Origin of the sequence: Amycolatopsis sp. NPDC001319 (genome assembly GCF_042896185.1) — a bacterium.
Taxonomy (GTDB): domain Bacteria; phylum Actinomycetota; class Actinomycetes; order Mycobacteriales; family Pseudonocardiaceae; genus Amycolatopsis.
Genome location: NZ_JBIAWY010000002.1, coordinates 446,995 through 558,842 on the forward strand (window position 1 = coordinate 446,995; position 111,848 = coordinate 558,842).

Below are 111,848 nucleotides of genomic sequence, written 5' to 3' on the forward strand. Positions count from 1 at the left end.
CCAGCGCCCACATCACCGCCAGGTGCTCGACGACCACCACGTGCTGCAGCCCGATCGCCAGCGGCGACCCGGCGAACAGCACCGCGGCGAGCAGGCCCGCCCAGCGCGGCAGGCCGAGCCGGCGGGCGAGCAGCCACAGCAGCACCGTCGTCACCACCGCGGCGACGACCATCGCCTCGCGCACCGCGGCGGCCGGGGTCGCCGCGCGGTCGAAGGCGTGGGAAAGCATCGTGTACCCGGCGAGCTGGAGCTGTCCGAACGGGCTCACGCCGGCCGTGGTCGAACCACCGAACGCCGTGAGGTGGCCGAGGGCGTAGGCCCGGGCGACAGTCGTGGCTTCCCCGGGCAGCGCCGGCGTGGTCGCGGCGAGGTACACCACGCGCAGACCGCCCGCGAGGGCGAGCAGGCCCAGGAGGAGATCGAGCGACAGCAGGCGGGTTCCGGCCGCCGCGGCGGGATCGTCGCGGCCTCGGGAAATCGGCGCGGGGGACCGGCCCGGGAACGTGATCCCCCAGCTCTGCTGGGCCATCCGGACGATCGTAGTTACGGAGAATCACGAGACCAGACCTGTGCGCCGGAGGTCATCCGAACGGCCTAACCCCGGCGTAACTCGTTGTGCAGCACGAATTTTTCCGACTGCTCGGGCCATTCAGGTCTGGACAAACGACCGCGACAACGCGAGCGCGACCGTGCGCACCGCCGGGGCGACACGCTCCGTGCGCATCCTCGTCGCCCAGCCGGTGATGGAGATCGCCGCGACCGCCGTGCCCGCGGCGTCGAGCAGCGGACTCGCGGCACAGACCACTCCGACGCCGGACTCCTCGCGTTCGAACGCGACGCCCTCGGCGCGGACGCGCGCGAGCTGGCGGCGCAGCAACCCCGGTGCGGTGATGGTGCGCCGGCTGATGCGGGGGAGACCGGCGTCGATCACCTGTGCCACCGACGGTTCCGGCGAGAACGCGAGGATGGCCTTGCCGACGCCGGTGGCGTGGGCCGGGAAGCGGCCGCCGATGCGGGACGGCACATCGGGGGCGTCGGGACCACGCAGCACGTCGAGGCAGACCACCTCGGTGCCCTCCAGCACGGCGAGGTGCACGGTGTTGCGCGTGGCCTCGCGCAGGTCGGCCAGCGAGGGCCGGGCGGCCTCGACCAGACCGCGGCGGCGGATCGCGAGCTGGCCGATCTCGAACAGCCGCAGCCCGAGCCGCAGCGCGCTGCCGTCGGGTTCGAGCAGGCCGGTGTCGCAGAGGTGGCGGGTCAGGCGGTACACGGTCGTCTTCGCGAGCCCCGTCCGCCGCGCCAGCTCCGACACGCCGACGGTGTCGTCGCCCGGGCGGAAGGCACCCAGGATCGCCGCGACGCGCGAGGCGACGAGGCCTTCGCCGCCGTTCCGTCCAGTGGTACGCACGGGTTGAGTGTGCACCGCCGCGGCGAGGACCGTCGGAAAACATGGCGGAACGCAAGGTGACGGCCGCGATCGTCGGCCCCGGCAACATCGGCACGGACCTGCTCGCGAAGCTGCGGCGCAGCGAGAAGATCGACGTGCGGTACATGGTCGGCGTCGACCCGGCGTCCGACGGGCTCGCCCGCGCGGCGAAGCTCGGCCTGGAGACGTCGGCGGACGGGGTCGACTGGCTCCTGCGCCAAGCCGAACTGCCGCAGCTCGTTTTCGAGGCGACGTCGGCGAAAGCGCACCTCGCGCACGCGCCGCGCTACGCCGAGGCGGGCATCCGCTCGATCGACCTGACGCCCGCTGCCGTCGGCCCGTTCACCTGCCCCGCCGTGACTCCGCCGGAGCGACTCGACGTGCCCGACCTCAACCTCATCACCTGCGGCGGCCAGGCGACGATCCCGATCGTGCACGCCGTCGCCCGCGTGACGCCGGTGCCGTACGCGGAGATCGTCGCGTCCGTGTCCTCGCGCTCGGCCGGACCGGGCACGCGCGCGAACATCGACGAGTTCACCGAAACCACCGCGCGCGGGCTCGAACAGGTCGGCGGCGCCGTCAAGGGCAAGGCAATCATCGTCATCAACCCGATGGACCCGCCCATGATCATGCGCGACACCGTGTTCTGCGCGGTCGGCCCCGACGCGGACTTCGCGGCGATCACGGACTCGATCCACCGGATGGTCAACGAGGTCCGCCGGTACGTGCCCGGCTACACGCTCAAAGCCGATCCGCAGTTCGATCCGCCGCGTCCCGAGTGGAACGGCGTCGCGCGCGTCGGCGTATTCCTCGAAGTCGCGGGCAACGGCGACTACCTGCAGACCTACGCCGGCAACCTCGACATCATGACGGCCGCCGCGGCCCGCGTCGGCGACCTGGTGGCCGCGGAACTGGTGACGGCATGAGCGCGCCCCTCGGGAACCAGCCCGCCGGGAACCCGCCGGTGCGACTGGTCGACACCACCTTGCGCGACGGCAGCCACGCCATGGCCCACCGCTTCACCGAACGCCAGGTGCGCGACACCGTCCGCGCGCTCGACGACGCCGGGATCCCGCTCATCGAGGTGACCCACGGCGACGGCCTCGGTGGTTCGACCTTCACCTACGGCTTCTCCGGCACCGACGAACGCGAGCTGATCGCCGCGGCCGTCGACGAGGCGAAGCACGCGAAGATCGCCGTGCTCCTGTTGCCCGGCCTCGGCACCGTCACCGACCTGCGTGCCGCGGCGGACCTCGGCGCCGGCGCCGCCCGCATCGCGACCCACTGCACGGAAGCCGACGTGTCCGTGCAGCACTTCGGTGCAGCCCGTGACCTCGGCCTGGAAACCGTGGGATTCCTGATGCTGGCGCACCGGTCGGCCCCGGACGACCTCGCGAAGCAGGCCCGGATCATGGCCGACGCCGGCTGCCAGTGCGTGTACGTGGTCGACTCCGCGGGCGCGCTCATCCTCGAAGAAGCGGCCGACCGCGTCGCCGCCCTCGTCGCGGAGCTGGGCGACGACGCGCAGGTCGGCTACCACGGGCACCAGAACCTCAGCTTCGGCGTCGCCAACTCCGTGCTCGCCCACCGGGCCGGCGCGCGGCAGATCGACGGCTCGCTCGCCGCCCTCGGCGCGGGCGCGGGGAACTCGCCGACGGAGGTGCTCGCGGCGACGTTCGAGCGGCTCGGGATTCCGACCGGCGTCGACAAGGACGTGCTGATGGCCGCGGCCGAGAACGTCGTGAAGAAGTACCTGACCCGGCTGCCGGTGATGGACCGCTCGTCGATCGTGCAGGGCTTCGCCGGTGTGTACTCGAGTTTCCTGCTCCACGCCGAACGCGCGGCGGAGCGCTACGGCGTGCCGGCGCACGAGATCCTCTACCGCGTGGGCGCGGAGCGGTACGTCGGCGGCCAGGAGGACCTGATCATCGACATCGCGTTGCGGCTGCGGGCGGAACGAGCCGCATGAGCTCAGTGGCCGAACTCGTCCGCCCCGAGTACCAGCCGGACGCAGTGGGCCACGAGCCGGTCCCGGCTCACCCGCAGCGTGCCGTCGAGGTAGGCGATGAACACGTTGCTCAGTGCGCCGACCAGCCCGATCGAGACGAGCTGCCGGTCGGTCTCGTCGCCGTGCGAGAGCTGTTCGCCGACGAGCGCCGCGAAGGCCGGCAGCAGGTGCAGGCCGCGGCTGGTCAGCGCGGGATCGGTCAGGGGCGCGAGCAGCAGCACTCGGCCCTGGCGCGGGTCGTCGACCATGAGGGCCACGAACGCCCGCACCGCGCGTTCCGCCCGCTGCCGCGGATCGGGTGCGTCGCGGATCGCGTCGACCAAAGCTTCCCGCGCCCGCTCGCCGACGTGCTCGTACACGGCCGCGACGAGCTCCTCGCGGTCGGTGAAGCTCTCGTAGAAGTAGCGCTCGGTCAGGTGGGCCTGGCGGCAGACCGCGCGCACGCTGACCGCGGCGGAGCCCTCGGTGCCGAGCAGGTCGAGGCCCGCGGCGACCAGCTGGTCCCGCCGCGCCGCCTTCCGATCGTCCAGCGTCGTGCCCGCCCACGTGCGGCCCGGCATACCCACTCCCGTAGTTGACCACGCCTGTTGTCACATCCTAACCTGACAACAGGCGTAGTCAGTTCATCGGCACGATCGCAGGGAGCCGCCATGCCGGGGGAGGAACCCGAACCGCTGGGGCCGGACTCGCTCACGTGGCGCTACTTCGGCGACTGGCGCGGGCTGCTGATCGCCCTGTGGGCCGGCTCGATGCAGAACATGCACCCGGGTCTCGGCGCCGGCGTCGAGCAGCACTCGCGGTTCTTCGAGGAACGCTGGCAGCGGCTGTTCCGCTCGCTCTACCCGATCGGCGGCGTGGTCTACGACGGCCCGCGCGCCCACCGGACGGCGCTCGAAGTGCGCGGCTACCACAACCGGATCAAAGGCGTCGACGCGCAAGGCCGCCGCTACCACGCGCTCGACCCGGACACCTTCTACTGGGCCCACGCCACGTTCTTCGTCAGCACGATCCTCATCGCCGAGAACTTCATGGGTGGCATCGGCGAGGAGGACAAGCGCAGGCTGTTCGACGAACACGTGCGCTGGTGGCGCATGTACGACCTGACGATGCGGCCGGTCCCCGAGTCCTGGGAGGACTTCCGGCGGTACTGGAAGCGCATGTGCGCCGAGGTGCTGGAGGACAACAAGGCCACCCGCGACGTCCTGGATCTGCGCGGCATCGCGAAGCCGCCGTTCCTGCCGTGGCTGCCCGGCGTGCTGTGGCGGCCGGTCTCGGCGGTGATCGCGAAGCAGTTCGTGTGGCTCACGGTCGGGCTCTACGACCCGGAGATCCGCGACCTGCTCGGCTTCACCTGGACCGCTCGCGACGAACGCCGGCACCGCTTCGCCGGGCGCGCGATCAACGCGGTGTTCTCCCTCGTGCCGCACGACCGCCGCTACCACCCGCGGGCGCGCGCCGGCTGGCGGCGGGCGAGGGGTGCGGTGGCCGCGGACGCGCGCGTGGTCGACACTCCACGGAGGAACCTGCCGCCCGTCGGGGAGCGCGGGAATCCCGAGCACTACTCGCCGAACATCTGAAGCACGGAGGGCTGCATGAAGCTGGGTTATCACCTCGGGTACTGGGGGAGTGGCCCGACGCCGGGCGCGCTGGAGGCCGTGCTCGAGGCCGAGCGCCTCGGGTTCGACTCGGTGTGGTCGGCGGAGGCCTACGGCTCCGACGCGTTCACCCCGCTCGCCTGGGCCGGCGCGTCGACCAGCCGCGTGAAGCTCGGCACCAACATCGTGCAGATGTCCGCGCGCACGCCCACCGCCACCGCGATGACGGCGCTGACGCTCGACCACCTCTCCGGCGGCCGGTTCGTGCTCGGGCTCGGCGCGTCGGGCCCGCAGGTGGTGGAGGGCTGGTACGGCCAGCCGTACCCCAAGCCGCTCGCCCGCACGCGCGAGTACGTGGAGATCATCCGGCAGGTGCTGGCGCGCGAGGCGCCCGTGACGCTGGACGGGCAGTTCTACCAGCTGCCGCTGCAGGGCGGTGCCGGGCTGGGCAAGGCGCTCAAGCCGACCGTGCACCCGCTGCGCGCCGACCTCCCGATCTACCTCGCGGCCGAGGGACCCAAGAACGTCGCGCTGTCGGCCGAGATCTGCGACGGCTGGCTGCCGTTGTTCTTCTCGCCCAAGGCCGACGCGTTCTACCGCAAGGCTCTCGCCGAGGGGTTCGCCCGGCCGGGTGCCCGGCGCAAACCCGAGGACTTCGAGGTGCCCGCGTCGGTGCCGGTGATCGTCCACGACGACGTGGAGGAAGCGGCGAGCTGGATCAAGCCGGCGCTCGCGTTGTACATCGGCGGCATGGGCGCCAAGGCCGTGAACTTCCACCACGACGTGTTCGCACGCCTGGGTTACGAGGAGGTGGCCGACAAGGTGCAGGAGCTCTACCTCGCGGGGCGCAAGGACGAGGCCGTCGCCGCGATCCCGACGTCGCTCGTCGAGGACACCTCGCTCGTCGGCCCGGCCGCGAAGATCCGCGAGGAGCTCGCTGCCTGGGAGGACACAGTGGTCACGACGCTGCTGCTGCGCGGCGACGCGGGATCGCTGACGAAGGTGGCCGAAGCCCTGTCGTGAGCAGGGCACGGGGCGAGGTCGGCCCGGTACTCGCGGTGCATTACGACGGTGGCACGATTCCCCCCGACCACTACCGGGGAACGGCGAAGATCCACTAGGCATTGCGTTCGTCGGACCGCCCTCGAGGAGGACCCTTGGCGCCGCTGCCCCGCCGGACGCGTTTCCGCTACTCGCTCGGCTCGTTCGTCACCGGATCTTTCGGCACCGTGCCGGGTCTGCTGCTCCTGCCCTACCTCACGGACACGATGGCGGTGCCCGCCGCGGCGGCCGGCGTGATCGTGTTCGTGCCGAAAGCCTGGGACGTGATCTTCAACCCGATCGCGGGCCGCATGTCCGACGCGGACCTCGTGCGCACCGGCAGCCGGCGGCGGTTCCTGCTGGGCGGGGGCGTCGGGGTCGCGGTGCTGTTCTTCGCGCTGTTCGCGCACCCCGGGTTCGGCAAGCCCGCGATCGACGCGACCTACGTGGTGATCGTGTTCTTCTTGTGTGCCACCGCGTACGCGTTCTTCCAGGTGCCGTTCAACGCGCTGCCGGCGGAGCTCACGGACTCGGCCGAGGAACGCACGAAGCTCACCAGCGTGCGCATCGGCGTGCTGGCCGTGGCGATCCTCGTGTCCGGCGGCGCGGCCCCGGCGATCACCGACATCCTCGAAGGTGTGGCCGGTTACCGGGTGATGGGCCTGGTGATGGCCGTGATCATCCTGCTCGCCACCCTGGGTGTCTACTTCGGTCTGCGCGGCGCGCCCGTCGGCTCGCTGCGGCCGAACGCCGTGAGCTTCAAGCAGCTGATCCGCACGATCGCGCAGTGGCGCCCGTTCTGCTGGCTGATGGGCTCGTACTTCATCCAGGCGCTGGGCATCGGCACCGTGCTCGCCGCGATCCCGTACTTCGCCGAGCACGTGCTGGGCGACCCCAGCTATCGCACGGTGCTGTTCGTGGGCTTCGTCGGCCCGGCGTTGATCACGATGCCGCTGTGGCCGCGGCTGGGCAAGCGCTGGGGCAAGCTCGTGGGCTTCCGCATCGCGACGGTCTCCTTCACCGTCGGTCTCCTCGGGATCCTCTTCGCCAAGGACATCCCGTTCGCGGTGACGATGGTGTTCGTGGCGCTGGCGGGCATCGGGTACGCCGGGATCTCCGTGTTCCCGCTGGCGATCCTGCCCGACCTCATCAGCGCCGAAGAGGAACGCACCGGAGAGACCCGCGCGGGCATCACGGCCGGCGTGTGGACGGCCTCGGAGACGTTGGGGCTGGCGCTCGGCCCGGGCCTGTTCGGATTGGTGCTGCAGGCCGGTGGCTACGTGTCGAGCACCGACGCGACGACCGCGCAGCCGTCGTCGGCGATCACGGCCATCACCGTGGGCTCCTCGGTGCTGCCCGCCGTGCTCATCGCGCTGGCGATCCCGCTGCTGCGCCGCAAGGTGCTCGAGCCGCGGCCGGTGGAGCCGCAGCGGTGACCGACGTCCTGGCCGAGCTGCGGGAGCTGCGCGCGGGCGACCTGCCGACGCACGGCGGGCACACGCTCGCCTACGTCTACGACAGCGGTCTGTCCGAAGTGGACGAGATCGCGGCGGCCGCGCACGCGCTCGCGTCGTCGGCCAACGGGCTGGACCCCACGGCGTTCCCGAGCCTGCTGCGCCTGGAGAACGACCTCGTCGGACGCGCGGCCGGGCTCCTGGACGGCACGGCGGAAACCGTCGGCACGGTGACGTCCGGCGGGACGGAGTCGTGCCTGCTCGCGGTGCTGGCCGCGCGCGACGCCCGGCCGGAGATCACCGCGCCGAGCATCGTGCTGCCCGACACCGCGCACGCCGCGTTCCACAAGGCGGCGCACCTGTTCGGGCTGCGCAAGATCGTGGTGCCGGTGGACTCGGAGACCTTCCGCGCGGTGCCTTCCGCGATGGCGGCGGCGATCGACGAGTCGACCGTGCTCGTCGTGGCGAGCGCGCCGTCCTACGCCCACGGTGTGGTCGACCCGATCCCGGAGATCGCGGCCGCCGCGGCTTCGCGCGGGGTGCGCATGCACGTGGACGCGTGCATCGGCGGCTGGGTGCTGCCGTACTTCGCTCGCCTGGGTGCCGACGTGCCGCCGTTCGACTTCCGCGTGCCGGGGGTCACGAGCATCTCCGTGGACCTGCACAAGTACGCCTACTGCGCCAAGGGCGTCTCCGTGCTGCTGCACGCCAACGCCGAGCTGCGCCGAACGCACTACTTCGCCAGCGCGGCCTGGCCGGGCTACACGATGCTCAACCCGACGTTGCAGAGCACGCGCTCGGGCGGCCCGCTCGCGGCCGCGTGGGCCGTGGTGAACCACCTGGGCGAAGACGGCTACCTGCGTCTCGCGGAGGTGACGCGCTCGGCGGTCGCGCGCATCCGCGCCGGCGTCTCGGCCGTCGCGGGCCTGCGCATCCTGGGCGACCCGGACTCGACGCTGATCGCCTTCACGGCCGCGGACGACGGCTTCGACCTGTTCACCGTCGCGGACGAGATGAAGGTGCGCGGCTGGTACGTGCAGCCGCAGTTCGCCCACGGCCACTCGCCGCTGAACCTGCACCTCACGATCACGGCCGCGAACCACGGCAGCGAGGCCGCGTTCCTCGCCGACCTGACCACCTCGGTCGCCGCGGCCCGCGAAACCGGCCCGACCCCGGTGGACCCGGTCGTGGCCGCCTTCGTGGCGGCCCTCGACCCGCAAACCCTGACGGCCGACCAGTTCGCGGGCCTGCTCACCGCCGCCGGCCTCGTCGGCGACGCCGGCCTGCCCGAGCGGATGGCCCCGATCAACGCGCTCCTGGCCACCGCGGCGGAACCCCTGCGGGAGCGCCTGCTGCTGGAATTCCTGGGCGCGCTGTACACACCCTGACCGGCTGCCCCGGGCATCGACCCGGGACAGCCGGTGCGGCCTACTGGTTGCGGGAAGCCAAGCCGGCCGGCGCCGAGGCCAGGGCGGTGTGGATCGCGTCGGCGAGGGCGAGGGCGTCCTCTTCGGTCAGCTCCAGCGCGACGCGTGCGGCCGGGCCCATCGCCGGGTTGCGGAAGTCGATGTTCACGGTGTGGGCGAAGCGGGCGTGCGTCGGGTGGTCGACGTAGACGGTGGCTTCGTTGACGCTGTGCCAGCCGGTCGCGCTCTTGCCGCTGCCCTCCACGGCGAACTTCTCGGTGAGGTAGGTGCACATGGGAAACGTCCTTCCTGAAGGGCGGGGTCAGGCCGCGAGGTGCCGGCCGTAGAAGTCGAGGATCTTGGCCCAGCCGTCCACGGCGGCCTCCGGCCGGTAGCTCGGGCGGTCGACGGCGAAGAACGCGTGGCCGGCGCCGTCGTAGGTGTGGAACTCGTGTTCCTTGCCGAGGCGGTCGAGCTCGGCGGCGAGCTTCGCGGTCTCCTCGGGACCGGGGTACTGGTCGTCGGCGCCGAAGAGGCCGAGCAGCGGGGCCGACAGCTGCGGCGCGAGGCCCAGCAGCGGCTTCATCGACGCGGGCATGCCGGCCGGCGGCTCGTTGACCACGAAGGCGCCGTAGCAGTCCACGGCCGCGTCGACCTGGGTCGAGCACGCGACGAGGAACGTCTGGCGGCCGCCGGAGCAGTGGCCGATCACGCCGATCTTGCCGTTGGCGTTGTCCAGGTTCTTGAGGTACGCGGCCGCGCCCTCGACGTCGCCGACCAGGCGCTCGTCGGGCACGCCGCCGTTGGCGCGGACGGTCGCGGCCGCGTCGTCCGGGCTCGCGCCCGGCGCCTCGCGCGAGTACAGGTTTGGGCACAGCGCCGAGAACCCCTCGGCGGCGAAGCGGCGCACGATCTCCTTGGTGGCCGGGTCGTAGCCGGGCATGTGGTGGATCACCACGACGCCGCCGCGCGGAGCGGGGTCGAGCGGGCGCGCCAGGTACGCCTCGATCTCGTCACCGCCGTGGCCGGTGATCGTGACGGTGCCGGCGGTGAGCGTGTCGTTCATCCGTTCTCCTTGTCCGGGGTGCTGCGTTGCTCGCCCGCGCGCGGGGCGAGGTCGGGGTGGAAGTAGCGCTTGCCGCGCGACACCGAGGCGAGGGCCGCGACGAGCGCCATTACGGCGGCCGCCGTGAAGACGGTGACCAGTCCGTTGTGGAACGGGCCGGAGATCAGCTGCGGGAAGAACTCCTTGCCGGTCAGCGCCGCCGAGTCGCTCGGCGACAGTCCGGAAAGGACACCCGGGCCGAGCAGGTGCGCCACCGGGTTGCTGCCGAGGAACGCCGCGAACAGCGTGCTCACGGGCGGCAGCTGGGCGACGGTCGCCGCGACGTCGGCGGGTACGCCGTGGGCCTGCAGCCCGCCGGTGAGCGTGGCCGGCAGCGAACCGGCCAGCCCCGCGATCATCAGTGAGAAGAACACGCCGATCGACAGCGCCGTGCCGGAGTTCTGGAACGTCGAGCGCATGCCGGAGGCGACCCCGCGCTGGTGGTCGGGGACGCTGCTCATGATCGCCGAGGTGTTGGGCGCCGAGAACATGCCCTGCCCGATCCCGCTGAGCACCAGCAGCGCCGCGAACACGGGGTAGGAGAAGTCCACGGGCAGCGCCAGCAGACCGAGGAACGCCGCCGCGACGAGCACGAGCCCGCCGGTCGAGAACAGCCGCGCGCCGAACCGGTCGGACAGGTAGCCCGATACCGGGCCCGCGATGAGGAACCCGACGGTGAGCGGCAGCAGGTAGATCCCCGCCCACAGCGGCGTCTTCTCGTACTCGTAGCCGTGCAGGGGCAGCCAGATGCCCTGCAGCCAGATGATGAGCATGAACTGCATGCCGCCGCGCGCGATCGCCGTGAGCAGCGCCGCGAGGTTGCCCGCGCTGAATGCCCGGATCCGGAACAGCGAGAGCTTGAACATCGGGTCCTTCACCCGCGACTCGATCACGCCGAACATCACGAGCAGCAGCACGCCGGCGCCGATCCCGCCGAGCACCCACGGGTTGCCCCAGCCGGTGGCCGCGTTTCCGTAGGGCTGGATGCCGTAGGTGATCGCCGCGAGCAGCACGCCGGTGCCGAGCGCGAAGGTGATGTTGCCGCCCCAGTCGACGCGCGCCCGCCGCGGCTTGCCGATCTCGCGCAGGCTGCGGATCGACCACACGGTGCCGAGGATGCCGAACGGCACGCTCACCCAGAACACCGCGCGCCAGTCGATCTCGGCGAGCAGACCACCCACGACGAGGCCGAGGAACTGCCCGGCCAGCGCGGTGATCTGGTTGATGCCCAGTGCCATGCCGCGCTGTTCGCGCGGGAACGCGTCGGTGAGGATCGCGGCCGAGTTGGCCGTGAGCATCGACCCGCCGACGGCTTGGACGATGCGCCAGCCGATCAGCCACAGCGCGCCCTGGCCGCCGTGGAACGGGTCGAACGACAGCGCCACCGAGGCGACGCTGAAGATCACGAACCCGACGTTGTACATCTTCACGCGGCCGAACATGTCGCCGAGGCGCCCGAGGGTGACCACGAGGACCGCGGACACCAGCAGGTAGCCCAGGATCATCCAGAGCAGGTAGCCGATGTTGGCCGGCGCGAGCGGGTCGAGCCCGATGCCGCGGAAGATGGCGGGCAGCGAGATGATCACGATCGACCCGTCGAGGGTCGACATGAGCACGCCGAGAGTGGTGTTGGAGAGGGCGACCCACTTGTACCGGTCGCCGCGGCTGGTGGCCGTGGTCGTCACAGTTCGTCCGCCAGGCGTTCGAGCAACGGGATCACCTCGAGCAGTCGGTGGCGTTCCTCGGCGCTGAAGCCGCCGGCCAGGGCCTGGGCGACGCGCTGGGTGCTGAGGGAACGCCGGTCGGTCAGGAGTTTTCGGCCGGTCGCCGTCACGGACATCAGGACGCGGCGGCCGTCGGCGGCGTCGGGGCTGCGGCTCACGAGCCCGCGTTCGACGAGCCCGGCCAGGGTGACGCCCATGGCCTGCGGCTTCACCCGCTCCTGCTCGGCCAGGTAGCCGGGCGTCGAGGGCCCGTCGCGGTCGAGCCGCGAGAGCACGGAGCTCTCCGAAAGCGTGGCCTCGCCGGCCACGTAGCCCTGCCGCATCCGCCGCACGAGCCGCCCGAGCGCGACCCTCAGGTCGGCGGCGGCCTCCACGAGATCCTTGCTGATCCGATCCGGCACATTAATCAACCTAGACTGATAAACCTGGGTTGATCAACCTTCGCGAAACACCCCTAACCGCACCGAATCGCCCAGTTCAGACGGGGGTGTGTCCGGCGTGGACCCGGCCCGAACAGCATGATCACGCCGGGTGGTGAACGATCAAGGAACTCCCGGGAACACGAAGGCCGCGCGACCTGTGACGCGGGTCGCGCGGCCTTCGAAACCGTCTGTCCTCAGTGGACGTGCACGGGCTCCCACTCGGGGAAGGGGTCCGCTGCCACCGGTTCGTCGGTGAGGCAGGCCTCGAGCGCGGCCAGCAGCGGGTCGCCGGCGAGCCCGACGCCGATGAAGACCAGCTCCTGCTGCGGCGCTTCGGCCACGCCCTGTGGTTCGAACCGCGCCACCGCGCCCGCCTGCGACCACAGGCCGAGCACGCCCGGTCGCGACGCGAGCGTGAAGAACCCCTTGGAGCGCAGCACGGTGCCGAACTCGCCCGAGTCGAGGCGGGTCGTGACGAAGTCCCACAGCGCCACCGGGTCGAACGCCCGCCCGGCGCGGAACACGACGCTGGAGATCCCGTACTCCTCGGTCTCCGGCACGTGGTCGCCGTTGAGCTCCGCGACCCAGCCCGGAGCCTGCTGCGCGCGCAGCGGGTCGTGGCGGCCGGTGCCGAACACGCGCCCGAGCGGCACCCGCCCGAACTCCGCGGTCACGACGTCGGCGCCCGGGTTGAGCCGGCGCAGCGCCGCCGCGAGCCGGCCGGCCTCGGCGGGGGAGACGAGGTCGGTCTTGTTGAGCAGCAGCACATCCGCGAACTCGACCTGGTCCACGAGCAGGTCGCTGACCGTGCGCTCGTCGCCCTCGTACTGGTCCAGGCGGCGTTCGGCCAGCGAGTCGCCGCCGGTCAGTTCGCGGCCGAAGTTCACGGCGTCGACGACGGTCACCATCGTGTCCAGTCGCGCGCCGGACAGTGCCGGCGTGCCGTCGTCGCCGGGGAAGGAGAACGTGGCGGCGACCGGCATCGGCTCGGAGATGCCGCTCGACTCGATGAGCACGTGGTCGAACCGTCCGTCGGCGGTCAAGCGCGCGACCTCGTCGAGCAGGTCCTCGCGCAGGGTGCAGCAGATGCAGCCGTTGGTCAGCTCGACCAGGCGCTCCTCGGTGCGGGAGACGCTGTCGCGCACGAGCGCGGCGTCGATGTTGACCTCGCTCATGTCGTTCACGATCACCGCCACCCGCAGGCCTTCGCGGTTGGCGAGGATGTGGTTGAGCAGCGTGGTCTTGCCCGCGCCGAGGAAGCCCGACAGGACGGTGACGGGCACGCTCACCGGTCGAGCCGCTGGAAGTGCTTGATCAGGCGGCGCGGCACGAGCTTGCGCTCGCCGTCCACCGTGATCGGCACCAGGTCGGGCACCGCCGCCTTCCACTGCGCCCGGCGCGCGCGGGTGTTGCTGCGGGACTTCTTCCGCTTCGGCACGGCCATCAGCGCGCACCGCCCTTCTCGCGACGGCCGTAGCGGCGGTGGAACTTCTCGACCTGGCCCGCGGAGTCGACGATCCGCTGGTTGCCCGTCCAGAACGGGTGCGACCACGAGCTGATGTCCACGACCACGAGCGGGTAGGTGTTGCCGTCGCTCCACTCGATCGTCCGGTCGGACGTGACGGTGGAGCGGGTGAGGAACGCGTCGCCCGTGGCCGAGTCGCGGAACACCACGGGGTGGTAGTCGGGGTGGATGCCGGGTTTCACTGCGGGTCTTCCTTCCGGTTCGCGGCGTTGACGTGCCGCTCTTCGTCTTCTTCGTCGGTTTCGGTCGCCTCGCACGGGTCCTCGTGCCACTCGCCGAACGGGTCGGGGTAGCTGCGCCAGGCAGCTTCTCCCTCCGCCAGCTCGGCGTCGGTGAGCAGCGCGGCGTGCAGTGCCTCCTCGATTTCCCGGGGTGGCACCAGGTCCGTGACCACCACGAGCTCCTGCGCGCGGTCGCCGTGCACCGGGTGCCAGCGCAGCGACGCGAGCGTGCGGCGTTCCGCGGAGACGTCGGCCCAGTCGGGGCCGTCGGGCGAGGCGAGCCACGGGCCGGCGTGCCCGATCGCGAGGCCGCCGCCGGCCGACTCGAGCCAGAACGCGATGTCGGGCTGGCTCGCGACCCACGCGCGGCCGCGGGTGCGGATCACGCCGCCCAGCAGCGTGTCGATCGCCTCGTGGAGGCGCTCGGGGTGGAACGGCCGCTGCGAGGTGAACGTGAGGACCTCGATCCCGCAGTCGGCGTGCAGCGGCGGCTGGCCCCGCAGGAGCGCGCCGTGCAGGTCGACCACCTCGCCGCGCCGCGAGTCCGCGGGCACGGCGGCGAACAGCAGCCCGGCGTTCGCGCCCTTCAGGACGACGCGGGGGACCGAGGGTGCGACGCGGTCGAGCACGGCGGCGGTCTTCGCGGCGCACCACGCGTCGGGCACCTCGCCCGCCAGCACCAGCACGTCGGCGAACTCCACCTGCGCGAGCGCGACCTGCGCGACGCTCCGCTCGTCCTCGGGGGAGCCGAGCAGGCCGCGTTCCAGGAGCAGCTCGTCGCCGGACGCGTCGGCGAGCCAGGTGGCGCGGTCGACGGTGGTGAACACGGCCTCGATCTCGACGTCGTCGCTCACGGGCCGGTCGCCGACCAGCACGTTGGCGATCGCCCAGCTCACCGGCTCCGGCTCCATCGCCTCGTCGAGGCGCAGCACGATCCGGTCCACCTCCGGCCGCCGGGCGAGGCTGCGAAGCAGTGGCAGGAGGTCTTCGCGCAGCGTGCAGTTCACGCAGCCGTGGGCGAGCTCCAGCGCGGTGAGCTGGTCTCGGGGGCCGAGGCGGATCCGCCTGCGGACGATGCCGCTGCCGATCTGCCGCAGGTCGTGGTGGACCACGGCGACGCCGGGGCCGGCGCGGCGCAGCAGTTCGGCGAGCTCGTCGTTGCCTTCGGCGGCGAGCCCGCTGACGAGCACGAGCGGGACACGCGGGTGTGGGGTCACTGAAGCTCCAGTCGACGGGACGGGGTACGGTGGCCAGCGTAATTGAAAACGAATATCACTATCAACTCGGGAGGGTCCGTGTCAGCCGTGTGCCAGGTCACCGGCCGCAAGCCGGGCTACGGCAAGCAGGTCTCGCACTCGCACCGCCGCACCTCACGGCGCTGGGAGCCGAACCTGCAGACCCGCCGTTACTTCGTGCCGAGCCTCGGCCGGACGGTGCGGCTCAAGGTGTCGGCGAAGGGCATGAAGACGATCGACAAGCGCGGGATCGACGCGGTTGTCGCGGAGCTGGCCGCGAAGGGGGTGAAGCTCTAGATGGCGAAGAGCACCGACGTCCGGCCGATCATCAAGCTGCGGTCCACCGCGGGCACCGGCTACACGTACGTGACGAAGAAGAACCGGCGCAACGACCCCGACCGGATGGTCCTGCGCAAGTACGACCCCGTGGCGCGCAAGCACGTCGAGTTCAAGGAAGAGCGCTGATGGCGAAGAAGTCGAAGATCGCGAAGAACGAGCAGCGGAAGGTGATCGCCGCCCGCTACGTCGAGAAGCGGCGGGCGCTCAAGGCCGTGATCGCCTCGCCGCACTCGTCGGCGCGGGACAAGGCCGACGCCGTGGTGGCGCTGCAGCGGATGCCGCGCGACGCGAGCGCCACGCGCATCCGCAACCGCGACACCGCCGACGGCCGCCCGCGCGGCTACCTGCGCAAGTTCGGCCTCTCGCGCGTGCGCATGCGGCAGATGGCGCACAACGGCGAGCTGCCCGGCGTCTCGAAGTCGAGCTGGTGAGCCGGATGCCGAAGCACGAACGCGCGCCCCGCAAGCGGGCGAACCCGTTGCACACCCGGGGGATCACCGAAGTCGACTGGAAGGACGTCGACCTGCTGCGGATCTTCATCTCCGACCGCGGCAAGATCCGCGCCCGCCGCGTGACGGGGCTGACGCCGAAGCAGCAGAAGCAGGTGGCCTCGGCCATCAAGAACGCGCGGGAGATGGCGCTGCTGCCGTACCCCAACTCGGCGCGCGGCTGACGAACCGGCGTCCCGGGAGCCGGCGTGCCAGACTCGGCGCATGGCTTCCGGGACGCCGTCGGACGAGGAGCTCGACCTGTGGGCCCGCGTGTTCACCATGGCGCGCGAGGGCGACACGGAACGCCTCGTCGCGTACGTCGACGCCGGCATCCCCGCGAACCTCGCCAACGACCGCGGCGACACCCTGGTGATGCTCGCCTCGTACCACGGGCACGTCGACACGGTGGCCGCGCTGCTGGCGCGCGGCGCGGATCCGAACCGGGTCAACGACCGGGGCCAGAGCCCGCTCGCCGGCGCCGTGTTCAAGGACGAGCCCGACGTCGTGAAGGCGCTGGTGGCGGGTGGTGCCGATCCGCACGCGGGCACGCCGTCGGCGGTCGAGGCGGCGACGATGTTCGGCAACACCGGGCTGCTGGCCCTGCTGCAGCGCTGAGCGAGCGCGGCAGGCAGACTTTCCGGCTATGGACGACCCGCACTACCTCTCCGGACTCCAGCTCGCCGGCCGCCGCGTCGTGATGGTCGGGGGCGGCTCGGTCGCCCAGCGCCGCCTCCCGAGGCTCATCCGCGCGGGCGCGCGGGTGGAGCTGGTCTCGCCGCACACCACGCCGTCGGTGAGCGCCATGGCCGACGCGGGCGAGCTGGTCTGGCACGAGCGCCGCTACGCCGAGGGCGACCTCGCCGACGCCTGGTACGCGCTCGCCTGCACCGACGACCCCGAGGTCAACGCCGCCGTGTGCGCCGAGGCCGAACGCGAGCGCGTGTTCTGCGTGCGCGCCGACGAGGGGGAGTCCGGCAGCGCCGTGACCCCGGCTTCCGGCCGCCACGGCGGGCTGCTGGTCGGTGTCCTGTCCGGCGGTGAGCCGCTGCGTTCGGCCGCCGTGCGCGACAGCATCCTCGACGCCCTGCATGCCGGCACCGTCATCGACGGCCGCGCGCCACGGGACACCGACACCGAGCTGCCGGGCGTCGCCCTGGTCGGGGGCGGCCCGGGTGACCCGGACCTGATCACCGTCCGCGGGCGCCGGCTGCTCTCGCGCGCCGACGTGGTGGTCGTCGACCGCCTCGCCCCGCGTGAGCTGCTCGACGAGCTCGCGCCGGAGGTCGAGGTCGTCGACGCCGCGAAGATCCCGTACGGCCGCGCCGCGAGCCAAGACGTGATCAACAGCACGCTGATCGAGAAGGCCAAGGAGGGCAAGTTCGTCGTCCGGCTCAAGGGCGGCGACCCCTACCTGTTCGGCCGTGGGTTCGAGGAGGTCCTGGCCTGCGCCGAGGCGGGCGTGCCGGTCACCATGGTCCCGGGCATCACGAGCGCGTTCGCGGTCCCCGCCGTCGCCGACGTGCCGGTGACCCACCGCGGGGTCGCCCACGAGGTCGTGGTCGTCTCGGGTCACGTCGCCCCCGGCGACCCGCGCTCGCTGGTCGACTGGTCGCTGCTGGCCGGCCTGCGCGGCACGATCGTGCTGATGATGGGCGTCGAACGCCTGCCCCAGTTCGCCTCGGCGCTGCTCGACGGCGGCCGTCCCGCCGACACGCCGGTCGCCATCGTCGAGGACGGCACCATGCGGACGCAGCGCACGCTGCGCTCCACGCTGGGGCAGGTGGCCGGAGAAGCGGCCGCCGCGGGCGTGCGGCCGCCGGCGGTGATCGTCTTCGGCCCGGTGGCCGGACTGGCGAAGTGACGGGTCAGCTTTCGTAGCAGCGCTCGGCGAAGTCGGTGATCGCCGAGGTGAGGCGCTTCGGGTCGGAGCGCAGCTCGACCGGGCTGCGTGCCTGCACGAACTCGGCGCGCGGCATGTCCGCGGCCAGGGTGTCGGCGTCGCCGAAGGGGTGGATCGGGTCGCCTTCGTGGCCGATCACCAGCGCGGGCGTGGTGATGGCCCGGCGAACCGACTTCGGCGGCGCGATCCGGCCGAACAGCACGCCGTGCAGGAGCGCGGCCATCGGCGCGGGCTGCTGGGTCAGGGTGTCGGTGACGACGTCGACCCACTGGCTGCCGTGGGGCACGAGGTTGGCCGCCAGGGCGACGCCGCGCACGGTCACGGGCAGGAAGCGCGCGGCGAACAGCAGCGGGGCGAACGTGAGCAGCCCGGCGACGATCGCGTTGTCCAGCACCGGCATTTCCACGACCAGCCCGCGGGCGCGGGCCGGCTGTGCCACCGCCACCTCGAGCGCGACGTTCGCGCCGAGCGACGTCCCGCCCAGCACGGCGTCGTCCAGGCCGAGGTGGTCGAGCAGCGCCACGGCCTGCTCGCCGAACGCCGGCATCGAGTAGCGCCACGACTCGGTCGGCCGGTCGGATTCGCCGTGGCCCAGCAGGTCGAGGGTGATCACGCGGAAGCCCGAGCGCGCGAGCCGGCGGGCCAGGGGCGCGTGCATGCGGCGGGTGAACATGATGCCGTGCATCAGCACCACGACGCGCTCGCCCGAGCCGTACTCGGTGTAGGCGAGGCGCTGGCCGTCGCAGGTGAACGAGCCGGACAGCTCGATCGGGCGCGAGCGGCGCGCCGGCGGGGGATCCGCCGGCAGGTCGTCGACGGCAAGAACGGGGGCCGGGCTCATGCGCCACCTTCCTCTCGTGGTCGAGGGCCGCTTCGATCTCTCGTGTCCATCCCAGGAAAGCATCCCGCGACCGAATTGGCACAGCGTCAACCGGATGGTTCAAGATGACAGGCATGACCGCACCTGCCGACTCCCTGCCCGATCTCGTCTCGCTGAAGGTCGACCTCGACGGCCCCGTCGCCGAAGTCACCCTGCTCGGCCCGGCGAAGGGCAACGCCATGGGCCCCGACTTCTGGCGTGAGCTGCCGCTGGTCTTCGCCGCCCTCGACGCCGACCCGCGCGTGCGCGCGATCGTGCTCACCGGCAGCGGCGCGCACTTCTCCTACGGCCTCGACCTGCCCGCGATGATGGGCGGCTGGGCCCCGATGCTCGCCGGCGACGCGCTGGCCGGCCCGCGCACCGACTTCCACCGCGAAGTCCGCCGCCTGCAGGAGTCCGTGAGCTCGATCGCCGAGTGCCGCAAGCCCGTGATCGCCGCCGTGTCCGGCTGGTGCATCGGCGGCGGCGTGGACGTGATCAGCGCGGCCGACGTGCGCCTCGCCAGCGCCGACGCGAAATTCAGCGTGCGCGAGGTGAAGGTCGCGATCGTCGCCGACCTCGGCAGCCTGCAGCGGCTCGCCACGATCGTCGGCGAGGGCCACGTGCGGGAGCTCGCCCTGACCGGCAGGGACGTCGACGCCGCCCGCGCCGAGAAGATCGGCCTGGTCAACGACGTCTACCCCGACCAGGAGACCCTGCTGGCCGAAGCGCGCAAGCTCGCCGCCGACATCGCCGCGAACCCGCCGCTGGTCGTGCAGGGGACCAAGCAGGTGCTCGCCGCCAACACCGAGCGCCAGGTCGCCGAGGGCCTGCGCTACGTCGCGGCCTGGAACTCCGCGTTCCTCCCGAGCAAGGACCTCGCCGAGGCCGTGCAGGCGTTCATGGAGCGCCGCGCGCCCGAGTTCAAGGGCGAGTAGAACAGGCACGTACGCGAGCACGAGGGAGCACGACGTGAGCAATGGCGCTTCGGGGAACCAGCGGGCCGGCGAGGCCCACCAGGTCTTTCGGGAGGCGCGGGACTACCTCCAGTCCCACCGCGAGGACTACGACACCGCCGTCCGGGAGTTCGCGTGGCCGCGGCCCGCGGAGTTCAACTGGGCGCTCGACTGGTTCGACGTGGTGGCCCGCGACCCCGCGAACGCGCAGCGGTACGCGCTGTGGATCGTCGAGGAGGACGGCACCGAGAACCGCTGGACCTACCCGGAGATGTCCGCCCGCTCCGACCAGGTCGCCACGTGGCTGCGCCGCCTCGGAGTCTCGCGCGGCGACCGGCTGATCCTCATGCTGGGCAACCAGGGCGAGCTGTGGGAGACGATCCTCGCCGCGATCAAGCTCGGCGCCGTGCTCATCCCGGCCTCGACGCTGCTCGGGCCGGCCGACCTCGCCGACCGCGTCGAGCGCGGCAAGGCCAAGCACGTGGTCGTGCGTTCGGCCGACGCCCCGAAGTTCGCCGACGTGGCGGGCGGCTACACGCGCATCGCCGTCGGCGAGCCGGTGGAAGGCTGGCACGCCTACGCCACCGCATACGCCGAGCCGGCCGGTTTCACCCCGGACGGCGTGACGGCCGCGGCCGACCCGCTGCTGCTGTACTTCACCTCGGGCACCACGGCGAAGCCGAAGCTCGTGCAGCACACGCACGTGTCCTACCCGGTCGGGCATCTGTCCACAATGTACTGGATCGGCCTCGAGCCGGGCGACGTGCACCTGAACATCTCCTCGCCCGGCTGGGCGAAACACGCGTGGAGCAACGTGTTCGCGCCGTGGAACGCCGAGGCGACGGTGTTCCTGTACAACTACTCGCGTTTCGACGCCACGGCGCTCATGGCGCAGATGGACCGCTGCGGGGTCACGAGCTTCTGCGCGCCGCCCACCGTGTGGCGCATGCTCATCCAGGCCGACCTGACAGCGTTGAAAACCCCGCCGCAGAAGGTGGTCGGCGCGGGCGAGCCGCTCAACCCCGAGGTGATCGAACAGGTCGAGAAGGCCTGGGGCGTCACCATCCGCGACGGGTTCGGCCAGACCGAGAGCAGCGTGCAGATCGCCAACACCCCCGGCCAGGCCGTGGTTCCCGGCTCGATGGGCCGGCCGCTGCCGGGCTTCGTGGTGGCGCTGGTCGACCCGGTCACGGGCGAGCGCGCCGGTGAGGGCGAGATCTGCCTCGACCTCGCGCACCGGTCCGTCGGCCTGATGGTCGGCTACGCGGACGACGACGAGCGCACGTCGGAAGCGTTCCGCGACGGCTACTACCACACGGGTGACGTCGGTTCGATCGACGAACGCGGCTACATCACCTACGTCGGGCGCACCGACGACGTGTTCAAGGCGTCGGACTACCGGATCTCACCGTTCGAGCTGGAGAGCGTGCTGCTGGAGCACGAAGCGGTGGCGGAGGCCGCCGTGGTGCCCGCCCCGGATCCGATCCGGCTCGCGGTGCCCAAGGCCTACGTCGTGCTGGCCGCGGGCCACGAGCCCACCGCGGACACCGCCCGCGCGATCCTGGCGTACGCGCGGGAGCACCTCGCGCCGTACAAGCGGATCCGGCGCCTGGAGTTCGCCGAGCTGCCGAAGACGATCTCCGGCAAGATCCGCCGCGTCGAGCTGCGCGGGCGCGAGCACGAGAACACCCGGCCCGAGGGCGAGTACCGCGAGGACGACTTCCCGGACCTCAAGGCCTGAGGTCGCGCGGCCGTCGTCCCGTCCGCCTCACTCCGACGGGACGACGGCCGCGAACACCGTCTGCTCGCCTTTGCTGCACGTGGTGCCGCCCTGCGCCGCCGGCGGGCCGGAGGTGCACAGCCAGCCGGACACGGTGTCGTTCACGGCGTCGTTGGACCCGGTGCCCTGCCGGCCGGCGATCTTCGCGTGGAAGTCGCGCACGAGCGCCATGGCCTCGGCGCACGGCACCCCGCCGGCCCGGCTGTCGAACACGTACAAGGTCAGCCCGCTCGCGGCCGTGACGGTGCCGCAGGACCCCGGAACGGCGGGCGTGCTGCTCGGGGCCTTCGCACGCGTGCTCGACGGCGCCTGCGTCGTTTCAGGCGGCGGGGGAGGGACCGAGTGCGCCGACGAGGTCGTCGGCGGCGCCGTGGTCGCGGACGGTGGTGGCGGTACCGCCGCCCGGGGCTCGGGTTCGCCCGAACAGGCGGCGAGCGCCGGCAGCACGAGCCAGGCCGCGAGCAGCGGCCGCCACGCGGGCTTCGACGGGGGCACCGGGGTCCTTTCGCCAGGGGTCCTTCCGGGCATTCTGGCCCGCCTCCGGCGCCGTGACCCGCACCGACACCCGGCGCGGCGGGCGGAGGTTACCGGAACCGGGGCTTCCGCCTCGGCGGGCTCCCCCGGCGGGGAGTCTATTGTGGACGGTTAAGCTGGTGTTAACGCACTGATACAGCGCGAATTCCTTCCTCACCGATCGGACGAATCTTCGCGGCGGTCGTTAACGTCCGCCGCCTTCGGACCGAAATACGTGAGGAGCGCCCAGGGCGTTCCCGTCCCCGATCACCCGCCGACCCCGAGAGACAAGAGCACCGCACAGCATGACCACCGAAACGGCCACCGAGCCCGGCACCCCGTCCGCGTCCGACCTCACCGACCCGACCGCGCGGCCCGCCACGCCGCCCACGGCGCCCTGCAGCGTCGTGTGGTGCTGCGGCCGCCCGTACGTCCTCGAAGGCCGAGCCGGCCGCGCCCGCTGGGTCGGCAACGACGACCGCGGCCGCCCCGAGCGCCTCAGCAACGCCGAGCTGCAGCGCCGCGGCTGGAGCCACCGCCGCGCCGGCTGAGCGCCGCCGCTTTTCCCCTCACAGCCCCGCGGTCGGGTCGCGCGCCACGAACCCGCGACCCGACCGCGTGACCACCGGCGTCGGTGCCGGTCCGCACCTCTAGGCTGAGCCGGTGACCACGGTCCCCGAGCCCAAGACGGAGCCTTCCCTGCTGCGGCAGGCGTTCAACGTCCCCAATCTCCTGTCGCTGCTGCGGCTCGCGGGCGTGCCCGTGTTCCTCTGGCTGCTGCTCGGCCCGAAGGAGGACGGCTGGGCGCTCGCGCTGCTCGTCTTCTCGGCGCTGACCGACTGGCTCGACGGCAAGCTCGCCCGCTGGCTCGACCAGATGTCGCGGCTGGGCCAGCTGCTCGACCCCGCGGCCGACCGGCTCTACATCCTCGCGACGCTGGTCGCGTTCCTCATCCGCGACATCATCCCGTGGTGGGTCGTCGTGCCGCTCGTGCTGCGCGAGGCCGTGCTGGCGATCTGCGTGCTCGTGTTGCGCCGCGGCGGGTTCGCGCCGCCCGAGGTGACCTACATCGGCAAGGGCGCGACGTTCGTGCTCATGTACGCCTTCCCGTTCCTGCTGCTCACGCAGGGCGGCTCGACCGTTGCCGTGGTGGCCCGGCCGATCGCCTACGCCTTCATGGTCTGGGGCGGGGTGCTCTACGTCTGGTCCGGCGCGCTCTACGTCGTGCAGGCGGTGCGCGCGCTTCGCAGCCGGTGATGGAAGACTGCCCGCGACGAAGTCGGTTCGAGGAAGGGGAGGGGCGTTGACCACTCCAGAAGAGCTGCGTTACACCGAGGAACACGAGTGGGTGGCCACGCGTGAGGGTGCGCTGGTCCGCGTGGGCATCACGGAGTACGCCCAGGACCAGCTCGGCGACGTGGTGTTCGTCGACCTGCCCGAGGTCGGCAAGCACGTCGACGCGGGCGACGTCTTCGGCGAAGTGGAGTCCACCAAGAGCGTCTCGGAGCTGTTCGCACCGGTCGACGGCGAGATCGTCTCGGTGAACGCCGCGGTCTCCGATTCGCCCGAGTTGATCAACTCCGACCCGTACGGCGAGGGCTGGCTCGTGGAGATCCGCCTCGACGACCCCGCGGGGCTCGACGCCCTGCTCGAAGCCGAGGCGTACCAGGCGCTCATCACCGGCTGAGGCGGGTTCGGCCTGGCCCGGGGGTTCCGCCCGCCGAAGGGGGAGCCCCGGGGTCCCGAACCGATCAGGCACGGTACGTTGGCAGCTACACGTTCTTGGTCATAGGCAACATTGTGTGTAGAGGAGAGCTCAGGTGAGCACGAACGACGGGCCCGGCGTTCCCCCGGAGCAGTCTCCGGAGCGGACCTCTGTCTTCCGGGCCGACTTCCTGGCCGATGTCGAAGGCCAGGAGTCCGCACCGGCTGCCGAGGCACCGGTCCAGGGCGTCGACGCCCTGCCCCCGGGTTCCGCCCTCCTGGTCGTGAAGCGGGGCCCCAACGCGGGCTCGCGCTTCCTGCTGGACCGCGACACCACGAGCGCGGGCCGGCACCCCGACAGCGACATCTTCCTCGACGACGTCACCGTTTCCCGCCGGCACGCCGAGTTCCGGCGTGAGGGCGGGGAGTTCGTGGTGATCGACGTCGGCAGCCTGAACGGCACCTACGTCAACCGCGAGCCGGTCGACCAGGCCGTGCTGGCCGGCGGCGACGAGGTGCAGATCGGGAAGTTCCGCCTGGTCTTCCTGACGGGCCCGGGGCACGGGGGCCAGGGGGCACAGTGACGGCGGCCGGGCAGCCCGGTCGTTCGGAGGCCCGGCGCGACGGGTTGAGCATCGGGGCGGTCCTGGCGCAGCTGCGCGGCGACTTCCCCGATGTCACCATCTCCAAGATCCGGTTCCTCGAGGCGGAAGGCCTGGTCCGGCCGGGCCGCACGCCCTCGGGGTACCGGCAGTTCGCCCCGGCGGACGTGGAGCGGCTTCGCTTCGTGCTGTCCGCGCAGCGGGACCACTACCTCCCGCTCAAGGTCATCAAGGAACAGCTGGACGCGGCGGACTCCGGAGCGGAGCCCGCCGCGCCCGCGCCGCGGCTGCCGCGGAAGCTGGTGTCGCTCGACCCGGCCGACACCGGCGGGCTGCCCGACGCCGACGACTTCGAGACCGGTCCCGAGATCCGGCTGACGCAGGAGGAGCTGCTGGCGCGAGCCGGCATCACCGCCGCGACGCTCACCGAGCTGCAGCAGTACGGGCTCGTGCGGCCGGGTGCGGCGGGGTTCTTCGGTCCCGACGCGGTGCTGATCGCGCGCACGGTGAAGGCGATGACCGAATTCGGTATCGAGCCGAGACATCTGCGTGCCTTCCGCGCAGCGGCCGACCGCGAAGTCGGCCTGCTGGAGCAGATCGTGACCCCCGTGTATCGCCACCGTGACGCGGATGCGAAAGCGAGGGCCGACGAGGTGGTCCGGGAGCTGGCCGCGCTGTCCGTCACGCTCCACACGCTCCTCGTGAAAGCGGGGATCCGGGGAGTCACCGGTGGTTGAACCGGACGTAACGGGCCGAACACCGGTGTGCGTCACATGTCAATGACTGAATGTTCGGCACCGTATGCCGTACCGTGAGAGTCGGTTTGCGGTGCAGCGAACCGAGAATGTCCGCCACTAGCGAGCACAGCGCCCGGATGACGGGTAGCGTCGAACCCAACGGCGCGAGTACGTCGCAAGCGCTGCAGCCCGTGTGCACGAGAGGGAGGCGAAACCCGATGAGCGAGATGCGCGTCGTCGGTGTGCGGGTGGAGCTGCCCGCCAATCAGCCGATCTTGTTGCTGCGGGAAACCGAGGGCGAGCGCTACCTGCCGATCTGGATCGGCTCGGTCGAGGCCACCGCCATCGCCTTGGAGCAGCAGGGAGTACGACCCGCCCGGCCCCTGACCCACGACCTCCTCAAAGAGGTCATCGGGGCGCTCGGCCGCGAGCTGGAGCAGGTCGTGATCACGGACCTGAAGGAAGGCACCTTCTTCGCCGAGCTCGTCTTCGACGGCGACATCCGGGTGTCCGCGCGTCCCAGCGACTCGGTCGCCCTGGCGCTGCGGATCGGGGTCCCCATCCACGCCGTGGACGCGGTGCTGGAGGAGGCGGGCCTGATCATCCCGGACGAGCAGGAGGACGAGGTCGAGAAGTTCCGCGAGTTCCTCGACTCCGTGTCCCCCGAAGACTTCCGCGGCGCCGACACCTGAGCCGCCGGCGGCGGGAACGCGGCCGCACACCACGTTCCCGCCTTGTTTCCGGATTTCACTGCTTCGCAGCGGTCGCCCTCTCGAAGAGGTCGGCGATTTCCCGCCCGTAGCGGTCGAGGTCGGTCGACGGGTCGGCGGCGTAGGCCGCTGCCACCCCGTCGATGGCCTGCGCGATCGACATCGCCATCACCTCCGGCGCGAACGCGCCGAACACCCCCTCGTCCTGACCCTGCTTGAGCTGGCGCTGCACACCGCCCACCCGCATCTGGTCCACGAGCACCGAGGTCATCGACCAGCCGTCCGCGTCGTCTGCGTTGGCCGAGAGCTCCGCGAGCACCCGGACGCACTCCGGGTAGTCGCGCAGGAACGCCACCGACGTCTCGATGTGGGCCCGCAGGTTGCCCGGCCGGTCGCCGGGGTCGAGGGCCTTGCTGCGGTCCTGCAGGAACATCGCCTTCGTCTCCGACACCGTGCTCAGCACGGCCTGCATGAGCCCGGCCTTGTTCGCGAAGTGGTAGGAGATCATGCGGGTGCTGCTCAGCCCCGCGCGTTCCTTGATCTTGGCGAACGTGGTGCGCGCGTACCCGTGCTCGGCGATCGTCGCGATGGTCGCCGCGATGATCTGCGCCCGGGTCGTCGCCTCCGTGACGCTCAGCCCGAGCTCTGCTTGCGTGTCGAAGTTTACTCGCATGAGTAATAAGTTACTCGGCTGAGTAAAACGTGTCAAACCCGTACGGCGAACGGACCAAAGGCTCAAGACGAGCTTGAGGTGCGCCGCGCGTCGCGTTGACCGGCCCGCGGCGCGGCCTTACCGTCGAAGGCGGTAAATCGCCACGATGTGATTCTCCGACCGGAGCACGATCGTGGCGGTTCTCCCCGGCCGGTCCCGCTCCTGGGCTCGACCGGTGTCGTTCGCCGGCCGCCAGGTCGGGCGAAGGGAGGCTTGCGTGGTCGAGGCTGGTAGTCCGGAGAGGCCGCCCGTTCGTGCCGCCGATGGCGAGCAGGGTGAGCTGTTCCCCGACGCCTCCCTTCCGGACGAGCTCGTCGGCTACCGCGGCCCCGCCGCGTGCCAGATCGCGGGGATCACGTACCGCCAGCTCGACTACTGGGCCCGGACGAAGCTGGTCGCGCCGAGCATTCGCACCGCGCACGGTTCGGGCTCGCAGCGGCTGTACTCGTTCAAGGACATCCTCGTCCTGAAGGTCGTGAAGCGGCTGCTGGACACCGGGGTCTCGCTGCAGAACATCCGGGTCGCGGTGGAGCACCTGCGCGTGCGCGGCGTGCGCGACCTCGCGAAGGTCACCCTGTTCTCCGACGGCACCACGGTGTACGAGTGCACCTCGCCGGAGGAGATCGTGGATCTGCTCCAGGGCGGACAGGGTGTGTTCGGCATCGCCGTCAGCGGCGCGATGCAGGAGATCAGCGGCACGATCCACGAGTTCCCCGCCGAACGTGCCGACGGCGGCGTGATCGAATCGGTCGTCCCGGACGAACTCACCCAGCGCCGCAACTCCCGCCGCACCGGGTGATCACCGCCCGCGAGGGCGAGGTATCCTGACTGCGCGGTCGACGAACCCGCGCGGGAGAGACCGAGCCGGCATCCACGAGCTCGGCGCCGAAGGAGCAAGTCCTCCCCGGAACCTCTCAGGCACCCTGGACCGCGCGGACGAGACGCCTCTGGAAAGTGGGCCCGCTGGACACCACCAGCCGGTTCCGCCGACGGTGCAAACCCGCGTATCCACGCGGGTGAAACTCTCAGGCGCCCCACGGGGTACGGACAGAGTGGGGAGGACCTCGGACCCGGTGCTCACCGGGCCGGGGCCGGGTGGTTCAGACCTCCGGATCACGATCTTTTCCGGCGGGCCGCGCAGCGGTCCCGGTCTCGTGCGGCCGCCGGTTTTCCCGCCGTGGATGCGCCTTTCCGGTGATCCGCGCCGACTCGGCCGTCCACTGTGGAGCCACGGCGGACCCGTCCGCTCACGGGTCCGCCGTGGCTCCGGCCCCACGACCTCAGCCCGGGATCTTGTCCAGGAACCCGTGCACCTTGGCGATCCGGCCGTCGGCCAGCTCGACGACGTCGAACCCGATGGCGAGCGGCTCGTCGGCGCCCGGCGCGGTGAGGTACCACTGGAACCGCGCCAGGTCGTGGTGGGCGTCGGGCGCCTTGGGCAGGCTGAACGTCAGCCCGGCGAACTGCGCCTGTGCGCCGCCGATGAACCCGTCGATGCCGTCGTGGCCGGTCACCGAGCCCAGGGGATCGGTCATGGACGCGTCGGGGGTGAAAACCTCGGCGACGAGGGCGCGGCGGCGCTCGGCGTCGGTCTCGTTCCAGATCGCGATGTACTGCTCGACAGTGCTCGTCACGTCGGACACGGGAAAGCTCCCTTTGCTTGGCGGACAACGGGTTCGCCGTCCTGGTGCCGCCAAGACTGCTGCGCCGGGCGCGGTTCGTCGATTACGCCGGAGGTAATCACCGCACCCGACGCATGCCGCCTCCGGCGATTACCCGCGAGGTAATGGCCTGAGCGCGAGCGGACCCGTAGCGTCGGGGGCGTGACGACTTCGGTGAAGGCCCCCGCACGGCGCGCGGTCGGCGAACTCCTGCGGGAGTGGCGCGACCGGCGCCGCATCAGCCAGCTCGACCTGGCGATCGCCGCGGACATCTCCACGCGGCACCTGAGCTTCGTCGAGACCGGCCGCTCCAAGCCGAGCCGCGAGATGGTGCTGCGCCTCGGTGAGCACCTCGAAGTGCCGCTGCGCGAACGCAACCGGCTGCTGCTGGCCGCCGGCTACGCCCCCGCGTACGGCGAGACCGAGCTGGGGGCGCCGGAGCTGACGGCCGTGCGCGACGCCGTCCGCCAGCTGCTGACCGGCCACGAGCCGTACCCCGCGGCCGTCGTCGATCGCGGCTGGAACCTCGTCGACGCCAACACGAGCCTCGGTGTGCTCGTCGAGGGTGTGGCACCGGAGCTGCTGACACCGCCCGTGAACGTCCTGCGCGCGACCCTGCACCCCGACGGCATGGCTCCGAACGTGCTGAACCTGGGGGAGTGGCGGGCCCACCTGCTGGGCCGCCTGCGCCGCCAGGTCGAGCAGACGGCCGACGCCGGGCTCGCCGAGCTGCTGGCCGAGCTGCGGGAGTACCCGTGCGACCAGCTGGTGCCCGAGGTCGAGGTGCCCGGACCGGGCGACATCTTCGTCCCGCTGCGCTACCTCCACCGGGGCACGGAGCTCACGTTCTTCAGCACGGTCGCGACGTTCGGCACGCCGCTCGACGTCACGCTCGCCGAGCTGGTCATCGAGTCCTTCTACCCGGCGAACCCGGAGACGGCCGCGTACCTGCGGGCCCGGGCGAGCACCTGAGCAGGACCGCTGGATCGTGCGGCGGGGTGCCGAGCCCCCGGGCCGGGGGAGTGGAAGGATCGGAGCGGTCACCCCAGGACACCGCAGTGAGGATCCGCCTTCATGGCCAACCCGCCCCTGCTCACCCTGAACAACTCCGTCACCATCCCGCAGCTCGGCTTCGGCGTGTACCAGGTCCGCGCCGCGCAGGCCGGGAAGGTGATCGGCGCCGCGATCGAAGCCGGCTACCGCAGCATCGACACCGCCGCGATGTACGGCAACGAGGCCGAGGTCGGTGAAGCCATCCGCGCTTCGGGCGTGCCGCGGGACGAGTTCTTCGTGACCACGAAGCTGTGGAACGACCAGCACGGGTACGACAACGCGTTGCGCGCCTTCGACCACAGCGCCGCCGCTCTCGGCCTGGAGCGGATCGACCTGTTCCTCATCCACTGGCCGCAGCCGCGCCGCGACCGGTACGTGGAGACCTGGCGGGCGCTGGAGCAGCTCTACCGCGACGGGCGGGTGCGCGCGATCGGCGTGTCGAACTTCGGCATCACCCACCTGAGCCGGCTGCTCGACGAGACCGACGTGGTCCCGGCCGTGAACCAGGTCGAGCTGCACCCCTGGCTGCAGCAGCTGCCGCTGCGTACGTTCCACGCCGAGCACGGCATCGCCACGGAGGCCTGGAGCCCGCTCGCGCGCGGCCGGCTGCTGGGCGAGCGCGTGATCACGGCGCTCGCGGCCAAGTACGGCAAGACGCCCGCCCAGCTCGTGCTGCGCTGGCACCTGCAGATGGGCACGATCGCCATCCCGAAGTCGGCGACGCCGGCGCGGATCCGGGAGAACTTCGCCGTGTTCGACTTCGAGCTCGCCGACGACGACCTCGCCGCGCTGGCGGAGCTCGACAACGGCACCCGCACGGGCGCCGACCCCGACACCTTCGGCTGAGCCGCGCCGCCCGGCGCACGAAAACGGCCGGCCCCGGAAGTTCCCGGGACCGGCCGTTCCGGCGTTACGCCAAGCCGCGGGTCAGGACGCCCGGATGCCGGCGGCCGCGAAGTCGGCCAGCTGGGCGGGCTCCTTGAGGAACGCGCGGAAGCTCTGCGTGGCGCGCTGCTGGTTCTCGTCGGTGGCCGTGCCGCCGACGGACGCCGCCGCGAGGCCCACGAACGGGTAGTCGGCGGGCGGGCCCGAGCCGATCGGCATTGCCGGCGAGCCGATGAGCTCGGGCTTGGCGTTCGTCAGCTGCGTGACCCAGTACGACGACTCGGGGATCCAGCCGTCGGGCAGGCCGCCGATGGTCGAGAGGTCGGTCTTGCCGGTCAGCGCGTCGAGCACCACCGAGGACGGCTTGGTCGTGACGTTGACCTGGAAGCAGGCGCCGTGCACCGGGGTCAGATCGGCGTCCCAGCGGCTCGCGGCGGCCTCGACCGGCTTCGCGACCTGCGGGGTCACGACGAGCCTGACGGTGGTCCGGTTCCCGCCGCAGCTGGCAGCCTGGGCTTCGGCGCGGTTGTTGAGCACGCTGTCGGCCCAGTTCCAGCCGAAGACGCCGAGCGCGACCAGGACGACGAGCCCGGCACAGGCGATGGGCCACTTGGCGATCCGGCGGCGCGGCGCCTTCGCGGCGACGATGCGGTGTGAGCCCGTCGTCTCGCTGCGGCCCTGCTGGCGCTTCGGCGGATCGAGAGGGTGCGGCACCGGCTCTTCGGCCAGTGTGTGTCGCCCCATCGTTGTCCTTTCGAGATGTGCGCACACGCGCTGCTATGCAATCAAACCGTTATCACTCTAACAGGTTAGCGACCCTGGGTGAATATTATGACTCAGAGTTGCACGGTCTGTACACAATTCACCGGATGCCGCCGAGCAGGTGACGGCAGCGCGCGAATCGGCAGAGCGCGAGCCGGCCGAGCCCGTGGCGGGAACGGGTCCGGCCCGCGACGAGGTGTAGAAAATACCCCGCCGCGGGCCGGACTTGATCAGCGGCTCACCGAACGCGCCTCACAGGAGGCACAACAGGGAACACGCCTTGGCCGAAGACCACGCCGAGTGCGACGGCGGGGTCCCGGCCGGGGCGTTGGCCGGGGTGTAGCTCACCTTGGCCTGGTTGGTGATCGGGAACAGGTTGAGCAGGGCGTGGGTGGCGCAGTACACCTGCTTCGACTGGCCGGGTTCCAGCGAGAACGCGTCCGCCGCCTGGCACGACGGCTCGACGCTGTCCACCACGTGCGTGCCGCTGATCCCCACCGGGCCGTGGTCGGTCACCGTGATCCGCCAGTACGCCGTGGCGTCGAGCAGGCCGAGGACGCCGACCGGCGCCTGTTTCGCCCAGGGTCCCGAGCCGCCCGGCCCGCACTTCGCCGCGCTCGCCGAGGTGCAGATCTCCTTCTCGACGCTCACCACGGGGGTGCAGGCCGCACCCGGTGCGACCGGGAGCGCCACCGTGTTGGAGGTGAACGTCCCGGCCGGGTCGGTGCCGGTCGCGGTGTCGGACACGCCGCTCACGCTGCAGTCGGTCGAGATCGCCGCGCGGAAGCACACCTGTGGCGCGTCACCGGTGAAGTCGACGACGAGCTGCGGCTGGTTGCCGCCGGTGAAGTCGGCGGAGCTCTTCAGCACGAGCGTGGTGGTCACCGTGAGCGAGGTGTGGGCGGTGGCCGACACCCCGCTCAGGTCGACCGAGCCGTCGGGGGCGAAGCCCGGGTTGGCCACGACCGCGCCGTCCTGGTCCAGGACGGTGACCCGCGAGGCGGTGAGGTCGACGTTCGCCGGCGTGATGCCGGTCAGCCGCGCCACGCCGTAGCCCTGCACGTGGCCGCTGCCGCCGTCGCAGTAGAACTCGCCCGGCTCGAGCGTCACCTGGGCACCGGAGCGCAGGCACGGAGACGCGCCGGTGGCCGGGTCCATCGAGAACAGCACGCCGGCGTCGCCGAGGCCGATCAGGCAGCCGGTGGGGGCGTCGAAGCTGTAGCCGTAGTCCCGGGTCGCGCCCACCGTCGGGTGCGTGACGGGTACGGGCAGCCCGGCACACGCCGTCGCGGTGGTCCAGTCGTGGCAGAACGTCGCGCCCGCGTACGGGCCGCCCCACACCGGGAGGTAGCTGCGCTGGTGACCGGCGGGGTCGATGACCACCTCGGGGTTGAACGCCAGCACGTTGGCCGGCAGGTTCGCCATCGTGGCCGGGGTGGCCAGTGGTGCGCCGGCGACGGTGAAGCACGTGGTGACGTCGGTGGTCCCGTTCGTCGTCGAGCAGACACCGGCCGTGGTGCCGTCGGTGCCGAACGCGGTGTAGGCGTTGTAGGTGTAGTTGCCGGCGGGTCCGGTCGGGCGGGGGCTCGCCCAGCCCGCGCACGCCGCGTTGGTGGCCGGGTCGAAGCAGCCCAGTTCCGGCTGCCCGAGGCCCGGGTAGGACGAGGACGCGAAGACCTTGCCGGCCACGACGTCCAAGGCTCCGTACATGAGATCCCCGGAACCGGGGCGGTCACCGCTCGGGCGCACGATCGGCGCGTACGGCTGGCCGGCGCACGCGGCGTGCGTGGAGAGCGACCAGCAGACGACGGCGCCGGTGGTGGCCACGCCGTAGAGGTTGCCGCCGGTTTCGACCAGCCCGGCGAGGCTGTTCACGGCCGACGGCGCCCCGCCGGTGGCCAGGAGCGGCCAGTACCCGCAGTTCGCCGCCGCGGCCAGGTCGAGGCAGCCCACGCCGATCGACGCGGCGGTCACGGCGGGGTAGTAGACCGTGGAGCTCTTGGCGGGGTCGCGCACGTACTGCGGGGTGAGCGTGGAGGCGATGTCCCCGGTGGCGCCGGTGCCGAGCGGTCCCGGTGTGGTGTTCAGCGGCTTGGGCCAGGTCCCGCCCGGGCAGCGCCCGCCGGTGCCGAGGTCGCTGCACACCAGCTTCGGCACGGTCGCGCCGAGGTGGTGGAAGACGTTCCAGGCCTGCAGGGCGCCGCTCGGGGTGCGCTGCAGGATCGGGGTGAACCCGTCGCCTCCGGTCGCGGTGGCGACCGCCTGCACGGGTGGGGTGAGCACCCCGGACATCGAGGTGGCGTCGGGGCCCGAGCGCGGGTCGACCGCCCGCACCGCGACGGTGCCCGAGGCGGGTTCGGTGGTGGTGAAGGTGCTGCCGTCGGTCGACCACGACGGGGTCCAGCCGGGTGGCACGTGCAGCGATCCGGCTTGGTAAGTCTGTCCGGCGCCGACGGGGTCGGTGATGGTGGCGGGCCCGGCGGTGGTGGCGCGGTCGTCGTAGGCGACGACCCAGGTCGGGGTGTCGCCGTGGCCGGCCGGGGACGACACTCCGTGGACGGATTTCGTCAAGGTCGACCCGGTGGTCGCCGGCGCCGGATCGGCCGACGCCGAGGAGGGGAACGCGGCGGCCACCAGGAACAGCGGCAGCACGGACAGCCCGAGGCGGCGCACCTGCGCGCGTCTTCGCATGAATGGTCCTCGATCCGTTCGGGAAGGATTTCCAGGAAAGGTTTTCCTGGCCGAAGGAAAATCGTAGATCGTCGGGGTGTGCCGATGAACCGGCCTCACTCGTGCGCCCGGAAAAGCGACGCGAACAGCTCAGCCGGCGCCGGAAGTTCTTCTCTGGTCAGCATTTCCGGGTGTCCGGTTCACCTGAACGTGGGGCCGACGCCGCCTTTCGGTGCCGTGGCGGCGTATTTATCCGATGGCCAAAAAGGCGATTGCTCCACGCCGGACCAAGCCTTTCCGCCGAATGCGAAAGCGGGGTGCGCGGGCTTCGAATTCGGCGGATCGGCGATTCGGGGTGTTCCGCTTCCGCGGTACGGCATTTCTGCCGTTCGCCCACCGGCGGCTCCGCCGAATGCCCGCCGTATCCTGACCGGGTGCCGCCCGCTCAATCGCCGACCGGCCTCGTCGCGCTCGACGAGGCGGTGTGGCGTGCCCGGGCCGCGGCGCACGAGGCGCGCGTCGACGAGCTCGTGGGCGAGCACCTGGCCCGCCGCCGAGACGGCGTGAAGCACCCGGTGCACGACTTCCTGTTCACGTACTACTCGTTCCGCCCGACCCAGCTGCGCCGGTGGTCGCCGGGCTACGGCGTCGCACTGGCCGGCGGGCCGGAGCCCGTCGCGGCCGCGGACGTGGTGGCCCGCCGCGAGCGCATCGACGGCATCCACGCGCTGCTGGCGGCCACCGCGGCCCGGCCGGCGAACTTCGGCTGCTTCGGCCTGCACGAGTGGGCGATGGTCTACGGGCTCACCGAGGACCGGGTCCGGCACGCGACGTACCCGCTGCGCCTCGGGGCCACCGGGACCGACCGGGTGGTGCGGGCGCACCGGATCGCGTGCTCGCACTTCGACGCGTTCCGCTTCTTCACCGCCGCGGCCCGCCCGCTCAACACGCTGAGCCCGGCCGCGCACGACCGGCCCGCCTTCGAACAGGCGGCGTGCCTGCACGCCGGCATGGACCTCTACAAGCACGCGTTCCGGCTCGCGCCGCTCATCCCGTCCGAGCTGGTGGCCGACTGCTTCGAGCTGGCTCGCGACATCCGGGTGCTCGACATGCGGGCCTCGCCCTACGACCTCGCCGACCTGGGCTACGAGCCCGTGCGGATCGAGACGGCCGAGGGCAAGCAGGAGTACGCCGCCGCCCAGCGCGCGTTCGCCGAGCGTGGCGCCCCGCTGCGGCGCCGGTTGATCGAGCAGTGCGAGCGGCTGCTCGCCGTCACGGCCTGACCCGGCCCCGCGGCCCGGTCAGGCCGTCACGTGCGTGCCGTCGCGCACGGTGCCCACGTACTCCTCGACGAGGTCCTCCAGCGCCACGACGCCCACCGCCTTGCCCGCGGCGTCGAGCGCCCGTGCGAGGTGGCTGCCTTCCTTGCGCATGGCCGAGAGCGCCACGTCGAGCCGCGCGTCGGCGCGCAGCTCGGTGAGCGGCCGGGTCTTCGAGTCCGGCACGCTCGTGTCGGCGCTCTGGCCGACGAGGTCGAGCACGTCCTTCACGTGGATGTAGCCGGTGAGCATGCCGTCGTCGGTGCAGACCGGGAACCGCGAGAACCCGGTCGAGGACACCGCGCGCTCCACGTCGCCGAGCGTCGGTCCACAAGGGAGGGTGGTCAGCTGCTCCGTGGGCACGAGCACGTCGGACACCGTCTTCGCGACCGACGACAACGTCTGCGAAAGCCGTTGGTGCTCCGACTGTTCGAGCAGTCCCTCGCGCCGCGACTCGCTGAGCAGCTCGGCCAGCTCGTCGGAGGTGTAGGCCGTCTCGAGCTCGTCCTTCGGCTCCACCTTCACCAGGCGCAGGAACGAGTTCGCGACCAGGTTGAGGAACCAGATCACGGGGCTCGCGAGCTTCACCCACGCCACGTGGGCGGGCACCAGCCACAGCGCGAGCCGTTCGGGCTCGGCGATGGCGAGGTTCTTCGGCACCATCTCGCCGATCAGCACGTGCAGCATCGTGATGAACGCCAGCGCGATCGCGAACGAGATCGGGTGCAGCAGCTGCTGGGGCAGGCCGAACAGGTCGAAGAACCCGGACAGCCGGTGTGCCACGGCGGGTTCGCCCAGCCGGCCGAGCAGCAGCGAGCAGATGGTGATGCCCAGCTGCGCGCCCGCGAGCATCCGCGAGACGTGCCGGCTGGCGTTGATCACGATCTTCGCGCGGGTCTTTCCCTGGTCCAGCAACGCTTCCAGGCGGTCGCGACGCGAGGAGATCAGGGTGAACTCGGCGCCGACGAAAAACGCGTTGGCGAGCAGCAGCACCACGACCAGCGCGATGTTCAGCCAGTCGTTCACGCGACCACCTCGCGTTCGGTGACCGGCCGCGGCGTGGCGTTCTTCTTCCGCGCGGCGGCCGGGTCCTGGTCGGTGTTCGGGGCCGGGCCGGGTTCCACGGGCCGCACCTCGACCTCGGCGATGCGGTGGCGGTCCATGCTCGTGACGGTGAGCCGCCAGCCGTCGACGACGGCGGCGTCACCCTCGGCGGGGATGCGGCCGAGGCGTTCGAGGATCAGGCCGGCGATCGTCTCGTAGTCGCCGTCGGGCATGCGGAAGCCGGTGACCTCGCTGACCTCGTCGGAGCGGAGCTGGCCCGACACGAGCCAGCTGTCGGAGCCGACCTGCTGCGACGCCGGGGCTTCGCGGTGGTCGTGCTCGTCGCGGACGTCGCCGATGATCTCCTCGACCACGTCCTCCAGCGTCACCAGCCCCGCCGTGCCGCCGTACTCGTCGACGACGATGGCGAGCTGGTAGCGGGAGTCGCGCAGGCGGTTGAGCAGGTCGTCGCCCGAGAGCGACTCGGGCACGGTCGGCACGGGACGCATGACCGAGCCGATGCGGACGGTCGCGCGCTCCTCGCCGGGCACGGCGAAGGCCTGCTTCACGTGCACCGCGCCCTGCACGTCGTCCAGGTCCTCGCGGTAGACGGGAAATCGCGAGAAGCCGGTGCGACGCGAGATGTCGATGAGGTCGTTGATCGTGTCGTCCACGGTCAGGGACTCGACCTGCACGCGCGGGGTCATGAGCTCGTCGGCGGTGCGCTCGCCGAAGCGCAGCGAGCGGTCCAGCAGCTCCGCCGTGGACGTGTCGAGCTTCCCGCTCTCGGCGCTGGAACGCACGATCGAGCCGAGCTCCTGCGGCGAGCGCGCGGACCGGAGCTCTTCCTGCGGCTCGACGCCGAACTTGCGCACCACGAAGTTGGCGCTGTTGTTCATGAGCGTGATGAGCCAGCGGAACAGCGCGGAGAACCGCGAGTGGTAGCCGGTCACCGCGCGGGCCGTGCGCAGCGGGCGCGCGATCGCGATGTTCTTCGGCACCATCTCGCCGAGGATCATCGACAGGAAGGTGGCCAGCACCAGTGCGACGGCGATCGACGCGCCGGCCGCGACGGCCTCGGACAGGCCGACCGCGTCGAAGACCGGCCGCACGAGCTCGCCGATCAGCGGCTCGGCGAGGTAACCGGTGATCAGCGTGGTGAGGGTGATTGCGACCTGCGCACCCGAGAGCTGGAAGCTCAGCGTGCGGTGCGCCTTCTGCACCGACAGCGAGCGGCGGTCGCCCACCTGGCGCACGTCGGCGTCGACGGTGCTGCGCTCGAGGGCGGTCAGCGAGAACTCGGCGGCGACGGCGAGGCCGGTGCCGATCGTGAGGAGGATGAAGACCAGCACACCGGCCACGGAGAGCAGGACGTGGGTCATGCCGCACCGTCCGGGACGGGGGAGGGGCCACGGGAGGGGGCGGTGGCGGTGGACGCTAGCGGGCAGCCGGGTTTTCGACCCGGCCCGGTACTGTCACCGGGCGATTGCGCGGCGCGCACGTGTGGAGTCACTCCTAGTAAGGGAATCGGCTTGTACTGCGACGATGCCGACAATCTTAACGTGTTCCGGACGCCGGACGGGTGACAGCCGGGTGAAGCGGCGCGGCTCAGCGCGGCTGCCGGCCCAGGAGCGCGACGAGCCGCGTCGCGTCGTTCGCGGAGCGCCCGACCGCGACCGGCGGTTCGAACAGCCCGATGCCCTGCCAGTCGTCGACCCACGGGCGCACGACCTCCAGCAGGCGGGCCGCCAGGTCCGACGGGATCGGGTTCGGCTTGCCGAGCGCCACCGCGAGGTCCCACGCGTGCACCGCGAAGTCGATGGACATCTGCCAGCCGTACTCCTCGGCCGGGATCAGTCCGAAGGAGACGTGGACGGCGCGCTGCGGCACGCCGGGCACCAGCCACGCTTCGCGCGCCGTGGCGGCCGACGTCTCCCAGGCGGCGACGGGGTCGTCGCCGAGCCGGTCGCCGTCGAAGCGGTCGCCGACGTCGTCGAGGGTGGCCCCGTCGAGCAGCGGCGGGACCCACAGCTGCTCGACGACGAGGTGGTTCACGAGGTCGCGCACGGACCAGTCGGCGCAGGGCGTGTCGCGAGCCCAGTCACCGGGTCCGATGTCGTGCACGGCCCGGTCGAAGAGGGCGAGGGACCGTCCGTGTGCGTCGAGGATCTCCACGGCCACATTCAACACGAAAGTGCCGGCCGCGCAGTGTGAGCGACTAGCGGGTGGTCCCGGGCCGGTGCCGCCGGACGGTCTCCTCGACCAGGTCGAGCACGGGACCGAGGTCGTCGCCGGGCAGGCCCATGGCGAGGTGGGAGACCAGGCCTTCGAGCACCAGCTCGAGAAACGCCGTGAGCACGTCCACGTCCACGTCGTCGCGCAGGTTGCCGGCCTCGCGCTGGCGCATGAGCCGTTCGCGCGTGGCGGTGGTCAGCTGTTCGGAGCGCTCGGCCCAGCGGCCGCGGAACTCCGGGTCGGTGCGCAGCCGCCGCGACACCTCGAGCCGCGTGCCGAGCCAGTCGGCGGGGTGCTCGCTGTCGCCGGAGAGCAGCTCGCGCATGACCTGCACCAGGCCCTGTTCGGCCACGACGTCGGCCATCCGCACTGCGTCGTCCTCGGCGAGTGCGAGGAACAGCGACTCCTTGTCGCGGAAGTGGTGGAAGATGGCTCCGCGGGACAGGCCCGTCGCCTCCTCGAGGCGGCGGACTGTGGCACCCTCGTAGCCGTAGCGGGCGAAGCACACGCGAGAACCGTCGAGGATCTGGCGCCGGCGTGCGTCGAGGTGATCCTGGCTGACCCGTGGCATCCTGGAATCCTGACATCTGGGACGGGGTTCTCGCAATCCGTACGTACGTACTGTGACGTGGAGTCGCCGGAACCGGCCCGCTTCTTTCTTCGTCTCACCTCGGCCACGTTCTGCTGACACGGACGTGGCCGGTGGCTACGCTGTGCGCCATCACGGTGAGTGAGACTGGGGAGAGGAACGGGCCTTGATCATCGGCGAAGCGGGCCGTGCGGCCCAAACCGTCTTCGGCGACGTCTCGAGCCGCGGTCCGGTCTACGGCGGCGGGGGCGGTGGCGGTTCCTTCGAGATGGAGCCCGCCGAGCTGGACACCGTGATCGGGCTGTGGGAAGACCAGCTCACGAAGATCACGGCCGACGGCCGCAAGATCACGGAAATCGTCACGGCGCTGAAAGCTCCCGGCAAGGACCCCGCCAGCAGTGGTTACGCCACCACCGGTGGCGACTCGTTGCGCGCGCTGCAGGAGCAGAACGATTCGATGCGCCAGTACGTGCAGGGCTACCTTGAGAAGCTGAAAGCGGCGAAGGACAAGACCGTGGCGACCGACCGGGCGAACGCCGAGCTCGGCCAGGCACGATGAGGGCAACCGGCACGAGGGCGGCGTGCGCCGCGCTCGTGGTCGCCGCGGTGGCGGCCGGGTGTTCGGCACCCACCGCGGGTACGGCGGAGCCGGCCCCGGGCAGCGCCTCGGGTACTGCCCCCGACGCCCGTGCACCGAAGGTGGCGGATCCGCTCGATCCGGCCGCGTACCTGGCCAAACCGTGCGCGCTCGTGCCGGAGAGCGTGCTGGCCGGGCTGCGTTATCCGGCGCCGGGCGAAGCGACCGTGACCGGGCCGTTCGCCGAGGCGGGGCCCGGTTGTGGCTGGCAGATCGGTGCGGAAGGGCTCAGCGTCCAGATCATCATCGGCACGGGGAACCGTGACCAGGGGATGGGCGGCCTCGCCGGCGTCTACCGCGCCAAGGACGCGGGGCAACTCGGCTTCGTGGACCCCGCTCCCTCGGTGGCCGGTCACCCCGCGGTGTTCAGCGATCTCAGCGACCGCAGGGCGCGCGGCAACTGCACCCTGTGGGTGGGCCTCGCGGACGACCTCGCGTTCGCCACCGCGGCCCAGGGTTATCAGGGCGAGCAGGATTCGTGCCAGGTCGCGGAAACCGTGGCGGGCGCCGTCGTCGGCACACTCAAGGGGGCTTAGGTGGACGGCAAGCAGATCTACGAGAACTTCAGAACCGGCAACACCTCGGGGCTGCGGACCGCGGCCACGCAGGTGCAGGAGCTGTCGTCGGCGTACCTGGAGCGGGCGCAGAGCATCAAGGACCTCCAGGACCGCATGGCGAAGTCCTGGACGGGCAACGGCGCCGACGCCGCCAACGCGGGCGCGGGTCCGTTGGAGAAGGCGTTCGCGGACACCGCCGACCCGCTCGACATGACCAACGCGTCGGTGGAGATGCAGGCGAGCAGCTTCGAGGACTCGAGCCACGCCGTGGTCGAGGTGCCGCCGAAGCCGGACAAGCCGAGTCCGTGGACGACGGGGCTGAAGGCGGCGATCCCGATCGCGGGGCCGTTCATGGCGGCCCACGACCAGAACTCGTACCAGGACAAGCTGAACAAGTACAACGCCGCCAACGACACCAACGTGCGCGTGATGGACCAGTACAACGGCGTCACCACGAGCACGAAGTCGGTGCTGCCGACGCAGTACGGCACGCTGCAGTCCGACGGCGCGGCGATCCGGCTGTCCACCCCGCCGCCGCCGGGGCGCGTGAGCATCCCGGGGTCGCTCGGCAGCACGACGCCCGGCGGGACGACGGGCACCGGGACGGGCGGGCGCACCTCGGCCACCGGGTTCCACGGCACCGGCGATCAGGTGATCACGGGCGGCCACACCGGCACCGGTCACACCGGCGGCCCGGGTGGCACCGGGGGAACCGGCGATCCGGGCGGTACCGGTGGTACACACCACCCGACGGACACGACCACGACGCAGAGCAGTACCGGCGGCACGAACACGGTGGTCCCGCCGGGCACCTCGACTCTGCCGGACCCGACCGCCACCCGGGGCGGCACGGCGTTCCTGCCGAACGATCCCGGCCAGAGCCCGACGTCCGGCCCGACCGGCTTCATCGGCGGCGATTCCGGCGGCACCCCGGGCCGGGGTGCGTCCGGCGGCCGGTTCGGCGGCGGGACCGGCAGCGAAGGCGGTGCGGCGGAAGGCCGGGCACTGCGGGGCGGTGCCGGCACGCGGTCGGGCGTCGGTGGCCTGAACGCCGTCGCGGCCGAAGAAGCGGCCGCCGCTCGTGGTGCTTCGGCGAGCCGCGGAACGGCGATGGGACCCGCGGGTGCCGCCGGCCGCCGCGGGGAAGAGGAGGAGGACGCCGAGCACCGCCGGCCCGACTTCCTCGTCGAGCCCGATCCCGACGCCCTCTTCGGCACCGACCAGCGGACGATCCCGCCGGTCATCGGCGAGTGACGGCCGTGGCCGGACGGGTCGACGTGCCGCTGGAGGCACTCGCGGCGCTCGCCGAACGCGAGCAGGTCGGCTCGTTGCACGTGACGCTGCGCCCCGAACCGGTGTGGCTGTCGGACCTCGAACGCGAGGAGGCCGCCAAACGGGTCGACGACGCGCTCGCCGTGGCGGGCCTCGTCGACCGGCGCGGGCGCGCCACCGTCGACTTCCTCGACTGGCTGCCGCTGCTGTCGCGGCCGGCGGAGGAGTACTACGGCTGGGTCGCCACGGGCGGGCGCACCTACGGTGTGCTCGTCGCCGCGAGCGGGCTGCAGGCAGTGCTCGCCGTGTCCGACGGCGAGCACGTGGGCGTGCAGGAGATCGACCGGCAGCGGCTGGTCGAGACCCTTGTCGAGCAGCTGCCGGCCGTCGGTGCCGGTGGCGGCGTCCCTCGGTCGGTCCGCGTCTCCGACCTCGCCGACGCCGCGCGCCGCGGCGAGGACGCCTACCCGCTGGAGCCCGAGCTGGCCGACGTCGTCGGCCTCGTGCAGCGCCCGGTCCACGGCAGCGGCGAGCTTTACGCGGCCCGCCGCGACGAGGTCGGCCGCCGCCTGTGCGTGGCGGAACCCCTGCACTACGCCGACACCGACTGGGGCCGCTACCTCAGCCACACCGCCGGCACCGGCGCGGACGCCGTGATCCGCCTCGGCCCCGCCACTCCCGCGGAGTTGTGTAGCGCGCTGCGGGAGCTGGCCGCGGATCTGCTCTGACTCGCCGGAACGCTTCGTCGAGGAAAGGAGGTGCCGTGCCTGGACTGCACCCCGAGATCAGCCCGTACCGCACCGGCATGCTGGACGTCGGTGTGATCCGCCTCGGCCCCGCCACCCCCGCTCAGCTGTGTCGCGCGCTGCGGGAGCCGGCCGCGAATCTGCTCTGACTCGCCGGAACGCTTCGTCGAGGAAAGGAGGTGCCGTGCCTGGACTGCACCCCGAGATCAGCCCGTACCGCACCGGCATGCTGGACGTCGGCGACGGCCATTCCGTGTACTGGGAGGAGTGCGGCAACCCCGCCGGGAAGCCCGCCCTCGTCGTGCACGGCGGTCCCGGCAGTGGCTGCCTGCCGGCGCACCGGCGGTACTTCGACCCGGCTCGCTACCGCGTGGTGCTGTTCGACCAGCGCGGCTGCGGGCGCAGCACGCCGCACGCGGGCGAGCCCGTCGCCGACCTGTCGGCCAACACCACCCCGCACCTGCTCGCGGACATGGAACTGCTGCGGACCACGCTCGGCATCGACGCCTGGCTGCTGTTCGGCGGGTCCTGGGGTTCGGCGCTCTCGCTGCTCTACGCCGAGCGGCACCCGGAGCGCGTCAGCGAGCTCGTGCTCCTCGGCCTGGCCACCGACCGGCAGGCCGAGCTGGACCTGCTCACGCGCGGGCTCGGCGCGGTGTTCCCGGCGGCGTACGCGAAGTTCCGCGACGGCGTGCCGGCGGCCGAGCGCGACGGTGACCTCGCCCGGGCCTACCACCGGTTGCTGATGGATCCCGACCCCGCCGTCCACGAAGCCGCCGCCCGCCGCTGGTGTGAGTGGGAGGACGCGATGCTCTCGATCGAACCGGCGGCGTCGCGGTTCACCGATCCCGCGTACCGGCTGGCGTTCGCGCGGCTCGTCACGCACTACTTCGCCAACGGCTGCTTCAGCGAGGACGGCGCGATCCTGCGCGACGCCCACCGGCTCGCCGGGATCCCGGCGACACTGGTCCAGGGCGCGCTCGACCTCGGCAACCTGGTCGGCACGCCGTGGCTGCTGGAACGGGCGCTGCCGGGTGCGCAGCTGCTGCTCGTCGGCGACTCCGGGCACACGACGGCCACCGGCTCGATCGGCGAGGTCCTCGTCGGCGTGCTCGACCGGGCCTGAGCCTCCGGAAACCGTGTGACACGGCGAAGTCCCGCGCGGTGCCCCGCCCCGTCTCGGGACACCGCGCGACCCCCGGCCCTGCGGGCTTCCGGCCGGTTACGGGATGAGCAGGGCAGGCGCACCCTCGTTCGCCTGCGCCTCCGCCGCCCGGGCGGCGCGAGTGGTCTCGGCCAGCTGCAGGCCGGTCACCCGCGGCGGCACGCGGTCGAGGTTCCACTCCGCGAGCAGCAGCGCCACCTTCGCCTGCATTTCCGTGCGCAGCCGCAGGAACGAGTCCGCCGGGTCGGCGCCCACCTCGCCGAGCAGCAGCCACCACGCCCACGCGGCGGCACCCGCGTTCGCGACGAAGTCCGGGATCACCGCGACCCCCCGAGCGGACAGCGACGCCTCGGCCTCGGGTGTCGTCGCCGCGTTCGCGGCCTCTACCACGACCTTGGCCTTCACGAGGTTCTCGTTGTCCACGCGCAGCGCGTAGGAGATCGCGGCCGGCACGAGGATGTCGGCGTCGGTCGCCACGACCGCCTCGCGCGGCAGCGTGCGGACGCCCTCGGGCAGCCGGGAGCGGTCCACCTCGCCGAAGCGGTCGCGCAGGTCGAGCAGCGCCGGCACGTCGAGGCCCTCGGGGTCGTAGAGCGTGCCCGCCGCGTCGGCCACGGCGACGACCTTCACGCCGGCTTCGTGCAGGTACCACGCGGCGCCGCCGCCCATGGTGCCGATGCCCTGGATCGCGACGGTCGTCTCCGCCGCGTCCCAACCCCACGCCGAGGCGGCGCCCAGGCAGGCCTGCGCCACGCCGTAGCCGCCGATCACGTCGCCCAGCAGCAGCCCGCCGGGCACCGGCGCGTTGAGCCCGGCCTGCACCCGCCGCAGCGTGCGCTCGGGATCGGCCGAACGGTGGATCGCGGCGTGGTACGACTGCTCCAGCCCGAGCTTCTCGAAGACGGAGTCGATGAGGTGCTGCGGCACGCCCAGGTCCTCGGCGGTCACCCAGCTGGCGTCGAGCCACGGCCGCAGGAACTCGCAGAACCGCGTGAGCACGCCGAAGGCCTGGGGGTCCTTGGGGTCGAAGTCGATGCCGCCCTTGGCACCGCCGACGGGGAGGTTGAACGTGGCCGTCTTGTTCGCCATCCCGCGGGCGAGGTCCTCGACCTCGCCCATGGTGCAGCCCGCCCGCATCCGCGTGCCGCCCGTGGCGACGCCGGACACCAGGCTGTGCACGACCAGGTAACCGTGCGCGCCGGTGACGGGGTCGGTCCACGTCAGCCTCATCAACGGTTCGGCGTTCTGCGGAAGCATCGGGCCACTCACCTCCAAGAGTCAGGAGCGGCCCTCGTCGGCCGCCGCTTTCGAGGGTGCGGTCGAGACCGCCTTCGCGTCCAGTTAACGAAGCTGCACGAAGTTGTTTAGGGTTCCTGTATGGAGCTTTCGTTGCACCGCCTGCGGATGCTCCGGGAGCTGCGGCGCCGGGGGACGGTGACAGCTGCCGCGGTGTCGCTGCACTACACGGCTTCGGCCGTGTCGCAGCAGCTGGCGCAGCTCGAACGGGACGTGGGCGCGAAGTTGTTCGAACGGCTCGGCCGGCGCGTGCAGCTGACCGAGCTCGGCGTGCTGCTGACCGAGCACGCCGAGGAGATCCTGGGCTCGGTCGAGCGAGCCACGCTCGCCCTCGAGGAGGCGCAGGGCTCGATGTCCGCGCGCCTGACCGCGGGGGTGTGGGCGTCGGTGGCCTCCGGGCTGCTGCCTTCGGCGCTGACCGCGCTGGCCGCCGAGTACCCGGGGATCCAGCTGAAGACGCGTGAGCTGGCCCCCGAGGACACCGCGGAGGCGGTGCGCGACGGCACGCTCGACCTGTCGTTCGTCATCGACTACTCCGACGCGCCGACGCGGTGGGACAACGGGCTGGAGCGCGCGGTGGTGGCCATCGAACGGCTGCACGCGGCCGTGCCCGCCGGTGCGTTCCCCGCCGGTTCGGTGTCGCTCGACGAGCTGGCCGAGCACCCGTGGATCCTCGCGAGCCCGAAGTCGCACTTCGGCCGGGCGATGCGGATGGCGTGCCACCGCCACGGGTTCTCGCCGAAGATCAACCACGAGGTCGAAGAGCAGTCCACGGCCATGGCCATGGTGGGCGCCGGCCTCGGGGTCACGCTCGTGTCGGACCTCGGGCTGCGGCTGTTGCGGCCGCCCGGCATCGACGTGGTCACGTTGACGACGCCGCTGCTGCGCACGGTGTCGATCGCCTACCGGCGCACGGAGATCCGGCGCCCGGCTTTGCACCTCGTGATCGGAGCCGTGCAGTCCGCCGCCGCGGAGCTCGGTTTGGGCACCGAACCTGCCCTGCCGTGATCATCCGGACGGAGCAACGTGCGGGAACTTCAGGACAAACACCCAGGTCAGGAGACCTTACGAGAGTGTTGTGAATCTCGCGCGCGCTCGCGTGCACCTGATTTTGTCAGACCCTCCGTGTAGCGTCCGAAGACGAGAGGTCCCACCCCGCGGACCTCCTTGACTCGGACGGCGAACGATGACTGCGGTGCACGATTTTCCGGAGAAGTCCGGAAGTGCGTCGAACCTCACCGCGCGGGTGCTTTCGGACCGCGCGGCCGGGGAGGCGTACGTCGCCTCGGTGTGTTTCAAGCACGGCCCACCGAGACTGCTGGGCGTGGAACTCGAGTTCACGGTGCACCACGCCGAGGACCCGGCCCGCCCCCTCGACCCCGATGTCCTGGCCACGGCGCTCGGCCCGCACACCCCGCGGACACTGCGCCCCGACAGTCCGGCCACCCCGCTTCCGGCAGGCTCTCCCGTGAGCCTCGAGCCCGGGTGCCAGGTGGAGATCTCCGCTCTTCCTCAGGCCTCGCTGCCCGATCTGCACGCAGCCGTCTCGGCCGACCTCTCCCACCTCGTCAGCCTGCTGGCCCGGCACGGACTCGTGCTCGGCGAGTCGGGCATCGACGCCCACCGCCCGCCCCGGCGCGCCCTGCGCACTCCTCGCTACGCCGCGATGGAGCGCCGGTTCGAGCCGATCGGTGAAGGCGGGATCACCATGATGTGCAGCACCGCCGGGCTGCAGATCTGCGTGGACACAGGAGAAGCCGACCAGGTCGCCGCGCGCTGGGAGGCGGCCCACGTGATGGGGCCGCCGCTGCTCGCCGCGTTCGCCAACTCCCGGGTGCACGCCGGCCGCGACACCGGCCTCGAGTCCGCGCGCTGGCTCGCGGTGCTCGAGACCGAACCGGTCCGGACCCGTTCGGCCGAGCCCGGTCCAGACCCTGCCGCCGACTGGGGGCGGCGGATGATGGACACGCCGTTGATGGTGCTGCCCCGCGGCGAGCGGCCGTGGGACGCGCCGGACGGGCTCACGTTCGCCGACTGGATCGACGGCCGCGGTGCGGCCGGGGTGCTGCGCCGTCCGACGGCGGAGGACCTCGACTACCACCTCACCACGATGTTCACCCCGGTGCGGCCCCACGGGTACCTGGAGATCCGGTACCTCGACGCCCAGCCACCCGGCGAGTGGCTGGCGCCGGTCGCCGTCGTCTCGGCCCTGCTCGCCCGTCCGTCCACAGTGGACGAGGTGCGCCGCTTGTGCGCGCCCGTGGCGGGCCGCTGGGTCGAGGCCGCGACGCGGGGCCTGGGCGACGAGGCCATCGCCGCCGTCGCGCGCAAGCTCGTGGAGCTCGGCATCGCCGAGCTGCCGACCACGGGCCTGCCGGCCGGAACCATCACTGAGATCACCGAGAGCGTGCGCACACGCGTGAACGGATCGAGGAGTCAGGAGCGATGAGCGTTACCCCGGAGCACAACCCGCTGCTGGAGCTGAGCCCGCAGAACCTGCGGGCCCACGCGGCCGAGGCCCTCACCCGGGCGCGGGCGCGCAGCGTCGTCCTCACCGACGCCGTCGACGACGAGGATCTGGTCCGCCAGCACTCGAAGCTGATGTCGCCGCTGGTCTGGGACCTCGCGCACATCGGCAGCCAGGAAGAGCTGTGGCTGGTCCGCGACGTGGGCGGGCGCGAGCCGCTGCGCCCGGACATCGACGACCTCTACGACGCGTTCCAGCACGCGCGCGCCGACCGGCCGGCCCTGCCGCTGCTCGGCCCGGCCGAGGCCCGCGCGTACGTGCGCGAGGTCCGAGAGAAGGCGTTCGACGTGCTGGAGACCGCGCCGCTGGAGGGCAGCCGGCTCACCGAGAGCGCGTTCGCGTTCGGCATGATCACCCAGCACGAGCAGCAGCACGACGAGACGATGCTGGCCACCCACCAGCTGCGCAAGGGCGAGCCGGTGCTGCACGCGCCGGAGCCGCCGGCCGCGCGGGCGGGCCGGCTGCCCGCCGAGGTCTTCGTGCCGGCCGGCCGCTTCACCATGGGGACCACGGCCGAGCCGTGGGCGCTGGACAACGAGCGCCCGGCGCACGAGATCGACGTGCCGGCGTACTTCCTCGACACCGGCGCGGTCACGTGTGGGGCCTACGTCGAGTTCCTCGAGTCCGGGGGCTACGACGAGCGGCGGTTCTGGAGCGAGCCCGGCTGGGCCTACCGGCAGGACCACGACATCACGGCGCCGCGGTTCTGGCACCGCGAGCCGGGTGGCTGGTGGCGCACGCGGTTCAGCGTCCACGAGCCGGTGCCGGTGAACGAGCCCGTGGTGCACGTGTCGTACTACGAGGCCGAGGCGTACGCCGCGTGGGCGGGCAAGCGGCTGCCCACCGAGGCGGAGTGGGAGAAGGCCGCGCGCCACGACCCGGAGACGGGCCGGTCGCGGCGTTTTCCCTGGGGCGACGAGGAACCGACGGCCGAGCACGCCAACCTCGGCCAGCGCCACCTGCGCGCGGCCGAGGCCGGCGCGTATCCGGCCGGGGCGTCGCCGCTCGGTGTGCACCAGCTGATCGGTGACGTGTGGGAGTGGACCAGCACCGACTTCCACGGCTACCCGGGCTTCGCGTCCTTCCCGTACCGCGAGTACTCCGAGGTGTTCTTCGGCCCGGAGTACAAGGTGCTGCGCGGGGGTTCGTTCGGCACCGACTCGGCGGCGATCCGCGGCACGTTCCGCAACTGGGACTACCCGATCCGGCGGCAGATCTTCTCCGGCTTCCGCTGCGCCCGTGACCCCCGGCCCGGCGAGGTGAGCTGAGCGGCATGTGCCGGCACCTCGCGTACCTCGGCGCGCCCGTCTCGCCCGTCGAGCTCGTGTTCGCGGCGCCCCACGCGCTGCTCGTGCAGTCCTACGCGCCGCAGGACATGCGCGGCGGCGGCTCGGTCAACGCCGACGGCTTCGGCCTCGGCTGGTACCCCGAGCCCGGTGGTGCGCCGCAGCGCTACCGGCGTGCGTCTCCACTGTGGACGGACCAGACGCTGCCCGCGCTGGCCGCCGCGGTCTCGACCACGGCGTTCGTCGCCGCGGTCCGCAACGGCACCACCGGGATGCCGGTGACCGAGGCGGCTGCGGCGCCGTTCACCGACGGGCGGTGGCTGTTCAGCCACAACGGCGTGGTCCGCGGCTGGCCTGGTTCGATGGCCGGGCTGGCGAAGTCGCTCGACGTGACCGAACTGCTCACGCTCGAGGCGCCCACCGACGCGGCGCTGCTGTGGGCGCTGCTGCGCGCCCGGCTCCGCGACGGAGCCGACCCGCTGGCCGCGGTCACCGACCTGATCGCCGAGGTCGAGGCCGCGGCTCCGGGTTCGCGGCTGAACTTCCTGCTGACCGACGGCACCACGCTGATCGGCACCACGTGGACGCATGCGCTGTCGGTGCGGTCCGTGGCCGGCGGTGTGGTGCTGGCGTCGGAGCCGTGTGACCCGGACCCGGCCTGGACCCCCGTTCCCGACCACCACGCCGTGCGCGTCACCGAGGCCGGCGTCGAACTGCTTCCCCTGACCCTGGATCGGAGCACCACCTCATGACGGATGTGGATCTCGAAAGCCATCGCCGCGACGTCGCGGGCGAGCTTCGCGCGGACGTGCGAGCGGGCCTGACGGCGGAGCAGAAGTGGTTGCCGCCCAAATGGTTCTACGACGCCGAGGGCAGCGAGCTGTTCGAGAAGATCACCGAGCTGCCCGAGTATTACCCGACCCGCAGCGAGCGTGAGGTGCTCGCCGCGCGGGCTGGTGACGTTGCGCGGCTCACCGACGCGCACACGCTCGTCGAGCTCGGGTCCGGGTCGAGCGAGAAGACGCGGCTGCTGCTCGACGCGCTGACCGAGCACGGCACGCTCGAGTCGTTCGTGCCCCTCGACGTGTCGGAGTCGGCGCTGGCCGAGGCCGCCGAGGCGATCGCGGCGGACTACCCGAAGCTGGAGGTGCGCGGTGTCGTCGGCGACTTCACCCAGCACCTGAACCTGCTGCCGGGCACCTCGCCGCGCGTGGTGGCGTTCCTCGGCGGGACGATCGGCAACTTCCTGCCCGCCGAACGCGCCACGTTCCTGCGGTCGGTGCGCGACGTGCTCGACGAGGGCGAGTGGTTGCTGCTGGGCACGGACCTGGTGAAGGACCGCGAGACGCTGGAGCGCGCCTACGACGACGCGGCCGGGGTCACCGCCGCCTTCAACAGCAACGTGCTGCGGGTGATCAATTCTCAGCTGGGGGCGAACTTCGACCTCGACACCTTCGAGCACGTCTCGTACTGGAACGCCGAGGACGAGTGGATCGAGATGTGGCTGCGGGCCCGGCGCGAGGTCACCGTCGACATCCCGGGCGCCGACCTGCAGGTGCGCTTCGCGGCGGGCGAGCACATCCGCACGGAGATCTCCGCGAAGTTCCGCCGTACCGGCGTCGAGGCGGAGCTGGCCGCCGCCGGGTTCGCCGTCGAGCGCTGGTGGACGGACTCCCAGGAGCGGTTCGGGGTGAGTTTGGCAAGATCTGTGCGTGCGTAACCCCCTCGAGCCCTTCGCTCGCAAGCTCGGTACCCGGCCCTTCGTGATGACGCTCTCGCGCGGCATCATCTGGACCGACCAGAAGCTGCACCGCTTCTTCGGCGGGCGGGTGAGCCTCGTCGGCATCGCGGGCCTGCCGTCCCTGCGGCTGACCACGACCGGGCGCAAGAGCGGGCTGCCCCGCAGCACGAACCTGCTGTACTTCCCGCACGGCGACGACTTCGTGCTCACCGGGTCGAACTGGGGCCGGCCGAACAACCCGGCCTGGACCTACAACCTGCGCGCGGATCCCAAAGCGACAGTCGGGATCCGCGCGCGGGTCGTGGAAGTCAAGGCCCGCGAGCTCGAAGGCGCCGAGTACGACCGGATGTGGTCCGAGCTGCTCGCGTTCTGGCCGGGCTACGAGATGGAACGCGTCGCGGCCGGGCGGCCGCTGCCGGTGTTCGTGCTGTCGCGGCGCTAGCGAAGGCGGTGCTCACCAAGACGGAGTAGGTGGTGTCGCGCCCTGCCGACGGAATCGTCGGTGACGAGGGCGTGCTGGGAAGCCGCGCAGGTTTGACGCACGAACGGCGAAGGCCGCCCCGGGGGAGTCCCGGAGCGGCCTTCGCGTGTGTTCCGACCAGACTGGTCAGGCAGTGCTAGATCAGGCGTTGGTCATCTTGCGCAGCACGTACTGCAGGATGCCGCCGTTGCGGTAGTAGTCGGCCTCGCCCGGGGTGTCGATGCGGACGTCGGCTTCGAACTCCACCTTGGTGCCGTCTTCCTTGGTGGCGGTGACGTGCACCGTGCGCGGGGTCTCCCCGTCGTTCAGCTTGGTGATGCCGGAGATGTCGAAGGTCTCCGTGCCGTCCAGCTTCAGCGACGCGGCCGACTCGCCGGCCGGGAACTGCAGCGGGATGACGCCCATGCCGATGAGGTTCGAGCGGTGGATGCGCTCGAACGACTCCGTGATCACCGCGCGCACGCCCAGCAGCGAGGTGCCCTTGGCCGCCCAGTCACGCGACGAGCCCGAGCCGTACTCCTTGCCGCCCAGCACGACCAGCGGGGTGCCCTGCGCCGCGTAGTTCTGCGCAGCGTCGTAGATGAACGCCTGCGGGGCGCCGTCCTGGGTGAAGTCACGGGTGTAGCCGCCCTGCACGTCGTCCAGCAGCTGGTTGCGCAGCCGGATGTTCGCGAAGGTGCCGCGGATCATGACCTCGTGGTTGCCGCGGCGCGAGCCGTAGGAGTTGAAGTCCTTGCGATCGATGCCGTGCTCGGTGAGGTACTTGCCGGCCGGGGTGTCGGCCTTGATCGCACCGGCGGGGGAGATGTGGTCGGTCGTGACCGAGTCGCCCAGCTTCGCCAGCACGCGCGCGCCGGAGATGTCGGTGACCGGCGCCGGCTCGGCCTGCATGCCCTCGAAGTACGGGGGCTTGCGGACGTAGGTGGACTCGGAGTCCCACTCGAAGGTCTTGCCCTCGGGCGTGGGCAGCGCCTTCCAGCGCTCGCCACCGTCGAAGACGTCGGCGTAGTCCTTGGTGAACATCTCCTGGGTGATCGAGGAGTCGATGGTCTCCTGGATCTCCTGCGGCGTCGGCCAGATGTCCTTCAGGAAGACGTCGTTGCCGTCGGTGTCCTGGCCCAGCGGCTGGCGCTCGAAGTCGAAGTCCATCGTGCCGGCGAGCGCGTAGGCGATGACCAGCGGCGGCGACGCGAGGTAGTTCATCTTCACGTCGGGGTTGATGCGGCCTTCGAAGTTCCGGTTGCCCGAGAGCACCGAGACGGCGGTGAGGTCGTTCTCCTGGATCGCGGCCGAGATCTCGTCCGACAGCGGGCCGGAGTTGCCGATGCAGGTGGTGCAGCCGTAGCCGACCAGGTGGTAGCCCAGCTTCTCCAGGTACGGCCACAGGCCGGCCTTGTTGTAGTAGTCGGTCACGACCTGCGAGCCCGGCGCCATCGACGTCTTGACCCACGGCTTGACCGTGAGGCCCTTGTCCACCGCGTTGCGGGCGAGCAGTGCCGCGCCCAGCATCACGGACGGGTTCGAGGTGTTGGTGCACGAGGTGATCGAGGCGATCACCACGGCGCCGTGGTCGAGCACGAACTCGCCGCGCTCGTCCGACTTCACCGTGACCGGCTTGGACGGGCGGCCCGACGCGCCGTTGGCGGCCGAGGCCACCGGCACGGCGTCCTCGTCGGCGAACGACAGCGAAGCCGGGTCGCTCGCGGGGAAGGTCTCCTCGATGGTCTCGTCGACCTTGGTGTGCGGCGCCGGGTGCTGCTCCTCCACGTAGTCGTGCACCGACTTGCGGAACGACTCCTTGGCGTCGGACAGCTCGATGCGGTCCTGCGGGCGCTTCGGGCCGGCGATCGACGGGACGACCGTGGAGAGGTCCAGCTCGATGTACTCGGAGTAGACCGGCTCGTGGGATGCGTCGTGCCAGAGGCCCTGCTCCTTGGCGTAGGCCTCGACGAGCGCGACCTGCTCGGCCGAGCGGCCGGTGAGCTTGAGGTAGCGCATGGTCTCGTCGTCGATCGGGAAGATCGCCGCGGTGGAGCCGAACTCGGGGCTCATGTTGCCGATGGTGGCGCGGTTGGCCAGCGGCACCGAGGCGACGCCGTCGCCGTAGAACTCGACGAACTTGCTGACCACACCGTGCTTGCGCAGCATCTCGGTGATGGTGAGCACCACGTCGGTGGCGGTCACGCCGGTCGGGATCTCGCCGGTCAGCTTGAAGCCGACCACGCGCGGGATGAGCATCGACACCGGCTGGCCCAGCATGGCGGCCTCGGCCTCGATGCCGCCGACGCCCCAGCCCAGCACGCCCAGGCCGTTGACCATCGTGGTGTGCGAGTCGGTGCCGACGCAGGAGTCGGGGTAGGCCTGGCCGTTGCGGGCCATGACCGTGCGCGCGAGGTGCTCGATGTTGACCTGGTGCACGATGCCGGTGCCCGGCGGGACGACCTTGAACTCGTCGAAGGCGCCCTGGCCCCAGCGCAGGAACTGGTAGCGCTCGCGGTTGCGCTCGTACTCGATCTCGACGTTGCGCTCGAACGCGTCGGCGCGGCCGAACACGTCGATGATCACGGAGTGGTCGATGACCAGCTCGGCCGGCGCCAGCGGGTTCACCTTGTCGGGGTCGCCGCCGAGGTCGGTGACGGCCTCGCGCATGGTGGCGAGGTCCACGACGCAAGGAACGCCGGTGAAGTCCTGCATGATCACGCGCGCGGGCGTGAACTGGATCTCGATGGACGGGTCGGCGCTGGGGTCCCAGCTGCCGAGCGCGCGGATGTGGTCGGCGGTGATGTTCGCGCCGTCCTCGGTGCGCAGCAGGTTCTCGAGCAGGATCTTCAGGCTGTACGGCAGGCGCTCGGCGCCCTCGACCTTGTTCAGGCGGAAGACCTCGTACGAGTTGTCTCCGACCTTCAGCGTGTCTTTGGCGCCGAAGCTGTCCTTGCTGGCAGGTGCAGTCACGTCTAACTCCAGTGGCGGGGACCCGCGCCGTCGCGGGTGCGGGCCCCGGGTCAGTTCGGTGTGTGTTTCGCGGTCCTCGGGAAGACCGCGACCGAGTCTTGCGCACCCCCACCGTAGGACCGGAATCGGGATGGCACACCTCGTCCGTCGCCCCAAACAGTACGCGTGTCCTGTATTCACTTCAAGACGACACGCGGAGTGAGCTGGGCCATTCGGACACGCCGAACATCGGGGGTCCCCCGATGAGGGGAATTGGTGTCTACGGTGTGTGAGTTCCGCCTGAGGCTTGTGATAGTGGTGTGACTGCAGTGGCACGCGGTGTGATCACTGCTGGCAGGCGCTGGTGAGCGGGAGGTGGCGGGTCGTGGTGGTCCGGCGTGGACGGGTCTTGCGGCGTGGTCTCACTGTCGGCTCCTTCGCTCTCGTGGTCCTCTTCGGAGCAACGGGCACGGGCCTGGCGGTGCCGCCGCCCCCGCCCAACCCGAGCGACTCCGAGCTGAACTCGTCGAAGGCCGCGGCCAACGAGAAGGCCGGCGAGGTCGGCAAGCTCACCAACCAGCTCGCGCAGGCCGAGCAGAAGCTCAGCTCGCTGCAGGACGACGTGGAGCTGAAGCAGGAACAGGCCATGAAGGCCCTGGTCGACCTGCAGTCGGCGCAGGACGCCGCGAGCCAGGCCGAGGACGCCGCGAAGTCCGCGCGCACGCAGGCCGACGCCGCGGCCGGCGCCATCGAGAAGGCGCGCCAGGACCTCAAGGAGTTCGCGGCGGCCAGCTTCGAGCAGGGCAGCACGGTCGGCTCCATCTCGGCGTACCTGACCTCCGACAGCCCCAAGGACCTGCTGGCCCGGGCCCAGATCCTCGACTCCATCGGCGGCTCGCGCCTCAACGCGCTCGACCGCCTCCAGCAGGCGCAGACGGACAAGTCCAACAAGGACGCCGCCGCCCGCAAGGCCCTCGACGTCGCGCAGCAGAAGCAGGAAGCCGCGCGCCAGGCGAAGAGCGGCGCCGACGCCGCCCAGGCCGACGCCGTGCAGGCGCAGCAGACCCAGGCGTCGCAGAACCAGCAGCTGCAGGCGAGCAAGAGCTCGGTCGAGCAGCAGCTCTACGCGGCGCAGTCGAAGGTCAACGGCCTGCAGGGCCAGCGCCAGCGCTACCAGGACTGGCTCGCGCAGAAGCAGCGCGAGGACGAGGAACGCGCCCGCCAGGCGGCGTTGAATTCTTCGGGCGGCGGCGGCCGTCCCTCCTCCGGCGGCGGTGGCCGGCCTTCGCCCGCGGCGGGCTCGTCGATCGAGTCCGTGATCGCCCGCGCGCTCTCGCAGCTGGGCCGCCCGTACGCCTGGGGCGGCGGCAACGGCAGCGGCCCCACCCGCGGCATCCACGACGGCGGCGTCGCCGACATGTACGGCGACTACCGCAAGATCGGCTTCGACTGCTCCGGCCTGATGATCTACGCCTTCGCCGGTGTGCGGTCGTTGCCGCACTACAGCGGCTACCAGTACACCTCCGGCCGCCGCGTCCCCCTCTCCCAGATGCGCCGCGGCGACATGCTCTTCTGGGGCGGCTCGGGCGGCATCCACCACGTCGCCCTGTACCTCGGCGGCGGGCAGATGGTGGAGGCTCCGCAGTCCGGCTCGTACGTACGGGTGACGGCGGTGCGGTACGGCGGGATCATGCCGTATGCGACCCGGTTGATCGGCTGAGGTTCTACGCTCGTCCCTCGTGACGTGGGACGGAGTCCGCGACCGGCTGGCGCGGCTGGCGAAGCGGCGGGACGCGAGCTCGGTGTTCGGCGCGAGCGCCCACGGATTCCGGCTGGCTCCGCCGCTGAGTGAACGCGACGTCGAGGCTGTCGAGGGGCAGTTCGGCGCGCCGTTGCCCGAGCCGTACCGGAGCTTCCTCGTCGAGGTCGGCGCCGGTGGGGCCGGCCCGGGCTACGGGCTGCTGGGTTTCGGCCGGGCCGGTCGGCGCTGGGAGTTCGCCGCCGGCGACCGACGTGGCGGCGACCGCGTGGACCTGCGGACGGAGTTCCCGCACCGCGAGCTCTTCCACCACGCCGAATGGCCGGACGTCACGAAGATCCCGCAGGAGCGCTGGCCGGAGCTGACCCGCTCGCTCGATGCTCGCGACGAGGCCGACACCCGCGGCACCCTTCCGCTCTGCCACAGCGGCTGCGGCCACTACGACCTCCTCGTGGTGACCGGCCCCGATCGTGGCGCGCTGTGGTTCGACGGCGAGGCCTCCGACGGTGGCATCGGGCCGCAGGCCGACGGCCAGGGCCGGATGACGTTCGACCGCTGGTACCTCGGCTGGCTCGCGGAGGTCGAGGCCGAGGTGGGCCGGCCTAGGCCGGGGTCCAGACGTAGGGCGTGGTCGTGGTCACGGCGGTGAAGCCGAGGCGCTGGAGGATCGGGCGGCTCGGCGGGAGGGCGTCGACCTGGAGGTAGCGCGCGCCGCGGGTGCGGGCGGTGGCGGCGCGGTGGGCGACGAGCGCGCGGTAGAGGCCGCGGCCCCGGAAGGACGGCAGGGTGGCGCCGCCCCAGAGGCCGGCGAAGGTGGTGCCGCCGACGAGTTCCAGGCGGGCGGCGGAGACGAAGTGCCCGGCGGACTCGGCGACGACGTGGACCGTCGTGCCGTGGTCGGCGCGGGCGCGCGCGAGGAGGTCGCGGACGGTGGCGGCCTCGTCACTGCCGAAGACGGTGGCGCTGAGGTGGGCGATGCGGCGCAGATCGGCCTCGCCGGAGGCTTCGCGGATGGTGACGTCGGGCGGGGGCGGAGCCGAGGGGGAAATCGCGTCGAGGGGCGCGATGAGGACAGTTTCCGTTTCCTCCGGTGCGAATCCGGCGGCGAGCAAGCGGTCGGGCAGATCGGCGGGACGGTCGTGGGCGCGGGTTTTCCATTCGAAAGCTTCACCGCGTGCGGCGAAGAAGCGGACCTGGCGGGCGATGAGGGCGTCCAGCGAAGCGCCGGCCACGCCGAGGTCCGGCGGCCCCGCCACGAAACCGCGCCGGGCGCCGAGGATGCGGGTGACGGGAGCGTCGCGGTCCAGGGTCGTGCCCGGTTCCGGTGTGGTCAGCTCGGCGGTGCGCACTTCGGCGTCGTAGGCGGCCAGCAGGGGGTCGGTCATGAGAGAACGCTAGCGTGGGCGGGGGAGTACGCGGGGGATCGCGTTCGCCGGCGGGCCGTCCATTGACTGTCCGGTGTGGACAAGCCGGAGCTGACGTGCAGGGGAAGCCGTGGTGGAGTCCACTGTGGACCAACTGCCCGCGCCCGCGCCGCGGCAGGGGAGGGTCGCGGCTGCATCGAACCGCAGGTCGAACCGGTCAAAACCGACGATCACGACACGCCGCGCGACCTGCGCCGGCGTCGCTGACACGGTCTTCACAGCTGTCACACCGCTGATGCGCTTGGCTACCGTGACGGCCAGCGTGCCGCGCGGACTTCGACCACCGGGAAGCAGTACGGTCGCGGGCGAGCCCGGAGGAAGCAGAACCACAGGAGGCAGAGTGACCGAGCCCGGCTACGCCGAGGGCGGGAACGGGCAGCAGCCCGGCACGCCGGCGCGGGACGCCCAGTTGCTGGAACGCACCGTGTTCGAGGTCAAGCGCATCATCGTCGGCCAGGACCGGCTGGTGGAGCGCATGCTCGTCGGGTTGCTGGCGAAGGGGCACCTGCTGCTGGAAGGCGTGCCCGGTGTCGCGAAGACGCTGGCCGTGGAGACCTTCGCGCGGGTGGTCGGCGGGTCGTTCTCCCGGGTGCAGTTCACGCCCGACCTCGTGCCGGCCGACATCCTCGGCACGCGCATCTACCGCCAGGGCGCCGAGCGCTTCGACGTGGAGCTGGGCCCGGTCGTGGCCAACTTCGTGCTCGCCGACGAGATCAACCGCGCGCCCGCGAAGGTGCAGTCGGCGATGCTGGAGGTGATGGCCGAGCGGCACGTGTCGATCGGCGGCCAGACCTTCCCGATGCCCGACCCGTTCCTCGTGCTCGCCACGCAGAACCCGATCGAGAACGAGGGCGTGTACCCGCTGCCCGAGGCGCAGCGCGACCGCTTCCTGTTCAAGATCGTGGTCGAGTACCCCACGGCCGAGGAAGAGCGCGAGATCATCTACCGGATGGGCGTCACGCCGCCGGTGCCCCACGAGGTGCTCAGCCCCAGCGAGCTCGTGCGCCTGCAGGGCGTCGCGTCGCAGGTGTTCGTGCACCACGCGCTGGTCGACTACGTGGTCCGCCTCGTGCTCACCACCCGCACGCCCAACGACCACGGCCTGGCCGACGTCGCGGGCTGGGTGTCCTACGGCGCGTCGCCGCGCGCGAGCCTCGGCATCATCGCCGCCGCCCGCGCGCTCGCGCTGGTGCGCGGCCGTGACTACGTGCTGCCGCAGGACGTCGTCGACGTGGTGCCCGACGTGCTGCGCCACCGCCTCGTCCTGTCCTACGACGCGCTGGCCGACGGCGTGCCCGTGGACCACATCATCACCCGCGTGCTGCAGACGGTGCCCCTGCCGCAGGTCTCGGCCCGGCCGCAGGGCGGGACCGGGCCGGTGCCGGCGGGCGCGCCCGTCAGGTAGTCGGCGTGGCAGGGAAGGCGCAGAAAGACGAGCGTCCCGGGTGGGCGCCCCCGGTGCTGCGCGGCGACCGCCTGGAGGCGGGGCTGCGCACGCTGGAGCTCGACGTCCGCCGCCGGCTCGACGGCCTGCTGCAGGGCAATCACCTCGGCCTCGTGCCGGGTCCCGGCTCCGAGCCGGGCGAGGCGCGGCCGTACCAGCCGGGCGACGACGTGCGGCGGATGGACTGGGCCGTCACGGCCCGCACGACCACCCCGCACATCCGCGAGACGGTGGCCGACCGCGAGCTGGAGACGTGGGTGGTCGCGGACATGTCCGCGAGCCTCGACTTCGGCACCGCGCTGTGCGAGAAACGCGACCTGGTGGTGTGCGCGACGGCCGCCGTCGCCCACCTCACCGGCGGGGGCGGCAACCGCATCGGCGCGCTCGTGTCCAACGGCCAGGGTGTGAACCGCATCCCCGCGCGCGGCGGGCTCGCCCACGCGCGCGGCCTGATCCGGCGGCTGGCCGAGACCCCGCGGGCGCCCGAAGGCGTCCGGGGAGATCTCGCCGACGCGCTGGAGCAGCTTCGCCGTCCGCCGCGGCGGCGGGGCCTGGGCGTGGTGATCTCGGACTTCCTGGGACCCACCGACTGGCAGCGGCCGTTGCGCGCGCTCGGCGGGCACCACGAGCTCATCGCCATCGAAGTCCTCGACCCGCGCGACGTGGACCTGCCCGACGTGGGCACCGTCGTCCTGGCCGACCCGGAGACAGGGAAACAGCGCGAAGTGCACGCTTCCGCCTTGCTGCGCAAGGAGTTCGGCGCCGCGGCGCACGCCCACCGGCAGGACGTCGCGGCCGGGCTGCGCCGCGCGGGTGCGGCGCACCTGGTGCTGCGCACCGACTCCGACTGGATCGCCGACATGGTGCGGTTCGTGGTCGCCCGCAAGCGCCGCTGGTCGGGAGGTGTCGCATGAGCTTGGCCGGGTTCACGTCGCCGTGGTGGTTCCTGCTGCTGATCCTGGTGGCGGCCGTCGCCGTCGCCTACGTGCTCGCCCAGCGCGCGCGGCGCAAGCGCGTGATGCGGTTCGCGAACCTGGAGCTGCTCGACAAGGTCGCGCCGAAGACGCAGGGCTGGATCCGGCACCTGCCGGCGGTGCTGATCGTGCTGTCGCTGCTGGTGCTGACGGTGGCCCTGGCCGGGCCGACGGCCGAGCAGAAGGTGCCGCGCAACCGCGCCACGGTCGTGCTGGTGATCGACGTGTCGCTGTCGATGGAGGCCACCGACGTCACGCCGAACCGCCTGAAGGCGGCACAGGACGCGGCCAAGCAGTTCGCGGAGAACATGACCCCGGGCGTGAACCTCGGGCTGATCTCCTTCGCGGGCACCGCGACCGTCCTGGTCAACCCGACCACCGACCGCGCCGGCGTGGTGAAGGCGATCGACAACCTGAAGCTCGCGCAGTCCACCGCGACCGGTGAAGGCATCTTCGCGGCCATGCAGTCGATCGAGAGCTTCTCGGCCGTGGTCGGCGGCGCCGACGGTCCGCCGCCCGCGCGCATCGTGCTGATGAGCGACGGCAAGCAGACCGTGCCGGAGGATCTCTACGCCCCGCGCGGCGCGTACACCGCGGCGCAGGCGGCGAAGCAGGCGCAGATGCCGATCTCGTCGATCTCGTTCGGCACCACCCACGGTTCGGTCGACATCGAGGGCAAACCGCAGGACGTGCGGGTCGACGACGACTCCCTGAAGGAGATCGCGCGGCTGTCCGGCGGCGACTTCTACAAGGCCGCCAGCGCCGACGAGCTGAAGAAGGTCTACGCCGACCTCGGCGAGCAGATCGGCTACGAGCTCAAGAACGCCGACGCGAGCAAGCCCTGGGTCGTGATCGGCACCCTGGTGCTGATGATCGGGGCGGCGGCCGCGTTGCTGATCGGGCAGAGACTCCCGTAGCGGGGCGTCAGCCTGGCGGCAGGCCGAACCCGTTCTGCCGCCAGGCTTCGTAGATCGTGATGGCCGCGGTGTTGGCCAGGTTGAGCGAGCGGCTCGTGGGCAGCATCGGCAGCCGCACCCGGTCGGTGATCTCGGCTGAGTGCTGCACGGCGTCGGGCAGGCCGGCGGACTCCGGGCCGAACAGCAGCACGTCGCCGGGTTCGTAGGCCACGTCGGTGTAGAGGCGCGCGGCCTTGGCGCTGAACGCGTAGACCTTGGCCGGCAACAGCGCGTGCCACGCGGCGGCGAGGTCCGCGTGCACGTGGACGCGGGCGAGGTCGTGGTAGTCGAGCCCGGCGCGGCGCAGCTGCTTGTCCTCGAGCGTGAACCCCAGCGGCTCCACCAGGTGCAGCTCGCAGCCGGTGTTGGCGGCCAGCCGGATGGCGTTGCCGGTGTTCGGCGGGATCTCGGGGTGGTAGAAGAGCACGCGGAACATGGCCGGACCTCGAACGTCAGGAAGCGGTGGGTGCGGGCAGGTGGGCCGCGTAGACGTCGCGCACGGCGGCGGGCGGCTCGGTCTTGCGCAGGGTCACGGGGTCGATGAACACGTAGCGGATCTTCGCCTCGGTGGTGAGCTTGCCGCCGCGGCGGATCTCCGACTCGTAGACCATCGACGTGGTCCCGAGATGGGTGAGGAACACCGACACCACGAGGTCGTCGTCGTAGCGGCACGGCGCGCGGTAGCGCAGGTTCGACTCCGCGACCACCACGTCGATCCCCGTGGCCAGGAACGCCTCGTGCGAGCCGAACAGCGCCTTCTCGACCTCGAAGGAGGCCATGTCGACGTAGGCCAGGTAGTGCGCGTTGAAGACGATCCCCTGGCCGTCGCACTCGTGGTAGCGCACGCGCAAGGGCATCTCGACCAGCGGTCGGCGCGGTGGGGTCACGCGACCAATCTAGCGAGCGCGGATCAGCCGTGGAGCGCCCGGTACGTGTCGGCGGCCCCGGGGTGCAGCGGCACGGGCTGGGTGCCGATGAGCGTGCGCACGTCGAGGAACTGCGTCCCGACGGCTTGTGCCGGGACCAGATCGGCCGCGCGCCCGGCGAGCACCCGCACCACCGCCGCGGCGACGTCCGAAGGCAGCCGCGGGGCGCAGACGAGCAGGTTCGCCACGCCGATCGTCGCCGGCGCCCCGACACCCGCGTACGCGCCGGCGGGGACCTGGACCTGTTCGTAGACCGGCCCGTGCTTCGCGCGCAGCGCGGGGATCACCGATGCGAGCGGCAGCAGGGCGAGCGGCGTCGTGCGGTTGAGCTCGGCGAGCGCCGGGGTGGGGAGACCGCCGGACCACAGGAGCGCGTCGATGCGCTGGCTCTGCAGCGCGGCGATGGCGTCCGCCAGCGGCAAGTGCTGCGCCACCACCGACACGCCCGCCGCCGCGAACACGCGCTCGCCCAGCTGCGCGGCGCCCGATCCGCCCGCGCCGACGGACACCGGCCGTCCGGCCAGGTCCCGCAGCTGCGCGAGGTGATCGTCCGCGCGCACCACGAGCTGCAGGTAGTTCTCGTAGACCCGGCCCAGCGCCTGCACCGGCACCGGCGCGGGGAAGGGCGCCCGGCCCGCGAGCGCCGACTGCGCGACGTCCGCGAGCACCAGTCCCAGGTCGGCCTTTCCGTCTCGGACGCGCTCGACGTTCACGACACTCGCCTCGGTCGGCACGGCCGTGCAGTGCAAGCGCGGCTCCGCCCGGCTCACCTCGCCCGCGAGCACCTCCGCGAACGCCAGGTAGAACCCGCCCTCCTCCCCGGCGGCGATCGTGACGGACCGCTCGGGGCCGCGATACGCGGGCGCGCACCCGGCCAGCGCGAGGCCGAGTCCGCCGAGCAACGCGGTGCGGCGCGTGATCGTCACGGTGTCACCGCCGGCAGGGTCACGCGAACCTGCAACCCGTGCGGGGCGTTGGCGCGCAGTTCGAGGCTGCCCCCGCGGGCCCGGGTCTGTTCGCGCGCGATGGCGAGGCCGAGGCCTGTGCCGCGGGGCGCGCCGTCGCCGCCGGCGCGCCAGAAGCGGTCCGTCGCGCGGGCCAGGTCGGCGGCGGGCAGACCGGGGCCGTCGTCGGTGACGACGAGGGTGGCGGCGCCCGGCGAGGTCTCCCACGCGGCGGAGATGGTGGCGCCGCGGCCGGCGTGGTGGACCGCGTTGTCGAGGAGCACGTCGAGGATCTGCGCGAGCTCGCCCTCGGGAGTGTGGACGAGGACCGGTTCGTCGTGGCCAGAGCAGGGGAGCAGGGTGGCCCCGACGTCGTCGGCGGCGGGGCGCCAGGCGTCGACGCGTTCGGCGAGCACGGCGGCGAGGTCGGCCGGTTCGTCCGCCGCGCCGGCGGCGATGCGGGTGGCGGTGGACTCCGCGGTGGCGAGGGCCAGGAGCCCGTCGAGGATGCGTTCGAGTCGCTCGACCTCCGCGACGATCGCGCGGTACGCGGGCTGGTCGGCCTCGGCCGAGGCGAGGGAGTCGACGCGCAGCCGCAGCGCGGCCATCGGGTTGCGCAGCTGGTGGGAGGTGTCCGCGACGAGCCGGTGCTGCTGGTCGGCGGCCTCGGCCACGGCATCGGACATGCGGTTCACCGAAGCCGCCAGCGACCGCAGCTCGCGCGGCCCGGAGCTTTCCGGTACCTGTGCGCGGTGGCCGCCCGCGACGGCCAGCACACCCGTCTCGAGCTCCACCAGCGGCCGCACCATCCACCGGGTCAGCAGCACCGCCAGCAGGACGAACACGGTGGCCACGAGCAGCGCCCCGGCCGCGATCGCGCTCCAGCGGGCGGCGACGTCGGCGGCCGCCGCGGCCACGGAAGCGCGCAGCACCACCACGCCGGCCACCCGCGTGCCCGAACCCACCGGCCGCGCGAACAGCACCGGCCCGGCCGACCACGGGCTCAGCCGTTCGACGCGCGGCGCCGGCTCGTTGCGCATGGTCGCCTCCACGAGCGCACGCACCTCCGGCGCTGCGGCCGTGAGCCCACCCGTCTGCACCAGCGGCGCGCGCTGCGCGTCGACGACCACCACGGCCTCGCCGTAGAGCGCCGAGTACCGCTCGGCCTCGGCGTCGAGGGCCGCCGGGTCGTGGGCGTCGACCGCCTGCTGTGCCAGCACGCCGAACCGGTCGACGTCGCTGCTGCGGGAGATCACCAGCTGCTGCGTGCGCTGCTCCGCGGTGCTCGCCAGCAGCGGCACGGCGAACGCGGCCACCACGAGCAGCGCGAGCGCGACCAGCACGACGAGCAGGCGGGTGCGCACCGCTCAGCCCCGGCCCAGCCGGTAGCCGAAGCCGCGGATCGTGGTGAGCAGGCCCGGGCGGTCCAGCTTGGCGCGCAGCTGTGTCATGTGGACGTCCAGCGACCGCGAGATGGCGAGGTACGCGTCGCCCCACACCTCGTCCATCAGCTGCTGGCGGCTCACGGCGGTGCCGGGCCGCGCGGCGAGCACGGCCAGCACCGCGAACTCCTTCGTCGTCAGCCCGATGTCCCGGCCCGCCACGAGGACGCGGCGCCCGCCTAGGTCGATCTCGACGTCTTCGAGCCGCACCACGGCGTCGTCGGCCGGGAGGTCGCGCCCGCCCGCCCGGCGCACGACGGCGTCCATCCGCGCGAGCAGTTCGGCCAGCCGCACGGGTTTCGTGAGGTAGTCGTCGGCACCCAGGCGCAGCCCGCGGACGACGGAGCGCTCGTCGCCGCGCGCGGTCAGCACGATCACGGGCACGCCCGAGACCTGGCGGATCTTGCGCAGCACGTCGAGCCCGTCGAGGTCCGGCAGGCCGAGGTCGAGCAGCAGCAGGTCGGCCTCGCGGTGCCGGTGCAGCGCGTCGGCACCACGGCCGACGCTGGTCACGGTGTGGCCGCGCGCGTGCAGCGTCTCGGCGAGCGCACCGGCGACCCCGGTGTCGTCCTCCACGAGCAGCACGCGCACGGCCGTCCTCCCGGTCAGTCTTCGTCCCGCTCCAGCGCGGACGAACGCGACGTTTCGCGCATTGTCCCGTACACGACGAGCGAGACGAGGATGCAGCCCGCGACGTACCAGAAGAACAGGGATTCGTGCCCCGCCTTCTTCAGCGCCTGCGCGATGAGCTCGGCCGTGCCACCGAAGATCGCCACCGTCAGCGCGTACGGCAGGCCGACGCCGAGCGCGCGGATCCGCGTGGGGAACAGCTCGGCCTTCACGATCGCGTTGATGGACGTGTAGCCCGTGACGATCACGAGCGCGCCGAGCAGCAGCAGGAAGGCGAGCACCGGCTGTTTGGTGCGTGCCATCGTCGTCATGATCGGGACGGTGAGAACGGTGCCCGCGATGCCGAAGAACATCAGCAGCTTCCGCCGGCCGATCCGGTCCGACAGCCGCCCGGCCACCGGCTGCAGGAGCGCGAACACGAGCAACGCGACGAACAGGATCCACGTCACCGTGCGGCGCGGGATGCCGGCGGTGTTCTCGAGGAACTTCTGCGTGTAGGTCGCGTAGGTGTAGAAGGCGACCGTGCCGCCGAGCGTGAGGCCGACGACGAGCGCGATCTCCTTGGGGTACTTCACGAGCGTGCGCAGCGTGCCGCGTTCGCCGGCCTGCCTGCCGGACCCTGATCCCGACTCCGCGGCCACGCGCTCGTAGCTGGCCGACTCGTCCATGCTGCGCCGCAGCGCCATCACCACCACGGCCGCGACGGCGCCGACGACGAACGCGATGCGCCAGCCCCAGTCGCCCATCTGCGCCTCGGTGAGCACGCTCTGCAGGATCAGCTGCAGCCCGAGCGCGAGCAGCTGCCCGCCGACGAGCGTCACGTACTGGAAGCTGGAGTAGAACCCGCGTTTGCCGGGAGTGGCCACTTCGGACAGATACGTTGCCGACGTCGAGTACTCACCACCCACGGAGAGGCCCTGCAGCAGCCGCGCGAGCACGAGCAGGATCGGCGCCGCGACGCCGATGGCCGCGTAACCCGGCGTCGCCGCGATGAGCAGCGAGCCGAACGCCATCATCGAAACCGAGAGCACGAGCGCGCTGCGGCGCCCGAACCGGTCGGCGAAGCGGCCGAGCAGCCAGCCGCCCAGCGGGCGCATCAGGAACCCGACGGCGAACACGGCCGCGGTGTTGAGGAACTGGGCCGTCGCGTCGCCGCCGGGGAAGAACGCTTTGGCGAAGTAGATCGTGAACGCCGAGTAGGCGTACCAGTCGTACCACTCGACGAGGTTGCCGATGGAGCCGCGCAGCACGTTGCCGACGACTCGCCGCTCGCCCTCGCGGGTCGCCGGGGTGGGGATCCGGGTAGTCATCCTTGACCTCCTGTGTCGCGACACACGGTGACCACCGGAGCACGCGCGCGGCAAGGTCGCGGCGCTGTTCCTTACCTGTCCTTAGGCGAGTTCCGAGCGTCTCGGAGAGCCCGGGGACCGGCGATCCTGATCACGTTTTGTGCGGATCGCACGCCCGGCCTTCCCCCGGTTTGTAGGAACCCTCTGGTCTGCGCAAACGGACCGGCGCGCCGCGCCCTAACCTCCGCTCTGGACTTCCGCGCCCGGCCCGGACGCGGAGGTGGCGCCGGGTGCGGCGACGCCGCGCGCGGCCGATAGCCTCGTCCCCACGCGTTCGCGACAGGGACACCGAGCAGAGGGAGACGTGCAGTGGGACGGTCGGTCTTGGTCACCGGCGGCAACCGGGGTATCGGTCTGGCGATCGCCCGGGACCTCGCCGAGCAGGGCCACCAGGTGGCGGTCACCCACCGCGGCTCCGGCGCGCCGGAAGGGCTCTTCGGGGTCGAAGCGGACGTCACGGACGCCGAGCAGATCGACGCCGCGTTCAAGCTGGTCGAGGAGCACCAGGGCCCCGTCGAGGTGCTGGTGTCCAACGCCGGGCTCACCGACGACACGCTGCTGATGCGCATGAGCGAGGAGCAGTTCGAGCGCGTGGTGAACGCGAACCTCACCGGCGCGTTCCGGGTCGCCAAGCGCGCGTCGCGCGGCATGCTGCGCGCCCGCTGGGGCCGGTTCATCTTCATCTCGTCGGTCGTCGGGCTCTCCGGCTCGGCGGGCCAGGCGAACTACGCCGCGTCGAAGGCCGGCCTCGTCGGGTTCTCGCGCTCGCTCGCGCGGGAGCTCGGCTCGCGCAACATCACGTCCAACGTGATCGCGCCCGGCTTCGTGCGCACCGACATGACCGACGCGCTCGGCGAGGACCGCAAGAAGGAGATCCTCGCCAACGTGCCCACCGGCCGCTACGCCGAGCCGGCCGAGATCGCCGCGGCCGTGCGCTACCTCGCCTCGGACGACGCCGCCTACGTCAACGGCGCGGTGCTGCCGGTCGACGGCGGCCTCGGCCTCGGCCACTGACCTGCCGACTTTTCGCGACCACCCCTAGCGACATCACCCGAGACCTGGAGGAACCCGTTGCCCGGACTGCTCGAAGGCAAGCGGCTGCTGATCACCGGTGTCATCACCGACGCCTCGCTCGCGTTCCACGCGGCCAAGATCGCGCAGCAGGAGGGCGCTGAGGTCGTGCTCACCGGCTTCGGCCGCCTCTCGCTGGTGAAGACGATCGCCAAGCGCCTCCCGAAGCCGGCGCCGGTGCTCGAGCTCGACGTGACCAACTCCGAGCACCTGGACTCGCTGGCCGACCGCGTGCGCGAGCACGTCGACGGCCTCGACGGCGTGCTGCACTCCATCGGCTTCGCCCCGCAGACCTGCCTGGGCGCGCCGTTCCTGGACGCGCCGAGCGACGACGTGAAGATCGCCGTGGACGTGTCGGCGTTCTCGTTCAAGTCGCTGGCCGTGGCGACATTGCCGCTGCTCTCGCGCGGCTCGTCGATCGTCGGCATGGACTTCGACGCGCGCGTGGCGTGGCCGGCCTACAACTGGATGGGCGTCGCGAAGGCGGCCCTGGAGTCGGTGAACCGCTACCTCGCGCGCGACCTCGGCCCGCGCGGCATCCGCGTGAACCTGGTCAGCGCCGGCCCGATGAAGACCATGGCCGCGAAGTCGATCCCGGGCTTCAACGAGCTCGAAGACGGCTGGAACGACCGCGCCCCGCTCGGCTGGGACAGCTCCGACCCGGACCCGACGGCCAAGACCGTCTGCGTCGCGCTGTCGGACTGGCTGCCCGCCACCACCGGCTCGATGATCATGGTCGACGGCGGCGTGCACGCGCTCGGCATCTGAGTTTCTTCCCTTACGGTGAACGGCTCCCGCGATGTGTTCGCGGGAGCCGTTCACCGTTTCACTGCGCGGCGGGTTGGGCCACCGGCTCGTCGGGGGAGAGCGCCGGACGGCGTGGCGTGAGGGCGTCGTCCGAACGCTGCAGGCGCAGCGCGAACGTGAGGGCGGCCAGCGCCAGCCCGCCGAGGCCCACGCTCACCCAGGCGACGCTGGGGAAGCCGAGGCCCGCGTTGATCGCGACCCCGCCGACCCACGGGCCCGCGGTGTTGCCGACGTTGAAGCCGGACGTGGTGCTGGCGCCGACCAAAGTGGACGATCCGCCCGCGACCGAGTAGGCGCGGACGTTGAGGGCCGGATTGGCCGCGAACGCCGCGGCGCCGAGCACGAGGACCGCGGTCACGGCCACCGCCACGTCCGAGGTGACCGCCAGCGCGACGAGCGCGACGACGGCCAGCGCCAGGCTGCCGTAGAGCGTCGCGAACGGGTGGGCGTCGGCGAGCTTGCCGCCCGCGAGGATGCCGATCAGCGCGCCGGCGCCGAAGAGCACCAGCACGAGCGGGACCCACGAAGACGGCAGGCCGTCGGTCGTCGTGAGCAACGGCGCGAGGTAGCTGAACGTCGCGAAGACCATGGCCTGCGTCAGCGCGATCACGCCCAGTGCCAGCCACACGCGTCCGTTCCGGAAGACCCGCAGCTCGGTCCGCACCCGCAGCGCCGAGGAGTCCGAGACCGTGCGCGGCACGAACGCGAGCACGCCGACGACGGCCAGCACGGTCAGCGCCGCCACGGCCCAGAACGCGGTGCGCCAGCCGGCGTGCTGGCCGAGGAGGGTGCCGGCGGGGACGCCGGCGATGTTCGCCAGCGTCAGGCCGCCGACCAGCACCGCGAGCGCACGGCCGCGGCGCGCGGCGGGGACGAGCGAGACCGTGGTCGCCGCGGCGACGGCCCAGAACCCGGCGCAGGCCAGCGCGCTCACGATGCGGGTCGCGAAGAGCAGCCCGTAGCCCGGGGCGAGCGCACCGACGACGTGCGAGCCGGCGAACACCACGAGCAGCGCGAGCAGGGTCGTGCGGCGGGGCAGCTTGAGCGTGCCGACGGCCAGCAGCGGCGCGCCGACCACCATGCCGACGGCGAACGCCGAGATGAGCAGGCCGGCGTCGGGGATGCTGACGCCGAGGTCGGCCGCCATCCCGGGCAGCAGGCCGGTGATCATGAACTCCGAGGTGCCGAGGGCGAAGATGCTGAGCCCGAGCACGAAGACGGCCAAAGGCACGGTTCGTCTCTCCTTGAGGATCGTTTGGTATTGGATCGTCTGGTACAAAACTGGCCCGTGACGCATCGGCGCTGATGCCGGGGTGAAAAAGGGCGAGAGGGTGGCGCGGTCGGGGGTGGGGTCAGCGGCGGGCGAGCGCGGCGACGGCGATGTCGGCCACCACCGTCATGGCCGGACGTTGCGCGCCGCGGCGCGACATCAGCCGCAGCCCGCTCACGGTGCTGTGCACGAACTCCGCGATGTCGCGCGGATCCCGGTCGCGGGTGATGCTGCCGTCGGCCTGGCCGACGCGGGCGCATTCGGCGAGTGAGGCCAGGTGTGCGGCGGTGTCGGCCTCGACGCGCGCCGTGATCTCGGGGTCCGCGGTGCCGAACTCGGCCACGGTGTTCACCACCAGGCAGCCGCGGCGGCCGTGGGTGAGCTCGTCGTCGATCACCGACGCCAGGAGCCGCCGGATCGCGTCGAGCCCGTCGTCGGCTTCTTCCAGTACGGCGGCCCGGCTGCGGACACCGAGCTCGATGTAGTGCTCGAGCGCGCGCCGGAACAGGATTTCCTTGCTGGTGAAGGTGTTGTACACGCTGCTGCGCCCGAGCCCGGTCGCGGCGCAGAGGTCCTGCGTCGAGGTCGCCTCGTAACCGTGGGCCCAGAAGGCGTTCATGGCGCCTTCGAGGGCTTCGGTCTCGTCGAACTCGCGTGGCCTGGGCATGAGCACACCGTACCAGGTTTTGGATAGCTCGGTACACAATGAGCCCGCTCCGTCGTGGGCGCCGCCACAGGGGCAAGATGGACACCGTGGGTTACGACGCGTTGTTATGGCTTTCGTTCGGCGGTCCGGAGGGGCCCGACGAGGTGATGCCGTTCCTCGAGAACGTCACCCGGGGCCGCGGGGTGCCGCGCGAGCGGCTGCTGGAGGTCGCCGAGCACTACCAGCACTTCGGCGGGGTGTCGCCGATCAACCGGCTCAACCGCGCGGCCATCGCGGCCGTCGAGAAGCAGCTGGCGGCCGAGGGACTCGACCTGCCGGTGTACTTCGGCAACCGCAACTGGCAGCCCATGGTGGAGGACACCGTGGCGCGGATGAAGGCCGACGGCGTGCGGCGCGTGCTCGCGTTCCCCACCAGTGCCTACGGCGGTTACTCCGCGTGCCGTCAGTACGACGAGGACATCGTGCGCGCCCGCGAAGCCGTGGGTCCGGATGCCCCGGAGATCGTGAAGCTGCGCCAGTTCTTCGATCACCCGCTGTTCGTCTCCGCCGTCGCCGACGCGGTGCGCGCCGCCCACGGGAGCCTCGGCGACCGGCCCGGCACGCGCACGGTCTTCACCGCGCACTCCGTGCCCGTGAGCGCCGACGTCGCGTCCGGCCCGCCCGCGGAAGGGGGACGGCGCTACTCCCGCCAGATCGCCGAGGCGGCGCGGCTCGTGGCCGCCGAGGCGGGCATCGCGGAGTACGACGTGGTCTGGCAGTCGCGCTCGGGGCCGCCGCAGGTGCCGTGGCTGGAGCCGGACATCGTCGACCACCTCGACGCGCTGCACGCCGACGGTGTGAAGTCCGTGGTCGTCAGCCCGATCGGCTTCGTCTCGGACCACCTCGAGGTGATCTGGGACCTCGACAACGAAGCCGCCGAGCGCGCCGCCGAACACGGCATGGCCTTCGCCCGTGCCGCGACGCCCGACCTGGACCCGCGCTTCGCCGAGCTGGTCGTGGAACTGGTGCGCGAGCACGTTTCCGGCGCCCCGGCCCGCAAGCTCTCGCCCTTCCCGGCCGGCGGCTGCTCGGTCAACGGCGCGCCCTGTTCGATCGGGTGCTGCGAGCCCGCGAAGCGTCCCGCCCGCTGAGCTGAAAGCCCGCGTTGCCCGGGAAAACCGGGCAACGCGGGCAAAACCTCGCTGTTCGCTCTCGGCTGAGCCGAGGTTCCTGGCGATCGACTCACCGCCGGGAACCTCACGGCTGCCGGTCGGCCTGCTCCGCGAACACCTGCACCGCTTCGTTGACCGACGCCGTCCGAGCCGTGCGCACGGCGTCGGACAGCGGCCGCAGCGCTTCGGCCCGGCGGCTGGCGGCCGAAGCGGACAGCGCGCCACCAGGGTCGTCGGTGCGTGCGATGGCCAGGATCGCCGAGATCTCCTCCGCGCGCTGCAACACTCGCAGCGCCCGCGCGGGCGTGCCGGCCGGCCACTCGACCTGCGGCCGCGACCGCAGGTGCGCCGACAGCTCGGCGCGCACGCCGGGGCGGTCGCTGGCCACGTCGAGGGCCTGCAAGGCACCCGCGCTGGCGCGGATCGCGTCCGTGAGCCCGTGTTCGGCGTCGGGCAGCGACTGGTACTCCAGCGGAACCGGGGTGGGCACCGAGTAGACCGTCCAGCGCATGAGCCCCTCGGCGATCGGCTCGGGCACGAGGCCGAAGCCGAGCTCGGTCAGCACCACCGCGTCACCGCAGCGCAGCGCCGCGTCGGCGAACGGGCCGCCGCCGCCGAGCCCGCGGACGTCGCCGGGCACGGGGAGCACGAGCTGGGCCATCTTCACGCCCTGCGCGCGCAGCGCCATGAGGAGCTGGACCGGGGTGGCGGCGCGGTGGAACGCCAGCGGGAGCTCGAAAGCTTCGGCGGCGGGGGCGTCGGCCGCGACGACGTCGTGCGCTTCGCCCCAGGCAGCGAGGGCGTCGAGCACATCATCGGAAGCCGCGGCTCCGTTGAGCCACGCGGAGGACCAGACGGCGAGGGTCGCACTGGGACGGCACACGACGCCCTATTTTACCGGTAGCCCACACTTCGTGGACGATCGCCCACGCTGGAGTCGCTCCACGTCGACGTACGCCGAAACGGTAAGTAGCGTCGATGCCGTGACCGTTGTCCCAGACTCACTTCCCCGTACCGCAGGCGAGCTCCGCGCCGCCGGGTACACCCCGCGCCCCATCGCGCAGGAGATCCACGACAACCTGCTGACCGCCCTTCGTGAAGGCCGCGACGCGTGGCCCGGCATCGTCGGCTTCTCCCGCACCGTCCTGCCGCAGCTCGAGCGCGCGCTGCTCGCCGGCCACGACGTCGTCCTGCTCGGCGAACGAGGCCAGGGCAAGACCCGCCTGCTGCGCACCCTCGCCGGCCTGCTCGACGAGTGGACCCCCGTCATCGAGGGCTCCGAGCTCGGCGAGCACCCCCTCGACCCCATCACCCCCGCCTCGATCCGCCGCGCGGCGGAGTTGGGCGACGACCTGCCCGTGGCGTGGCGCCACCGCAGCGAGCGCTACACCGAGAAGCTCGCGACGCCGGACACGTCCGTCGGTGACCTCATCGGCGACGTCGACCCGGTGAAGGTGGCCGAGGGCCGCAGCCTGGGCGACCCGGAGACGATCCACTTCGGGCTCGTCCCGCGTGCCCACCGCGGCATCGTGGCGATCAACGAACTGCCCGACCTCGCCGAGCGCATCCAGGTCGCGCTGCTCAACGTGATGGAGGAGCGCGACATCCAGGTCCGCGGCTACACGCTGCGGCTGCCGCTGGACGTGCTGCTGGTCGCCACCGCGAACCCCGAGGACTACACCAACCGCGGCCGCATCATCACGCCGCTGAAGGACCGCTTCGGCGCGGAGATCCGCACGCACTACCCGCTCGACGTCGACGCCGAAGTGGCCGTGGTGAAGCAGGAGGCGCACCTGGTCGCCGAGGTCGGCGAGCCGCTGCTGGAGGTGCTGGCCCGGTTCGTGCGCAACCTGCGCGAATCGCCGGTGATCGACCAGCGCTCCGGTGTGTCGGCGCGCTTCGCCGTGGCCGCCGCCGAAACCGTCGCCGCCGCGGCGCTGCGCCGCGCCGCGCTCACGGGGGAGGCCCCGGCCGTCGCGCGGCCGGTCGACCTCGAAGCGGTGCCCGCCGTGCTGCGCGGGAAGATCGAGTTCGAGCCGGGCGAAGAGGGCCGCGAGGTCGAGCACCTCGTGCACCTGATGCGCCGGGCCGTCGCCGAGACCGCGCGCGAGCGCTTCGCCGGACTGGACCTGCGTCCGCTGTCCGACGCCGTCGCCGACGGCCACCTGGTGGCCACCGGCGAGCGCGTGCCGGCCCGAGACGTGCTCGCGGCCCTGCCGGAACTGCCGGTGCTGCACGAGGTCGCCCAGCGTGCCGGGGTGTCCTCCGACGAGCCGGCCGGTCGCATCGCGGCCGCGGTGGAGCTGGCCCTGGAGTCGCTGTTCCTCGCCCGTCGGCTGGCGAAGGACTCCGACGAGAACACCACGGTGTACGGCCAGTAATGCCGCTCATTCCCGAGGGGTACTCCTACGGCCCGTGGCACGACGGGCCGGATCCGCTGGCGCCGCCGGCGGACCTGCGCGACGCGCTCGACGAGATCGGCCGCGAGGTGATGGCCGGCGCGTCGCCGCGCTCGGCACTGGAGGAGCTGCTGCGCCGCGGCACCGAGCGCACGTCGGGGCTCGACGAGCTCACGCGGCGGTTGTGGCAGCGGCGTTCGGAGATCCAGCGCCGCCACCGGCTCGACGGCACGCTGCAGGAGGTGCAGCAGCTGCTGAGCGAGGCGCTGACCGCCGAGCGCCGTGAGCTGTTCCCGGACCCGGACGACGAGGCGCGCTTCCGCGAGGCGCAGCTCGACGCCCTCCCGCCGGGCACCGCCGCGGCCGTGCGCGAACTGAGCGAGTACGACTGGCGCTCGTCGGAGGGCCGGCAGAAGTACGAGCAGATCCGCGACCTGCTCGGCCGCGAGGCGCTCGACGCGCGGTTCCAGGGCATGAAGCAGGCGCTGCAGAACGCCGGGCCCGAGGACGTCGAGCAGGTCAACCAGATGCTGTCCGACCTCAACGCGCTGCTGCAGGCCCACGTGCAGGGTGCCGACGACATCGACGAGCGGTTCGCGGAGTTCATGAACCGCCACGGCGAGTTCTTCCCGGAGAACCCGCGCAACGTCGAGGAGCTGATCGACGCGCTGGCCGCCCGGTCGGCCGCCGCGCAGCGCATGATGAACTCGATGTCGGCCGAGCAGCGTGCCGAGCTGATGGAGCTGTCCCAGCAGGCGTTCGGCGACCCGCGCATCGCCCAGCAGCTGTCCGCGCTCGACGCGGCGCTGCAGGCGCTGCGGCCGGGGGAGGACTGGCAGGGCTCGGAGCGCTTCCGCGGCCAGGACCCGCTGGGGATGGGCGAGGGCGCGCAGGCGATGCAGGACCTCGCGGAGCTCGACGGGCTGGCCGAGCAGCTGGGCCAGGCCTACCCGGGCGCCCGGCTCGAGGACATCGACATGGACGCGCTGCAGCGCCAGCTGGGTCCCGACGCCGGTGTCGACGCGCAGCGACTGTCCGAACTGGAGCGTGAGCTGCGCCGGCAGGGCCTGTTCGAACGCGCGGCCGACGGCACGCTCCGCCTGTCACCCAAGGCGTTGCGGCGCCTGGGCGAGACGGCACTGTCCGATGTGGTCAACTCGCTGCGCGGCAAGACCGGTGAGCGGGAGACCGAGTCCGCCGGAGCCGCGGGGGAGCCCACGGGCGCGAGCCGGCCGTGGCGGTTCGGGGACATGCAGCCGTGGGACGTGCCGCGCACGGTCCGCAACGCGGTGCTGCGCTCGACGTCGCTCGGCTCGCGCGCGGTGACGCTCGACGTCGAGGACGTGGAGGTCGTCGAGACCGAGCACCGCTCGCGCGCGGCCGTGGCGCTGCTGGTGGACACGTCGTGGTCGATGGTGCAGGAGGACCGCTGGCTGCCGATGAAGCGCACCGCGCTCGCACTGCACCAGCTGATCAGCACCCGCTTCCGCAACGACGCGCTGCAGCTGATCACCTTCGGCCGCTACGCGATGAAGGTGGACCTGCCGGAGCTGGTGGGCCTGGAGGGCACGTGGGAGCAGGGCACCAACGCCCACCATGCGCTCCTGCTGGCCGGCCAGCACCTGCGCCGCCACCCCGACGCGCAGCCCGTGGTGCTGATGGTCACCGACGGCGAGCCGACCGCCCACCTCGAACCCGACGGTGAAGCGGTGTTCGACTACCCGCCGGACCCGCGCACGATCTACAAGACACTGTCCGAAGTGGACCGGATCGCCAAGATGGGCGCCTCGGTCACGGTCTTCCGCCTCGGCGAGGACCCGCGGCTGGAAGCGTTCGTCGACACCATCGCCCGCCGCTCCGGCGGCCGCGTGGTGGCCCCCGACCTCGACGGCCTGGGCGCCGCCGTCGTCGGCGACTACCTCCGCAACCGAAGGGATTGACCCGGCTCCGGCTCCGCCGGCAGCGACCACCACCCGAGATCGCGCCGACGGAGCCGGGCCAAGGTCACAACGTTCGATTTCTCACCGGGTGGGAAAGGGGACGGCCGTCCCGTTTACAGTCGAGTCATGCAGACTTGGACCTCCGTCGACGTGCCCCGGTTGCCGGGCACGCCCCGCCCGCTTCGGCTCCACGACACGTCGACCGGGCAGATCCGCCCGACGGCTCCGGGTCCCACCGCCCGGATGTACGTCTGCGGCATCACGCCCTACGACGCCACGCACCTCGGCCACGCGGCGACCTACCTGGCGTTCGACCTGGTCAACCGCATCTGGCGGGACAACGGGCACGAGGTCCACTACGTGCAGAACGTGACCGACATCGACGACCCGCTGCTGGAGCGCGCCGAGCGTGACTCCGACGACTGGGTGGTGCTCGCGATGCGCGAGACGGCGCTGTTCCGCGAGGACATGGAGGCGCTACGCGTGCTGCCGCCGCGGCAGTTCGTGAGCGTGGTGGAGGCGATCCCGGAGATCGTGGAGGTCGTGGCGAAGCTGGTGGCCAACGGCAGCGCCTACCGGGTGGACGACCCGGAGTATCCGGACGTGTACTTCGACCACGCGGCGAGCGGCCGGTTCGGCTACGAGTCGCGCTACGACGAAGAGACGATGGCGAAGTTCTTCGCCGAGCGCGGCGGTGACCCCGACCGTGTGGGCAAGCGGCACCCGCTCGACGCGCTGCTGTGGCGGGTCGCGCGGGAGGGCGAGCCGTCGTGGGAGTCGGAGCTGGGCGCCGGGCGGCCGGGCTGGCACATCGAGTGCAGCGCGATCTCGGTGAACCGGCTCGGATTCGGGTTCGACCTGCAGGGCGGTGGTTCGGACCTGCGGTTCCCGCACCACGAGTACAGCGCCGCGCACGCCGAGGCCGTGGCGGGGGAGCACCCGTTCGCGCGCCACTACGTGCACGCCGGGATGATCGGCCTCGACGGCGAGAAGATGTCCAAGTCGCGCGGCAACCTGGTGTTCGTCTCCCGGCTGCGCGCCGACGGCGTGGACCCCTCGGCCATCCGGCTCGCTCTGTTCGCCGGCCACTACTGCGACGACCGGCCCTGGACCGACGCGCTGCTGACCGAGGCGCAGGAACGCCTGGCCCGCTGGCGCGAAGCCGTGGCGCTCCCCGCGGGCCCCGACGCGACGGAAACCCTCGCCCGCCTGCGCGACCACCTCTCCGACGACCTCGACACCCCTCAGGCCCTCACGGCCATCGACGCCTGGGCCACCGAAGCCCTTCGCCGAGACGGCAAGGACACCGCGGCTCCCGGATTGATCAAGCTCGCCGTCGATGCCTTGCTGGGCATCTCCCTCTGACGGTCAACCGCTGAGCAACGCTGCCGGCCCGGGACCTTCCCGGGCCGGCAGCATCTGTATAACGACCTATACGGCGACGGTTTCGACGGCCATCAGCTCCAGGTGGTCACCGTGCCAGTGACGGCGCAGCCATCGATCATGAGAAGCGACGACGACGGCGCCCGGGGCGTCGTCGAGGGCGGCGAAGAGCTCCTCGGCGAGGGTGAGCGAGATGTGGTTGGTCGGCTCGTCGAGCAGGAGCACGTCCGGCGGGTCCGCGAGCAGCACGGCCAGCGCGAGGCGCCGCCGCTGGCCCACGGACAGCTCGCCGACGGGCCGGCCGAGGTCGCGCGAGGACAGCAGGCCCGAGCGGGACAACGGTGGCGCGTCGTCCCCTAGTGCGGCGCGATAGACCTCGTGGGCGACGCGCTGCGGATCGGGGAACACCACGTCCTGCTCCAGGAGCCCCACCCGCAGCCCGGGTCCGAAGTGGACGGACCCGCCGGTGGGGGTGAGGCGGCCGGCCAGCACCGACAGGAGCGTGGACTTGCCCGCGCCGTTGCCGCCGGTCACGAGCAGCCGCGCCGTGCCGCTCACGTCCAGCCGGTCGAGGGCCAGCCGGCCCGGCACGTCCAGGTCCCGCACCGAGATCGCCGGTCCTTCGCCTGACGCGGCGGCCGTGAGGCGTGCGCGGAACCGCAGTGGCGCGGGGGGTTTGCGCACCTGGTCCTGTTCGAGCTCGTCGAGCCGCAACTGGGCGTTGCGGACGCGGCGGGACACCTGATTCTGCACCCGCCCTCCCTTGAAGTTGTAGAGGTTCTTGTCGCCGTCGGACTGCGCGCGGTTGTGCGCGACCCGCCGCGCCGTGACCGCGACCGACTCCCGCAGCTCCTTCAGCTCGTCCTGCTCTTCGGCGAAGCGCTGTTCCCACCGCGCGCGTTCGGCCCGCTTCTGGTCGAGGTAGTCGCTGTAGGTGCCGCCGTAGCGCGTCGCCCCGCCCACGAGCCGGTCGGCCGGCGCCGGGTCGAGGTCGACGATGTCGGTGCACACCGCGTCGAGGAACACGCGGTCGTGCGACGACAGCACGACGATGCCGGACAGCTCCGCGAGGTGGTGCTCCAGGAACTCCATCGCGGTGTCGTCGAGGTGGTTGGTCGGCTCGTCGAGCAGCAGCGTGGCGGGGCGGCGGATGAGCAGCGCCGCCAGCCCGAGCCGCGACCGCTGCCCGCCCGACATCTCGCCGAGACGCCGGTCGCGCCCGAGCGCGCCGAGACCCAGCCCGTCGCACACCAGCTCGGCGCGGCGGTCGGCGTCCCAGAGGTCGTGGACCTGCGCCCACTCCAGGAGCTTCCCGTACTCGTCGAGCACGCCCGCGTCGTCGGGCCGGTCGGTCATCGCCGCGGTGAGCGCGTCGAGCCGCGCGGCGGCCGCGCGGATGTCGGCCAGTGCGTGGTCGAGGACATCGGCGAAGGTCGCCGACGCCGGGAACGGCAGCTCCTGCAGCAGGAAGCCGACGTCGTCGCCGCGCACGATCTCGCCCGAGCGCGGCTGTTCGAAGCCCGCGAGCAGGCGCAGCAGCGTGGACTTGCCGGTGCCGTTCTCGCCGACGAGCCCGAGGCGGCGCCCGGCCGACGCGGTGAGGGAGACGCCGTCGAGGACGGTCCTGGCGCCGTAGCCGAACACGACGTCGGTGGCTTTGAGGGACAAAGACATGAGGGATCACCGGCCCTGGTGGGTGAAGCAGGTTCCCCGACGGGACTCGTGGCTCGCGGGAGCGGGGCTCGACCGGGAGCGGCCTCGGTGCGAGAAAGGGCTGGGCTCAGTTGTCCATGATGGGAGCAGGTTAACGCAACACCAGTAGGGTTAGTCAACCCCGAATTTCGCGGGGTGGCCGCGCGGCCTCCTCGACCTGCTGTGTGGCCAGGTCGGCGGCGGTCTCGCCGTCGGTCAGGAACGACACCAGGGCGGTGAGCTGACGGCGGTCGAACCCGGCCAGGCGCTCGCCGAACCGCTGGGCGAGCGGGGCGTAGAGCTCGGTCAGCTCCGCCATGCGGTCGGGCAGTGCCCGCACGCGCAGCCGCCGGCGGTCGGCCGGGTCGGGTGCGCGCTCCACGAGCCGGGCGCGCTCCATCCGGTCGAGCATCCGCGTGAACGCGCCGGTGGTCATCCCGAGCAGCCGCGCCAGCTCCGTGGGGGAGTCGGTGGCGCCGCTGTGCACGAGCTGCAGGCAGTGCAGCTCGGCCGGGGTCACGCCGAGCCGGTCGGCGACCGCGGTGTGGAAGCGGACCGTGGCGCTCACGAACCGGGGGAGGGCCAGCGCGGCGGCGGTGGCGAGTTCTCGCTGGTGGGGCAACGGACCGTCCTCGGCGCGGGAGTGGCTGGCGGAGACAACGACTGCACAAAGCAGTAACTGTCCGTGATGGTAGCGAAGCCCGTTGACAGCAGGTCAGGCGGCTGCAACTCTGAAAGGGGAGTTTCGAAAGAAGCCTTTCAGATAATCGGAGGACCGATGGCCGAGCCGCCGCCGCGCAAACGCGTCGACGACGCCGAGCTGCTGCGCGCGCTGGCGCACCCGCTGCGTTCGGCGCTGCTGCACCACCTGATGGCCGTCGGGCCCCGCACGGCGAGCGAATGCGCCGAAGCCGTCGGCTCCACCGCGTCCAACTGCAGCTGGCACCTGCGCCGGCTCGCGCAGCACGGCCTCGTGGAACGCGCCGACGCCACCGACGGACGCGAGCGGCCCTGGCGCGCCCTCCAGGTCGGCCTCGACTTCGGCGACCTGGGGGACGACCCGGCGCTCAACCGGGCGCAGCTCGCCGTCGTGGGCACCCAGCTCGCGGAGGAACAGGACCTCACCCGGCGCTACCTGGACTCCCTCGAAACGCTCGACCCGGCCTGGCGCGCGGTGGGTGGGTTCAGCTCGTACACGCTGCAGGTCACGCCGGCGGAGCTCGACCGGCTGCTGCAGGCGGTCGACGCGCTGGTCCGCCCGTACGTCGGCGCCATCCGCGAAGACGCGCCGGACGGGGCGCTGCCGGTACACGTCGGCCTGCGCTCGTTCCTGCGGCTCGGGCCGGACGGGGAGCCGGTGTCGTGAGACAGCTGCTGGGCGTGCCCGCGTTCGTGCGGCTGTGGCTGGCCGCGTTCTTCGGCGAGTCCGCCGAGTGGATGCTGCAGGTCGCGCTGCCGGTGTTCCTCTTCGCGACCACCGGCTCGGCCGCGACGACGGCGCTCAGCGTGGTGCTCGGCCTGCTGCCGGCGGTGCTGCTGAGCCCGGTCGCCGGGGTCGTCGCGGACCGGTGGGACCGCCGGGTCGTGCTCGCCGCCGTGTGCGTCGGCCAGGCGGTGGTCGCGCTGCCGCTGCTCGCGGGCGACGGCATCCCCGTCGCACTCGTGTATCTGGTGATGGCCGCGCAGGCGGGGCTGGCGTCGGTGTTCGAACCGGCGCGCAACGCGCTGGTGCCGGAGCTGGTCGGGGTCGCCGAGGTGACCGGCGCCAACGGCCTGATGAGCGTCAACGGCAGCGTCGCCCGGCTCGCGGGCGGCTGGGCCGGCGGCGTGCTGCTCGGCTGGGGTGGGCTGGACCGCGTGGTGCTCGGGTACCTCGGCGCGCTGGCCGTCGCGGCGGTGCTGCTCGCGCGCCCGTTCCCGGGTCCGGCGGCGCCGCGGGCCCGGAAGCCGCGCCGGGAGCCGGTCGTCGCCGCGTGGCTGGCCGGGCTGCGGGAGCTCACGCGGGACCCGCGGCTGCGGGCCACCGGGATCGCGACCGTGCTCGTGTCCGTGGCCCAGGGGATGTTCCTCGTGCTGTTCGTCGTCTTCGTGCTGGACGTGCTCGGTGGCAGCGAGGCCGACGCGGGGCTGCTGCGCGGCGTGCAGGCGATCGGGGGGCTGGCGGCGGGCTTCGCCGTGGCGACGCTCGCCCGGCGCGTGGCGGGCGCGACGCTGCTCGCGTGGGGCTCGCTCGCGACCGGACTGGTGTCGGCGCTGATCTGGAACGCCGCGGCCCTCACGACCGCGCTCGGGCTCTACGTGGGCCTGTTCGCGGCGGCCGGCGGGCCCGCCGTGGTCACCGGCGCCGGGCTGCTGGCGCACGTCCAGAGCGTGGCGGCGCCCGACCGCGCGGGCCGGGTGCTGAGCACGGTGTTCGCCGTGGTCGCGGCGGCCCAGGCCGCCGGGGCGCTGCTCGCTGGGGCGCTGGTGGCCGTGTCCGGTCCGGCGGTGCTGCTCGACGTGCAGGCCGGCATCTACGTCGTGGCCGGGCTGGTGCTGCTGGGGTGGCGTAAGGGGGGCGGTTCTGGCGATCTGCCGGTCGGGAAATGGCTACGGTGGAGGAGTGCCGTCTCTCTTCGCCACCAGCGACCTCCACGTGACCCACGAGGGCAACGGGCCGATCCTCGACCGCGTCGTGCCGGATTCGCCGGAAGACTGGCTGCTCGTGGTCGGTGACGTCGCCGAACGCTCGTCCGTCATCCGCGACACGCTCGCCACGCTGCGCGAGCGGTTCGCCAAGGTCGTGTGGGTGCCGGGCAACCACGAGCTGTGGACGACGCCGAAGGACGAGTCCCAGCTGCGCGGCCAGGCCCGCTACGAGTTCCTCGTGGAGCAGTGCCGGGAGATCGACGTGCTGACCCCCGAGGACGAGTTCCCCGTGTGGGACCACGCCGCCAAGCCGCTGACGATCGCGCCGCTGTTCGTGCTCTACGACTACAGCTGGCGCACCCCGGCCGCCGAGGGCAAGACGATCGAGGAGGCGCTCGCGATCTCCCGCGAGAACGGCGTGGTGTGCACGGACGAGTACTTCCTGCACCCCGACCCGTTCCCCAGCCGCCAGGCCTGGTGCGCCGACCGCCTCAAGGTCAGCACCGACCGCCTCGACGCCATCCCGGCCGGGCACGGCACGATCCTCGTGTCGCACTGGCCGCTGCACCGCCACCCGACCGCGCCGCTGCACTACCCGGACTTCGCGCTGTGGTGCGGCACGACGGAGACCGAGGACTGGCACCTGCGCTACCGTGCCGAGCTCGCCGTGTACGGCCACCTGCACATCCCGCGCACGACGTCGGCCGACGGCGTGCGGTTCGAGGAGGTGTCGCTCGGCTACCCGCGCGAGTGGAGCCGCCGCGCCCGCGGGGCCGTGCCGCTGCGGAAGCTGCTGACGGCGTGACCGGGGAACCGCGGGTCCGCACCGTCCTCGGTGACATCACGCCCTCGTCGCTCGAGGTGTGCGACGCGCACGACCACCTGTTCTTCGCCTCCCGGCAGCTCGCCGGGCAGGAGCTCGACGACGCGGCGGCCGCCAACGCCGAGCTGCGCGCCTTCGCGGCCGCGGGCGGGCGCGCGGTGGTCCAGTGGACACCGTTCGGCCTCAACCGTCGCGCGGCCGACCTGGCCGCGCTTTCGGAGGCGACCGGCGTGCACGTCGTCGCCGCGACGGGCTTCCACCGCGCCGAGCACTACCCGGCCGAAGTCCTCGACCGCGTCTCCGACCGTTTGGCCGAGATCTTCGTGGCCGACCTGCTCGAAGGCATCCCGGCCGGTGACGACCCGGACGCCGGGCGGACCGGACCCCGCGCCGGCCTGATCAAGGTGGCGGGCGCGTTCCACGTCGTCGACCGGCACGCCCGCTGGACGATGGTCGCGGCCGCGCAGGCCCACCAGGAGACGGGCGCGCCGATCGCCGTGCACCTGGAGCTGGGCACCGCGGCCCGGGAGGTCGCCGACCTGCTGTGCGGCGAGCTGGCCGTGCCGCCGTCGCGCGTGATCCTGGGCCACCTCAACCGCAACCCCGACCTGCGGGTGCTGCGCGAGGTCGCCGACACCGGCGTCTTCCTGGGCTTCGACGGCCCGTCGCGCGCCAACCACGCCACCGACTGGCGCCTCACCGACCTGCTGTACGAGCTCGCGACCTCCGGTCACACCGGCCAGCTGCTCCTCGGCGGCGACACGACCACCGCCGCGGCGAGGCTGTCCTCCGGCGGCGGCCCCGGCATCCCGTACCTGCTCACGACGCTGCGACCCCGGCTCGTCCGAGCTCTCGGCGAAGACGTGGTGCAGGCGATGCTGGTCTCGAACCCGGCCCGCGCGTTCGCGGCCCGCTGGCGTCGCTGAACCGGGCCTCGAGACGGGAAAGGCCCCGACCGCGAGTGCGGCAGGGGCCTCCTCCGGCCGGATGGCGGCTCAGCGGAGGCCGAAGCCCCCGCCCTCCTGGCCCGGACGCCGCCGGCGCAGGTACCGCTCGAATTCGGCCGCGATCTTGTCGCCGGAGACCTCCTCCATGGTGAAGTCGGTTTCGGCGTCGCCGCGCTCTTCGAGGCTGCGGACGTACTCGCTGATCTCCTCGTCCTCGTCGGCCATCTCGCTGACGGTCCGCTGCCACTCCTCGGCCTGCTCGGGCAGCGCGCCCAGCGGGATCTCGACGTCGAGGACGTCTTCGAGCTTGTGCAGCAGCGCCAGCGTCGCCTTGGGGGACGGCGGGTGCGACACGTAGTGCGGCACGGCCGCCCAGATCGACACGGCGGGGATGCCGGCCTGCACGCAGTAGTCCTGCAGCACGCCCACGATCCCGGTCGGCCCCTGGTAGTTGTTCAGCTCGAGGCGGAACCGGCTCGCGGTGTCCTTGTCGTAGGCGGTCCCGGTGACCGGGACGGGCCGCGTGTGCGCGGTGTCGGCCAGCAGCGCGCCGAGCGCGACGACCGTGTCCACGTCGAGCTGCATGATGTGCTCCAGCAGCTCCGCGCAGAACGCGCGCCAGCGCATGTTCGGCTCGGGGCCCTGGACCAGCACCACGTCGCGGTCGAGGCCCTCGGGCCGGCAGATGGACAGGCGCGTGGTCGGCCACTCCACCTGCCGCGTCACGCCGTCGACCATGCTGATGGTCGGCCTGCTGACCTGGAAGTCGTAGTAGTCGTCCGGCTCCAGCTCCGCCAGCGGGGTGGCGTCCCAGTTGAGCTGCAGATGCTCGATCGCGCGGCTGGCCGCGTCACCAGCGTCGTTCCAGCCTTCGAAGGCCACCACCATCAGGGGGCGCTTCGATTCCGGGCGGGCGCGATCCGGGTCTCCGGGTCGCTGGGTCTCCTCGACTGGCTCACTCACCTTCCCAGCCTACGACCCTTCGCCCGTAACCTGTGCAGCATGTCCGACCGCGCGCCGTCACCATCGCCGCCCGCGCGCGGCGGCCGGGTCCCGGTGTGCGGGACGCGCCGGAGAGTCGCAGCTCACAGCCCTGCGGGTGGGGCGCGGCGCCCGCGCCCGGCGGTGCGATGCGAATGGGATACTGGAGACGATCCGGCCCGTCGTCGTGCCCGGTCCCCCCGGTGGACGGTCCGGGGCCGTCGCCGGCGCGACGCAAGCCCACACTTTCGGGGCGGATTCGTGCCCGGTGCTCCGCGGCCGTCCGTCCGGCCACCCGCCGAAGCACCGACAAGGAGAAAACCGTGACTGCACCGTCCTCTTCGGACGGACTGGGCGCCGTCCTGTGGGACATGGACGGCACGCTCGTCGACTCCGAGAAGCTCTGGGACGTCGCGCTGTACGAGTGCGCGGAAGCGCTCGGCGGCACGCTGTCGGAGGAGCAGCGGATGACGCTCGTGGGGTCCAACATGGACGCCACGGCCACCTACCTGCTGGAGGTCACCGCACGGGAGGTCACGCCGGAGTCGGTGGCCGAGACCGGCGCGTGGATCCGTCGGCGCACGGCGGGCCTGTTCGACGACGCGCTGCCGTGGCGCCCTGGTGCGCGCGAAGCGCTGGCCGCGGTGAAGGCCGCCGGCATCCCGTCGGCGCTGGTCACCTCGACCGAGCGCGCGCTGACCGAGCTGGCGCTGCAGACGATCGGCCGCGAGTTCTTCGACGTCACGGTGTGCGGTGACGAGGTCGACGGGCTGAACAAGCCGCACCCGAGGCCCTACCTCAAGGCCGCCGAGCTGCTCGGCGTGCCGCCGGAGCGGTGCGTCGCGGTGGAGGACTCGCCGCCGGGCGCGCAGTCGGCCGAGAGCGCCGGCTGCGCGGTGCTCGTGATCCCGAACGACGTGGCGGTCCCGGCCGGGACGCGGCGGGTGTTCCGCGAGTCGCTCGCCGGCGTCGACGTGGCCGCGCTGGCCGCGTTGCTGCCGGGAGTGTGACCCCTGCGGCATCGGGGTCACCCGGGGCAGCGCCCGCCCGTGCGGGATGGAAGGATCTGCAGACCGTGAAGACCTTCGATGAGCTGTTCGCGGAGCTTGCCGAGCGCGCCCGCACCCGTCCCGACGGGTCCGGCACCGTCGTCGCCCTCGACGACGGGGTGCACGCCCAGGGCAAGAAGGTGCTCGAGGAAGCCGGCGAGGTGTGGATCGCCGCCGAGCACGAGTCCGACGACCGCCTCGCGGAGGAGATCTCGCAACTGCTGTACCGGGTCCAGGTGCTCATGCTCGGCCGGGGGATCTCGACCGAGGACGTGTACCGCTACCTGTGACGCGTTCGCGCACCGGAGATCGAGGAGAGAGCGAAATGCTGCGTGTTGCCGTGCCTAACAAGGGAGCCCTCGCCGCGGCGGCGGCGGAGATGCTTTCCGAGGCGGGCTACCGCAAGCGACATGACTCGAAGGACCTGACCGTGCTCGACCCGGTCAACGAGGTCGAGTTCTTCTTCCTGCGTCCCAAGGACATCGCGATCTACGTCGGCTCCGGCGAGCTCGACCTCGGCATCACCGGCCGCGACCTCGCGCTCGACTCGGGCGCGCCGGTCGACGAGATGCTCGCGCTGGGCTTCGGCGGGTCCACGTTCCGCTACGCCGCCCCGGCCGGCCAGGACTGGAAGCCGGCCGACCTGCAGGGCAAGCGCCTGGCGACCTCGTACCCGCGGCTCGTGCGCGAGGACCTGGCCCGCCACGGCGTCGAGGCCGAGGTGATCCGCCTCGACGGCGCCGTCGAGATCTCGATCCAGCTCGGCGTCGCCGACGCGATCGCCGACGTGGTCGAGTCCGGCCGCTCGCTGCGCCAGCACAACCTGGTGGCCTTCGGCGACCCGATCTGCGTGTCGGAAGCCGTGCTGCTGCAGCGCGCGGGCAGCGACTCGGCGAAGGCGAAGAGCCAGCTGGCCGCCCGGCTGCGGGGGGTGGTGTTCGCGCAGCAGTACATGATGCTCGACTACGACTGCCCGCGCACCCTGCTGGAGCAGGCCATCGCCATCACCCCGGGCCTGGAGTCGCCGACGGTCGCCCCGCTGGCCGACGAGGACTGGGTCGCCGTGCGCGCGATGGTGCCGCGCAAGAAGGTCAACCAGATCATGGACGAACTGGCCGAGGTCGGTGCCAAGGCGATCCTCGCCTCCGACATCCGCTCCTGCCGCTTGTAACCGAACGACGGACGAGGGCGCTTCCCGTTGCGGGAGGCGCCCTCTTGTCTGTCTACACTGGATGCTGCGGCTCACCGCGGCCTGTTTGGACGCTTCGGCATCAGGTCATACAGTTTTTTGCGGGCGCCGTTGTCGTTGGCGTTGCGGGTCATCGCGACTTCGGAGATGAAGTCCTCGAAGACGAACTCGTCGTCGGCCGGGACCTCGGTGGGGCCGAGGTTCTGGGCGAGGTAGCCGTCGAGGGTTCCGGCGATTTCGCGGAACGACAGGGCCTGCAGGGTTTCCGGCGCGTAGGTGGTGACGGGTACGCCGTTGGCCGCGGCCTCGTTCATCACGACGCCGAGGGGCACGTGCGAGAGCATCGGCACGCCGAAGTTGTACATCTCCTGCAGAGCCGCGGCCGCGTAGTGGGAGATCGGGCGGCGGTAGAGCCCCGGCACGATCCCGTACCACGCGATGGGCGTGCGGCCGGTGGTCTGTTCCACGTAGCGCACCTGGTCGGCGAGCAGCCGCAGCGCGCGGATGCTCGTTTTGTCCGGCTGCACCGGCACCAGGATCCCGTGGGACGCCGCGAGTGCGTTGTTGGTCAGCACGTCGAGCGCGGGCGGGCAGTCGATGACGACGTGGTCGTAGTTCGCGAACTGGATCACGCGCGCGAGCTGCCAGCCGGGCACCCGGAACGAGTCCAGCCGGCGGATCAGGTCGAACATGCCCGGCGACGTCGGGATCACGTCGAACGCGCCGCCGCGGCCGAGGTTGCTGCGCGGGTGCGGCACCGCGAGCTCTTCGATCGGGCCCTTCCAGAGCTTCGTGAGCGCCTTCGCGAGCGTGGGTGCGTCACCGGACGCCTCGGCCAGGCCGAGCATCTCGGTGGTGGCGTGCCCCTGCGGGTCGAGGTCGATCAGCAGCACGCGCCGGCCGCGTTCGGCCAACGCCGCGGCCGTGCCCACGCTGAGTGAGGTCTTGCCGACCCCGCCTTTCTGGTTGACCACCGAGGTGATCTGCATGCCGGAGCGCTCCCTTGTCGGTCGTTCCGCGAAGGTTATTGGATCCGGGGCGTGGGCGCGCGGTTATCCGCCCCCGGCCTGTCGTGGCCGGACGAGCAGAGCCTGCGCGCCGGTGCCGACCGGACCGGAGCCGTCGTGCAGGGTACTCGTGGCGGTGCCGACGCCGTGCGGCCCGACCAGGGTCACGGCGTCGAGTCCGATCCACTCGCCCTCCGGCGCCCGGCGCAGGTGGACGGTGAGCTCCGAGTTGATGAACCACCAGCCGTCGGTGGGCAGGAAGTGGGACACGCCGTTGGCCGAGTCCGCGACCGCGAACAGCCGCTGCAGCCCGGTGGGCTCCTCGCCGTCGACGAGCGGGACCCGCTGCCGGCCCCACACCGCGGCCGGGCCCGGCGCCGAGATGCTGCCGCGCACGGCCCGCCACTCGACGGCGTTGAGGTAACCGCCGCGCCAGTCGGCGGGGAACGTCGTCTCCGTGCCCGCATCCGCCGGGGGCAGCAGGGGACCGGCGTCGGTCGCGACGGTCGTGGTGTCGGTGGTCGCGATGCGCCACGCGCTGGCCCGCGCGATCAGCCTGCCGTCCGCGGACAGCTCCGACTGCAGCAGCTCGACCGACCGGCCCGGCCGCTCGATCCACGACCGCTGGTCCAGCTCCGCGACCGGCGCCGGCCCGAGGATCTCGATGGTGACACGCGCGATCAGCGCCGGGTGTGGCGCTTCGAGCCGCTCCAGTCCGCGCGCGAGCAGCGCCGACGGCGGGCCGAAGTGCTGCGCGCCGGGCGCCCAGGGGCCGCTGGTGTGCTCGGTCGCGGCGTACCGCTCGTCGCCGAGCGGGACGTAGAACGCGTCGGCCATCAGTCCGCCCGGTCCAGCGCGGTCTCTTCACCCGCGTCGGGTTCCGGCCAGCCGGGGTACTCCGGCGGCGTGCCGCCGAACTCCGGGCAGTGGGCCTGGTGGTCGCACCACGAGCACAGCTTGCCGGGATTGGGCCGGAAGTCGCCGGTCTTGCCCGCCTTGAGGATCGCCTGCCAGATGGCTTCCAGCGTGCGCTCGAACCGCACCAGTTCCGCTTCGTCGGGCGTGTAGGCGAGCGACTGGCCGTCGGTGAGGTACATCAACTTCAGCTGGCGCGGCACGATGCCGCGCAGCCGCCACAGCACCACGGCGTAGAACTTCATCTGGAACATCGCCTTGGCCTCGCCGATCTCACGCGGCGCGGCCCCGGTCTTGTAGTCCACCACGCGGATCTCGCCCGTCGGCGCCACGTCCACGCGGTCGATGTACCCGCGCAGCAGCACCCCCGAGCCCAGCTCGATCTCCACGTGCAGCTCACACGCCTCCGGCTCCAGCCGGCGCGGGTCCTCCAGCTCGAAGTACGCGTCGAGCAGCTTCTCCGCGGACGCCAGCCATTTGTCGGTTTCGCCCTCCTCGGCGTCCGTGAACAGCTCGGTCCACTCCGGACTCGCGGCCGACAGCTCCGCCCACGTGGGCGCCAGCAGATCCTTCGCCCGCGGCGCCACGCGCTCACCCGCGGGCAGACCGAACAGCCGTTCCAGCACGGCGTGCACGAGCGTTCCGCGCACCTGGGCCTTCGTAGGCACCTCGGGCAGCCGGTCGACGGCCCGGAATCGGTAGAGGAGCGGACACTGTTTGAAATCGCTGGCACGTGACGGCGACAGCGCCGGCCGCCTGCGGACGGGCGCGTCACCGTTTCCCGGTGGGGTGGTGACCGTAGCGGTGTCGGGCATGGCCAGAGCGTAACGCCGGGCACCGACAGGATTTGATTGCCTCGGCTCCGCCGGGGCGGCGAAACACCGGCGCGATCTCGCGGCCGGGTCCCCGCTGCCGGGGTGACCGTGGGTGGGGAGGGTGCGGTCGCGAGGTGGTCGCCGCGGAGGAGGTGGGTTGACGTGATCAGGTTGGCTCCGCGGGGGCGCCACGGCTAGTTCCGAGCGCAAGGCGTGTTTCGCCTTCCCCGGCGACGAAGCCCCGCGCGCCGCCCCACGACTAGACCCGCCGCGCCGGATCCTCCGACCGAGCCCGCCATGCCCGAACCCACGACCGAGCCGACGCCGGACCTCCTGATCAGGGCCGACTCGCCCGGTCCCTTGACCAAGCCCGCCATACGCGGCCTCGCGACGAAGCCCGACACGCCCGAGCCTTCACATCAATCCCGACACGCCCGGCCCCGTGACGAGATCCGACTCGCGGGCCGAGCGCCAATTCCGGCACGCCGGCCCGAGGACCAATTGCGACACGCCCAGCCCACGACCGAGCCGACCACGCCCGGCCTCGCGACGAGGTCCGACTCGGTTGACCCCACGAGCAAGTCCGACATCCGGGCATCGCGACCAAGCCCGCCATGCCGGGCCCCCTGACCAAGTCCGACACGGCGGCCCGGCGCCGAAGCCCCACCTGCACGGCCTCGGGACGAAGCCCGACACGCCCGGCCCTCCCCATCAATCCCGACACACCCGGGTCTCACGACGACCCTCGCGACGAGTGGGCCTTGCGCCGAAACCCGACCCACGCGGTCGCGCGAACAGGCCCGACCCGTCCGGGTCTCGAAACCAATTCCGGCGCGGCCGCCCCGGTGACGGAGCCCGGCGGGTCTCGCGACAAAGTCCGGCACGGCGGGTTTCGCGACGGAGCTCACATGCCTCGATCTCGTGGCGCCGTCCGGCGCGCATGGCTTTGTGACGAAGTCCCGCACGGCTGGCCCCTGCCATGAAGCCCGCCATGCTCGGGACTCACGGCGCCGTCCGATATGCGTGGCCTTGCGACGAAGTCCGGCACGGTAGGCCTGCCACGAAGCCTGCCTGGGTCTCGCGGCGCCATCCGGCGCGTGTGGCCTCGCGACGAAATTCGACATGTCCGGCCCGGCCACGAAGCCCGCCGTGCCTGGGTCTCGCGGCGCCATCCGGCGTGTGTGGCCTCGCGGCGCAGTGCGACATGGCCGGCCCGCGGCCAAGCCCGACATGCCTGGGGCTCGCGGCGCAGTGCGACATGCGTGGCGTTGCGGCGATGTCCGACACCCCCGGCCCGCGACCAAACCTCACCTGCCTGGGGCTCGAGACGAGGCCGACACGCCCGGGCCTCGCAACCAAGACCGACTCACCCGATCTCGCGACCAGGCCCGCCCCCCTTGCCTCACCACAGCCCCGCCGCACCCGGTGCCGCCGAGCCCGACGCACCGGACGCGCCCGGTGTCACCACCGATCCCGACACTCCCGGCCCCCGACCAAGCGCACGTTCCCACCCAGCTCACCACGCCCAGTCGACCCACCAGCGAGATCGCGCCGGCTTCCCGATTGTGCGGTGCGATCGGCCCCCCGGCCGATCCGACCGCACAATCGGGAAGCCGGCTTCCAGGCGATCTCGCACGCCCCGGCGGAGCCGGGGCAAACAACACAGATCACCCGCTTCCCACACCCTGCCCTTTACTCTTGCCCGCATGGCCGCGACCCGACAGCACGGTGCCGGGCCGTCCCGGCGCGTCACGCCCGGCGACGGCGGGCTGTTGCTGTTCCGGGTGGCCGGGGTGCCGGTGTTGCTGGCGCCGTCGTGGTGGATCGGGTCGTTGATCATCGTGGTGCTGTACGCGCCGCTGGTGGGGCGGTTGCTGCCGGAGGCGTCGACGCCCACGTCGTGGTTGCTGGCGGCCGCGTTCGCGGTGCTGCTGGGGTTGTCGGTGCTCGCGCACGAGCTGGGGCACTGCCTGGTGGCGCTGCGGTTGGGGATTCCCGTGCGGCGGTTGCGGCTGTTCCTGCTCGGTGGGCTGTCCGAGGTCGCGCGGACGCCGCGCCGGCCCGGGCAGGAGGGGCTGGTGGCCGCCGCGGGGCCGGCCGTGTCGCTGGTGCTGGGTGGGTTCTGCGCCCTGCTGATGCTGGCCGTGCCGCCGGACGGGGCCGTGTGGCTGCTGGTCGCGGAGTGCGCCGTGGCGAACTTGGCGGTGGGTGTGTTCAACCTGCTCCCCGGGCTGCCGCTCGACGGCGGCCGTCTCGTGCGCGCGGGCGTGTGGGCGGCGACGGGGTTGCGTGCCAAGGGCACGCGCGCCGCCGTGGCCGGGGGCGCGGTGGTGGCGACCGGCCTGATCGTGTGGGCGCTGTGGGGCCTGGCGACCCAGAGCGAGGACCGCTGGCTGCGGCTCGGAGTCTGCGTGGTCACGGCGTGGTTCGTGATCCTCGGCGCCCGCGGAGAGCTCGCGGCGGAAGCCCGGCGCAGCTGGCCCGACGGCCTCGAGCTGGCCGAGCTGGTCCGGCCCGTGCTGCAGCTGCCCGCGGAAAGCCCGGTGTCCGACGCGCTCGCCGCCTCGGCCGGCCGCGGGGTCGTCCTCGTCCGAGCCGACGGGGTCGCCGCGGGGCTGCTCGACGAACAGGCCGCCGAGCAGCTGGCCGGAACCCACCCGCACGCCCCGGCGGAGCTCGCGGCCGAGCCGATCCGCGCCGAGACGGTGCTCCTGGCCTCGGAGCCGGGGGAGGAGATCGCCGAACGCGTGCGCGAAACCCCCGCGTGGCAGTTCCTCGTGGTCGACGACGAGGGCCGCCCCGCCGGGGTGCTACGCCGCGAAGACCTCCGGGCCGCGCTCGTGCGCGGCCGCCACGCTCACTGAGAGTGCACCCGACCGGCGACCCACGCGGACGACCTGCGAGGATCTGACGCCAGCGTTTCGCGTGTGAGGTGGAGGAAGAAGTTGTCGGTCAGCGGACCGTTTCGCGCAGGAGACCGGGTTCAGTTGACGGACTCGAAGGGCCGGCACTACACCCTCACGCTCGCCGAGGGCGGGGAGTACCACACCCACCGCGGCGCGCTCGCGCACGACGAGCTGATCGGGCTCCCCGAGGGCTCCGTGGTCACCTCGGCCGGCGGCAGCAACTACCTCGCGCTGCGCCCCCTGCTGCCCGACTACGTGCTCTCCATGCCGCGCGGCGCCCAGGTGATCTACCCCAAGGACGCGTCGCAGATCGTCATGTGGGGCGACATCTTCCCGGGCGCCCGCGTGCTCGAAGCCGGCGCCGGCTCGGGCGCCCTGACGCTCTCGCTGCTGCGCGCCGTCGGCCCGGCTGGGCACGTGTCGTCCTACGAGATCCGCGACGACCACGCGGAGCACGCCGAGCGCAACGTCGTGAAGTTCTTCGGCGAGAAGCCGGACAACTGGACGCTCACCGTCGCCGACCTGGCCACGCACACCGGTGAGGTCGACCGGGTCGTGCTCGACATGCTCGCACCGTGGGACCAGCTGCCGAACGTCGCCGCGCACCTCGTGCCGGGCGGCGTGCTCACGGTGTACGTGGCGACCGTCACACAGCTTTCCCGGGTGACGGAGTCGTTGCGGGAACAGCAGTGCTGGACCGAGCCGGAGTCGTGGGAGACGCTGATGCGCCCGTGGCACGTCGTCGGCCTCGCGGTGCGGCCGGACCACCGGATGGTGGCGCACACGGCCTTCCTGCTCACCGCTCGCCGCCTCGCCAACGGAACGGTGTCCCCGCGCGTGTCGCGCCGGCCCGCGAAGGGCAAGGGCTGAGGTCTAGCCCGGCACGCACCACCGGCCGTTTTCGCGGTGCATCGGGAACGGCGTGTCCTTGCGCCCGCCCGCGCCTTCCACGTGCACGGTGACGCCGGCTGAATCGCCGGCCACGTCCGGCGGCCCCGCCAGGGTCACGGTGAGCGGTCCCGCGGCGTCCCACTTGGCCTGCAGGTCGGCGAGGGCCTGGGAAGTCTGTGGCTCGCACGTGAGCCGGCCGAACTCCGTGGCGTCGCCGCGCTTGATGGCGTCGACGATCGCGTTGGCGAGCACGTCCGTGGCGGCGACGTCCGCGTCGCTCGCTGGTGGGGAAGCGGTGGGAACGCGCGTCGGCGGCGAAGTCACGGGCGGCGGTGGCGCCGACGGCCCGGCCGGTGCGACCAGCACCAGGCCGAGCACCGCGCCGGCCACGAGAGCGCCGAGCACGACGAGCCCGGCGGTGAGTCTGCCACTCACCGCCGGGGTCTCACTGCTTGTCCGCCTGGGCGTCGACCAGGCACCAGACGCCGGCCTCGCGCTTGGAGGTCATCGTCCCGTTGGCCGTCTTCGTACCCTGCGTGGCCTTGTACCGCACGGACGCAGTGTCGCCGTTCTCCTGTGCGGCGCCCGTGAGCTGGACGTCGGTCTTCGGGATGTCCACGGCGCCGCCGTTGTAGAGGCTGCGGCACGCCAGTCCGGCCAGCGCCGAGCCGTCGCCGCTGCTGAAGTCGGCCGCGGCGGCCTGGAACAGCTCCTGCGCGCTCTGCGTGCCGCCCGGCGCAGGCGCGTCGGTGCCGCCCGACGAGCCGGTGGACGGGGCGGAGCTGCGGGGGAGGCTCGGGGTGCCGGTGTTCGGCGCGCCGCCACCCTGGCCGGTCACGGCCGGGGGCGCCGGCGGAGCCGCGGTGTCGGTTTTGCCCTTGTCGCCACCCGAAAGCCCGATGACGAGACCGATCGCGGCACCCACCACGACCACCACGCCGACGGCGATCCCGACGATCAGGCCGGTCTTCTTTTTCTTCGGAGGCTGCTCGGTGTAGCTGCCGAAGGACTGATAACCACCCGGTTGGCCGTACTGATCGCCGAAACCGCCCTGCGAGAAGCTCTCGGGCTGCCCGAACTGCTGCGTTCCGCCCTGCTGGTACGGATCTTGCTGCCCGTACTGCTGGGGCCCGCCCTGCTGCTGATAGGGATCTTGCTGTCCGAACTGCGCCGGCTGGGCATACGGATCTTGCCGGCCGAAGGACGGGGGCTGCTGCGCCGGGTAGCCCGGCTGCTGCTGCGGACCGGACTGCGGGTACCCGCTCTGCGGCGGCCAGGTGCTCGGCTGCTGCCCGCCGTAGGGCTGCCCGCCGGGGTAGCCGGGCTGCTGCTGGGGGCCGGACTGGGGCTGACCTGGGCCCTGCGGGGACTGTCCGTAGGGATTCGGCTGCTGCCCGTAACCTCCGTAGCCACCGCCCTGCTGGCCGTGACCACCGGGCTGCTGCGGCGGGTAGGTCATGTGTGGTGCCCCCTAGCGTTCCTTCGCGTGCCGACCTGGCCACCGGGTGAGGTGAACCCCGGGGGATGCTAGCCAGGCCGCCCGGGATCCGTGCGCTCAGGCCGGAATCCGGCGAAACGAGGGTTGGTGGCGGGGTCCCCGGGGTACCTGCCCCGTGCTCGCTTTCGCCTGGTGGAACACGGCGTGACGGCCTCCGGTGTCCGGGCACCGAATCGGCCGCTTGCGCATCCGTGACGACCGTGCTGAGCGGGTACGGAAATCGCGACGCGCCGATCTTGTGATGCGGAAAGGCCTTTTCTTGTCGGTGATCGCCGGTACCGTGGAATGAAAAGCACTCCGAGGAGGTGCCCGATGCATCATGACCTTCCCGGAGGTCGGCGCGAGGAGGCCGACCCTTCAGCAACAGGCGGAGCTGGGCTTACGGCGGAACAACAAGCCCGGCAGATCCGTTTTCTCGAGGAGGAAGTGGCGCTCTTGCGTCGCAAACTCACCGATTCGCCGCGGCAGAACCGAGTTCTCGAACAGCGCCTCGCCGAGGCGTCCGAACGGGTGAGCCAGCTCACCGAGCGCAACACGAAACTGGTCGAGACCCTGCGCGAGGCGCGTGGTCAGCTGCTCGCCCTCCGCGAAGAGGTCGACAGGCTGGCCCAGCCGCCGAGCGGCTACGGGGTCTTCGTCACCTCGTACGAGGACAACACGGTGGACGTCTTCACCGCGGGCCGCAAGATGCGGGTCTCGGTGTCGCCGGCCGTGGAGATCTCGTCGCTGCGCCGTGGTCAGGCGCTGCGTCTCAACGAGGCACTCACCGTCGTCGAAGGCGGCGATTTCGAGCGCACCGGTGAGGTGTGCGCACTGCGTGAGGTGCTCGCACCCGAGGACGAGGGCGGCATTCCCCGCGCTCTCGTGGTGGGGCACGCGGACGAGGAGCGGGTCGTCCTGCTCTCCGAACCGCTGGCCGAGCAGCCGCTCAAGCCGGGCGACTCGCTGCTCGTCGACTCGAAGGTCGGGTACGCGTACGAGCGCGTGCCGAAGGCCGAGGTCGAGGACCTGGTGCTGGAGGAGGTGCCCGACGTCCGCTACGAGGACATCGGTGGCCTGAGCAGGCAGATCGAGCAGATCCGCGACGCGGTGGAGCTGCCGTTCCTGCACGCCGATCTCTACCAGGAGTACCAGCTGCGGCCGCCGAAGGGCGTGCTGCTCTACGGGCCTCCGGGCTGCGGGAAGACGCTCATCGCCAAGGCGGTGGCCAACTCCCTGGCCAAGAAGGTCGCGCAGGCGCGGGGCGACAAGGCGGACGGGAAGTCCTACTTCCTGAACATCAAGGGTCCCGAGCTGCTCAACAAGTTCGTCGGCGAGACCGAGCGGTCCATCCGCCTGATCTTCCAGCGGGCTCGGGAGAAGGCCTCCGAGGGCACTCCCGTCATCGTGTTCTTCGACGAGATGGACTCCATCTTCCGCACCCGTGGCTCGGGCGTGTCCTCCGACGTGGAGACCACGATCGTGCCGCAGCTGCTGTCGGAGATCGACGGTGTGGAAGGGCTGGAGAACGTCATCGTCATCGGCGCCTCCAACCGTGAGGACATGATCGACCCGGCGATCCTGCGGCCGGGCCGGCTCGACGTGAAGATCAAGATCGAGCGTCCGGACGCCGAAGGCGCGAAGGACATCTTCTCCAAGTACCTGGCCGAAGGCCTGCCGATCCACGCCGACGACCTGGCGGAGTTCGGCGGGGACCAGAAGGCCACGTTCGACGCGATGATCCAGCACACCGTCGAGCGCATGTACGAGGAGAGCGACGAAAACCGGTTCCTCGAGGTGACCTACGCCAACGGGGACAAGGAAGTCCTGTACTTCCGCGACTTCAACTCGGGCGCGATGATCCAGAACATCGTGGACCGGGCGAAGAAGTCGGCCATCAAGTCGGTGCTGGAGACTCAGCAGCCCGGCTTGCGCGTGCAGCACCTGCTGGACGCGATCGTCGACGAGTTCGCGGAGAACGAGGACCTGCCGAACACCACGAACCCGGACGACTGGGCCCGGATCTCCGGCAAGAAGGGCGAGCGGATCGTCTACATCCGCACGCTCGTCACCGGCAAGAACCAGGACTCGGGGCGGGCGATCGACACCGCCACGAACACGGGTCAGTACCTGTAAGGGATTCGATTCGGAACGTGGGGCTACCGGTTCGCCGGTGGCCCCACGTTCTCGTCTGAAACCCGCACCGCCCGACGTGCGAGTTTCCCGTGTGAGGCGAGGATTCCGAGCACGACGAGGAGCGCACCGACGGGTTCGTTCCAGTGCACGGGTTCGTTCAGCACGAGCACGCCGAGCGCCACTCCCACCACCGGTGTGAGGTAAGTCACCGACGAAGCGTGGGCGGCGCCCCAGGCCGCTACTACGCGTGTGTTCCACACGTACGCGATCCCCGTTCCCAGCACGCCGAGCGCGAGCATGCTGACCACCACGGCGGCGCTCAGGTGCATCGGCTGGCTCGCCACCACGGGCGCCAGCACCAGGAGCAGCACCGTGGCGAACCCGACCTGCCCGAAAGCAACGACCACGGGATCGGCGCCCTTCGGGGACACGAACCGGCGCAGGTACACGAAAGCCGCGCCGTAGCACGTCGTGGCGCCCAGGCAGGCCAGCTGAGCCGTGAGCTCGTGCGAGAGGTCCACGCCCTGCCACACGCCGACGAGCGTCAGCACGCCGGCGAACCCGAGCAGCAGCCCCGCCACGCGTGGCGCGGTCAGGCGCTCCGCGGGCAGCGCCGCCGCGGCGAACACCATCGTCAGCAACGGCGTCGTCGCGTTGAAGATGCTGGCCAGGCCGGAGGAGATGTACTGCTCGGCCCAGGAGAAGAGCAGGAACGGTGCGGCGCACAGCAGCACCGACACCACCGCGAGATGGCCCCACAGCGCGGGATCACGGGGGAGGGGCCGGCGCCGCACAGCCAGGACCACGGCGAGCGCCAGCGCGCCGAAGCCGACGCGCGCCAGCGCGACTTGAGCGGGGGAGAGGCCCTGGAGGCCCACCTTGATGAAGAGGAAACTCGCGCCCCACACCACCGCCAGCGCGACGAATCGCGCACCGATACCGAACCGCCCGGTCATGACCCTCCTGATCGACTGACTCCCGGGGGCCAGTCAACGGGCCCGCCACGCCGCGAGGCCAGCGGTTTTCGGTCATGTCACTGAAGTTCGGTGTATAACGCCCTATACTTCCCGGCTGTGAGCACCGACGACACCCCGCGCCCGCGCGCCCCGATCACCGAAGCCGACGTCCTCACCTGGCTGGAGACGACCGCGGCCGCCGTCCAGGCGGGGGAGCTGAACGCCAACGACCTCATCGACCTGCTGGGAGAGCTGCGCCGCGCGTCCGCCGCCTGCGCCGACGCGTCCGACTGGGCCCTGCTCGCCGCCCGAGAGGAGGGCGCCAGCCTCCGCCAGATCGCCCCCGTCTTCGGCAAAGGCTACGTGCGGGCACCCGCCGCCCGCCTGGAAAAACTCCACCGACAAGCCCAGAACTCCGGACAATGGCTGGCCATCCTCCGGCACAAACAAACTGTATAACGACCTATACAGCTGGCCTGCGGTCGAAAAGATCCGCGGCCGGCAACGCATTTCACTCACCACCCGAGAAACAGCACAGACAAGGACACCGAATGGAGCGCATCGCGGTCGGGCTCGCCGCTCTCGGCCGGCCCGCGTACATCAACCTGGGCCGGGAGCTGCCGGGGACGCGGGACGTGCCGGCGATGCGCGCCGCGACCCACGAGGTGCTCGACGCGGCCTACGCGGCGGGAGTGCGCTGGGTCGACGTCGCGCGGTCCTACGGGCTGGCGGAGGACTTCCTCGCGAGCTGGCTCGCGGAGACCGGCCACACGGACGTGACGGTGTCGAGCAAGTGGGGCTACCGCTACGTCGGCGAGTGGCGGCTCGACGCGCCCGTGCACGAGGTGAAGGAGCACTCGGCCGCGCGGTTCGCCGAGCAGTGGGCCGAGACGCGGGCGTTGCTGGGCGACCACGTGAACCTGTACCAGGTGCATTCGCTCACTGTGGACAGTCCGCTGTTCTCCGACGCGGCGCTGATCGACGCGCTGGCGGGATTGGCCGACCAGGGCGTCGAGGTCGGGTTCTCGACATCCGGGCCGGCGCAGGCCGACGCCGTGCGGCGGGCGTTCGAGCTGGAAGCGGCGGGGCGGCCGGTGTTCTCGTCGGTGCAGTCCACTTGGAACGTCCTGGAGCCGTCGGTCGGTGAGGCGCTGGCGGAGGCCGATGCGGCGGGGAAACGGGTGCTGGTCAAGGAGACGCTGGCCAACGGTCGTCTGGTCGTGGAGGCGCCGGAGTCCCTCGCGCGCATCGCTGCCGCGCACGGCGTGGGTGCGGACGCGGTCGCGGTGGCCGCGGTGCTGGCGAACGACTGGGTTTCGGCGGCTCTGGTGGGTCCGTCGAGCACGGCGCAGCTGGCGTCGAACCTGGCCGCCCCGCGGGTTTCGCTGACCGCGGACCAGGTGGCCGAGCTGGCGGGTCTGGCCGAGGCGCCGGAGGAGTACTGGCGGCACCGGTCCCACCTCGGGTGGGACTGAGGGCCTGCACTACCCTCGCTGCAGCGCGGGCCCGTGGGTGGGCCGCGGTTCTCGGATCTTCCGGAGGGGCGGCAGGTGCGTCATCGGCAGGTGCTCGCGGTGGCGGCGGTCGCGCTCGTAGGGCTCACGACCGCGTGTGGCAACCGGCCCAACAACCTCGAGACGTACTACGACGATCCGACGCCGACGAGTGACGCGACGTCGTCCGCGCCGGTGACTCCGCCGCCTGCCGCGCCGCCGAGCACTCCCGCGTCTCCCTCGCCCGATCCCCGGATCCTGGCCGCTGCGGCGGCTTCGGCCGCGTTGCTGTCCGATGAGGACGTTGCGGAGGAGGGCGTGGCTCCGGGGCCGGGCAAGGCGTCGGGGTGCCTGTCGGGGCTGGCTCAGGGGGAGCGGCGCTCGGCGAGCTGGGTGTACCCGAGTGGTTCGGGGATCACGCACGAGGTCACGGCGTACGCGGGTGGGTCGGGCGCGGAGGTGGTGTCCGGTGCGGACTGTGCCGGTCAGGTGCTCGCCATTCCGCCGCAGTCGGGTGTTTCGCAGCAGCGGGCGTGGTGCGACGGGTCGACCTGCACGGTGCTGCTGGCGAAGGGTGAGCTGGTGTCGGCGTTGAGCGTGGCGGCGAGCACGCCGGCGCGGGCGGCGGACGCGGCGAAGCGGTTACTGCCGAGGGTCGTGGCGAAGCTGGTTGCTCAGCCGTAGCGGCGGAACCATTCCTGGACGCCTTCGCGGCCGTCGGGGATGAAGGGGCTTTCGGGGTCGTCGACCCAGGCGCGCAGTTCGGTCAGGGGAAGCCAGCGGCCTTCGACGATCTCTTCGGCCTGGTGTCGGATGGGGCCGTCCCAGCGGACTTCGTAGGCGAAGTTGTGGCAGTGGACAGTGCCCTGGTCGTAGATCTTGGTGAACAGGGGTTCCGGTTCCACTCCGTGGACGCCGAGCTCTTCGGCGAGCTCGCGGCGGGCGCAGTCGGCGGGGGTTTCGCCCGCGGCGACGACTCCGCCGGCCCAGCAGTCCCAGGTGGACGGGAAGATGTCCTTGTCCGCGGTGCGGAGGTGGACGTACACGGACTGGCCGTCGCCCGAACGGACGAGCACCACGCCGGCGGCGTGCCACAGGCCTTCGGCGCGGACACGGGAGCGGGGTGCCTGGCCCACGACGTGGCCGGCACGGTCATAGAGGGCAACGAGTTCGTCACTGCCTGGCATGGGGGCATCGTCGCACGGCCTTACCCCGTAGGGTGTCGGGTATGCGTCGGATCATGGGAACCGAAGTCGAGTACGGCATCGCCGTGCCCGGGGACGCCACGGCGAACCCGGTGCTCACCTCGACTCAGGTCGTGCTCGCCTACGCGGCGGCTGCTGACATTCCGCGGGCCCGGCGGGCCCGGTGGGACTACGAGGTGGAGTCGCCGTTGCGCGACGCGCGGGGCTTCGACCTGACGGGTCCTGGTGGGCCGGGGCACGACCCGGACGTGGAGGACCTGGGGGCGGCGAACGTCATCCTGACGAACGGTGCGCGCCTGTATGTGGACCACGCGCACCCGGAGTACTCGGCGCCCGAGGTCACGAACGCGCGGGACGCGGTGATCTGGGACAAGGCCGGCGAGCGGGTGATGGAGGAGGCGGCGCTGAAGGCGGCGTCGGTGCCGGGTCAGCCGCCGTTGCAGCTGTACAAGAACAACGTGGACGGCAAGGGTGCGAGCTACGGCACGCACGAGAACTACCTGTGTTCGCGGTCGACGCCGTTCACCGCGATCATCGCCGGGCTGACGCCGTTTTTCGTGTCGCGGCAGGTGGTGACGGGGTCGGGCCGGGTCGGGATCGGCCAGCAGAGTGAAGAGGCCGGGTTCCAGCTGTCGCAGCGGTCGGACTACATCGAGGTCGAGGTCGGCCTGGAGACGACGCTCAAGCGCGGGATCATCAACACGCGCGACGAGCCGCACGCGGACGCGGACAAGTACCGGCGGCTGCACGTGATCATCGGTGACGCGAACCTGTCGGAGTACTCGACCTACCTGAAGGTGGGCACGACGGCGCTGATCCTGGATCTCATCGAGTCGGGGATCCGGTTCGACGAGCTGAAGCTGGACGAGCCGGTGCGGGCGGTGCACAAGATCAGCCACGACCCGACGTTGAAGGTGAAGGTCGAGCTGGCGAACGGGAAGAAGTTCTCGGGGCTGGACCTGCAGTTCGCCTACCACGAAGTCGCGTCGGCGAACCTCGAGCGCACGGGTGCGGACGAGGCGTCGAAGGAGGTCCTGCGGGTCTGGGGCGAGGTGCTGGACGCGCTGGCGCGGGATCCGCAGGAGTGCGCGGACCGGCTGGACTGGCCGGCGAAGCTGCGGTTGCTGGAGGGGTACCGGGAGCGGGACCAGCTGGCGTGGGGTGCGCCGCGGTTGCGGCTGGTGGACCTGCAGTACTCGGACGTGCGGCTGGCGAAGGGCCTGTACAACCGGCTGGTCACGCGGGGTTCGATGAAGCGGCTGGTCACGGAGGAGGAGGTCCAGGCGGCGATCACGACTCCGCCGTCGGACACCCGGGCGTATTTCCGGGGCCGGGCCTTGGAGAAGTACGCGACGTCGATCGCGGCCGCGTCGTGGGATTCGGTCATCTTCGACGTGGGCAAGGAGTCGCTGGTGCGGATCCCGACGCTGGAGCCGCTGCGGGGCACGAAGGCGCACGTCGGGAAGTTGCTGGACGCGGCGGCGACGGCCGAGGAGCTGGTCGAGGCGATCACCGGTTCGGACTAGTCCGGATCGGCACGGGGCTGATCGGGACCGCGGCGTTGCCCCGAATGTCGGGGCTGCTGGGTAGGCTAGGAATCATCGGCCACACCGGGAGGCGATATGGCGCAGGAGAAGATCGAGAAGCACGGCGGTGGGGACTCCGACGAGGAGTTCGAAGCCACCGGAGCGGCGGGCCAGGAGCGGCGCGAGAAGCTCGGCGAGGACGTCGACACGATCCTCGACGAGATCGACGACGTGCTGGAGGAGAACGCCGAGGACTTCGTTCGCGCCTACGTGCAGAAGGGCGGCGAGTAGTCGTTCGCGGCCGGTAGCCGCCCTCGGGTTTCCGGGGGCGGTTGTCGGTTGGCGTGCCGTTGCACGCGGTGTCGTACCGGGAGCGTCGTCGAAGGAGTGTCCACCGAGCCGGCGGCGGTGCGGAGCGACATACTGCGCGGCAGAGTTCGCCACAGCGTGGCTTCGGCACGCGGCCTCAGCGTTGTTTCTTCAGCCGATACAGATGGGAACCAAGAGCACGTATGGACAACACCTTCCCTCGGGCGGGTTTTTCGGGACCCGGCCTGCCCGCTTCGTATTTCTCGCCGGCTTCGTCGTCGTTCGCGGACTTCGTGCGGGCGCAGGCGCCTGAGCTGTTGCCGGCGCGGCGGGTGCCGTCGTCCGGGGCGGGTGAGCTGGCGGTGCCGCACGGGACGACGATCGTGGCGCTGACGTTCGCCGGGGGTGTGCTGATCGCGGGTGACCGGCGGGCGACGTCGGGGAACTTGATCGCGAGCCGGGACATCGAGAAGGTGCACGTCACGGACGAGTATTCGGCGGTGGGGATCGCGGGGACCGCGGGCCTGGCCGTGGAGATGGTCCGGTTGTACGCGGTGGAGCTGGCGCACTACGAGAAGATCGAGGGTGTGTCGCTGTCGCTGGACGGCAAGACGAACAAGCTGGCCGGGATGGTGAAGGCCAACCTGGACATGGCGATGGCGGGCCTGGCCGTGGTGCCGTTGTTCGTGGGCTACGACCTGGAGGCCGAGGACGCGAAGCGCGCCGGCCGGATCATCTCGTACGACGCCGCCGGTGGGCGGTACGAGGAGAACGCCGGGTACGCGGGTGTCGGTTCGGGTTCGCTGTTCGCGAAGTCGGCGCTGAAGAAGCTGTACGACCCTGACGCGGATGTGGACGCCGCGGTGCGGGCGGCCGTGGAGGCGTTGTACGACGCGGCGGACGACGACACCGCGAGTGGTGGGCCGGACCTGGTGCGGCGCATTTTCCCGAGCGTCGTGACGATCACCGCCGAGACCGGTGCGGTGCAGCTGCCGTCGGAGCAGACGGCGGCGGTGGCGGAGGCCGTGGTGGCCGGCCGCGCCGAGCGCACGCACCACCGGCCGAGCTGATCGCCGGTGACTTTCCCGAACGCTGAACCTTCTACCGCCGGTACACCGGAGAACGTGGAGCCGACACCGTGACGATGCCGTTGTATGCCTCTCCCGAGCAGCTGATGCGGGAGCGTTCCGAGCTGGCGCGCAAGGGCATCGCGCGCGGCCGGAGCGTGGTGGTGCTGAAGTACTCCGGCGGGGTGCTGTTCGTGGCGGAGAACCCGTCGGCGACGTTGCACAAGGTGTCGGAGATCTACGACCGCATCGGGTTCGCCGCGGTGGGCCGGTACTCGGAGTTCGAGAACCTGCGGGTGGCGGGGATCCGGCACGCGGATCTGAAGGGCTACCAGTACGACCGGCGTGACGTGAGCGCGCGGGCGCTGGCGAACGCCTACGCGGCGACGCTGGGCAGCATCTTCACCGAGCAGCTGAAGCCGTTCGAGGTGGAGGTGTGTGTCGCCGAGGTCGGGGCGAACCAGTCGGAGGACCAGCTGTACCGGCTGACCTACGATGGCTCGATCTTCGACGAGTCGCCGTTCGTGGTGATGGGTGGTCAGACGGAGCCGATCAGCACGAAGCTGAAGGACACTGTGGACCCGGAGCACGATCTGGCGACGGCGCTGGCGACGGCGATCGAGGGCCTGCGGGCGACGGTCGCGGCGTCGGGCAACGGCAACGGGGCGACGCCGCCGGACCAGATCAAGCTCGAGGTGGCGGTGCTGGACCGGGCGCGGCCGCGGCGGGCGTTCCGGCGGTTGACGGGGGCGGCGCTGGAGGCGTTGCTGCCCGAACCGCCGGCGAAGGACGAGGCCGAGAAGCCGGCCGAGGGTGACTCGGGTGGTGACTCCGCCAAGGAGTGACACGCGTTGTGCGAGTGGGCCGTCCGGGTTTCCGGGCGGCCCACTGTGCTTGTGCCGGTCGTGCTTTTGCCGGTCCGGCTTTGGACGGCCGGTTCAGGACGTCGGTGTGGGGCTGCGGAAGTTCTGGTCGGCGAAGGCCAGGAGGTAGGGCAGGGTCGCGCGGGCGGTGTGCCAGGTGTGGTTGAAGCCGTGTTCGGTGTGGACGACGGCTTCCTGGCCGCGGCGGTGCAGCGCTTCGGCGATGCGGCGGGCGGTGGCGACGTCGGTGGGTGCGCCGGTGCCGGCGGCGAGGAGGACGGAGATCGGTGCGGTGAACGTCATCGTCGGCAGGTAGCGGCGTGGCGTGTTGGCGGCGATGGCCCCGGGGTGGCCGTCGAGGATGCCGATGGAGTCGTTGAGGTCGTCGTAGGGCAGGGCGATGACGAGGGTGGCGAACTCGTCGAGGTGGTGCAGGCCGGTGTTGAGGGCGGCGAACCCGCCGCCGGACATGCCGCCGAGGGCACGGTGGCGGCGGTCGGCCAGGGTCCGGTAGTGGTGGTCGACGCCGGCGACGACGGTTTTCGCGAGGTAGGTCTCCAGCTGCGGCCCGCCGGGGACGTCGAGGCCTTCCCAGTCCTTGCTGGGCACGCCGGCGGTGAGGTCGACGCTGACCACGATCATCGGGGCGATCACGTGGTCGGCTTCGAGGTCGCGCAGGGCGTCCGGGGCGGCGCCGGAGGTGAGCCAGTCGCGTGGGCCGCCGTAGGGGTAGCCGTGGATGAGGTAGACGACGGGGTAGCGGTGGCCCGCGTTGGCCGGGTCGTCGTAGCCGGGCGGCAGGATCACGTAGTTCTCGCCCGAGGGCACGGCGTCGGCGGGGTCGGGGAGGCTGAGCACGTCGATGCGCTGCCCGCTGTTGACGACCGCGGGACGGTGCTGGGCGGAGGAATCGGTGGAATCGGTGGGCGCGTCGGGTTCGTCGGCGCCGTCGTCGAGCAGCATCCCCACGGCGTCGGCCGCGCCGGAGCCGCGTTCGAAGAGCCGGCCGAGGTCGTCGGGGGTGCGGACGTAGCCGACGTAGCTGTTCACCGCGGTCACGGCCGCGAGGAGGAGGAGCACCACGGTGCCGCCGGTTCCCCAGCGGCGGGCGCGCCGGTGGTGCCAGAGCGCGATGGTCACGGCGAGCACGGCGACGGCCGCGCCGGCGGCGGTCAGCCAGATCACCGGTGACTCGAGCGGACCGAGGTCACGCGCCTGCGCCGTGATGTCGGACGGCAGCACCGGGTCGACGGCGGCCTGCGGCATCACGGCCGCACCGCCGGGCGCGCGGCACCGCGAAAGGAAAAGCGCACGAAAGTCCCCGCCGTGAACGGAAGCGGGCAGGGTCGCCCGCACCTGACGTGATCACGCTAGGGACGAGCCGCTGTGGATTCGCTGTGAGCGGGTAAAGCGCAGGTCAAGCCCGGTTGTCGGGGTTGCGGTAGATCGTCAGGGCGCTCGGGCGGGAGCGGAAGGTGAACTCGTTGCCGAGCGGCCCGACCTCGCCGTCGGTGGCGACGCGGCGGTTGCCGTCGAGGAGTTTCACGCGCAGCTCCGGCAGGTCCAGTTGCTGGTAGACGTGGCTGGCGTTGAGGCTGTTGGTCACCATCGCGAGCAGGAACCGGGCGCGGGAGTAGGGCAGGTCGGCCCGCAGGTAGCGCACGTCGAGCAGGCCGGTGTCCAGCGCCGGGCGCCGCGACGGCGCGAAGCCCTTGGGGGAGTAGGTGCCGTTGCCGACGAAGATCAGCCAGACCTCGGCGGGCTCGTCGTTGAGCAGGATCGGCAGCGGCTTCGCGCGGCGCAGCACCCGGGCGAGCGCGAGCGCGGCCGAAGGCCACTTCGGGTGCTTCTGCTGCAGCTTCTCGCGCAGCCGCACCATCTCGGGGTAGCCGCCGAGGCTCGCGGTGTTCACGAACCAGCGGTGCTCGGGCTCGCCCGCGCCGTGGACCTCGACCTCGCCGAGGTCGATGCCGACGGCGTTGCCGGCTTCGGTGGCCGCGTCGGCGTCGGGCATGGACCGCACGCCGACGTCGCGCGCGAAGTGGTTGAGCGTGCCCGCGGGGATGAGCGCGAGCGGCAGGCCGCGTTCGGCGGCCACGGACGCGACCGCGGCGACCGTGCCGTCGCCACCCGCGACGCCGAGAGCGCGCACGGAGCCGCCGCGGGCGTCGATCTCGGCCGCGAGCTGTTCACGCAGGTCCCGGCTCGGGTCCGGGTAGAGCAGCGTCGCCTTGGGCCAGGCGTAACGCACGTCCTCGGTCGGGTCCTGGCCGTCGACGCCGGAGTGCGGGTTGACCAGGGCCAGCATGTCCTCGCCGTCGCGCATCTCCGGCGCTTGGGCCGTGTGCGCGGTGCGGCCGGGTACGTCGGGGTGCAACGGCCACCAGTGCCGGGTCAGCGCGGCGACCCCGACGCCGATCACCAAGCCCGCGCCGACGTCGCTGGGCCAGTGGACCCCGGTGTGCACCCGCGAGTACGCGACCGCTCCCGCCAGCGGAGCGACGACGAGCCCGGCCTTCGGCGACTCCATCGCGACCGCCGTGGTGAACGCGGCCGCGGAGGCCGCGTGGCCCGACGGGAACGACGACGACGTGGGCCGCTTGCGCAGCCGCCGGTGCTCGGGCACCTCGTCCTCGGCCGGGCGCCGCCGGGGGAACAGCGGCTTGCCGAGCAGGTTCGCGGCCGCGCTCGCCCCGGCGATCGCGACCATCCCCCGCAGCGCTCCCCGGCGCGTCGCACCCTTGCGGGAGGCCAGCGCGGCGGCCACGACCCACCACAGACGCGACTTGTTCGCGGATTTCGAAAGCCAGCCGAGAACATCGTCGGCCCGGGTCTTCGGCAGCGCCGCGCTCCGGCGGATCAGGGCCCGATCGGTGCGCCCCACCTTCCGGAACGGGCGGCTGAGCTGGTGCAACACCGTCGTCGACCTCTTCTCCGTGCGGCGTGGGCCGCGCTGCGCCGTAGCCGGATTCGCGCGATTTCTCACCACCCGCAACGTACCGACCGCGTGTCGCCGCCCGAACGGCGCACCGCTCAAGGGGGTGCAGCGCCTACTCTGGTGGGATGCAGCGGCGGATCTTTGGCATCGAGACCGAGTTCGGGGTCACGTGCACCTTCCACGGTCAGCGCAGGCTCTCGCCCGACGAGGTCGCGCGGTATCTCTTCCGGCGGGTCGTGTCCTGGGGACGCTCGTCGAACGTCTTCCTGTCCAACGGCTCCCGGCTCTACCTCGACGTGGGCTCGCACCCCGAGTACGCGACGGCCGAGTGCGACGACCTCACGCAGCTGGTCACGCACGACAAGGCCGGTGAGCGGATCCTCGAGGACCTGCTGGTCGACGCCGAGCGCCGGCTGGCCGACGAGGGCATCGGCGGCGACATCTTCCTGTTCAAGAACAACACCGACTCCGCGGGCAACTCTTACGGCTGCCACGAGAACTACCTCGTGACGCGCGCCGGCGAGTTCTCCCGGATCGCCGACGTGCTGCTGCCGTTCCTCGTCACCCGCCAGCTCATCTGCGGCGCGGGCAAGGTCCTGCAGACCCCGCGCGGCGCCGTGTACTGCCTCTCGCAGCGCGCCGAGCACATCTGGGAGGGCGTCTCCAGCGCCACCACGCGCTCGCGGCCCATCATCAACACCCGCGACGAGCCTCACGCCGACGCCGAGCGCTACCGGCGCCTGCACGTGATCGTGGGCGACTCGAACATGGCCGAGCCCACCACGATGCTCAAGATCGGGTCGGCGAACCTGGTGCTCGAGATGATCGAGGCCGGGGTGCAGTTCCGCGACTTCACCCTCGACAACCCGATCCGGGCGATCCGCGAGATCAGCCACGACCTCACCGGCCGGCGCCAGGTGCGGCTGGCGGGCGGGCGCGAGGCCTCGGCGCTCGACATCCAGCGCGAGTACCACGCCCGCGCCGTGCAGCACCTCAAGGAAAACGGCTCCACCCCCGCCAACGAGCGCGTGGTCGAGCTGTGGGGCCGCGCGCTGGAGGCCGTCGAGCAGCAGGACTTCGCGAAGATCGACACCGAGATCGACTGGGCCATCAAGCACCGCCTGGTCGAGCGCTACCGCGCGAAGCACGACCTGGACCTCTCCAGCCCCCGCATCGCCCAGCTCGACCTCGCCTACCACGACATCCGCCGCGGCCGGGGCATCTTCGACCTGCTGCAGCGCAAGGGCCTGGTCAAGCGCGTCACCGACGACGGCGAGATCGAGGCCGCCAAGGACACCCCGCCCCAGACCACCCGCGCGAAGCTGCGCGGCGACTTCATCGCCGCCGCCCAGGCCGCGGGCCGCGACTTCACCGTCGACTGGGTCCACCTCAAGCTCAACGACCAGGCCCAGCGCACCGTGCTGTGCAAGGACCCGTTCCGCTCGGTCGACGAGCGGGTGGAACGCCTGATCAGCTCGCTGTAAGCGGCCAGGACCGCAGCGCTCGAGGGCCGCCCCGCACCACGCGGGGCGGCCCTCGAGCATTTCCGGCGGACGCGGCCGGACAGCGCCGCTCGCCGGGGGACCGGTCGGCGTTCCCGACGAAAGTCGCCGTCCGGGTGCGGCAAGATCGCCGCATGCGGGTCGTGCGGGCGTTGGTGGTTCTGCTGGGCGCGGTGCTGCCGCTGGTGGCCGGTGGGGTGGCGGATGCGGCTCAGCGGCTCCCGTCGTGGCGGTTGACGCCGACCGGGGTCACGGCGCAGTTCCGGGGGCTTTCGGCCGTCAGCGGGCGCGTGGCGTGGGTCAGCGGCACGCAGGGGACCGTCTTGCGCACCACGGACGGCGGCCGCACGTGGAGCCCCGTCGGGCCGCCCGGCACGGAAACGCTGGAGTTCCGTGACATCGAAGCCTTCGACGCCGATCACGCCGTGGTGCTGTCCATCGGCCCGGGAGGGGACTCGCGGGTCTACCGCACCGACGACGCCGGCCGGCACTGGCGCCAGACGTTCACCAACTCCGATCCGGCCGCGTTCTACGACTGCCTCGCCTTCTTCGACCCGTGGCGCGGCCTCGCGATGAGCGACCCCGTCGACGGGAAGTTCCGCGTGCAGGCCACCGCCGACGGCGGCCGCACCTGGCGGCAGATCCCCGACAGCGCGTTCCCGCCCGCCCTGCCCGGCGAAGCGGGCTTCGCGGCAAGCGGGCAGTGCGTGGCCACCTCCGGGCCGTTCGACGCGTGGCTCGCGATGGGCGGCGGCGCCCGCGCCCGCGTGCTGCACAGCGGCGACGCCGGGCACCACTGGACCGTCGCCGACACCCCGCTGCCCAGCAGCGCGTCGGCCGGCGTGTTCGCGCTCGCGTTCCGCACGCCGTGGCAAGGCGTCGCGATCGGCGGCGACTTCGCGAACCCCGCCGCCCCCGGCCCGGCCGTCGCCCTCAGCGGTGACAGCGGCCGCACCTGGCGCACGCCGGCGCAGTACCCGGCGGGCTACCGCTCCGGGCTCGCGTGGCTCGGCGGGTCGGTGATCGCCGTCGGCCCCGGCGGCAGCGACCTCAGCCCCGACGGCGGCCGCCACTGGGCCCGGTTCGACACCGGCAGCTTCGACACGGTCGACTGCACGCCCCTCGGCGCCTGCTGGGCCAGCGGGACCGGGGGCCGCGTCGCGCGGCTGGAGCGTTAGAGGACCTGGCCGGTCGGGCGCACCATGATCTCGTTGACGTCCACCGTCGGCGGCTGCTCCAGCGCGTAGAGCACCGCGCGGGCGACGTCGTCGGCCTCGAGCTTCGGCTTGCGCCGCTGCTCGTCGGTGAGGATGTCGGTGTCGGTGATGCCGGGCTGCACCAGCGTCACCCGCACCCCCGTGCCCACGGCTTCCTCCCGGATCCCCGCCGCCAGCCCGCTCACCGCCCACTTCGTCGCCGAATACAGGCTCCCCTTGCGCGGATAGCGGCCGGCGACCGAACCCGTCAGCACGAGATGACCGCTCGTGCCCGCCAACGCCGGCAGCACGGCACGCGCCGTGAGCGCCGGACCGTAGACGTTCGTCAGCACCAGTTCCCGCCACTCTTCCGGCTCCGCGCCACCGTCGCCGAAGAACGACACGCCCATGCCGATCCCGGCATTCGCGAAAGCCGCGTCCAGCCGCGAAAACCGCGCCAGCGTCGCCTCGACCGCGCCCGACACGCTCGGCCAGTCGGTGACGTCCGCGGCCAGCGCCAGCGCGTTTTCCTCGCCGAACTCGGCCACGAGCGGGGCCAGGGCCTCGGCTTTCCGGGCCACGAGCGCCACCCGGAACCCCGCCGCGACCGCCCGCCTGGCCGTCGCCGCCCCGATCCCGCGCGACGCTCCGGTCACCATCAGTACACGTTCAGCCATGGTTCCAGGCTAGGGCCGCGACGCGTTCGGGGAACCTCACGATCGGGGCGGACGAGGCGAGCTAGGGTTGTACGGGTGTCCACCGCACGCGCCGAACGGCTGGTCAACCTCGTGCTCGCCCTGCTGTCCACCCGGCAGTACCTCACCGCCGAGCGGATCCGCGGCATCGTCCCCGGGTACGCCGACGCGGCCAGCGACGAGGCCTTCTTCCGCACGTTCGAACGCGACAAAACGGAGCTGCGCGAGCTCGGCATCCCGCTGGAGACCGGCCGCAACTCCGCCTTCGACCCCGTCGAGGGCTACCGCATCGCCCGCCGCGACTACGAGCTCGGCGAGATCGACCTGGCCCCGGACGAAGCGGCCGCCGTCGGCCTCGCCGTGCGCCTGTGGGACTCGCCCGAGCTGACCGGGCAGGCCCAGGGCGCGCTCGTGAAGCTGCGCGCCGCCGGCGTCGAGGTCGACGACCAGGCACCCACCGTGATCGAACCCCGCGTGCGGGCCGAACCGGCGTTCGGGCCGCTGCTCGCCGCCGTGCAGAGCGGCCAGGCCGTGCGCTTCGAATACCGCCGCAGCGGATCCCCGGAACGCCGCATGCGCGAGCTCGAACCGTGGGGCGTCGTGTCCTGGCGCGCCCGCTGGTACGTGGTCGGGCACGACCGCGACCGCGGCGCGACCCGCTGCTTCCGGCTCTCCCGCGTCACCGGCAAAGTCACCCCGATCGGCGAACCGGGCGCGGTGGTCAGGCCCGAGGGCGTGAACCTGCTGCAGCTCGTGTCCGTCACCGGCGGCAGCGAAGAAGCCAGCCCCGTCACCACCGCCCGCCTGTGGGTCGCCGACGGGCGCGCCGCGGGCGTGCGCCGCCGCGGCGAGGTCGTCGGCCGCGACACGATCGACGGCGAGGAAGGCGACCTCATCGAGATCGGCCTGTTCTTCCCCGAGTCGGCCGCCGACTGGATCGCCGCACAGGGACCCGACGTGCTCGTGCTCGAACCCGACGTGCTCGCCAAATCCGTGCAGCACCGCCTCGAAGCCGTCCTCGCCCGCGCCGAGCAGGGGAGCGGCCGATGAGCGGCTCCACCGAACGCATGCCGCGCCTGCTCGCGCTCGTGCCCTACCTGCTCGCCCGCCCGGGCGTGCGCATCGACGAGGCCGCCCACGACTTCGACGTCACCCCGCGCCAGCTGCGCAAGGACCTCGAGCTCCTGTGGATGTGCGGCCTGCCCGGCTACGGCCCCGGTGACCTCATCGACCTGTCGTTCGAAGGCGACACCATCGTCGTCACCCACGACGCCGGCATGAGCCGCCCCCTGCGCCTCACCGGCAGCGAGGCCACCGCCCTGCTCGTGGCCCTGCGCGCGCTCGCCGACACCCCCGGCGTGGTCGACGGCGACGCCGTGCGCCGCTCCATCGCCAAGATCGAAGCCGCCGCGGGCCAGGCCCAGCCGGCCGGTGTCGTGGTCGGCGGCGGTGTGCGCGAGGGCAAGCGCGCCGCGAAGACCCGTGAGGAGGTCGCGGCCGCGCTGCAGGCCGGACGCGCGCTGCGGATGCGCTACTACACCGCGTCCAAGGACCAGATGACCGAACGCACCGTGGACCCGATGCGGCTGCTCATCGTGCAGGCCGTCGGCTACCTCGAAGCCTGGTGCCGCCGCGTCGAGGACGTGCGGCTGTTCCGGCTCGACCGCATCGACGAGCTGACCGTGCTCGACGAACCCGCCGCGCCCCCGGCCCACGCGCGGCCCACCGACCTCTCCGACGGCGTGTTCTCCGCGCGGCCCGACCAGTGCGAGGCCGAGCTCGTGCTCGACCCCGACGCGCGCTGGGTCGCGGAGTACTACCCGTGCGAAGAGCTCGCGGAGCTCGACGGTGGCCGGCTCCGCATCCGGATGCGCTATGCGGACGAGTCCTGGATGGTCCGTTTGGTCCTCGGATTGGCCGGAGACGCGCAGGTGGAGAGCCCTGTCACACTGGCTGACGCGGTTCGACGGCGAGCGGCCGACGCCGTGGCCCGATCCCGTCACCTACCGTCAACCTACGGCCGTTAAGGTAACCCACGTGTCGTACCTGCCCACTTACGTAGTGCTCGCGGCGGGCCTGCTCGTCTTGATCCTCCTGGCAGTACGGACGATCAGAGTCTTGCGCCAGTTCCGCCGCACCCTGAGCATGGTGGCTACGAACACCCAGGACCGGACGGGACTGCTCCGCGCCCGGTCCGCAGCACTTCGCGTGGCCGTGGCGCAGCGCCGCGACGCACCGGAAACCAGTAACATCGGCAACGACTAAAGAAACAAGGAGGCCACCGCCATGAACGCGCTGCAGCCGTGGCACATCATCATCCTGGTGCTCGTCGTGGTTCTGCTGTTCGGGGCCAAGAGGCTTCCGGACGCCGCCCGCTCCATCGGCAAGTCCATGAAGATCTTCAAGGCCGAGACCAAGGACCTCACGGGCGAGCAGAAGGACGAGGCCGAGCAGGTCGAGACCCGCCAGCTCCCGCAGGCCACCGCCCCGGCCCAGGACCAGCAGGTCGCCGACCTCCAGCGCCAGCTCGACGAGCTGAAGAAGCAGCAGGCCGCCACCGAGCAGCCGCAGAAGAACGCCAGCTGAGGCCCGACCACACCACCCGGTCCCCGGTCCGCGGAGCGCGCTGAACACCCAGCGCGCTCCGGCGGGCTACGACGAGAACGGAACGACCAGTGGCGGAAGCCGCCAACGGCACAGGCGCGGGCCGCACCAAGCGAGGCCGCCGCAGCCGCCGGAAAAACCCCGACGGCACGATGACGCTCATCGAGCACGTCTACGAGT

The 111,848-nt window shown here is 71.9% G+C and carries 117 protein-coding genes and 1 riboswitch (2 of these 118 only partly in view); of the genes, 71 read left to right on the plus strand and 46 right to left on the minus strand.

What is annotated here, in order from left to right; genetic code table 11:
- Together ACFY1H_RS07755 and ACFY1H_RS07760 are read right to left on the minus strand one after the other, a co-directional pair.
- On the minus strand, window positions 1–529 hold the 5' portion of the coding sequence (locus tag ACFY1H_RS07755; protein WP_386945366.1) for a glycosyl transferase. Its footprint begins 1,301 nt before the window's first position; the window shows 529 of its 1,830 coding nt (coding positions 1–529); the start codon lies at window positions 527–529; its stop codon lies off the left edge, out of view.
- A gap of 120 nt (window positions 530–649) precedes the next feature.
- Entirely contained in the window at window positions 650–1,408 is a 759-nt protein-coding gene (locus ACFY1H_RS07760; protein ID WP_386945368.1) for an IclR family transcriptional regulator, read from the minus strand.
- A gap of 41 nt (window positions 1,409–1,449) precedes the next feature.
- On the opposite strand from ACFY1H_RS07760, the gene ACFY1H_RS07765 reads away from it, so the two are divergent.
- Complete coding sequence (locus ACFY1H_RS07765) at window positions 1,450–2,352, plus strand: acetaldehyde dehydrogenase (acetylating) (RefSeq protein WP_386945370.1); 903 nt, start codon at window positions 1,450–1,452, stop codon at window positions 2,350–2,352.
- Entirely contained in the window at window positions 2,349–3,395 is a 1,047-nt protein-coding gene (dmpG, locus tag ACFY1H_RS07770) for a 4-hydroxy-2-oxovalerate aldolase (RefSeq protein WP_386945372.1), read from the plus strand. Before ACFY1H_RS07765 ends, dmpG begins: the two co-directional genes overlap by 4 nt.
- A 2-nt stretch (window positions 3,396–3,397) precedes the next feature.
- Here the strand turns inward: dmpG and ACFY1H_RS07775 are convergent, their stop codons facing one another.
- The gene (locus ACFY1H_RS07775; RefSeq protein WP_366576327.1) at window positions 3,398–3,994 is read right to left on the minus strand and encodes a TetR family transcriptional regulator; all 597 of its coding nucleotides are present in this window, start codon (window positions 3,992–3,994) and stop codon (window positions 3,398–3,400) included.
- A gap of 90 nt (window positions 3,995–4,084) precedes the next feature.
- Here ACFY1H_RS07775 and ACFY1H_RS07780 point away from each other — a divergent pair, with 90 nt between their 5' ends.
- The 4 genes from ACFY1H_RS07780 to ACFY1H_RS07795 all read left to right on the plus strand — a co-directional run bounded on the left by ACFY1H_RS07780 (window position 4,085) and on the right by ACFY1H_RS07795 (window position 8,912).
- Window positions 4,085–5,011: an oxygenase MpaB family protein gene (locus tag ACFY1H_RS07780; RefSeq protein WP_386945374.1), complete on the plus strand. Its 927-nt coding sequence runs from the start codon at window positions 4,085–4,087 to the stop codon at window positions 5,009–5,011.
- Between the two features lie 15 nt (window positions 5,012–5,026).
- Window positions 5,027–6,052 carry an LLM class F420-dependent oxidoreductase gene (locus ACFY1H_RS07785; protein ID WP_386945376.1) on the plus strand — a complete coding sequence of 342 codons (1,026 nt, stop codon included), beginning with the start codon at window positions 5,027–5,029 and terminating at the stop codon, window positions 6,050–6,052.
- Between the two features lie 134 nt (window positions 6,053–6,186).
- Window positions 6,187–7,506 carry an MFS transporter gene (locus ACFY1H_RS07790; protein WP_366576322.1) on the plus strand — a complete coding sequence of 440 codons (1,320 nt, stop codon included), beginning with the start codon at window positions 6,187–6,189 and terminating at the stop codon, window positions 7,504–7,506.
- Complete coding sequence (locus tag ACFY1H_RS07795; protein WP_386945377.1) at window positions 7,503–8,912, plus strand: pyridoxal phosphate-dependent decarboxylase family protein; 1,410 nt, start codon at window positions 7,503–7,505, stop codon at window positions 8,910–8,912. Before ACFY1H_RS07790 ends, ACFY1H_RS07795 begins: the two co-directional genes overlap by 4 nt.
- 40 nt (window positions 8,913–8,952) lie before the next feature.
- Here ACFY1H_RS07795 and ACFY1H_RS07800 read toward each other — a convergent pair whose 3' ends face one another.
- From ACFY1H_RS07800 to mrf, 8 genes are all read right to left on the minus strand, one after another.
- Window positions 8,953–9,225: a DUF6295 family protein gene (locus ACFY1H_RS07800; RefSeq protein ID WP_220240918.1), complete on the minus strand. Its 273-nt coding sequence runs from the start codon at window positions 9,223–9,225 to the stop codon at window positions 8,953–8,955.
- Between the two features lie 27 nt (window positions 9,226–9,252).
- Complete coding sequence (locus ACFY1H_RS07805; RefSeq protein ID WP_366576318.1) at window positions 9,253–9,996, minus strand: dienelactone hydrolase family protein; 744 nt, start codon at window positions 9,994–9,996, stop codon at window positions 9,253–9,255.
- A complete protein-coding gene (locus tag ACFY1H_RS07810; RefSeq protein ID WP_386945380.1) occupies window positions 9,993–11,720 on the minus strand; it encodes an MFS transporter in 1,728 nt (575 codons plus the stop codon). Before ACFY1H_RS07810 ends, ACFY1H_RS07805 begins: the two co-directional genes overlap by 4 nt.
- Window positions 11,717–12,160, minus strand: coding sequence for a MarR family transcriptional regulator (locus tag ACFY1H_RS07815; protein WP_366576314.1), 444 nt, complete (start codon window positions 12,158–12,160; stop codon window positions 11,717–11,719). The genes ACFY1H_RS07810 and ACFY1H_RS07815 overlap by 4 nt, the downstream gene beginning before the upstream one ends.
- A 215-nt stretch (window positions 12,161–12,375) precedes the next feature.
- Window positions 12,376–13,470 (minus strand): GTP-binding protein, encoded by a 1,095-nt coding sequence (locus ACFY1H_RS07820; RefSeq protein ID WP_386945382.1) that lies wholly within the window; start codon window positions 13,468–13,470, stop codon window positions 12,376–12,378.
- Window positions 13,467–13,625, minus strand: coding sequence for a 50S ribosomal protein L32 (gene rpmF, locus ACFY1H_RS07825; protein WP_220240910.1), 159 nt, complete (start codon window positions 13,623–13,625; stop codon window positions 13,467–13,469). The genes ACFY1H_RS07820 and rpmF overlap by 4 nt, the downstream gene beginning before the upstream one ends.
- Window positions 13,625–13,888, minus strand: a complete 264-nt coding sequence (locus tag ACFY1H_RS07830) for a type B 50S ribosomal protein L31 (protein ID WP_366576310.1) — start codon at window positions 13,886–13,888, stop codon at window positions 13,625–13,627. The genes rpmF and ACFY1H_RS07830 overlap by 1 nt, the downstream gene beginning before the upstream one ends.
- Window positions 13,885–15,144 carry a ribosome hibernation factor-recruiting GTPase MRF gene (gene mrf, locus ACFY1H_RS07835; protein WP_386945385.1) on the minus strand — a complete coding sequence of 420 codons (1,260 nt, stop codon included), beginning with the start codon at window positions 15,142–15,144 and terminating at the stop codon, window positions 13,885–13,887. Before mrf ends, ACFY1H_RS07830 begins: the two co-directional genes overlap by 4 nt.
- Before the next feature lie 78 nt (window positions 15,145–15,222).
- Here mrf and rpmB point away from each other — a divergent pair, with 78 nt between their 5' ends.
- Genes rpmB through cobA form a run of 6 tightly spaced genes read left to right on the plus strand, consistent with a single transcriptional unit; the run spans window position 15,223 to window position 17,853 of the window.
- On the plus strand, window positions 15,223–15,459 hold the full coding sequence (gene rpmB, locus ACFY1H_RS07840) for a 50S ribosomal protein L28 (RefSeq protein WP_360601704.1): 237 nt from the start codon (window positions 15,223–15,225) through the stop codon (window positions 15,457–15,459).
- Window positions 15,460–15,627, plus strand: coding sequence for a 50S ribosomal protein L33 (gene rpmG, locus ACFY1H_RS07845; RefSeq protein ID WP_003091682.1), 168 nt, complete (start codon window positions 15,460–15,462; stop codon window positions 15,625–15,627).
- Window positions 15,627–15,932, plus strand: a complete 306-nt coding sequence (rpsN, locus tag ACFY1H_RS07850; RefSeq protein WP_366576305.1) for a 30S ribosomal protein S14 — start codon at window positions 15,627–15,629, stop codon at window positions 15,930–15,932. The genes rpmG and rpsN overlap by 1 nt, the downstream gene beginning before the upstream one ends.
- A gap of 5 nt (window positions 15,933–15,937) precedes the next feature.
- Window positions 15,938–16,174: a 30S ribosomal protein S18 gene (rpsR, locus tag ACFY1H_RS07855; protein WP_364048880.1), complete on the plus strand. Its 237-nt coding sequence runs from the start codon at window positions 15,938–15,940 to the stop codon at window positions 16,172–16,174.
- A 40-nt stretch (window positions 16,175–16,214) separates the two neighbouring features.
- On the plus strand, window positions 16,215–16,607 hold the full coding sequence (locus ACFY1H_RS07860) for an ankyrin repeat domain-containing protein (protein ID WP_386945389.1): 393 nt from the start codon (window positions 16,215–16,217) through the stop codon (window positions 16,605–16,607).
- Between the two features lie 28 nt (window positions 16,608–16,635).
- Window positions 16,636–17,853, plus strand: a complete 1,218-nt coding sequence (gene cobA / locus ACFY1H_RS07865) for a uroporphyrinogen-III C-methyltransferase (protein ID WP_386945391.1) — start codon at window positions 16,636–16,638, stop codon at window positions 17,851–17,853.
- A 4-nt stretch (window positions 17,854–17,857) separates the two neighbouring features.
- Here the strand turns inward: cobA and ACFY1H_RS07870 are convergent, their stop codons facing one another.
- Window positions 17,858–18,733 (minus strand): alpha/beta fold hydrolase, encoded by an 876-nt coding sequence (locus ACFY1H_RS07870; protein WP_366576298.1) that lies wholly within the window; start codon window positions 18,731–18,733, stop codon window positions 17,858–17,860.
- 113 nt (window positions 18,734–18,846) lie between these two features.
- Between ACFY1H_RS07870 and ACFY1H_RS07875 the strand changes: the two genes are divergently transcribed.
- Entirely contained in the window at window positions 18,847–19,689 is an 843-nt protein-coding gene (locus ACFY1H_RS07875) for a crotonase/enoyl-CoA hydratase family protein (protein WP_386945393.1), read from the plus strand.
- Between the two features lie 34 nt (window positions 19,690–19,723).
- Window positions 19,724–21,448, plus strand: coding sequence for an AMP-binding protein (locus tag ACFY1H_RS07880; RefSeq protein ID WP_386945395.1), 1,725 nt, complete (start codon window positions 19,724–19,726; stop codon window positions 21,446–21,448).
- Window positions 21,449–21,475: 27 nt separating this feature from the next.
- Here ACFY1H_RS07880 and ACFY1H_RS07885 read toward each other — a convergent pair whose 3' ends face one another.
- Window positions 21,476–21,982, minus strand: a complete 507-nt coding sequence (locus tag ACFY1H_RS07885) for a hypothetical protein (protein ID WP_366576293.1) — start codon at window positions 21,980–21,982, stop codon at window positions 21,476–21,478.
- 323 nt (window positions 21,983–22,305) lie between these two features.
- Here ACFY1H_RS07885 and ACFY1H_RS07890 point away from each other — a divergent pair, with 323 nt between their 5' ends.
- The 6 genes from ACFY1H_RS07890 (at window position 22,306) to ACFY1H_RS07915 (ending at window position 25,735) form a co-directional block, all read left to right on the plus strand.
- Window positions 22,306–22,551: a hypothetical protein gene (locus ACFY1H_RS07890; RefSeq protein WP_366576291.1), complete on the plus strand. Its 246-nt coding sequence runs from the start codon at window positions 22,306–22,308 to the stop codon at window positions 22,549–22,551.
- Between the two features lie 112 nt (window positions 22,552–22,663).
- Window positions 22,664–23,257, plus strand: a complete 594-nt coding sequence (locus ACFY1H_RS07895; protein WP_220240885.1) for a CDP-alcohol phosphatidyltransferase family protein — start codon at window positions 22,664–22,666, stop codon at window positions 23,255–23,257.
- A gap of 46 nt (window positions 23,258–23,303) precedes the next feature.
- Window positions 23,304–23,687, plus strand: coding sequence for a glycine cleavage system protein GcvH (gcvH, locus tag ACFY1H_RS07900; RefSeq protein WP_366576289.1), 384 nt, complete (start codon window positions 23,304–23,306; stop codon window positions 23,685–23,687).
- A 133-nt stretch (window positions 23,688–23,820) separates the two neighbouring features.
- The gene (garA, locus tag ACFY1H_RS07905; RefSeq protein WP_033287853.1) at window positions 23,821–24,288 is read left to right on the plus strand and encodes a glycogen accumulation regulator GarA; all 468 of its coding nucleotides are present in this window, start codon (window positions 23,821–23,823) and stop codon (window positions 24,286–24,288) included.
- Window positions 24,285–25,043, plus strand: a complete 759-nt coding sequence (locus ACFY1H_RS07910) for a MerR family transcriptional regulator (RefSeq protein WP_366576287.1) — start codon at window positions 24,285–24,287, stop codon at window positions 25,041–25,043. Before garA ends, ACFY1H_RS07910 begins: the two co-directional genes overlap by 4 nt.
- A gap of 218 nt (window positions 25,044–25,261) precedes the next feature.
- Window positions 25,262–25,735, plus strand: a complete 474-nt coding sequence (locus tag ACFY1H_RS07915) for a bifunctional nuclease family protein (RefSeq protein ID WP_009078856.1) — start codon at window positions 25,262–25,264, stop codon at window positions 25,733–25,735.
- Between the two features lie 55 nt (window positions 25,736–25,790).
- On the opposite strand, the gene ACFY1H_RS07920 is transcribed toward ACFY1H_RS07915, so the two are convergent.
- Window positions 25,791–26,426, minus strand: coding sequence for a TetR/AcrR family transcriptional regulator (locus tag ACFY1H_RS07920; protein WP_366576284.1), 636 nt, complete (start codon window positions 26,424–26,426; stop codon window positions 25,791–25,793).
- Between the two features lie 256 nt (window positions 26,427–26,682).
- Between ACFY1H_RS07920 and ACFY1H_RS07925 the strand changes: the two genes are divergently transcribed.
- A complete protein-coding gene (locus ACFY1H_RS07925; protein ID WP_220240879.1) occupies window positions 26,683–27,264 on the plus strand; it encodes a MerR family transcriptional regulator in 582 nt (193 codons plus the stop codon).
- Between the two features lie 41 nt (window positions 27,265–27,305).
- A riboswitch (glycine riboswitch) is annotated at window positions 27,306–27,406 on the plus strand.
- A 339-nt stretch (window positions 27,407–27,745) separates the two neighbouring features.
- Here the strand turns inward: ACFY1H_RS07925 and ACFY1H_RS07930 are convergent.
- A complete protein-coding gene (locus ACFY1H_RS07930; RefSeq protein ID WP_366576282.1) occupies window positions 27,746–28,108 on the minus strand; it encodes a nuclear transport factor 2 family protein in 363 nt (120 codons plus the stop codon).
- 180 nt (window positions 28,109–28,288) lie between these two features.
- Here ACFY1H_RS07930 and ACFY1H_RS07935 point away from each other — a divergent pair, with 180 nt between their 5' ends.
- Window positions 28,289–29,098, plus strand: coding sequence for a helix-turn-helix transcriptional regulator (locus ACFY1H_RS07935; RefSeq protein WP_366576280.1), 810 nt, complete (start codon window positions 28,289–28,291; stop codon window positions 29,096–29,098).
- A 102-nt stretch (window positions 29,099–29,200) separates the two neighbouring features.
- Window positions 29,201–30,025, plus strand: a complete 825-nt coding sequence (locus ACFY1H_RS07940) for an aldo/keto reductase (RefSeq protein WP_386945401.1) — start codon at window positions 29,201–29,203, stop codon at window positions 30,023–30,025.
- An 81-nt stretch (window positions 30,026–30,106) separates the two neighbouring features.
- Here the strand turns inward: ACFY1H_RS07940 and ACFY1H_RS07945 are convergent, their stop codons facing one another.
- Window positions 30,107–30,808, minus strand: coding sequence for a hypothetical protein (locus ACFY1H_RS07945; protein WP_366576276.1), 702 nt, complete (start codon window positions 30,806–30,808; stop codon window positions 30,107–30,109).
- Window positions 30,809–31,078: 270 nt separating this feature from the next.
- Window positions 31,079–33,517, minus strand: coding sequence for a hypothetical protein (locus ACFY1H_RS07950; protein ID WP_386945403.1), 2,439 nt, complete (start codon window positions 33,515–33,517; stop codon window positions 31,079–31,081).
- A 413-nt stretch (window positions 33,518–33,930) separates the two neighbouring features.
- On the opposite strand from ACFY1H_RS07950, the gene ACFY1H_RS07955 reads away from it, so the two are divergent.
- Window positions 33,931–34,779 (plus strand): 3-methyladenine DNA glycosylase, encoded by an 849-nt coding sequence (locus tag ACFY1H_RS07955; protein WP_366576273.1) that lies wholly within the window; start codon window positions 33,931–33,933, stop codon window positions 34,777–34,779.
- A gap of 18 nt (window positions 34,780–34,797) precedes the next feature.
- Here the strand turns inward: ACFY1H_RS07955 and ACFY1H_RS07960 are convergent, their stop codons facing one another.
- From ACFY1H_RS07960 to ACFY1H_RS07975, 4 genes are all read right to left on the minus strand, one after another.
- Window positions 34,798–35,841 (minus strand): hemolysin family protein, encoded by a 1,044-nt coding sequence (locus tag ACFY1H_RS07960; protein ID WP_366576271.1) that lies wholly within the window; start codon window positions 35,839–35,841, stop codon window positions 34,798–34,800.
- Window positions 35,838–37,241 carry a hemolysin family protein gene (locus ACFY1H_RS07965; RefSeq protein WP_366576269.1) on the minus strand — a complete coding sequence of 468 codons (1,404 nt, stop codon included), beginning with the start codon at window positions 37,239–37,241 and terminating at the stop codon, window positions 35,838–35,840. The genes ACFY1H_RS07960 and ACFY1H_RS07965 overlap by 4 nt, the downstream gene beginning before the upstream one ends.
- A 226-nt stretch (window positions 37,242–37,467) precedes the next feature.
- Complete coding sequence (locus ACFY1H_RS07970; protein ID WP_386945406.1) at window positions 37,468–38,034, minus strand: TIGR03086 family metal-binding protein; 567 nt, start codon at window positions 38,032–38,034, stop codon at window positions 37,468–37,470.
- A gap of 43 nt (window positions 38,035–38,077) precedes the next feature.
- Window positions 38,078–38,665, minus strand: a complete 588-nt coding sequence (locus ACFY1H_RS07975) for a helix-turn-helix domain-containing protein (protein ID WP_366576265.1) — start codon at window positions 38,663–38,665, stop codon at window positions 38,078–38,080.
- Window positions 38,666–38,849: 184 nt separating this feature from the next.
- Here ACFY1H_RS07975 and ACFY1H_RS07980 point away from each other — a divergent pair, with 184 nt between their 5' ends.
- Genes ACFY1H_RS07980 through pip form a run of 6 tightly spaced genes read left to right on the plus strand, consistent with a single transcriptional unit; the run spans window position 38,850 to window position 43,021 of the window.
- The gene (locus tag ACFY1H_RS07980; RefSeq protein WP_366576263.1) at window positions 38,850–39,242 is read left to right on the plus strand and encodes a hypothetical protein; all 393 of its coding nucleotides are present in this window, start codon (window positions 38,850–38,852) and stop codon (window positions 39,240–39,242) included.
- Window positions 39,239–39,856 (plus strand): DUF3558 domain-containing protein, encoded by a 618-nt coding sequence (locus tag ACFY1H_RS07985; protein ID WP_386945407.1) that lies wholly within the window; start codon window positions 39,239–39,241, stop codon window positions 39,854–39,856. Before ACFY1H_RS07980 ends, ACFY1H_RS07985 begins: the two co-directional genes overlap by 4 nt.
- The gene (locus ACFY1H_RS07990; protein WP_386945409.1) at window positions 39,857–41,131 is read left to right on the plus strand and encodes a WXG100 family type VII secretion target; all 1,275 of its coding nucleotides are present in this window, start codon (window positions 39,857–39,859) and stop codon (window positions 41,129–41,131) included.
- The gene (locus ACFY1H_RS07995; RefSeq protein ID WP_386945411.1) at window positions 41,128–41,877 is read left to right on the plus strand and encodes an ESX secretion-associated protein EspG; all 750 of its coding nucleotides are present in this window, start codon (window positions 41,128–41,130) and stop codon (window positions 41,875–41,877) included. Before ACFY1H_RS07990 ends, ACFY1H_RS07995 begins: the two co-directional genes overlap by 4 nt.
- Before the next feature lie 35 nt (window positions 41,878–41,912).
- Window positions 41,913–42,044: a hypothetical protein gene (locus tag ACFY1H_RS08000; protein WP_366576255.1), complete on the plus strand. Its 132-nt coding sequence runs from the start codon at window positions 41,913–41,915 to the stop codon at window positions 42,042–42,044.
- Window positions 42,045–42,079: 35 nt separating this feature from the next.
- Window positions 42,080–43,021 (plus strand): prolyl aminopeptidase, encoded by a 942-nt coding sequence (gene pip / locus ACFY1H_RS08005; RefSeq protein WP_386945413.1) that lies wholly within the window; start codon window positions 42,080–42,082, stop codon window positions 43,019–43,021.
- Window positions 43,022–43,117: 96 nt separating this feature from the next.
- Here pip and ACFY1H_RS08010 read toward each other — a convergent pair whose 3' ends face one another.
- Window positions 43,118–44,317, minus strand: a complete 1,200-nt coding sequence (locus ACFY1H_RS08010; RefSeq protein WP_366576249.1) for a Glu/Leu/Phe/Val dehydrogenase dimerization domain-containing protein — start codon at window positions 44,315–44,317, stop codon at window positions 43,118–43,120.
- Window positions 44,318–44,437: 120 nt separating this feature from the next.
- Between ACFY1H_RS08010 and ACFY1H_RS08015 the strand changes: the two genes are divergently transcribed.
- The 6 genes from ACFY1H_RS08015 (at window position 44,438) to ACFY1H_RS08040 (ending at window position 50,352) form a co-directional block, all read left to right on the plus strand.
- Window positions 44,438–45,364 carry a LysR family transcriptional regulator gene (locus tag ACFY1H_RS08015; RefSeq protein ID WP_285966861.1) on the plus strand — a complete coding sequence of 309 codons (927 nt, stop codon included), beginning with the start codon at window positions 44,438–44,440 and terminating at the stop codon, window positions 45,362–45,364.
- 178 nt (window positions 45,365–45,542) lie between these two features.
- Window positions 45,543–46,805 carry a glutamate-cysteine ligase family protein gene (locus ACFY1H_RS08020; protein WP_366576247.1) on the plus strand — a complete coding sequence of 421 codons (1,263 nt, stop codon included), beginning with the start codon at window positions 45,543–45,545 and terminating at the stop codon, window positions 46,803–46,805.
- On the plus strand, window positions 46,802–48,151 hold the full coding sequence (gene egtB, locus ACFY1H_RS08025; RefSeq protein ID WP_386945416.1) for an ergothioneine biosynthesis protein EgtB: 1,350 nt from the start codon (window positions 46,802–46,804) through the stop codon (window positions 48,149–48,151). The genes ACFY1H_RS08020 and egtB overlap by 4 nt, the downstream gene beginning before the upstream one ends.
- A 5-nt stretch (window positions 48,152–48,156) precedes the next feature.
- Entirely contained in the window at window positions 48,157–48,921 is a 765-nt protein-coding gene (gene egtC, locus ACFY1H_RS08030; protein WP_386945417.1) for an ergothioneine biosynthesis protein EgtC, read from the plus strand.
- Window positions 48,918–49,889, plus strand: a complete 972-nt coding sequence (egtD, locus tag ACFY1H_RS08035; RefSeq protein ID WP_386945418.1) for an L-histidine N(alpha)-methyltransferase — start codon at window positions 48,918–48,920, stop codon at window positions 49,887–49,889. Before egtC ends, egtD begins: the two co-directional genes overlap by 4 nt.
- A complete protein-coding gene (locus ACFY1H_RS08040) occupies window positions 49,882–50,352 on the plus strand; it encodes a nitroreductase family deazaflavin-dependent oxidoreductase (RefSeq protein WP_364048815.1) in 471 nt (156 codons plus the stop codon). The genes egtD and ACFY1H_RS08040 overlap by 8 nt, the downstream gene beginning before the upstream one ends.
- 180 nt (window positions 50,353–50,532) lie before the next feature.
- Here the strand turns inward: ACFY1H_RS08040 and acnA are convergent, their stop codons facing one another.
- Entirely contained in the window at window positions 50,533–53,343 is a 2,811-nt protein-coding gene (gene acnA / locus ACFY1H_RS08045; protein ID WP_366576239.1) for an aconitate hydratase AcnA, read from the minus strand.
- Window positions 53,344–53,710: 367 nt separating this feature from the next.
- Here acnA and ACFY1H_RS08050 point away from each other — a divergent pair, with 367 nt between their 5' ends.
- A complete protein-coding gene (locus ACFY1H_RS08050) occupies window positions 53,711–55,042 on the plus strand; it encodes an NlpC/P60 family protein (protein WP_386945946.1) in 1,332 nt (443 codons plus the stop codon).
- A 19-nt stretch (window positions 55,043–55,061) separates the two neighbouring features.
- Window positions 55,062–55,730 (plus strand): SMI1/KNR4 family protein, encoded by a 669-nt coding sequence (locus ACFY1H_RS08055; RefSeq protein ID WP_386945420.1) that lies wholly within the window; start codon window positions 55,062–55,064, stop codon window positions 55,728–55,730.
- Here the strand turns inward: ACFY1H_RS08055 and ACFY1H_RS08060 are convergent.
- Window positions 55,684–56,466, minus strand: coding sequence for a GNAT family N-acetyltransferase (locus tag ACFY1H_RS08060; protein WP_386945422.1), 783 nt, complete (start codon window positions 56,464–56,466; stop codon window positions 55,684–55,686). The genes ACFY1H_RS08055 and ACFY1H_RS08060 overlap by 47 nt on opposite strands.
- 379 nt (window positions 56,467–56,845) lie before the next feature.
- On the opposite strand from ACFY1H_RS08060, the gene ACFY1H_RS08065 reads away from it, so the two are divergent.
- From ACFY1H_RS08065 to ACFY1H_RS08075, 3 genes are read left to right on the plus strand one after another with little or no spacing between them, the layout of a single operon-like run.
- The gene (locus ACFY1H_RS08065; protein ID WP_360601617.1) at window positions 56,846–57,910 is read left to right on the plus strand and encodes a MoxR family ATPase; all 1,065 of its coding nucleotides are present in this window, start codon (window positions 56,846–56,848) and stop codon (window positions 57,908–57,910) included.
- Window positions 57,911–57,915: 5 nt separating this feature from the next.
- Window positions 57,916–58,863, plus strand: coding sequence for a DUF58 domain-containing protein (locus tag ACFY1H_RS08070; RefSeq protein WP_366576231.1), 948 nt, complete (start codon window positions 57,916–57,918; stop codon window positions 58,861–58,863).
- Entirely contained in the window at window positions 58,860–59,840 is a 981-nt protein-coding gene (locus ACFY1H_RS08075) for a VWA domain-containing protein (RefSeq protein ID WP_366576229.1), read from the plus strand. Before ACFY1H_RS08070 ends, ACFY1H_RS08075 begins: the two co-directional genes overlap by 4 nt.
- Before the next feature lie 7 nt (window positions 59,841–59,847).
- On the opposite strand, the gene ACFY1H_RS08080 is transcribed toward ACFY1H_RS08075, so the two are convergent.
- The 6 genes from ACFY1H_RS08080 to ACFY1H_RS08105 are packed head-to-tail and all read right to left on the minus strand — an operon-like array spanning window position 59,848 to window position 65,131.
- Window positions 59,848–60,315: a tRNA (cytidine(34)-2'-O)-methyltransferase gene (locus ACFY1H_RS08080; RefSeq protein WP_366576227.1), complete on the minus strand. Its 468-nt coding sequence runs from the start codon at window positions 60,313–60,315 to the stop codon at window positions 59,848–59,850.
- A gap of 16 nt (window positions 60,316–60,331) precedes the next feature.
- The gene (locus tag ACFY1H_RS08085) at window positions 60,332–60,766 is read right to left on the minus strand and encodes a thioesterase family protein (protein WP_366576225.1); all 435 of its coding nucleotides are present in this window, start codon (window positions 60,764–60,766) and stop codon (window positions 60,332–60,334) included.
- Window positions 60,767–60,789: 23 nt separating this feature from the next.
- Complete coding sequence (locus ACFY1H_RS08090; protein WP_366576223.1) at window positions 60,790–61,731, minus strand: TAXI family TRAP transporter solute-binding subunit; 942 nt, start codon at window positions 61,729–61,731, stop codon at window positions 60,790–60,792.
- Window positions 61,728–63,113 carry a sensor histidine kinase gene (locus ACFY1H_RS08095; RefSeq protein WP_386945425.1) on the minus strand — a complete coding sequence of 462 codons (1,386 nt, stop codon included), beginning with the start codon at window positions 63,111–63,113 and terminating at the stop codon, window positions 61,728–61,730. Before ACFY1H_RS08095 ends, ACFY1H_RS08090 begins: the two co-directional genes overlap by 4 nt.
- A 3-nt stretch (window positions 63,114–63,116) precedes the next feature.
- Window positions 63,117–63,782 carry a response regulator transcription factor gene (locus tag ACFY1H_RS08100; protein ID WP_386945427.1) on the minus strand — a complete coding sequence of 222 codons (666 nt, stop codon included), beginning with the start codon at window positions 63,780–63,782 and terminating at the stop codon, window positions 63,117–63,119.
- Between the two features lie 14 nt (window positions 63,783–63,796).
- A complete protein-coding gene (locus tag ACFY1H_RS08105) occupies window positions 63,797–65,131 on the minus strand; it encodes an MFS transporter (protein WP_386945428.1) in 1,335 nt (444 codons plus the stop codon).
- Between the two features lie 348 nt (window positions 65,132–65,479).
- On the opposite strand from ACFY1H_RS08105, the gene fabG reads away from it, so the two are divergent.
- Both fabG and fabI read left to right on the plus strand, forming a co-directional pair.
- On the plus strand, window positions 65,480–66,184 hold the full coding sequence (fabG, locus tag ACFY1H_RS08110) for a beta-ketoacyl-ACP reductase (RefSeq protein WP_285966883.1): 705 nt from the start codon (window positions 65,480–65,482) through the stop codon (window positions 66,182–66,184).
- Window positions 66,185–66,241: 57 nt separating this feature from the next.
- A complete protein-coding gene (fabI, locus tag ACFY1H_RS08115; RefSeq protein WP_360601602.1) occupies window positions 66,242–67,009 on the plus strand; it encodes an enoyl-ACP reductase FabI in 768 nt (255 codons plus the stop codon).
- Window positions 67,010–67,067: 58 nt separating this feature from the next.
- On the opposite strand, the gene ACFY1H_RS08120 is transcribed toward fabI, so the two are convergent.
- A complete protein-coding gene (locus tag ACFY1H_RS08120) occupies window positions 67,068–68,279 on the minus strand; it encodes a Cmx/CmrA family chloramphenicol efflux MFS transporter (protein ID WP_386945430.1) in 1,212 nt (403 codons plus the stop codon).
- A gap of 121 nt (window positions 68,280–68,400) precedes the next feature.
- Window positions 68,401–68,985 (minus strand): TetR/AcrR family transcriptional regulator, encoded by a 585-nt coding sequence (locus ACFY1H_RS08125; RefSeq protein ID WP_386945432.1) that lies wholly within the window; start codon window positions 68,983–68,985, stop codon window positions 68,401–68,403.
- Window positions 68,986–69,071: 86 nt separating this feature from the next.
- Here ACFY1H_RS08125 and ACFY1H_RS08130 point away from each other — a divergent pair, with 86 nt between their 5' ends.
- Window positions 69,072–70,115 (plus strand): ferrochelatase, encoded by a 1,044-nt coding sequence (locus ACFY1H_RS08130; RefSeq protein ID WP_386945948.1) that lies wholly within the window; start codon window positions 69,072–69,074, stop codon window positions 70,113–70,115.
- A gap of 106 nt (window positions 70,116–70,221) precedes the next feature.
- Here the strand turns inward: ACFY1H_RS08130 and ACFY1H_RS08135 are convergent, their stop codons facing one another.
- Window positions 70,222–71,019 (minus strand): hypothetical protein, encoded by a 798-nt coding sequence (locus tag ACFY1H_RS08135; protein WP_386945433.1) that lies wholly within the window; start codon window positions 71,017–71,019, stop codon window positions 70,222–70,224.
- Between the two features lie 100 nt (window positions 71,020–71,119).
- Between ACFY1H_RS08135 and ACFY1H_RS08140 the strand changes: the two genes are divergently transcribed.
- From ACFY1H_RS08140 to mshC, 3 genes are all read left to right on the plus strand, one after another.
- Complete coding sequence (locus ACFY1H_RS08140; RefSeq protein ID WP_386945435.1) at window positions 71,120–72,517, plus strand: ATP-binding protein; 1,398 nt, start codon at window positions 71,120–71,122, stop codon at window positions 72,515–72,517.
- Window positions 72,517–74,475, plus strand: coding sequence for a hypothetical protein (locus ACFY1H_RS08145; protein WP_386945437.1), 1,959 nt, complete (start codon window positions 72,517–72,519; stop codon window positions 74,473–74,475). Before ACFY1H_RS08140 ends, ACFY1H_RS08145 begins: the two co-directional genes overlap by 1 nt.
- A gap of 126 nt (window positions 74,476–74,601) precedes the next feature.
- Window positions 74,602–75,840, plus strand: a complete 1,239-nt coding sequence (gene mshC / locus ACFY1H_RS08150; protein WP_386945438.1) for a cysteine--1-D-myo-inosityl 2-amino-2-deoxy-alpha-D-glucopyranoside ligase — start codon at window positions 74,602–74,604, stop codon at window positions 75,838–75,840.
- Window positions 75,841–75,906: 66 nt separating this feature from the next.
- On the opposite strand, the gene ACFY1H_RS08155 is transcribed toward mshC, so the two are convergent.
- Both ACFY1H_RS08155 and ACFY1H_RS08160 read right to left on the minus strand, forming a co-directional pair.
- Window positions 75,907–77,532 (minus strand): ABC-F family ATP-binding cassette domain-containing protein, encoded by a 1,626-nt coding sequence (locus ACFY1H_RS08155; RefSeq protein ID WP_386945440.1) that lies wholly within the window; start codon window positions 77,530–77,532, stop codon window positions 75,907–75,909.
- A 154-nt stretch (window positions 77,533–77,686) separates the two neighbouring features.
- On the minus strand, window positions 77,687–78,172 hold the full coding sequence (locus ACFY1H_RS08160) for a MarR family transcriptional regulator (protein ID WP_366576202.1): 486 nt from the start codon (window positions 78,170–78,172) through the stop codon (window positions 77,687–77,689).
- A gap of 156 nt (window positions 78,173–78,328) precedes the next feature.
- Between ACFY1H_RS08160 and ACFY1H_RS08165 the strand changes: the two genes are divergently transcribed.
- From ACFY1H_RS08165 to ACFY1H_RS08180, 4 genes are read left to right on the plus strand one after another with little or no spacing between them, the layout of a single operon-like run.
- Entirely contained in the window at window positions 78,329–78,916 is a 588-nt protein-coding gene (locus ACFY1H_RS08165) for an ArsR/SmtB family transcription factor (RefSeq protein WP_386945442.1), read from the plus strand.
- The gene (locus ACFY1H_RS08170; protein ID WP_386945444.1) at window positions 78,913–80,265 is read left to right on the plus strand and encodes an MFS transporter; all 1,353 of its coding nucleotides are present in this window, start codon (window positions 78,913–78,915) and stop codon (window positions 80,263–80,265) included. The genes ACFY1H_RS08165 and ACFY1H_RS08170 overlap by 4 nt, the downstream gene beginning before the upstream one ends.
- A complete protein-coding gene (locus tag ACFY1H_RS08175; RefSeq protein ID WP_386945445.1) occupies window positions 80,153–80,983 on the plus strand; it encodes a metallophosphoesterase family protein in 831 nt (276 codons plus the stop codon). The genes ACFY1H_RS08170 and ACFY1H_RS08175 overlap by 113 nt, the downstream gene beginning before the upstream one ends.
- Entirely contained in the window at window positions 80,980–81,927 is a 948-nt protein-coding gene (locus ACFY1H_RS08180) for a phosphotriesterase (protein ID WP_366576196.1), read from the plus strand. Before ACFY1H_RS08175 ends, ACFY1H_RS08180 begins: the two co-directional genes overlap by 4 nt.
- A gap of 69 nt (window positions 81,928–81,996) precedes the next feature.
- On the opposite strand, the gene ACFY1H_RS08185 is transcribed toward ACFY1H_RS08180, so the two are convergent.
- The gene (locus ACFY1H_RS08185) at window positions 81,997–82,911 is read right to left on the minus strand and encodes a PAC2 family protein (RefSeq protein ID WP_366576194.1); all 915 of its coding nucleotides are present in this window, start codon (window positions 82,909–82,911) and stop codon (window positions 81,997–81,999) included.
- Window positions 82,912–83,252: 341 nt separating this feature from the next.
- Here ACFY1H_RS08185 and ACFY1H_RS08190 point away from each other — a divergent pair, with 341 nt between their 5' ends.
- The 3 genes from ACFY1H_RS08190 (at window position 83,253) to hisG (ending at window position 85,149) form a co-directional block, all read left to right on the plus strand.
- Window positions 83,253–83,939: an HAD family hydrolase gene (locus tag ACFY1H_RS08190; protein ID WP_386945447.1), complete on the plus strand. Its 687-nt coding sequence runs from the start codon at window positions 83,253–83,255 to the stop codon at window positions 83,937–83,939.
- A gap of 65 nt (window positions 83,940–84,004) precedes the next feature.
- Entirely contained in the window at window positions 84,005–84,268 is a 264-nt protein-coding gene (locus ACFY1H_RS08195; protein WP_184778231.1) for a phosphoribosyl-ATP diphosphatase, read from the plus strand.
- A gap of 35 nt (window positions 84,269–84,303) precedes the next feature.
- Window positions 84,304–85,149, plus strand: coding sequence for an ATP phosphoribosyltransferase (gene hisG / locus ACFY1H_RS08200; RefSeq protein WP_366576191.1), 846 nt, complete (start codon window positions 84,304–84,306; stop codon window positions 85,147–85,149).
- A gap of 71 nt (window positions 85,150–85,220) precedes the next feature.
- On the opposite strand, the gene ACFY1H_RS08205 is transcribed toward hisG, so the two are convergent.
- The 3 genes from ACFY1H_RS08205 to ACFY1H_RS08215 form a co-directional block, all read right to left on the minus strand.
- Entirely contained in the window at window positions 85,221–86,156 is a 936-nt protein-coding gene (locus tag ACFY1H_RS08205; RefSeq protein WP_386945450.1) for a ParA family protein, read from the minus strand.
- Between the two features lie 63 nt (window positions 86,157–86,219).
- Window positions 86,220–87,011 (minus strand): thioesterase family protein, encoded by a 792-nt coding sequence (locus ACFY1H_RS08210; protein ID WP_386945452.1) that lies wholly within the window; start codon window positions 87,009–87,011, stop codon window positions 86,220–86,222.
- Window positions 87,011–87,904 carry a RecB family exonuclease gene (locus ACFY1H_RS08215; RefSeq protein WP_366576185.1) on the minus strand — a complete coding sequence of 298 codons (894 nt, stop codon included), beginning with the start codon at window positions 87,902–87,904 and terminating at the stop codon, window positions 87,011–87,013. Before ACFY1H_RS08215 ends, ACFY1H_RS08210 begins: the two co-directional genes overlap by 1 nt.
- Window positions 87,905–89,610: 1,706 nt before the next feature.
- Between ACFY1H_RS08215 and ACFY1H_RS08220 the strand changes: the two genes are divergently transcribed.
- Window positions 89,611–90,768 carry a M50 family metallopeptidase gene (locus ACFY1H_RS08220; protein ID WP_386945453.1) on the plus strand — a complete coding sequence of 386 codons (1,158 nt, stop codon included), beginning with the start codon at window positions 89,611–89,613 and terminating at the stop codon, window positions 90,766–90,768.
- Window positions 90,769–90,849: 81 nt separating this feature from the next.
- Window positions 90,850–91,680, plus strand: coding sequence for a tRNA (adenine-N1)-methyltransferase (locus ACFY1H_RS08225; protein WP_366576181.1), 831 nt, complete (start codon window positions 90,850–90,852; stop codon window positions 91,678–91,680).
- Window positions 91,681–91,683: 3 nt separating this feature from the next.
- On the opposite strand, the gene ACFY1H_RS08230 is transcribed toward ACFY1H_RS08225, so the two are convergent.
- Both ACFY1H_RS08230 and ACFY1H_RS08235 read right to left on the minus strand, forming a co-directional pair.
- Entirely contained in the window at window positions 91,684–92,136 is a 453-nt protein-coding gene (locus ACFY1H_RS08230; protein WP_366576180.1) for a hypothetical protein, read from the minus strand.
- A 10-nt stretch (window positions 92,137–92,146) separates the two neighbouring features.
- Window positions 92,147–93,160, minus strand: a complete 1,014-nt coding sequence (locus ACFY1H_RS08235) for a hypothetical protein (RefSeq protein WP_366576178.1) — start codon at window positions 93,158–93,160, stop codon at window positions 92,147–92,149.
- A gap of 351 nt (window positions 93,161–93,511) precedes the next feature.
- Here ACFY1H_RS08235 and arc point away from each other — a divergent pair, with 351 nt between their 5' ends.
- On the plus strand, window positions 93,512–95,314 hold the full coding sequence (gene arc / locus ACFY1H_RS08240; protein WP_366576175.1) for a proteasome ATPase: 1,803 nt from the start codon (window positions 93,512–93,514) through the stop codon (window positions 95,312–95,314).
- Between the two features lie 23 nt (window positions 95,315–95,337).
- On the opposite strand, the gene ACFY1H_RS08245 is transcribed toward arc, so the two are convergent.
- A complete protein-coding gene (locus ACFY1H_RS08245) occupies window positions 95,338–96,270 on the minus strand; it encodes a DMT family transporter (RefSeq protein WP_386945455.1) in 933 nt (310 codons plus the stop codon).
- Window positions 96,271–96,387: 117 nt separating this feature from the next.
- Between ACFY1H_RS08245 and ACFY1H_RS08250 the strand changes: the two genes are divergently transcribed.
- The 3 genes from ACFY1H_RS08250 (at window position 96,388) to ACFY1H_RS08260 (ending at window position 98,447) form a co-directional block, all read left to right on the plus strand.
- The gene (locus ACFY1H_RS08250; RefSeq protein WP_220240784.1) at window positions 96,388–96,729 is read left to right on the plus strand and encodes a hypothetical protein; all 342 of its coding nucleotides are present in this window, start codon (window positions 96,388–96,390) and stop codon (window positions 96,727–96,729) included.
- A gap of 92 nt (window positions 96,730–96,821) precedes the next feature.
- Window positions 96,822–97,745 carry an aldo/keto reductase gene (locus ACFY1H_RS08255; protein ID WP_386945457.1) on the plus strand — a complete coding sequence of 308 codons (924 nt, stop codon included), beginning with the start codon at window positions 96,822–96,824 and terminating at the stop codon, window positions 97,743–97,745.
- A gap of 75 nt (window positions 97,746–97,820) precedes the next feature.
- The gene (locus tag ACFY1H_RS08260; RefSeq protein WP_386945459.1) at window positions 97,821–98,447 is read left to right on the plus strand and encodes a hypothetical protein; all 627 of its coding nucleotides are present in this window, start codon (window positions 97,821–97,823) and stop codon (window positions 98,445–98,447) included.
- Here the strand turns inward: ACFY1H_RS08260 and ACFY1H_RS08265 are convergent.
- A complete protein-coding gene (locus ACFY1H_RS08265) occupies window positions 98,438–98,950 on the minus strand; it encodes an NUDIX domain-containing protein (protein WP_386945461.1) in 513 nt (170 codons plus the stop codon). The genes ACFY1H_RS08260 and ACFY1H_RS08265 overlap by 10 nt on opposite strands.
- 41 nt (window positions 98,951–98,991) lie before the next feature.
- Between ACFY1H_RS08265 and dop the strand changes: the two genes are divergently transcribed.
- From dop to prcA, 4 genes are all read left to right on the plus strand, one after another.
- Window positions 98,992–100,494, plus strand: coding sequence for a depupylase/deamidase Dop (gene dop, locus ACFY1H_RS08270; RefSeq protein ID WP_366576166.1), 1,503 nt, complete (start codon window positions 98,992–98,994; stop codon window positions 100,492–100,494).
- 96 nt (window positions 100,495–100,590) lie between these two features.
- A complete protein-coding gene (locus tag ACFY1H_RS08275; RefSeq protein ID WP_220240779.1) occupies window positions 100,591–100,785 on the plus strand; it encodes a ubiquitin-like protein Pup in 195 nt (64 codons plus the stop codon).
- A gap of 221 nt (window positions 100,786–101,006) precedes the next feature.
- Window positions 101,007–101,873, plus strand: coding sequence for a proteasome subunit beta (prcB, locus tag ACFY1H_RS08280; protein ID WP_364048730.1), 867 nt, complete (start codon window positions 101,007–101,009; stop codon window positions 101,871–101,873).
- A gap of 68 nt (window positions 101,874–101,941) precedes the next feature.
- A complete protein-coding gene (gene prcA, locus ACFY1H_RS08285; RefSeq protein ID WP_366576163.1) occupies window positions 101,942–102,715 on the plus strand; it encodes a proteasome subunit alpha in 774 nt (257 codons plus the stop codon).
- A gap of 93 nt (window positions 102,716–102,808) precedes the next feature.
- Here prcA and ACFY1H_RS08290 read toward each other — a convergent pair whose 3' ends face one another.
- Both ACFY1H_RS08290 and ACFY1H_RS08295 read right to left on the minus strand, forming a co-directional pair.
- Window positions 102,809–103,999: an alpha/beta hydrolase gene (locus ACFY1H_RS08290; RefSeq protein ID WP_386945464.1), complete on the minus strand. Its 1,191-nt coding sequence runs from the start codon at window positions 103,997–103,999 to the stop codon at window positions 102,809–102,811.
- Window positions 104,000–104,150: 151 nt separating this feature from the next.
- A complete protein-coding gene (locus ACFY1H_RS08295; RefSeq protein ID WP_386945465.1) occupies window positions 104,151–105,650 on the minus strand; it encodes a bifunctional phosphatase PAP2/diacylglycerol kinase family protein in 1,500 nt (499 codons plus the stop codon).
- Between the two features lie 146 nt (window positions 105,651–105,796).
- On the opposite strand from ACFY1H_RS08295, the gene pafA reads away from it, so the two are divergent.
- Together pafA and ACFY1H_RS08305 are read left to right on the plus strand one after the other, a co-directional pair.
- On the plus strand, window positions 105,797–107,155 hold the full coding sequence (gene pafA / locus ACFY1H_RS08300; RefSeq protein ID WP_220240774.1) for a Pup--protein ligase: 1,359 nt from the start codon (window positions 105,797–105,799) through the stop codon (window positions 107,153–107,155).
- Window positions 107,156–107,307: 152 nt separating this feature from the next.
- A complete protein-coding gene (locus ACFY1H_RS08305; RefSeq protein WP_386945466.1) occupies window positions 107,308–108,351 on the plus strand; it encodes a WD40/YVTN/BNR-like repeat-containing protein in 1,044 nt (347 codons plus the stop codon).
- Here ACFY1H_RS08305 and ACFY1H_RS08310 read toward each other — a convergent pair.
- A complete protein-coding gene (locus ACFY1H_RS08310) occupies window positions 108,348–109,046 on the minus strand; it encodes an SDR family oxidoreductase (RefSeq protein WP_386945468.1) in 699 nt (232 codons plus the stop codon). The genes ACFY1H_RS08305 and ACFY1H_RS08310 overlap by 4 nt on opposite strands.
- Before the next feature lie 75 nt (window positions 109,047–109,121).
- On the opposite strand from ACFY1H_RS08310, the gene ACFY1H_RS08315 reads away from it, so the two are divergent.
- The 5 genes from ACFY1H_RS08315 to tatC all read left to right on the plus strand — a co-directional run.
- Complete coding sequence (locus ACFY1H_RS08315; protein ID WP_366576155.1) at window positions 109,122–110,114, plus strand: WYL domain-containing protein; 993 nt, start codon at window positions 109,122–109,124, stop codon at window positions 110,112–110,114.
- Window positions 110,111–111,091: a WYL domain-containing protein gene (locus ACFY1H_RS08320; protein WP_366576154.1), complete on the plus strand. Its 981-nt coding sequence runs from the start codon at window positions 110,111–110,113 to the stop codon at window positions 111,089–111,091. The genes ACFY1H_RS08315 and ACFY1H_RS08320 overlap by 4 nt, the downstream gene beginning before the upstream one ends.
- Window positions 111,092–111,101: 10 nt before the next feature.
- Window positions 111,102–111,329: a bacteriophage holin gene (locus ACFY1H_RS08325; RefSeq protein ID WP_285966923.1), complete on the plus strand. Its 228-nt coding sequence runs from the start codon at window positions 111,102–111,104 to the stop codon at window positions 111,327–111,329.
- A 21-nt stretch (window positions 111,330–111,350) separates the two neighbouring features.
- Entirely contained in the window at window positions 111,351–111,650 is a 300-nt protein-coding gene (gene tatA, locus ACFY1H_RS08330; RefSeq protein WP_386945471.1) for a Sec-independent protein translocase subunit TatA, read from the plus strand.
- A gap of 89 nt (window positions 111,651–111,739) precedes the next feature.
- Window positions 111,740–111,848, plus strand: the 5' end (the start) of a protein-coding gene (gene tatC / locus ACFY1H_RS08335) for a twin-arginine translocase subunit TatC (protein WP_366576151.1). Its footprint extends 857 nt past the window's final position; 109 of the gene's 966 nt are visible here — the first part of the coding sequence; it begins with the start codon at window positions 111,740–111,742; the stop codon falls past the right edge of the window.

Coding starts and splice junctions, on each gene's coding strand:
- ACFY1H_RS08245 (WP_386945455.1), bottom strand. CDS start 96,270: ATGACCGGGCGGTTCGGTATCGGTGCGCGATTCGTCGCGCTGGCGGTG.
- ACFY1H_RS07945 (WP_366576276.1), bottom strand. CDS start 30,808: ATGGGGCGACACACACTGGCCGAAGAGCCGGTGCCGCACCCTCTCGAT.
- egtB (WP_386945416.1), top strand. CDS start 46,802: ATGAGCGTTACCCCGGAGCACAACCCGCTGCTGGAGCTGAGCCCGCAG.
- egtC (WP_386945417.1), top strand. CDS start 48,157: ATGTGCCGGCACCTCGCGTACCTCGGCGCGCCCGTCTCGCCCGTCGAG.
- ACFY1H_RS07890 (WP_366576291.1), top strand. CDS start 22,306: ATGACCACCGAAACGGCCACCGAGCCCGGCACCCCGTCCGCGTCCGAC.
- dop (WP_366576166.1), top strand. CDS start 98,992: ATGCGTCGGATCATGGGAACCGAAGTCGAGTACGGCATCGCCGTGCCC.
- ACFY1H_RS07875 (WP_386945393.1), top strand. CDS start 18,847: ATGACCGCACCTGCCGACTCCCTGCCCGATCTCGTCTCGCTGAAGGTC.
- ACFY1H_RS08165 (WP_386945442.1), top strand. CDS start 78,329: ATGGCCGAGCCGCCGCCGCGCAAACGCGTCGACGACGCCGAGCTGCTG.
- arc (WP_366576175.1), top strand. CDS start 93,512: ATGCATCATGACCTTCCCGGAGGTCGGCGCGAGGAGGCCGACCCTTCA.
- pafA (WP_220240774.1), top strand. CDS start 105,797: ATGCAGCGGCGGATCTTTGGCATCGAGACCGAGTTCGGGGTCACGTGC.
- cobA (WP_386945391.1), top strand. CDS start 16,636: ATGGACGACCCGCACTACCTCTCCGGACTCCAGCTCGCCGGCCGCCGC.
- ACFY1H_RS08235 (WP_366576178.1), bottom strand. CDS start 93,160: ATGACCTACCCGCCGCAGCAGCCCGGTGGTCACGGCCAGCAGGGCGGT.
- hisG (WP_366576191.1), top strand. CDS start 84,304: ATGCTGCGTGTTGCCGTGCCTAACAAGGGAGCCCTCGCCGCGGCGGCG.
- rpsR (WP_364048880.1), top strand. CDS start 15,938: ATGCCGAAGCACGAACGCGCGCCCCGCAAGCGGGCGAACCCGTTGCAC.
- tatA (WP_386945471.1), top strand. CDS start 111,351: ATGAACGCGCTGCAGCCGTGGCACATCATCATCCTGGTGCTCGTCGTG.
- ACFY1H_RS07785 (WP_386945376.1), top strand. CDS start 5,027: ATGAAGCTGGGTTATCACCTCGGGTACTGGGGGAGTGGCCCGACGCCG.
- rpmF (WP_220240910.1), bottom strand. CDS start 13,625: ATGGCCGTGCCGAAGCGGAAGAAGTCCCGCAGCAACACCCGCGCGCGC.
- ACFY1H_RS08265 (WP_386945461.1), bottom strand. CDS start 98,950: ATGCCAGGCAGTGACGAACTCGTTGCCCTCTATGACCGTGCCGGCCAC.
- ACFY1H_RS08305 (WP_386945466.1), top strand. CDS start 107,308: ATGCGGGTCGTGCGGGCGTTGGTGGTTCTGCTGGGCGCGGTGCTGCCG.
- egtD (WP_386945418.1), top strand. CDS start 48,918: ATGACGGATGTGGATCTCGAAAGCCATCGCCGCGACGTCGCGGGCGAG.
- ACFY1H_RS08060 (WP_386945422.1), bottom strand. CDS start 56,466: ATGACCGACCCCCTGCTGGCCGCCTACGACGCCGAAGTGCGCACCGCC.
- ACFY1H_RS07860 (WP_386945389.1), top strand. CDS start 16,215: ATGGCTTCCGGGACGCCGTCGGACGAGGAGCTCGACCTGTGGGCCCGC.
- ACFY1H_RS08125 (WP_386945432.1), bottom strand. CDS start 68,985: ATGCCCAGGCCACGCGAGTTCGACGAGACCGAAGCCCTCGAAGGCGCC.
- ACFY1H_RS07940 (WP_386945401.1), top strand. CDS start 29,201: ATGGCCAACCCGCCCCTGCTCACCCTGAACAACTCCGTCACCATCCCG.
- ACFY1H_RS07800 (WP_220240918.1), bottom strand. CDS start 9,225: ATGTGCACCTACCTCACCGAGAAGTTCGCCGTGGAGGGCAGCGGCAAG.
- ACFY1H_RS07870 (WP_366576298.1), bottom strand. CDS start 18,733: ATGAGCCCGGCCCCCGTTCTTGCCGTCGACGACCTGCCGGCGGATCCC.
- ACFY1H_RS07965 (WP_366576269.1), bottom strand. CDS start 37,241: ATGACCCACGTCCTGCTCTCCGTGGCCGGTGTGCTGGTCTTCATCCTC.
- rpsN (WP_366576305.1), top strand. CDS start 15,627: ATGGCGAAGAAGTCGAAGATCGCGAAGAACGAGCAGCGGAAGGTGATC.
- mshC (WP_386945438.1), top strand. CDS start 74,602: ATGCAGACTTGGACCTCCGTCGACGTGCCCCGGTTGCCGGGCACGCCC.
- ACFY1H_RS08015 (WP_285966861.1), top strand. CDS start 44,438: ATGGAGCTTTCGTTGCACCGCCTGCGGATGCTCCGGGAGCTGCGGCGC.
- ACFY1H_RS08215 (WP_366576185.1), bottom strand. CDS start 87,904: ATGCCCGACACCGCTACGGTCACCACCCCACCGGGAAACGGTGACGCG.
- ACFY1H_RS07775 (WP_366576327.1), bottom strand. CDS start 3,994: ATGCCGGGCCGCACGTGGGCGGGCACGACGCTGGACGATCGGAAGGCG.
- ACFY1H_RS08010 (WP_366576249.1), bottom strand. CDS start 44,317: ATGCTTCCGCAGAACGCCGAACCGTTGATGAGGCTGACGTGGACCGAC.
- ACFY1H_RS08275 (WP_220240779.1), top strand. CDS start 100,591: ATGGCGCAGGAGAAGATCGAGAAGCACGGCGGTGGGGACTCCGACGAG.
- ACFY1H_RS07915 (WP_009078856.1), top strand. CDS start 25,262: ATGAGCGAGATGCGCGTCGTCGGTGTGCGGGTGGAGCTGCCCGCCAAT.
- ACFY1H_RS08320 (WP_366576154.1), top strand. CDS start 110,111: ATGAGCGGCTCCACCGAACGCATGCCGCGCCTGCTCGCGCTCGTGCCC.
- ACFY1H_RS08105 (WP_386945428.1), bottom strand. CDS start 65,131: ATGACTACCCGGATCCCCACCCCGGCGACCCGCGAGGGCGAGCGGCGA.
- ACFY1H_RS07975 (WP_366576265.1), bottom strand. CDS start 38,665: ATGCCACGGGTCAGCCAGGATCACCTCGACGCACGCCGGCGCCAGATC.
- ACFY1H_RS07780 (WP_386945374.1), top strand. CDS start 4,085: ATGCCGGGGGAGGAACCCGAACCGCTGGGGCCGGACTCGCTCACGTGG.
- ACFY1H_RS08210 (WP_386945452.1), bottom strand. CDS start 87,011: ATGGCCGACGCGTTCTACGTCCCGCTCGGCGACGAGCGGTACGCCGCG.
- ACFY1H_RS08075 (WP_366576229.1), top strand. CDS start 58,860: ATGAGCTTGGCCGGGTTCACGTCGCCGTGGTGGTTCCTGCTGCTGATC.
- rpmG (WP_003091682.1), top strand. CDS start 15,460: ATGGCGAAGAGCACCGACGTCCGGCCGATCATCAAGCTGCGGTCCACC.
- ACFY1H_RS08080 (WP_366576227.1), bottom strand. CDS start 60,315: ATGTTCCGCGTGCTCTTCTACCACCCCGAGATCCCGCCGAACACCGGC.
- ACFY1H_RS08310 (WP_386945468.1), bottom strand. CDS start 109,046: ATGGCTGAACGTGTACTGATGGTGACCGGAGCGTCGCGCGGGATCGGG.
- ACFY1H_RS08145 (WP_386945437.1), top strand. CDS start 72,517: ATGCCGCTCATTCCCGAGGGGTACTCCTACGGCCCGTGGCACGACGGG.
- ACFY1H_RS08020 (WP_366576247.1), top strand. CDS start 45,543: ATGACTGCGGTGCACGATTTTCCGGAGAAGTCCGGAAGTGCGTCGAAC.
- ACFY1H_RS08255 (WP_386945457.1), top strand. CDS start 96,822: ATGGAGCGCATCGCGGTCGGGCTCGCCGCTCTCGGCCGGCCCGCGTAC.
- ACFY1H_RS07920 (WP_366576284.1), bottom strand. CDS start 26,426: ATGCGAGTAAACTTCGACACGCAAGCAGAGCTCGGGCTGAGCGTCACG.
- ACFY1H_RS07950 (WP_386945403.1), bottom strand. CDS start 33,517: ATGCGAAGACGCGCGCAGGTGCGCCGCCTCGGGCTGTCCGTGCTGCCG.
- ACFY1H_RS08290 (WP_386945464.1), bottom strand. CDS start 103,999: ATGCCGCAGGCCGCCGTCGACCCGGTGCTGCCGTCCGACATCACGGCG.
- ACFY1H_RS08205 (WP_386945450.1), bottom strand. CDS start 86,156: ATGCAGATCACCTCGGTGGTCAACCAGAAAGGCGGGGTCGGCAAGACC.
- prcB (WP_364048730.1), top strand. CDS start 101,007: ATGGACAACACCTTCCCTCGGGCGGGTTTTTCGGGACCCGGCCTGCCC.
- ACFY1H_RS07765 (WP_386945370.1), top strand. CDS start 1,450: ATGGCGGAACGCAAGGTGACGGCCGCGATCGTCGGCCCCGGCAACATC.
- ACFY1H_RS07805 (WP_366576318.1), bottom strand. CDS start 9,996: ATGAACGACACGCTCACCGCCGGCACCGTCACGATCACCGGCCACGGC.
- ACFY1H_RS08220 (WP_386945453.1), top strand. CDS start 89,611: ATGGCCGCGACCCGACAGCACGGTGCCGGGCCGTCCCGGCGCGTCACG.
- dmpG (WP_386945372.1), top strand. CDS start 2,349: ATGAGCGCGCCCCTCGGGAACCAGCCCGCCGGGAACCCGCCGGTGCGA.
- ACFY1H_RS07985 (WP_386945407.1), top strand. CDS start 39,239: ATGAGGGCAACCGGCACGAGGGCGGCGTGCGCCGCGCTCGTGGTCGCC.
- ACFY1H_RS08155 (WP_386945440.1), bottom strand. CDS start 77,532: ATGTCTTTGTCCCTCAAAGCCACCGACGTCGTGTTCGGCTACGGCGCC.